This is a genomic window from Citrobacter sp. Cc139, assembly GCF_030334645.1.
GTDB lineage: Bacteria > Pseudomonadota > Gammaproteobacteria > Enterobacterales > Enterobacteriaceae > Citrobacter > Citrobacter werkmanii.
The window spans coordinates 1-115,343 of the sequence record NZ_JAOWDM010000011.1 but is presented as its reverse complement, the minus strand read 5'-3'; the positions used below and the strand labels follow the sequence as shown (position 1 = coordinate 115,343).

General features: G+C 53.8%; 106 protein-coding genes, 2 tRNA genes and 1 pseudogene (1 of these 109 running past the window's edge). 70 read left to right on the top strand and 39 right to left on the bottom strand.

Going from position 1 to position 115,343, the window contains the following annotated elements; translation table 11 throughout:
- Positions 1 to 897: the 3' portion of a murein transglycosylase A gene (gene mltA, locus OGV69_RS00625; protein WP_042310759.1), read on the top strand. It extends 201 nt beyond the left edge of the window; only the last 897 of its 1,098 coding nucleotides appear in the window; its start codon lies off the left edge, out of view; the stop codon is at positions 895 to 897.
- Positions 898 to 1,031: 134 nt separating this feature from the next.
- Positions 1,032 to 1,838 carry a tRNA cyclic N6-threonylcarbamoyladenosine(37) synthase TcdA gene (gene tcdA, locus OGV69_RS00620; RefSeq protein ID WP_038633280.1) on the top strand — a complete coding sequence of 269 codons (807 nt, stop codon included), beginning with the start codon at positions 1,032 to 1,034 and terminating at the stop codon, positions 1,836 to 1,838.
- A 78-nt stretch (positions 1,839 to 1,916) separates the two neighbouring features.
- On the opposite strand, the gene csdE is transcribed toward tcdA, so the two are convergent.
- Positions 1,917 to 2,363, bottom strand: a complete 447-nt coding sequence (gene csdE, locus OGV69_RS00615) for a cysteine desulfurase sulfur acceptor subunit CsdE (RefSeq protein WP_069324527.1) — start codon at positions 2,361 to 2,363, stop codon at positions 1,917 to 1,919.
- Positions 2,363 to 3,568 (bottom strand): cysteine desulfurase CsdA, encoded by a 1,206-nt coding sequence (csdA, locus tag OGV69_RS00610; RefSeq protein WP_069324618.1) that lies wholly within the window; start codon positions 3,566 to 3,568, stop codon positions 2,363 to 2,365. The genes csdE and csdA overlap by 1 nt, the downstream gene beginning before the upstream one ends.
- Positions 3,569 to 3,760: 192 nt before the next feature.
- On the opposite strand from csdA, the gene OGV69_RS00605 reads away from it, so the two are divergent.
- From OGV69_RS00605 to rlmM, 4 genes are all read left to right on the top strand, one after another.
- Positions 3,761 to 3,988, top strand: a complete 228-nt coding sequence (locus OGV69_RS00605; RefSeq protein WP_016154261.1) for a YgdI/YgdR family lipoprotein — start codon at positions 3,761 to 3,763, stop codon at positions 3,986 to 3,988.
- A gap of 362 nt (positions 3,989 to 4,350) precedes the next feature.
- On the top strand, positions 4,351 to 5,268 hold the full coding sequence (gene gcvA / locus OGV69_RS00600) for a glycine cleavage system transcriptional regulator GcvA (protein ID WP_003034035.1): 918 nt from the start codon (positions 4,351 to 4,353) through the stop codon (positions 5,266 to 5,268).
- Positions 5,269 to 5,286: 18 nt separating this feature from the next.
- Positions 5,287 to 5,682, top strand: coding sequence for a DUF423 domain-containing protein (locus OGV69_RS00595; protein WP_003034037.1), 396 nt, complete (start codon positions 5,287 to 5,289; stop codon positions 5,680 to 5,682).
- Positions 5,675 to 6,775 carry a 23S rRNA (cytidine(2498)-2'-O)-methyltransferase RlmM gene (rlmM, locus tag OGV69_RS00590; RefSeq protein ID WP_069324528.1) on the top strand — a complete coding sequence of 367 codons (1,101 nt, stop codon included), beginning with the start codon at positions 5,675 to 5,677 and terminating at the stop codon, positions 6,773 to 6,775. Before OGV69_RS00595 ends, rlmM begins: the two co-directional genes overlap by 8 nt.
- Before the next feature lie 43 nt (positions 6,776 to 6,818).
- Here the strand turns inward: rlmM and fucR are convergent, their stop codons facing one another.
- The 4 genes from fucR to fucI all read right to left on the bottom strand — a co-directional run bounded on the left by fucR (position 6,819) and on the right by fucI (position 11,313).
- Positions 6,819 to 7,538: an L-fucose operon activator gene (fucR, locus tag OGV69_RS00585; protein WP_069324529.1), complete on the bottom strand. Its 720-nt coding sequence runs from the start codon at positions 7,536 to 7,538 to the stop codon at positions 6,819 to 6,821.
- A 57-nt stretch (positions 7,539 to 7,595) separates the two neighbouring features.
- Positions 7,596 to 8,018, bottom strand: coding sequence for an L-fucose mutarotase (fucU, locus tag OGV69_RS00580; RefSeq protein ID WP_006686989.1), 423 nt, complete (start codon positions 8,016 to 8,018; stop codon positions 7,596 to 7,598).
- A gap of 1 nt (position 8,019) precedes the next feature.
- Positions 8,020 to 9,438 carry an L-fuculokinase gene (fucK, locus tag OGV69_RS00575; protein ID WP_069324530.1) on the bottom strand — a complete coding sequence of 473 codons (1,419 nt, stop codon included), beginning with the start codon at positions 9,436 to 9,438 and terminating at the stop codon, positions 8,020 to 8,022.
- A 99-nt stretch (positions 9,439 to 9,537) separates the two neighbouring features.
- Complete coding sequence (gene fucI / locus OGV69_RS00570; protein WP_069324531.1) at positions 9,538 to 11,313, bottom strand: L-fucose isomerase; 1,776 nt, start codon at positions 11,311 to 11,313, stop codon at positions 9,538 to 9,540.
- 464 nt (positions 11,314 to 11,777) lie between these two features.
- Here fucI and OGV69_RS00565 point away from each other — a divergent pair, with 464 nt between their 5' ends.
- The 7 genes from OGV69_RS00565 to fucO all read left to right on the top strand — a co-directional run bounded on the left by OGV69_RS00565 (position 11,778) and on the right by fucO (position 19,953).
- Positions 11,778 to 13,277, top strand: coding sequence for a sugar ABC transporter ATP-binding protein (locus tag OGV69_RS00565; protein ID WP_069324532.1), 1,500 nt, complete (start codon positions 11,778 to 11,780; stop codon positions 13,275 to 13,277).
- A gap of 3 nt (positions 13,278 to 13,280) precedes the next feature.
- Positions 13,281 to 14,264 (top strand): ABC transporter permease, encoded by a 984-nt coding sequence (locus tag OGV69_RS00560; RefSeq protein ID WP_038633251.1) that lies wholly within the window; start codon positions 13,281 to 13,283, stop codon positions 14,262 to 14,264.
- Between the two features lie 73 nt (positions 14,265 to 14,337).
- Positions 14,338 to 15,288, top strand: coding sequence for an ABC transporter substrate-binding protein (locus OGV69_RS00555; RefSeq protein ID WP_069324533.1), 951 nt, complete (start codon positions 14,338 to 14,340; stop codon positions 15,286 to 15,288).
- Positions 15,289 to 15,341: 53 nt separating this feature from the next.
- Positions 15,342 to 16,922 (top strand): FGGY-family carbohydrate kinase, encoded by a 1,581-nt coding sequence (locus OGV69_RS00550; RefSeq protein WP_227408999.1) that lies wholly within the window; start codon positions 15,342 to 15,344, stop codon positions 16,920 to 16,922.
- Positions 16,923 to 16,988: 66 nt separating this feature from the next.
- Positions 16,989 to 17,987, top strand: a complete 999-nt coding sequence (locus OGV69_RS00545) for a LacI family DNA-binding transcriptional regulator (RefSeq protein WP_069324535.1) — start codon at positions 16,989 to 16,991, stop codon at positions 17,985 to 17,987.
- Positions 17,988 to 18,129: 142 nt separating this feature from the next.
- Positions 18,130 to 18,777 carry an L-fuculose-phosphate aldolase gene (gene fucA / locus OGV69_RS00540; RefSeq protein WP_003034062.1) on the top strand — a complete coding sequence of 216 codons (648 nt, stop codon included), beginning with the start codon at positions 18,130 to 18,132 and terminating at the stop codon, positions 18,775 to 18,777.
- 27 nt (positions 18,778 to 18,804) lie between these two features.
- On the top strand, positions 18,805 to 19,953 hold the full coding sequence (gene fucO / locus OGV69_RS00535) for a lactaldehyde reductase (RefSeq protein WP_069324536.1): 1,149 nt from the start codon (positions 18,805 to 18,807) through the stop codon (positions 19,951 to 19,953).
- Positions 19,954 to 20,034: 81 nt separating this feature from the next.
- On the opposite strand, the gene xni is transcribed toward fucO, so the two are convergent.
- The 5 genes from xni to queF form a co-directional block, all read right to left on the bottom strand.
- Positions 20,035 to 20,790: a flap endonuclease Xni gene (gene xni, locus OGV69_RS00530; protein WP_038633235.1), complete on the bottom strand. Its 756-nt coding sequence runs from the start codon at positions 20,788 to 20,790 to the stop codon at positions 20,035 to 20,037.
- A 170-nt stretch (positions 20,791 to 20,960) separates the two neighbouring features.
- On the bottom strand, positions 20,961 to 22,328 hold the full coding sequence (locus tag OGV69_RS00525) for an L-serine ammonia-lyase (protein WP_069324537.1): 1,368 nt from the start codon (positions 22,326 to 22,328) through the stop codon (positions 20,961 to 20,963).
- 53 nt (positions 22,329 to 22,381) lie between these two features.
- On the bottom strand, positions 22,382 to 23,671 hold the full coding sequence (locus OGV69_RS00520) for an HAAAP family serine/threonine permease (protein ID WP_069324538.1): 1,290 nt from the start codon (positions 23,669 to 23,671) through the stop codon (positions 22,382 to 22,384).
- Positions 23,672 to 24,232: 561 nt separating this feature from the next.
- On the bottom strand, positions 24,233 to 25,597 hold the full coding sequence (gene ppnN, locus OGV69_RS00515; RefSeq protein ID WP_038633231.1) for a nucleotide 5'-monophosphate nucleosidase PpnN: 1,365 nt from the start codon (positions 25,595 to 25,597) through the stop codon (positions 24,233 to 24,235).
- A 113-nt stretch (positions 25,598 to 25,710) separates the two neighbouring features.
- The gene (gene queF, locus OGV69_RS00510; RefSeq protein ID WP_069324539.1) at positions 25,711 to 26,559 is read right to left on the bottom strand and encodes an NADPH-dependent 7-cyano-7-deazaguanine reductase QueF; all 849 of its coding nucleotides are present in this window, start codon (positions 26,557 to 26,559) and stop codon (positions 25,711 to 25,713) included.
- Positions 26,560 to 26,627: 68 nt separating this feature from the next.
- Here queF and syd point away from each other — a divergent pair, with 68 nt between their 5' ends.
- The 8 genes from syd (at position 26,628) to OGV69_RS00470 (ending at position 35,013) form a co-directional block, all read left to right on the top strand.
- Positions 26,628 to 27,173: a SecY-interacting protein gene (syd, locus tag OGV69_RS00505; protein WP_069324540.1), complete on the top strand. Its 546-nt coding sequence runs from the start codon at positions 26,628 to 26,630 to the stop codon at positions 27,171 to 27,173.
- 632 nt (positions 27,174 to 27,805) lie between these two features.
- On the top strand, positions 27,806 to 28,135 hold the full coding sequence (locus OGV69_RS00500; RefSeq protein WP_069324542.1) for a YqcC family protein: 330 nt from the start codon (positions 27,806 to 27,808) through the stop codon (positions 28,133 to 28,135).
- Entirely contained in the window at positions 28,135 to 28,917 is a 783-nt protein-coding gene (gene truC / locus OGV69_RS00495) for a tRNA pseudouridine(65) synthase TruC (RefSeq protein WP_069324543.1), read from the top strand. The genes OGV69_RS00500 and truC overlap by 1 nt, the downstream gene beginning before the upstream one ends.
- Before the next feature lie 19 nt (positions 28,918 to 28,936).
- Complete coding sequence (locus OGV69_RS00490; RefSeq protein ID WP_038633219.1) at positions 28,937 to 29,386, top strand: flavodoxin; 450 nt, start codon at positions 28,937 to 28,939, stop codon at positions 29,384 to 29,386.
- Between the two features lie 345 nt (positions 29,387 to 29,731).
- A complete protein-coding gene (gene gudP, locus OGV69_RS00485) occupies positions 29,732 to 31,084 on the top strand; it encodes a galactarate/glucarate/glycerate transporter GudP (protein ID WP_069324544.1) in 1,353 nt (450 codons plus the stop codon).
- Positions 31,085 to 31,086: 2 nt separating this feature from the next.
- Positions 31,087 to 32,427, top strand: a complete 1,341-nt coding sequence (locus OGV69_RS00480; protein ID WP_069324545.1) for an enolase C-terminal domain-like protein — start codon at positions 31,087 to 31,089, stop codon at positions 32,425 to 32,427.
- A 20-nt stretch (positions 32,428 to 32,447) separates the two neighbouring features.
- Entirely contained in the window at positions 32,448 to 33,788 is a 1,341-nt protein-coding gene (gudD, locus tag OGV69_RS00475) for a glucarate dehydratase (RefSeq protein ID WP_038633210.1), read from the top strand.
- Positions 33,789 to 33,870: 82 nt separating this feature from the next.
- On the top strand, positions 33,871 to 35,013 hold the full coding sequence (locus tag OGV69_RS00470; RefSeq protein WP_069324546.1) for a glycerate kinase: 1,143 nt from the start codon (positions 33,871 to 33,873) through the stop codon (positions 35,011 to 35,013).
- Positions 35,014 to 35,054: 41 nt separating this feature from the next.
- Here OGV69_RS00470 and barA read toward each other — a convergent pair whose 3' ends face one another.
- A complete protein-coding gene (barA, locus tag OGV69_RS00465; protein ID WP_038633206.1) occupies positions 35,055 to 37,811 on the bottom strand; it encodes a two-component sensor histidine kinase BarA in 2,757 nt (918 codons plus the stop codon).
- Positions 37,812 to 37,868: 57 nt separating this feature from the next.
- Here barA and rlmD point away from each other — a divergent pair, with 57 nt between their 5' ends.
- The 5 genes from rlmD (at position 37,869) to eno (ending at position 45,671) form a co-directional block, all read left to right on the top strand.
- Entirely contained in the window at positions 37,869 to 39,167 is a 1,299-nt protein-coding gene (gene rlmD, locus OGV69_RS00460) for a 23S rRNA (uracil(1939)-C(5))-methyltransferase RlmD (RefSeq protein WP_038633202.1), read from the top strand.
- Between the two features lie 100 nt (positions 39,168 to 39,267).
- Positions 39,268 to 41,502, top strand: coding sequence for a GTP diphosphokinase (relA, locus tag OGV69_RS00455; RefSeq protein WP_042310708.1), 2,235 nt, complete (start codon positions 39,268 to 39,270; stop codon positions 41,500 to 41,502).
- A gap of 130 nt (positions 41,503 to 41,632) precedes the next feature.
- The gene (mazG, locus tag OGV69_RS00450) at positions 41,633 to 42,424 is read left to right on the top strand and encodes a nucleoside triphosphate pyrophosphohydrolase (protein ID WP_069324619.1); all 792 of its coding nucleotides are present in this window, start codon (positions 41,633 to 41,635) and stop codon (positions 42,422 to 42,424) included.
- Between the two features lie 224 nt (positions 42,425 to 42,648).
- Positions 42,649 to 44,286 carry a glutamine hydrolyzing CTP synthase gene (pyrG, locus tag OGV69_RS00445; protein WP_005130912.1) on the top strand — a complete coding sequence of 546 codons (1,638 nt, stop codon included), beginning with the start codon at positions 42,649 to 42,651 and terminating at the stop codon, positions 44,284 to 44,286.
- 86 nt (positions 44,287 to 44,372) lie between these two features.
- The gene (gene eno / locus OGV69_RS00440; RefSeq protein WP_003034129.1) at positions 44,373 to 45,671 is read left to right on the top strand and encodes a phosphopyruvate hydratase; all 1,299 of its coding nucleotides are present in this window, start codon (positions 44,373 to 44,375) and stop codon (positions 45,669 to 45,671) included.
- A 55-nt stretch (positions 45,672 to 45,726) separates the two neighbouring features.
- Here the strand turns inward: eno and OGV69_RS00435 are convergent, their stop codons facing one another.
- Positions 45,727 to 46,551, bottom strand: a complete 825-nt coding sequence (locus OGV69_RS00435; RefSeq protein ID WP_069324548.1) for a MurR/RpiR family transcriptional regulator — start codon at positions 46,549 to 46,551, stop codon at positions 45,727 to 45,729.
- Positions 46,552 to 46,716: 165 nt separating this feature from the next.
- Between OGV69_RS00435 and OGV69_RS00430 the strand changes: the two genes are divergently transcribed.
- The 3 genes from OGV69_RS00430 to queE all read left to right on the top strand — a co-directional run bounded on the left by OGV69_RS00430 (position 46,717) and on the right by queE (position 49,705).
- A complete protein-coding gene (locus OGV69_RS00430; RefSeq protein WP_069324620.1) occupies positions 46,717 to 48,273 on the top strand; it encodes a maltose/glucose-specific PTS transporter subunit IIC in 1,557 nt (518 codons plus the stop codon).
- Positions 48,273 to 48,962 (top strand): N-acetylmannosamine-6-phosphate 2-epimerase, encoded by a 690-nt coding sequence (locus OGV69_RS00425; protein ID WP_069324549.1) that lies wholly within the window; start codon positions 48,273 to 48,275, stop codon positions 48,960 to 48,962. Before OGV69_RS00430 ends, OGV69_RS00425 begins: the two co-directional genes overlap by 1 nt.
- 71 nt (positions 48,963 to 49,033) lie before the next feature.
- Complete coding sequence (gene queE, locus OGV69_RS00420) at positions 49,034 to 49,705, top strand: 7-carboxy-7-deazaguanine synthase QueE (RefSeq protein WP_038633185.1); 672 nt, start codon at positions 49,034 to 49,036, stop codon at positions 49,703 to 49,705.
- Between the two features lie 47 nt (positions 49,706 to 49,752).
- On the opposite strand, the gene queD is transcribed toward queE, so the two are convergent.
- Positions 49,753 to 50,115: a 6-carboxytetrahydropterin synthase QueD gene (gene queD / locus OGV69_RS00415; protein WP_006687049.1), complete on the bottom strand. Its 363-nt coding sequence runs from the start codon at positions 50,113 to 50,115 to the stop codon at positions 49,753 to 49,755.
- A 438-nt stretch (positions 50,116 to 50,553) separates the two neighbouring features.
- On the opposite strand from queD, the gene cysJ reads away from it, so the two are divergent.
- From cysJ to cysH, 3 genes are all read left to right on the top strand, one after another.
- Positions 50,554 to 52,353, top strand: a complete 1,800-nt coding sequence (cysJ, locus tag OGV69_RS00410; RefSeq protein WP_069324550.1) for an NADPH-dependent assimilatory sulfite reductase flavoprotein subunit — start codon at positions 50,554 to 50,556, stop codon at positions 52,351 to 52,353.
- Positions 52,353 to 54,065 (top strand): assimilatory sulfite reductase (NADPH) hemoprotein subunit, encoded by a 1,713-nt coding sequence (gene cysI / locus OGV69_RS00405; RefSeq protein WP_069324551.1) that lies wholly within the window; start codon positions 52,353 to 52,355, stop codon positions 54,063 to 54,065. The genes cysJ and cysI overlap by 1 nt, the downstream gene beginning before the upstream one ends.
- A gap of 76 nt (positions 54,066 to 54,141) precedes the next feature.
- Positions 54,142 to 54,876: a phosphoadenosine phosphosulfate reductase gene (cysH, locus tag OGV69_RS00400; RefSeq protein ID WP_038633174.1), complete on the top strand. Its 735-nt coding sequence runs from the start codon at positions 54,142 to 54,144 to the stop codon at positions 54,874 to 54,876.
- Between the two features lie 51 nt (positions 54,877 to 54,927).
- Here cysH and OGV69_RS00395 read toward each other — a convergent pair whose 3' ends face one another.
- Positions 54,928 to 55,965: an aminopeptidase gene (locus OGV69_RS00395; protein ID WP_069324552.1), complete on the bottom strand. Its 1,038-nt coding sequence runs from the start codon at positions 55,963 to 55,965 to the stop codon at positions 54,928 to 54,930.
- 254 nt (positions 55,966 to 56,219) lie between these two features.
- On the opposite strand from OGV69_RS00395, the gene cysD reads away from it, so the two are divergent.
- The 12 genes from cysD to rpoS all read left to right on the top strand — a co-directional run bounded on the left by cysD (position 56,220) and on the right by rpoS (position 65,985).
- The gene (cysD, locus tag OGV69_RS00390; protein ID WP_003034152.1) at positions 56,220 to 57,128 is read left to right on the top strand and encodes a sulfate adenylyltransferase subunit CysD; all 909 of its coding nucleotides are present in this window, start codon (positions 56,220 to 56,222) and stop codon (positions 57,126 to 57,128) included.
- A 9-nt stretch (positions 57,129 to 57,137) separates the two neighbouring features.
- Positions 57,138 to 58,565, top strand: a complete 1,428-nt coding sequence (gene cysN, locus OGV69_RS00385) for a sulfate adenylyltransferase subunit CysN (protein ID WP_069324553.1) — start codon at positions 57,138 to 57,140, stop codon at positions 58,563 to 58,565.
- The gene (gene cysC, locus OGV69_RS00380) at positions 58,565 to 59,170 is read left to right on the top strand and encodes an adenylyl-sulfate kinase (protein WP_069324554.1); all 606 of its coding nucleotides are present in this window, start codon (positions 58,565 to 58,567) and stop codon (positions 59,168 to 59,170) included. Before cysN ends, cysC begins: the two co-directional genes overlap by 1 nt.
- Positions 59,171 to 59,217: 47 nt before the next feature.
- Entirely contained in the window at positions 59,218 to 59,541 is a 324-nt protein-coding gene (locus OGV69_RS00375) for a DUF3561 family protein (protein ID WP_038633162.1), read from the top strand.
- A 214-nt stretch (positions 59,542 to 59,755) separates the two neighbouring features.
- Entirely contained in the window at positions 59,756 to 60,067 is a 312-nt protein-coding gene (gene ftsB / locus OGV69_RS00370; protein WP_003034163.1) for a cell division protein FtsB, read from the top strand.
- An 18-nt stretch (positions 60,068 to 60,085) separates the two neighbouring features.
- Positions 60,086 to 60,796, top strand: a complete 711-nt coding sequence (gene ispD, locus OGV69_RS00365) for a 2-C-methyl-D-erythritol 4-phosphate cytidylyltransferase (RefSeq protein ID WP_038633159.1) — start codon at positions 60,086 to 60,088, stop codon at positions 60,794 to 60,796.
- Positions 60,796 to 61,275, top strand: a complete 480-nt coding sequence (gene ispF, locus OGV69_RS00360; protein ID WP_003034167.1) for a 2-C-methyl-D-erythritol 2,4-cyclodiphosphate synthase — start codon at positions 60,796 to 60,798, stop codon at positions 61,273 to 61,275. Before ispD ends, ispF begins: the two co-directional genes overlap by 1 nt.
- A complete protein-coding gene (gene truD, locus OGV69_RS00355; protein ID WP_038633155.1) occupies positions 61,272 to 62,321 on the top strand; it encodes a tRNA pseudouridine(13) synthase TruD in 1,050 nt (349 codons plus the stop codon). The genes ispF and truD overlap by 4 nt, the downstream gene beginning before the upstream one ends.
- Positions 62,302 to 63,063: a 5'/3'-nucleotidase SurE gene (gene surE / locus OGV69_RS00350; RefSeq protein WP_038633152.1), complete on the top strand. Its 762-nt coding sequence runs from the start codon at positions 62,302 to 62,304 to the stop codon at positions 63,061 to 63,063. Before truD ends, surE begins: the two co-directional genes overlap by 20 nt.
- Positions 63,057 to 63,683: a protein-L-isoaspartate O-methyltransferase gene (gene pcm, locus OGV69_RS00345; protein ID WP_038633150.1), complete on the top strand. Its 627-nt coding sequence runs from the start codon at positions 63,057 to 63,059 to the stop codon at positions 63,681 to 63,683. The genes surE and pcm overlap by 7 nt, the downstream gene beginning before the upstream one ends.
- A gap of 164 nt (positions 63,684 to 63,847) precedes the next feature.
- Positions 63,848 to 64,930, top strand: a complete 1,083-nt coding sequence (nlpD, locus tag OGV69_RS00340) for a murein hydrolase activator NlpD (RefSeq protein ID WP_223229542.1) — start codon at positions 63,848 to 63,850, stop codon at positions 64,928 to 64,930.
- A 62-nt stretch (positions 64,931 to 64,992) separates the two neighbouring features.
- Entirely contained in the window at positions 64,993 to 65,985 is a 993-nt protein-coding gene (rpoS, locus tag OGV69_RS00335; protein ID WP_000081498.1) for an RNA polymerase sigma factor RpoS, read from the top strand.
- A gap of 144 nt (positions 65,986 to 66,129) precedes the next feature.
- Here the strand turns inward: rpoS and OGV69_RS00330 are convergent, their stop codons facing one another.
- The gene (locus OGV69_RS00330) at positions 66,130 to 66,534 is read right to left on the bottom strand and encodes a MarR family winged helix-turn-helix transcriptional regulator (protein ID WP_038633140.1); all 405 of its coding nucleotides are present in this window, start codon (positions 66,532 to 66,534) and stop codon (positions 66,130 to 66,132) included.
- A gap of 158 nt (positions 66,535 to 66,692) precedes the next feature.
- On the opposite strand from OGV69_RS00330, the gene OGV69_RS00325 reads away from it, so the two are divergent.
- Genes OGV69_RS00325 through OGV69_RS00315 form a run of 3 tightly spaced genes read left to right on the top strand, consistent with a single transcriptional unit; the run spans position 66,693 to position 68,960 of the window.
- Entirely contained in the window at positions 66,693 to 67,286 is a 594-nt protein-coding gene (locus OGV69_RS00325; protein WP_038633137.1) for a non-oxidative hydroxyarylic acid decarboxylases subunit B, read from the top strand.
- Entirely contained in the window at positions 67,286 to 68,713 is a 1,428-nt protein-coding gene (locus OGV69_RS00320) for a non-oxidative hydroxyarylic acid decarboxylases subunit C (protein WP_038633134.1), read from the top strand. The genes OGV69_RS00325 and OGV69_RS00320 overlap by 1 nt, the downstream gene beginning before the upstream one ends.
- Positions 68,714 to 68,723: 10 nt before the next feature.
- The gene (locus tag OGV69_RS00315) at positions 68,724 to 68,960 is read left to right on the top strand and encodes a non-oxidative hydroxyarylic acid decarboxylases subunit D (RefSeq protein WP_038633131.1); all 237 of its coding nucleotides are present in this window, start codon (positions 68,724 to 68,726) and stop codon (positions 68,958 to 68,960) included.
- A gap of 45 nt (positions 68,961 to 69,005) precedes the next feature.
- Here the strand turns inward: OGV69_RS00315 and mutS are convergent, their stop codons facing one another.
- On the bottom strand, positions 69,006 to 71,567 hold the full coding sequence (mutS, locus tag OGV69_RS00310; protein WP_038633127.1) for a DNA mismatch repair protein MutS: 2,562 nt from the start codon (positions 71,565 to 71,567) through the stop codon (positions 69,006 to 69,008).
- 471 nt (positions 71,568 to 72,038) lie between these two features.
- Between mutS and OGV69_RS00305 the strand changes: the two are divergent.
- A pseudogene (locus tag OGV69_RS00305) lies at positions 72,039 to 72,575 on the top strand (peptidase dimerization domain-containing protein); the annotation flags it as partial.
- A 91-nt stretch (positions 72,576 to 72,666) separates the two neighbouring features.
- Here the strand turns inward: OGV69_RS00305 and sitD are convergent.
- Genes sitD through OGV69_RS00285 form a run of 4 tightly spaced genes read right to left on the bottom strand, consistent with a single transcriptional unit; the run spans position 72,667 to position 76,104 of the window.
- On the bottom strand, positions 72,667 to 73,518 hold the full coding sequence (gene sitD / locus OGV69_RS00300; protein WP_069324558.1) for an iron/manganese ABC transporter permease subunit SitD: 852 nt from the start codon (positions 73,516 to 73,518) through the stop codon (positions 72,667 to 72,669).
- Complete coding sequence (sitC, locus tag OGV69_RS00295; protein WP_069324559.1) at positions 73,515 to 74,372, bottom strand: iron/manganese ABC transporter permease subunit SitC; 858 nt, start codon at positions 74,370 to 74,372, stop codon at positions 73,515 to 73,517. The genes sitD and sitC overlap by 4 nt, the downstream gene beginning before the upstream one ends.
- Before the next feature lie 2 nt (positions 74,373 to 74,374).
- Positions 74,375 to 75,190 (bottom strand): iron/manganese ABC transporter ATP-binding protein SitB, encoded by an 816-nt coding sequence (gene sitB, locus OGV69_RS00290; RefSeq protein ID WP_069324560.1) that lies wholly within the window; start codon positions 75,188 to 75,190, stop codon positions 74,375 to 74,377.
- Positions 75,187 to 76,104 carry a metal ABC transporter substrate-binding protein gene (locus tag OGV69_RS00285; RefSeq protein WP_038633117.1) on the bottom strand — a complete coding sequence of 306 codons (918 nt, stop codon included), beginning with the start codon at positions 76,102 to 76,104 and terminating at the stop codon, positions 75,187 to 75,189. Before OGV69_RS00285 ends, sitB begins: the two co-directional genes overlap by 4 nt.
- 186 nt (positions 76,105 to 76,290) lie before the next feature.
- Between OGV69_RS00285 and OGV69_RS00280 the strand changes: the two genes are divergently transcribed.
- Positions 76,291 to 76,635 carry a nitrous oxide-stimulated promoter family protein gene (locus tag OGV69_RS00280; protein ID WP_069324561.1) on the top strand — a complete coding sequence of 115 codons (345 nt, stop codon included), beginning with the start codon at positions 76,291 to 76,293 and terminating at the stop codon, positions 76,633 to 76,635.
- A 102-nt stretch (positions 76,636 to 76,737) separates the two neighbouring features.
- Here OGV69_RS00280 and flhA read toward each other — a convergent pair whose 3' ends face one another.
- The 6 genes from flhA to hypA all read right to left on the bottom strand — a co-directional run bounded on the left by flhA (position 76,738) and on the right by hypA (position 82,742).
- On the bottom strand, positions 76,738 to 78,816 hold the full coding sequence (flhA, locus tag OGV69_RS00275; protein ID WP_038633112.1) for a formate hydrogenlyase transcriptional activator FlhA: 2,079 nt from the start codon (positions 78,814 to 78,816) through the stop codon (positions 76,738 to 76,740).
- A gap of 217 nt (positions 78,817 to 79,033) precedes the next feature.
- On the bottom strand, positions 79,034 to 80,044 hold the full coding sequence (hypE, locus tag OGV69_RS00270; protein ID WP_069324562.1) for a hydrogenase maturation carbamoyl dehydratase HypE: 1,011 nt from the start codon (positions 80,042 to 80,044) through the stop codon (positions 79,034 to 79,036).
- On the bottom strand, positions 80,041 to 81,162 hold the full coding sequence (gene hypD / locus OGV69_RS00265; RefSeq protein ID WP_038633106.1) for a hydrogenase formation protein HypD: 1,122 nt from the start codon (positions 81,160 to 81,162) through the stop codon (positions 80,041 to 80,043). Before hypD ends, hypE begins: the two co-directional genes overlap by 4 nt.
- A complete protein-coding gene (gene hypC / locus OGV69_RS00260) occupies positions 81,163 to 81,435 on the bottom strand; it encodes a hydrogenase 3 maturation protein HypC (protein ID WP_038633103.1) in 273 nt (90 codons plus the stop codon).
- Positions 81,426 to 82,298, bottom strand: coding sequence for a hydrogenase nickel incorporation protein HypB (hypB, locus tag OGV69_RS00255; RefSeq protein ID WP_038633101.1), 873 nt, complete (start codon positions 82,296 to 82,298; stop codon positions 81,426 to 81,428). The genes hypC and hypB overlap by 10 nt, the downstream gene beginning before the upstream one ends.
- Before the next feature lie 87 nt (positions 82,299 to 82,385).
- Positions 82,386 to 82,742, bottom strand: coding sequence for a hydrogenase maturation nickel metallochaperone HypA (hypA, locus tag OGV69_RS00250; RefSeq protein WP_042310587.1), 357 nt, complete (start codon positions 82,740 to 82,742; stop codon positions 82,386 to 82,388).
- Positions 82,743 to 82,940: 198 nt separating this feature from the next.
- Here hypA and hycA point away from each other — a divergent pair, with 198 nt between their 5' ends.
- From hycA to hycI, 9 genes are all read left to right on the top strand, one after another.
- Complete coding sequence (gene hycA, locus OGV69_RS00245) at positions 82,941 to 83,399, top strand: formate hydrogenlyase regulator HycA (RefSeq protein ID WP_038633094.1); 459 nt, start codon at positions 82,941 to 82,943, stop codon at positions 83,397 to 83,399.
- A 144-nt stretch (positions 83,400 to 83,543) separates the two neighbouring features.
- The gene (gene hycB / locus OGV69_RS00240) at positions 83,544 to 84,155 is read left to right on the top strand and encodes a formate hydrogenlyase subunit HycB (RefSeq protein WP_038633091.1); all 612 of its coding nucleotides are present in this window, start codon (positions 83,544 to 83,546) and stop codon (positions 84,153 to 84,155) included.
- Entirely contained in the window at positions 84,152 to 85,978 is a 1,827-nt protein-coding gene (gene hycC / locus OGV69_RS00235) for a formate hydrogenlyase subunit 3 (protein WP_069324563.1), read from the top strand. Before hycB ends, hycC begins: the two co-directional genes overlap by 4 nt.
- A 2-nt stretch (positions 85,979 to 85,980) precedes the next feature.
- The gene (locus tag OGV69_RS00230; protein ID WP_042310580.1) at positions 85,981 to 86,904 is read left to right on the top strand and encodes a respiratory chain complex I subunit 1 family protein; all 924 of its coding nucleotides are present in this window, start codon (positions 85,981 to 85,983) and stop codon (positions 86,902 to 86,904) included.
- A 17-nt stretch (positions 86,905 to 86,921) separates the two neighbouring features.
- Positions 86,922 to 88,631 carry a formate hydrogenlyase subunit HycE gene (hycE, locus tag OGV69_RS00225; RefSeq protein WP_006687169.1) on the top strand — a complete coding sequence of 570 codons (1,710 nt, stop codon included), beginning with the start codon at positions 86,922 to 86,924 and terminating at the stop codon, positions 88,629 to 88,631.
- Between the two features lie 9 nt (positions 88,632 to 88,640).
- Positions 88,641 to 89,183 carry a formate hydrogenlyase subunit HycF gene (hycF, locus tag OGV69_RS00220; protein WP_038633082.1) on the top strand — a complete coding sequence of 181 codons (543 nt, stop codon included), beginning with the start codon at positions 88,641 to 88,643 and terminating at the stop codon, positions 89,181 to 89,183.
- Entirely contained in the window at positions 89,183 to 89,950 is a 768-nt protein-coding gene (hycG, locus tag OGV69_RS00215; RefSeq protein ID WP_003037388.1) for a formate hydrogenlyase subunit HycG, read from the top strand. The genes hycF and hycG overlap by 1 nt, the downstream gene beginning before the upstream one ends.
- Complete coding sequence (locus tag OGV69_RS00210) at positions 89,947 to 90,357, top strand: formate hydrogenlyase maturation HycH family protein (RefSeq protein WP_069324564.1); 411 nt, start codon at positions 89,947 to 89,949, stop codon at positions 90,355 to 90,357. Before hycG ends, OGV69_RS00210 begins: the two co-directional genes overlap by 4 nt.
- Complete coding sequence (hycI, locus tag OGV69_RS00205; protein WP_069324565.1) at positions 90,350 to 90,820, top strand: hydrogenase maturation peptidase HycI; 471 nt, start codon at positions 90,350 to 90,352, stop codon at positions 90,818 to 90,820. Before OGV69_RS00210 ends, hycI begins: the two co-directional genes overlap by 8 nt.
- Before the next feature lie 45 nt (positions 90,821 to 90,865).
- Here the strand turns inward: hycI and OGV69_RS00200 are convergent, their stop codons facing one another.
- From OGV69_RS00200 to ascF, 3 genes are all read right to left on the bottom strand, one after another.
- Positions 90,866 to 91,117, bottom strand: a complete 252-nt coding sequence (locus OGV69_RS00200; protein WP_069324566.1) for a SymE family type I addiction module toxin — start codon at positions 91,115 to 91,117, stop codon at positions 90,866 to 90,868.
- A gap of 171 nt (positions 91,118 to 91,288) precedes the next feature.
- Positions 91,289 to 92,713 (bottom strand): 6-phospho-beta-glucosidase, encoded by a 1,425-nt coding sequence (locus tag OGV69_RS00195; protein WP_069324567.1) that lies wholly within the window; start codon positions 92,711 to 92,713, stop codon positions 91,289 to 91,291.
- A 22-nt stretch (positions 92,714 to 92,735) separates the two neighbouring features.
- Entirely contained in the window at positions 92,736 to 94,190 is a 1,455-nt protein-coding gene (gene ascF / locus OGV69_RS00190) for a PTS cellobiose/arbutin/salicin transporter subunit IIBC (RefSeq protein ID WP_069324568.1), read from the bottom strand.
- Between the two features lie 263 nt (positions 94,191 to 94,453).
- On the opposite strand from ascF, the gene OGV69_RS00185 reads away from it, so the two are divergent.
- The 3 genes from OGV69_RS00185 to hypF all read left to right on the top strand — a co-directional run bounded on the left by OGV69_RS00185 (position 94,454) and on the right by hypF (position 98,536).
- On the top strand, positions 94,454 to 95,467 hold the full coding sequence (locus OGV69_RS00185) for a LacI family DNA-binding transcriptional regulator (protein WP_069324569.1): 1,014 nt from the start codon (positions 94,454 to 94,456) through the stop codon (positions 95,465 to 95,467).
- A 145-nt stretch (positions 95,468 to 95,612) separates the two neighbouring features.
- The gene (hydN, locus tag OGV69_RS00180; RefSeq protein WP_003037366.1) at positions 95,613 to 96,158 is read left to right on the top strand and encodes an electron transport protein HydN; all 546 of its coding nucleotides are present in this window, start codon (positions 95,613 to 95,615) and stop codon (positions 96,156 to 96,158) included.
- A gap of 143 nt (positions 96,159 to 96,301) precedes the next feature.
- Entirely contained in the window at positions 96,302 to 98,536 is a 2,235-nt protein-coding gene (gene hypF / locus OGV69_RS00175; protein ID WP_227409002.1) for a carbamoyltransferase HypF, read from the top strand.
- A 102-nt stretch (positions 98,537 to 98,638) separates the two neighbouring features.
- On the opposite strand, the gene norW is transcribed toward hypF, so the two are convergent.
- Both norW and norV read right to left on the bottom strand, forming a co-directional pair.
- On the bottom strand, positions 98,639 to 99,772 hold the full coding sequence (gene norW / locus OGV69_RS00170; protein WP_069324571.1) for an NADH:flavorubredoxin reductase NorW: 1,134 nt from the start codon (positions 99,770 to 99,772) through the stop codon (positions 98,639 to 98,641).
- Entirely contained in the window at positions 99,769 to 101,217 is a 1,449-nt protein-coding gene (gene norV, locus OGV69_RS00165) for an anaerobic nitric oxide reductase flavorubredoxin (RefSeq protein WP_069324572.1), read from the bottom strand. Before norV ends, norW begins: the two co-directional genes overlap by 4 nt.
- A gap of 187 nt (positions 101,218 to 101,404) precedes the next feature.
- Here norV and norR point away from each other — a divergent pair, with 187 nt between their 5' ends.
- Positions 101,405 to 102,922, top strand: a complete 1,518-nt coding sequence (gene norR / locus OGV69_RS00160) for a nitric oxide reductase transcriptional regulator NorR (RefSeq protein ID WP_069324573.1) — start codon at positions 101,405 to 101,407, stop codon at positions 102,920 to 102,922.
- Here the strand turns inward: norR and gutQ are convergent.
- The 7 genes from gutQ to srlA form a co-directional block, all read right to left on the bottom strand.
- Positions 102,919 to 103,884 carry an arabinose-5-phosphate isomerase GutQ gene (gene gutQ / locus OGV69_RS00155; protein WP_038633059.1) on the bottom strand — a complete coding sequence of 322 codons (966 nt, stop codon included), beginning with the start codon at positions 103,882 to 103,884 and terminating at the stop codon, positions 102,919 to 102,921. The genes norR and gutQ overlap by 4 nt on opposite strands.
- Positions 103,877 to 104,650, bottom strand: a complete 774-nt coding sequence (gene srlR, locus OGV69_RS00150; RefSeq protein WP_006687181.1) for a glucitol operon DNA-binding transcriptional repressor SrlR — start codon at positions 104,648 to 104,650, stop codon at positions 103,877 to 103,879. The genes gutQ and srlR overlap by 8 nt, the downstream gene beginning before the upstream one ends.
- Positions 104,651 to 104,721: 71 nt before the next feature.
- Entirely contained in the window at positions 104,722 to 105,081 is a 360-nt protein-coding gene (gutM, locus tag OGV69_RS00145) for a transcriptional regulator GutM (protein ID WP_069324574.1), read from the bottom strand.
- A 101-nt stretch (positions 105,082 to 105,182) separates the two neighbouring features.
- Positions 105,183 to 105,962, bottom strand: coding sequence for a sorbitol-6-phosphate dehydrogenase (gene srlD, locus OGV69_RS00140; RefSeq protein ID WP_006687183.1), 780 nt, complete (start codon positions 105,960 to 105,962; stop codon positions 105,183 to 105,185).
- A gap of 17 nt (positions 105,963 to 105,979) precedes the next feature.
- Entirely contained in the window at positions 105,980 to 106,342 is a 363-nt protein-coding gene (srlB, locus tag OGV69_RS00135; RefSeq protein WP_038633050.1) for a PTS glucitol/sorbitol transporter subunit IIA, read from the bottom strand.
- Between the two features lie 13 nt (positions 106,343 to 106,355).
- Positions 106,356 to 107,327 (bottom strand): PTS glucitol/sorbitol transporter subunit IIB, encoded by a 972-nt coding sequence (gene srlE / locus OGV69_RS00130; RefSeq protein ID WP_069324575.1) that lies wholly within the window; start codon positions 107,325 to 107,327, stop codon positions 106,356 to 106,358.
- Positions 107,324 to 107,887 (bottom strand): PTS glucitol/sorbitol transporter subunit IIC, encoded by a 564-nt coding sequence (gene srlA, locus OGV69_RS00125; protein WP_003825953.1) that lies wholly within the window; start codon positions 107,885 to 107,887, stop codon positions 107,324 to 107,326. Before srlA ends, srlE begins: the two co-directional genes overlap by 4 nt.
- Before the next feature lie 265 nt (positions 107,888 to 108,152).
- On the opposite strand from srlA, the gene mltB reads away from it, so the two are divergent.
- The 8 genes from mltB to OGV69_RS00085 all read left to right on the top strand — a co-directional run bounded on the left by mltB (position 108,153) and on the right by OGV69_RS00085 (position 115,341).
- Positions 108,153 to 109,232, top strand: a complete 1,080-nt coding sequence (gene mltB / locus OGV69_RS00120) for a lytic murein transglycosylase B (protein WP_069324576.1) — start codon at positions 108,153 to 108,155, stop codon at positions 109,230 to 109,232.
- Positions 109,233 to 109,425: 193 nt separating this feature from the next.
- The gene (gene pncC, locus OGV69_RS00115; RefSeq protein WP_069324577.1) at positions 109,426 to 109,923 is read left to right on the top strand and encodes a nicotinamide-nucleotide amidase; all 498 of its coding nucleotides are present in this window, start codon (positions 109,426 to 109,428) and stop codon (positions 109,921 to 109,923) included.
- Positions 109,924 to 110,015: 92 nt separating this feature from the next.
- Entirely contained in the window at positions 110,016 to 111,080 is a 1,065-nt protein-coding gene (gene recA / locus OGV69_RS00110; RefSeq protein ID WP_038633038.1) for a recombinase RecA, read from the top strand.
- Between the two features lie 72 nt (positions 111,081 to 111,152).
- Entirely contained in the window at positions 111,153 to 111,653 is a 501-nt protein-coding gene (gene recX / locus OGV69_RS00105) for a recombination regulator RecX (RefSeq protein ID WP_061382321.1), read from the top strand.
- Positions 111,654 to 111,780: 127 nt separating this feature from the next.
- A complete protein-coding gene (gene alaS / locus OGV69_RS00100) occupies positions 111,781 to 114,408 on the top strand; it encodes an alanine--tRNA ligase (RefSeq protein ID WP_069324578.1) in 2,628 nt (875 codons plus the stop codon).
- A gap of 238 nt (positions 114,409 to 114,646) precedes the next feature.
- Positions 114,647 to 114,832 carry a carbon storage regulator CsrA gene (csrA, locus tag OGV69_RS00095; protein WP_000906486.1) on the top strand — a complete coding sequence of 62 codons (186 nt, stop codon included), beginning with the start codon at positions 114,647 to 114,649 and terminating at the stop codon, positions 114,830 to 114,832.
- A gap of 336 nt (positions 114,833 to 115,168) precedes the next feature.
- Positions 115,169 to 115,261, top strand: a tRNA-Ser gene (locus OGV69_RS00090).
- Positions 115,262 to 115,264: 3 nt separating this feature from the next.
- Positions 115,265 to 115,341, top strand: a tRNA-Arg gene (locus OGV69_RS00085).
- The last annotated feature ends 2 nt before the right edge of the window (positions 115,342 to 115,343 follow it).

Below are 115,343 nucleotides of genomic sequence, written 5' to 3'. Positions count from 1 at the left end.
AGCGCTTCGCCGCGTTTGTACGGTAACCAGAGCAACGTCTACAACGCTATCCAGCAATGGTTACGTGCGGGCGGTGATACGCGCAGCATGCGTCAGTTTGGTATTGACGCGTGGCAAATGGAAGGGGCGGACAACTACGGGAACGTCCAGTTTACGGGTTATTACACGCCGGTTATTCAGGCGCGCCACACGCGTCAGGGCGAGTTCCAGTATCCTATTTACCGCATGCCGCCAAAACGCGGACGTTTACCGTCTCGTGCCGAGATCTACGCAGGCGCGCTAAGCGATAATTATATTCTGGCGTACAGCAACTCCCTGATGGACAACTTTATTATGGATGTTCAGGGCAGTGGCTATATCGATTTTGGCGACGGCAGCCCGCTAAACTTCTTTAGCTATGCCGGGAAAAACGGCCATGCCTATCGCAGTATCGGTAAGGTGTTGATTGATCGTGGCGAAGTGAAAAAAGAAGATATGTCGATGCAGGCCATTCGCCACTGGGGAGAGACGCACAGCGAGGCCGAAGTGCGTGAGCTGCTGGAGCAGAACCCATCGTTTGTCTTCTTTAAGCCGCAATCTTTTGCGCCGGTGAAAGGGGCCAGCGCGGTACCGCTGATTGGCCGCGCATCCGTGGCTTCTGACCGCAGTATCATTCCTGCGGGCACCACGTTACTGGCGGAAGTCCCCTTGCTGGACAATAACGGTAAGTTCACCGGTCAATATGAACTGCGCCTGATGGTGGCGCTGGATGTGGGCGGTGCGATTAAAGGCCAGCACTTTGATATCTATCAGGGCATTGGCGCTGACGCCGGACATCGTGCCGGGTGGTATAATCACTACGGTCGCGTATGGGTGCTGAAAACAGCGGCCAACGCGGGTAACGTATTTAGCGGTTAATTGCCGGATGGCGCTTCGCTTATCCGGCCTACATTACTGAGTAGGCCTGATAAGGCGTAGCCGCCATCAGGCAGTGATGCAGTCATCAAGGGCGGTATTTGTCCGCTCTTTTTGTTTTCTATATTTGAGGTTCTATGTCTGTGGTTATCAGTGACGCCTGGCGTCAGCGTTTTGGCGGCACGGCGCGGCTGTATGGCGAAAATGCGCTGCAGTTATTTGCCGGAGCGCATGTTTGCGTGGTCGGGATTGGCGGTGTGGGATCGTGGGCGGCGGAAGCGCTGGCGCGTACCGGCATTGGCGCGATTACGCTCATCGATATGGATGATGTTTGCGTCACCAATACTAACCGTCAGATCCATGCGCTGCGTGATAACGTTGGTTTAGCAAAAGCTGAGGTGATGGCGGAACGTATCCGCCAGATTAACCCGGAGTGCCGGGTGAACGTGGTCGATGATTTTGTTACGCCAGATAACGTTGCGGAGTATATGAATGCGGGTTATTCGTATGTCATCGATGCGATTGACAGCGTGCGCCCGAAAGCGGCGCTCATTGCGTACTGTCGGCGTAATAAGATTCCGCTGGTAACCACCGGCGGTGCGGGCGGGCAGATCGATCCGACGCAGATTCAGGTGGTTGATCTGGCAAAAACCATTCAGGATCCGCTGGCGGCCAAGCTGCGTGAGCGGCTGAAGAGTGATTTTGGCGTGGTGAAAAACAGTAAAGGCAAGCTGGGCGTGGACTGCGTGTTCTCGACCGAGGCGCTGGTTTACCCGCAGGCAGATGGCTCGGTGTGTGCCATGAAGGCGACGGCAGAAGGGCCAAAACGTATGGATTGCGCCTCAGGGTTTGGCGCCGCCACCATGGTGACGGCTACCTTTGGCTTTGTAGCCGTTTCCCATGCGCTGAAGAAGATGATGGCGAAAGCGGCGCGCCAGAGTTGATTGTGTCGGATAGCGTTATGCTTATCCGACCTACAGTTCGTGCGGTGTTATAGGCCGGATAAGACGCATCAGCCGTCGTCATCCGGCTTGCCGGGCAGCCTCAAGAATCGCCTCGTTCAACGCATGCAGGCCCTGGCTTCGCGAGGCGCTGAGTTGCGCGCTTAACCCTAACTCGTCAAATAGCGCCATGGGTGAATGCGCCCGTAACTCGGCTGCGGTTTTACCTTCAACGGCGGTGAGCAATACCGCCAACAGCCCGCGCACAATGCGGCCTTCGCTGTCGCCGAAGAAATGCAGGGTGCCGTTCTCGTGCAGGGTATATCCCAGCCAGACGCGGTTTTCACATCCCGCAATCTCTTTTGCCTGCGCCCTTAGCGCCTCCGGCAGTGCCGGAAGCTGCTTACCCAGCAGAATTAGCTGACGATATTTATCCTCCCACTGGCTGAGCGGGGCAAACGTAGTACGCAACGTCTCTTCCGTTACGGTTGTGCCAAACGGGTGTCCGGCGAATAAAGGGCTTGTCATTAATCCACCAATATTTCCAGCGCGCGGTCAACGGCTGCGACCAACGCATCCACATCACTTTGCGTATTATAGGGCGCAAAAGAGGCGCGTAGGGTCCCGGATACGCCCAGCTCCGCCAGCAGTGGTTGTGCGCAGTGTTGCCCTGCGCGCAGCGCAATGCCATATTCGGCCAGCAGCGTCACCATATCACTGTGATGAACGCCAGCGAAATCAAAGGCTAACAGACTGGAGTCCTGACAACGGAAGGAACGAAAACCGGGACGTTTCGCCAGGGCGTCTTCTGCCAGCGTCGCCAGACCCCGGCTCCAGTTTTCGGCCTGCGCAACATCAATGTCTACCAGCCATTCGAGCGCCGCGCTTAGCCCGATGACGCCAGCTACGTTAGGCGTACCGGCCTCCAGCTTCCAGGGGGCCGCCTGGGTGGTGAAACCGTCAAAGCTGACTTCGCTAATCATCTTGCCGCCGCCGAGCCATGGTGACATGGCCTCCAGTAATTCTGGCTTACCATACAGTACGCCAATACCGGTAGGGCCATACAACTTGTGGCCCGAGAAGGCATAGAAATCAATATCTAACTGCTGCACGTTAGCGGGAAAATGCACAATTCCCTGCGCGCCATCAACCATCACCACCATGCCAGCCGCATGGGCGAGCGTAATGGCGCGGGCTAAATCCGGGCAACCGCCGGTGACGTTCGACATCTGCCCCAGCGCCAGAATGCGACTGCGCGGAGTGATGAGCTCAACCAGACGCTCGACGTCCGGTAGAAAATGGGCGTTGAGCGGGAGTTTGACTACCTTAGCGCCCGTTTGCTCAGCCACCATCAGCCACGGAACGAGATTGGCATGATGTTCCGCCACGCTGACGATAATCTCATCGCCCGGCCGTAAGCGCGGACGCGCATAGCTTTGGGCAACCATGTTGACAGCTTCCGTCGTGCCACGGGTCCAGACTATCGTTTTGCCATCCGGGGCGTTGATCAGGCGCGCGGCCTTTTCCCGTGCGGCCTCATAGCGCGCGGTCAGGCGTTGCGCTTCGGCAAACTGGCTGCGATGCACGTTCCCGGCGCTCAGGCTATAAAATTGCTGGGTCGCCTCAATCACGGATTGCGGCTTCAGTGCAGTAGCAGCGCTGTCGAGGTAGACGCCGGCATCGTTGAGTGCGGGAAATTGCGCGCGAAACTGCGCGGGATTAAATGCGTTCATGGTCATCCTCAGTTCAATAAACCGATCGTCGCGCAAAACAGGCGCTGACACAAGGGTTGTGCTAACCATCGGAATACTCTGGATATCCTGGCAAAGTCCTCATAGTGTCTTATGCTAAATAGCGTTAGGCGAGCAATTTTGCCTGTTACGGAGTGTGTTTTTAATAGCATAAATCGCTTTAAGGAGAAGAAGATGAAAAAGACTGCCGCAATTATCTCTGCCTGTATGCTGACTTTTGCCCTGAGCGCCTGTTCTGGATCGAATTACGTGATGCACACCAACGATGGTCGATCAATCGTATCTGATGGCAAGCCACAGACCGACAATGAAACGGGAATGATTTCGTATAAAGACGCTAACGGCAACAAACAGCAGATCAACCGTACCGATGTGAAAGAGATGGTAGAACTGGATAACTAACCGGCCGCCATCGACAGAAAGTCGGACAAAAAAAAGCACCGCAATTTGGCGGTGCTACATTAATCACTATGGACAGACAGGGTAAATGTACAGGAAGTGAAAAAGGGTAGCTTTGCTACCATGGTCTGAATCGCAGACCAATTGCAAACACAACAACACAACATCACAACCGTAAGCCAAAAGCCCACCAGAACACGCATTCCGATAAAACTTTTCGTTCCGGCTTCAGGAAGTGCCGCCACTATAGGTATTTGCTGGTAGAACCTCAACGGACAATTTATAATGGCTCAGATAAAAAAAACTAATAGGTTACATCCTGTTAGATAATTGTTAAATTCATTTAACATCAAAGCCTAAAAGTCATGTCAAAACGATTACCACCCCTAAATGCATTGCGTGTTTTTGATGCCGCAGCGCGCCATTTGAGCTTTACCCGCGCAGCGGAAGAGCTTTTTGTGACGCAGGCCGCAGTAAGTCATCAAATCAAGTCACTTGAGGATTTTCTGGGGCTGAAGCTGTTTCGTCGACGCAATCGATCTCTGCTGTTAACAGAAGAGGGTCAAAGCTATTTCCTCGACATCAAAGAGATTTTTTCGCAATTAACTGACGCGACGCGTAAACTTCAGGCACGCAGTGCAAAAGGTGCGCTTACCGTTAGTTTATTGCCCAGTTTCGCGATCCAATGGCTGGTGCCCAGACTCTCTAGCTTTAACTCAGCTTATCCGGGAATCGATGTCAGGATCCAGGCGGTGGACCGTCAGGAAGACAAACTGGCTGACGATGTTGATGTGGCGATTTTCTACGGACGCGGCAACTGGCCGGGTCTGCGCGTTGAAAAATTGTACGCAGAATATTTATTGCCGGTCTGCTCGCCGCTGCTACTTACCGGTGATAAGCCGCTGAAGACGCCGGATGATCTGGCAAAACACACATTGTTGCACGATGCGTCGCGGCGTGACTGGCAAGCCTATACGCGCCAGCTTGGCCTGAATCATATCAACGTACAGCAAGGACCTATCTTCAGCCATAGCGCCATGGTGCTACAGGCTGCTATCCATGGACAGGGGATTGCGCTGGCGAATAACGTTATGGCGCAGTCCGAAATTGAAGCCGGACGTCTGGTCTGTCCGTTCAATGATGTTCTGGTCAGCAAAAACGCGTTTTATCTGGTTTGTCATGACAGTCAGGCAGAACTGGGTAAAATAGCCGCCTTCCGTCAGTGGATACTGGCAAAAGCGGCCACGGAACAAGAAAAATTCCGCTTTCGTTATGAACAATAAATTACGTAGGGTATTAACATGACCAGCCGTTTTATGCTGATTTTTGCCGCCGTAAGTGGCTTTATCTTTGTGGCGTTGGGCGCCTTTGGGGCACATGTTCTGAGTAAAACCCTGGGTGTCGTAGAAATGGGTTGGATCCAGACTGGCCTTGAGTATCAGGCGTTTCATACGCTGGCTATCTTCGGCCTGGCCGTCGCCATGCAACGACGCATTAGCATTTGGTTTTACTGGAGTAGCGTGTTTCTGGCATTAGGAACGGTGCTGTTTAGCGGTAGCCTGTATTGCCTCGCGCTCTCCCATTTACGCCTGTGGGCGTTTGTTACCCCCGTCGGTGGTTTTAGCTTCCTTGTGGGCTGGGCGCTGATGTTAGTGGGCGCTATTCGATTGAAACGTAAGGGCGTTAGCCATGAATAAGGTTGTATTGTTGTGTCGCCCGGGTTTTGAAAAAGAGTGCGCCGCAGAAATTACGGATAAAGCAGGACGTCGGGAAATCTTCGGTTTCGCCCGTGTAAAAGACAATGCGGGCTATGTGATCTTCGAATGCTATCAGCAGGACGATGCCGAAAAGTTAGTGAAAGAGCTGCCGTTTAGCTCGTTGATTTTTGCCCGTCAGATGTTTGTGGTGGGCGAACTGCTGCAATATTTACCGCCGGAAGACCGTATTACGCCAATTGTCGGCATGTTGCAGGGCGTGGTGGAAAAAGGCGGCGATCTGCGTGTAGAAGTCGCCGACACCAATGAAAGCAAAGAGCTGGTTAAGTTCTGCCGTAAATTTACCGTACCGCTGCGCGCGGCGCTGCGCGAAGCGGGCGTACTGGCAAAATATGAAACGCCGAAACGTCCGGTGGTTCATGTTTTCTTTATCGCCCCTGGCTGTTGTTATACCGGTTATTCCTGGCCTGACAATAACTCCCCGTTCTACATGGGGATTCCGCGCCTGAAGTTCCCGGCCGATGCGCCGAGCCGCTCAACGCTGAAGCTGGAAGAGGCGCTGCATGTGTTCATTCCAGAAGATGAGTGGGACGAGCGTCTGGCCAACGGCATGTATGCCGTGGATTTAGGCGCATGTCCGGGCGGTTGGACCTATCAACTGGTTAAACGCAACATGTGGGTTTATTCCGTGGATAATGGTCCGATGGCGCAAAGCCTGATGGATACCGGGCAGGTCACCTGGTTGCGCGAAGACGGATTTAAGTATCGCCCGAATCGTAACAACATCTCATGGATGGTGTGCGACATGGTGGAGATGCCGGCGAAGGTTGCCGCGCTGATGGCGCAGTGGCTGGTCAACGGCTGGTGTCGCGAGACGATCTTCAACCTCAAGCTGCCGATGAAAAAACGTTATGAAGAGGTATCGCAGAATCTGGCCTATATCCAGGCACAGCTTGATGAGCATGGCGTCAATGCCCAGATGCAGGCGCGTCAGTTGTATCATGATCGGGAAGAAGTGACCGTACACGTGCGTCGTCTGTGGGCGGCCGTCGGCGGTCGCCGGGACGAGCGATAACGCTAAACATAGACCGGATGGCGGCGTAAACGTCTTATCCGGTCTATGTTGTTTCAATCAGCTGCGTATCTGACACGATATGCGTCACACCATCCAGACGCCCAATCCGGGCCTCCCCGGAACGATTAAACTTACTTTTATCGATCAGCAATAAAGATTGCGATGCGCGCTTAAGCAGAATGGATTTGAAGTCTGCGTTGGTGGCATTGGAGTCCCAGAGCGTGCCGTCGCTGTCGATCCCTTCGCAGGAAAAAATAAACAGGTCGATATCGAGGGATTTTAGCTGCGAGATGAGCGCGGAATTAACATAACAGCCGTATTTACGTTCAAGGCGGCCGCCAGAGCTGATGAGCTGAATGTGTTCGCGTTTTGCCAATTCCTGGCAAATGGGTTGGCTGTTGGTAAAAACCTGAATGTCGATGTCCGGTAGCTGACGCGCCAGATACCAGCAGGTTGAGCTGGCGTCTAAGGCGATCACCATTCCTTCTTCAATCCATGCCAACGCTTCCCGCGCAATATCCGCTTTGTGCGCATAGTGGCTTTTGAGTCGAATATGAAACGGGTCGCCACTGTCCTGATTTTTCCGGTGAATGGCCTTGGCCCGTCCGTGATTGCGTAGCACTTTGCCCTGGGTTTGTAATTCACTGAGATCGCGGCGGATGGTCTCTTTGCTGACGTTAAGCTGCAAAGACAGGGCTTCGGTTGTCAGGCTTTTGTGGTGGGTAAGCAGATCTACGATGGCCTGCTGGCGCGCCGCTTTCATGTTCTGATCCTCATTTTATGCAGAATGCCCGTACCAGACGGGCATGCTGACCAGAGATTATGGCGTTACCCCTTTTTTTAAAAGAATATTCCCGTACTTTGCCCGTTCTCCTGTGATAACGATCGCAAACGCCTTTTGCGCGCGTTCGTAAAAGGCATAACGGTCAATACGCGTGATGTCTGGGCAGGGGGTCTGTAAGGAAAGCGCCTGGCGATAGCGAGCCTCGACGTCAGGATCGAGAGCGTCGCCTTCTACTGCCGCCATCATCACCAGCGGCGGGGCGTAGCTGTCCAGTTCAAAAAGCGGAATAATCGCCTGCAGCAGATCGCTGACCAGCAGACCGTCGGCGCGAATCACCTGCGGTCCCATGCTGTGAGCCGGAAAATGGGCATCGGAAAAGATAATCTCATCGCCGTGACCCATTTCAGCCAGCACCTTCAGCAGGTCGGGAGAAATTAAGGGTGATATCGTTTTGAGCATGTTACTCGACTCCTGTCAGTTCAGATTCGGTTTGCGGATAGAAGTAACGGTACTGGTAGCTTACCTGGGCACGAGCCTGTTCCGGGGTGGTAAATTCACCCATACCTGACCAGGCAAACATTGCGGCGCCTGCCACGGTGGTTTCGGCGTCATCCAGCACTTTGACAGGGATCCCGAGAACGTTAGCTTTAATCTGGTTCCACAATGCGTTACGGCTGCCCCCGCCAACCAATAACAATTCAGAGGCCTGGAAATGACCGATTTTTTCCAGCGTGTGCAAATTCTGCTGCAACTGTTCTGTCAGTCCTTCCAGCGCGGCGCGATAAAAATGCCCGCGGGTGGTATTGAGCGTAACCCCTTGCCAGCCCGCATTCTGAGAGGCCAGCAGGTTGCAGTGCATCTTGACGCCTTCTGCGCCTGCAGGAATGGACCGGGCTTCGTCAATCAGCGTCTGCCAGGGCGTTTCGGCAGTCCAAAACAGCTTACGCACCCATTCGAGTACGCCGGAGGCCAGCCACTGCATGCCGGGATTGTACAGTCCGGCCTGGCTGTCTAATTCACAAGTGGAACCCGCATAACGGCTGAGCAGAGAGGTGTTCACCTGCGCACTGCGCACCATCAGAATTTCCCATGTACCGGAAGAGAGCACCGGTTCGTCTGGCTGAGCCCCCGCGCCAAACAGCGCAAACTGCGTGTCGTGCCCGGCAGATATCACCGGAATACCCACTGGAAGCCCGAGCAGGATGGCGGCCTCGTGTTGCAGTGCCCCAATCTGTTCGCCCGCTTCCACTAGGCGTGGAAACAGCCGGCGCGGTATGCCGGTAGCCTGCAAAATGTCATCACTGAAATCGCGCTGCTGGATGTTCAGCATCTGGCTGGTGCCCGCCATAGTGATATCTGTGGTGAACTCGCCGGTTAAACGGTGGTTGATAAGCGACGAAATAAACAGCCAGGCGTGTGCCTGTTCGAGCAGTTGTGGATGGTTTTCTTTCAGCCACACCAGTTTATACAGCGTATTGAAGCTGAACGCGCCGACGCCGGAGATTTCCTGCAGTTGCTGCGGCGACAGGTAGCGATGGATATTTTCCATCACTGCTGCGGTGCGCGGGCATTTCCAACTGATTACCGGATATAACTGTTTGCCGTGTTGATCGACCAGCGTACCGTCTACGCCGAAGGTGGTGACGGCGATCCCACAGATACGGCAATTGGCCAGTTGCGTAGAGAGCCGCTGACAGCAGTCGGCGAAACGTTGCAAAATGGCCTCCAGCGACCACTGATGCCAGGCACTGTTTTCTGCGGCAATATCACTGGCGTTGGGCGTTGAGGCGCGGGCGATAATTTTTCCCTGCCGGTCAACGGCAATGGCCCGCACGTTGGTTGCGCCACAATCGAGTACCAGGATAACGTCTTGTTTCATAACAACTCCTGAAACGCTACCGGATGGCGCTGCGCTTATCCGGCCTAAGGTTCACTCGTCTGTAGGCCCGGTAAGCTTGCGCCACCGGGCTAAGCCACATTAACGTTTATACAGCGGGCCGTAGTTTTGGCAGGCACGATAATCCTGGCCTTCGCTATCCATACCGTGGGCTGCCCAGGCTGAAGGACGATAGATTTTTTCGTCTTCCACGTTGTGCATGCAAACCGGAATACGCAGCATGGCGGCAAGTGTAATAAAATCCGCGCCGACGTGACCAATCGTCAGCACACCGTGGTTTGCGCCCCAGTTAGCCATGACGGAATAGACATCGCTGAATGGACCTTTACCGGTTAAGCGCGGGGCAAACCAGGTGGTCGGCCAGGTCGAGTTGGTACGCGCATCAAGCTGAGCATGCACCTCTTTTGGTAACTCCACGCTCCAGCCTTCGGCGATTTGCAGCACCGGCCCTAACCCTTTGATAATATTGATGCGGGTCATGGTGAATGGCACGCCGCCCTCGGTCAGGAAGCGAGAGGAGTAACCGCCGCCGCGGAAGTATTCGTGAATAGCCGGACACCATTCGGTCGCCGCCAGACAATCATCAGCCTCTTTCTGCGAGATTTCCCAGTGCGGCTTCATGGTTGGTTTCCCTTCGCCATCGCGCTGCTTGCAGGAACCATCCAGGGCTGCCGATCCAGAGTTGATCAGGTGAATAATGCCGTGCTCAGCCAGCCCGGTCAGCGGTTTACCCGTGACACGCTCCACCGCCTCTGGCGACCAGTAGGTGCGCACATCAGCAAAAACCTGTGCTGTACCAGTGAGTTGATGACCAAACAGCATCGCTACGCCGTTGAGACTGTCGTTTTCAGTCGCGACAACAAACGGTTCACGCACACCATTCCAGTCGAAGGAGCTGTTCAGCAGTGCTTCGGCAGTGTCGCCGTTTGGATATTGATCCGTCCAGTGACGCTGGCCCTGGAAGCCCGCGGCAATCGCGTTGTAACCCAGCGATTCTTCAACACGACCTTTGTCTGCCAGTTTCTGATTGCCTTGCATCATGTCGCGGATGCACATCGCCATCAGCAGGCTTTCTTTCAGTACCGCGCGGCTCTGCTCTTCGTTACGCTTATACTGTTGCGCGTTCTGATCTTCGCCGTAGCGGAAATGCTTGTCTGCCCACGCCAGTGCGATATCCAGTTCAGCTTCGTCATAAATTTTCTGATCAATTCGACGGCGAAGTTCAGTCATATCAACAGGTTGAACCTTCATTCCCAGCCAGGATTCAAAGAAGTTATGATCGACAATAGAACCGGCGATGCCCATAGAAACGCCGCCTACGGATAAATAGCTTTTACCTTTCATACTGGCAACGGCTAAGCCCGCCCGGGTGAAACGCAGCAGTTTTTCTTCGACGTCGGCGGGGATGGTGGTGTCGCCGGCATCCTGTACGTCGTGACCGTAAATGGAGAACGCGGGCAGACCTTTTTGATTATGCGCAGCCAGCGCGGCAGCAAGATAAACGGCGCCAGGGCGTTCTGTGCCGTTAAAGCCCCAGATAGCTTTCGGACGCATCGGATCCATGTCGATGGTTTCGCTGCCGTAACACCAGCAGGGGGTAACGGTAATCGTTACGCCAACATTTTGGCTGCTGAACTTTTCTTCACAGGCTGCGGATTCCGCCAGACCGGCAATACAGGTGTCGGCAATTACACATTCAATTTGTGCGCCACAGGCATGGCGAAGTTTTTCCGTAATAAGCGCGGCGGTGGCTTTCGCCATATTCATGGTTTGCTCTTCAAGCGACTCACGTACCCCCATACGACGACCATCAATAACCGGGCGGATACCAATCTTCGGTAAGCTATTTTTTCTCATTCGAGGTTCCTCATCTCACTTTGTGCCGTGCTGCAAAAGCGGATGTTGGACACCACTGTCGCAGTTGGCTGAATTACCCATTTTTGCTAACTCGAGTTAGCTTAGGTATTGGAGAGTTTTTTACACAACTTTTTTGTTATGGAACTGTGAGAGGCTTCACGAGAAGTGGTTAAAATTCGATCTGCGTCAAATAAACAAATACGCAGATTTTTAATAAAAACCTTTTAAATCATAATCATATAATAAATTGTCTGTTCAGCATCACAGTTTTAAACCAAATGATTTGGCTAATTTGAGTAGCTAAAATAGCTTTAAAAGGCACTTCGCTAACTCGAGTTAGCATAATTGATAAAACGCATATGAACTTGTAAGTAGTATTCGCATTAACGGTGACGATGGCCCTCTGGAATCTTGTTTTCGCCTGATTCACTGACTGCAGTTTCTGTATATTGAGGAAAGCAGCAATGTCTGAAACATTTTTACAGATGAGTCATATTACGAAACGTTTTCCCGGCGTATTAGCGTTGAGTAATGTGGATTTTGCTTTACACAAAGGTGAGGTTCATGCGCTGCTGGGTGAGAATGGCGCAGGAAAATCTACGTTGATGAAGATCTTATCCGGTGTTTATCAGCCTGACGAAGGGGAGATTATTTTTGAGGGGCAGCCGGTTACTTTCGCTAACCCGTTAAGTGCGCAAAGTGCAGGTATCACGATTATTCATCAGGAATTTAACCTATTCCCTGAACTCACCGTTGAAGAAAATATATTTATTGGCAGGGAGTTTTGCAAAAATAATCGCTGGCGTCTGGACGAAAAACAACAGCGGCAGGCTGCGATCGATATTTTGCAAAAGTTAAACCTGAATATCGCGCCAGACACGCTGGTTGCCGATCTGACCGTTGCTCAACAACAAATGGTTGAGATAGCTAAAGCGATATCGGTTAATGCCAAGATTCTTATTATGGATGAACCTACAGCGGCACTGACGGAAACGGAAATCGACAGCTTGTTTCAGGTAACCCGTTTATTGAAAGAACAGGGGACTGGCATTGTTTACATTTCGCACCGACTGGAGGAGCTGGCGCTGATAGCCGATCGCGCTACGGTAATGCGCGATGGGCAGTTTATTGCCACCGTGGATTATGATGCGGTCAAAATTAGCGACCTGATTGCCATGATGGTCGGGCGTGACCTCGGTAATATTTATCCTCGCCGTGAACCTTTGGCTCAACGTAAGCCCGTGTTGGAAGTGAGTGGGCTGACGCGTAATGGTGTATTGAACAATATTGATTTCACGCTTTACCAAGGAGAAATCCTGGGCTTCGCCGGTCTGATGGGCGCAGGGCGTACTGAGCTGGCGCGGGCGATTTTTGGCGCGGATCCCATTGATGGTGGAACCCTTAAGCTGAACGGTAAAGTTACGGTGATTAAAGATATTCCTGATGCTATCCAACAGGGTATCAGCTATTTAACCGAGGACCGGAAAAAAGAGGGACTGGCATTAGGGCTGTCCGTTGAGCGCAATATTATGTTGGGCAATTACCCTGAGTATTCCGATCGTTTTGGCAATGTGGACAGCAAACGTTGCCAGAAAACCAGCGAGGAACAGGTTAAAGCCCTACGTATTAAAACACCACATTTAGAGCAAGCCGCCTTGAATTTAAGTGGTGGTAATCAGCAGAAAATTATTATTGCCCGATGGGTGTGTAAAGACACCGATATTCTCATCTTTGATGAACCCACTCGCGGGATTGATGTGGGGGCCAAGCTTGAAATTTATGAATTAATGAATCGGCTGGTGGCAAAAGGGAAATCAATTATCATGATCTCCTCTGAATTACCGGAAGTGCTGGGTATGTGCGATCGCATTTTAGTGATGCGTAATGGGCGTATTACCGGGGAGCTAGCTTCTGATGACGCCACACAAGAAAAAATCATGCAATATGCGACGTTAGAGGACTAACTTATGACTATCTCTGTAACCTCTTCAGACAGCAATAATAAGAAAATAAAAATTAACAAAGAACTTTTAATGCGCCTTGCGCCACTTTTAAGTCTGATTATTTTGGTAATATTTTTTAGCTTTGGTTCGCCATTTTTCTTTAACACTGAAAACATTATGACAATTGCCCTACAAACCTCGGTGATTGGCATTATGGCGATTGGCGTTACCTTCGTCATTATCACTTCAGGGATCGACCTTTCTCTCGGTTCAGTCGTGGCATTTTCTGGTGTCGCGGTAGGTATCTGCGCCACGCTGGGATTGCCTCTGCCCGTCTGTATTCTTGCAGGTGTACTGGCTGGAGGATTATGCGGCTATATCAATGGTCTGCTGGTCACCAAAATGACTATCCCGCCTTTTATCGCCACGCTGGGTCTGATGATGTCCGTCAGAGGTATCAATATGGTGATGACCGATGGCCGCGCGATTTACTTCGCTGATTACCCCACCTTCAAAATGCTGGCCCAGGGACGGTTGTTTGATGTGCTGCCCTATCCCGTTTTTTACCTGGTGGTGGTGGCGCTCATCGCCGCGTACATCCTGAAGAAAACGGTGATAGGCCGCTATGTTTACGCGGTGGGCAGTAATGAGGTGGCGGCACATCTTTCCGGGATTAAAGTGCAGCGCGTGAAAATTTTCGTCTACGCCTTTTGTGGTCTGCTGACCGGGATTGCCGGGGTCATTCTGGCCTCACGTTTAAACTCCGGGCAGCCGACGGTCGGTGTGGGTTATGAGCTGGAAGCCATCGCGGCGGTCGTTATTGGCGGTACCAGTCTGATGGGCGGGATTGGCACCATCGGCGGCACTATCATTGGCGCATTCATTATGAGCGTGTTGAAAAATGGTCTGAACCTGATGGGTGTTTCCCAGTTCTGGCAAATGGTGGCCATGGGGATAGTGGTCATTGCTGCGGTTTATCTCGACACATTACGCAAAAAAATTCGTTGATTTACGCTCCCGGAAGTCACGGGACATCATAACCCTGACGTTTAGGGTGACTCACTCAGAACGGAGTAAAACAATGAGAACCAGGAATTTTATCTATGCGTTATCCCTGCTGGCCTGTATGACATCCAGCGTTTTGGCTAAAGATATGAATCTTCCCGTGGTCAGTAAAGGTTTCCAGCATGAATTCTGGCAAACCGTAAAAATGGGGACGGAAGCGGCAGCAAAAGAGTTGGGTGACAAAACCAGCTACGTGGGCCCGGCGGATGAAACTCAGATTGCCGAGCAGATTCAGTTAGTTGAAAACGCGATGGCGCAAAAACCTAATGGACTATTACTGGCCGCGTTAGATGCCAATGCGCTGGCGCCATTAGTTGAGACCGCAAATTCACGCGGCATTAAAGTTGTGACTTTTGACTCCGGTGTGAATTCTGATATTCCGGTCAGTTTTGTCGCCACGAATAACCGTAAAGCCGGGGCTGAAGCGGCAGACGCGCTGGCAGCAGAAGTGGGCAACAAAGGAAAAGTGGGCATTATTGCGCACGTAGCAGGGACCTCCTCAGCGATTGAGCGTTCAGAAGGGTTTATTGCCCGCATGAAGGAGAAATATCCGGATATCCAGGTGCTACCGGTCCAGTATAGCGATGGCGATCCGCAAAAAGCGATGGATAAAACCATCGATATGATTCAGGCCAACCCGGATATTGCAGGGATTTATGGCACGAATGAAGGCTCAACGCTCGGCGTAGCAAACGCAATTGATAGTCAAAACCTGAAAGGCAAAGTGAAGGTGATTGGTTTTGACAGCACCGAGGCCATTATTGCCTTCCTGAAGTCCGGGGTGATTCAGGGCTTTGTTGTGCAGGACGCCTACCAGATTGGCTATCAGGGTATCAAGACGCTGAATGCGGCGGTATCCGGTCAGTCTGTACCAAAAGAGATTGATATTCCGGTGAAATTCGTTAGTGCGAAGAACATTGATACCCCAGAAATTGACAAGCTGTTACACCCATTCGGTAAAAAATAAGAGCGTTGGGGCGAGGTACTCGCCCCACTATTAGCTAACGTCAGGGAGTTACTATGAGCAGTGGATATTTCCTCGGTGTGGATGTCGGCTCTGCCAGTGTCAGGGCGGGTGTGTTCGATGCCAGCGGCAAACGTCTGGCCTTTGCGACACGCCCTGTCTCGCAGTTTCGACCCGGCCCCGATCGGGTTGAGCAGTCATCTGCAGAAATCTGGCAGCAGGTTTGCGATGCGGTTAAGGGGGCAGTATCGTCATCCGGGATCTGCATTGAGGATATCCGTTCACTGAGATTCGATGCCACTTGTTCATTGGTGGCTCTCGACGAGCAGGGGCAGGGCCTGGCGGTTTCACCAGGCGAACCATCAGACCATAACATCATCATGTGGATGGATCATCGCGCGGTGCAGGAAGCTCAGCATATTAACGCTACGCAGGATCCGGCTCTGCGTTACGTTGGCGGTGAAGTCAGCGTCGAAATGGAGCTTCCCAAGGTGCTGTGGCTAAAAAAACACTTTCCTGCAACCTGGCACAGTGCGCATCGTTTTTACGATTTGGCTGACTATCTTGTCTGTAAAGCCACCGGGAGTGACGTTGCCGGTCTGTGTACGCTGACCTGTAAATGGAACTATCTGGCCCATGAACAACGCTTTAGCCACTCTCTGCTCGACGCCGTAGAGTTAACGGATTTAACGGGCAAAATCCCGTCGCATATTCTTCCGCCAGGCGCCGCTGTGGGAACGCTTAGCGCCGATGCGGCCCAGGCGCTGGGGCTGACGACGGCAGTTGTCGTCGCCAGTGGGATGATTGATGCCCATGCAGGCGGTTTGGCGCTTGCTGGCGTTGAGCCTACGGGAACGTTAGCGTTGATTAGCGGAACGTCAAACTGCCATATGCTGTGCAGCGAACAGGAAATTTATACGCCGGGCGTATGGGGACCGTATTGGTCTGCCATGCTGCCTGGTTACTGGTTGACGGAGGGAGGGCAAAGCGCTGCTGGGGCATTGGTCGACTGGACGCTCCAGGAATCAGGCGCGAGTGCCGAGCTATTTCATAAGGCCGAGGCGCGGGGTTGCCATCCGATCGTTTTAGTCAACGAATGGGTTGCGGAACTTGAGAGGAAGGAGTTTGAACCTGGTCGTTATTTGCATGTGCTGGCCGATCACCATGGCAATCGCTCCCCCCGCGCGCGACCCGATGCACGGGGCAGCGTCTGCGGCTTGACTCTTGAGCGAGGCGAGATGCAGGTGGCTCGCCTGTACCTGGCGACGTTACAGGCGATTGCCTGCGGCACGCGGCACATTATGGAAGTGATGCGTGAAAACGGCCATACCATTTCCCGACTGGCGCTGTGCGGCGGCGCAACGCATAACCCGTTGTGGATGCGGGAATATGCCGATGCTACCGGATGCGATATTCATCTTATGCAGGAAGAAGATGCAGTGACGTTAGGGGCAGCTATCACCGGCGCGGTAGCAAGCGGCGCGTGGGCGAATATTCCATCTGCATGCCAGGCGATGGTTCGCTCCGGCGAGATTATTAAGGCTAATCCGGCACGGCGGGACTTCTATGACCGCAAATACCAGGCTTATCTGATGATGTGGGATCAGCAGCAGGCGATTAATCAACTTATGCAGTAAGACAAAAGTTTAAAATACTTTTATGATTGGAGATTGACGTTTTTGGATGTGGACTGGGGCATATAAATGGCTAAAACAGTAGAACAGATAGCCAGCGATCTGAATTTATCGGTTACGACCGTACGACTGGTGCTGAACGGGAAAGCAGAGCAATATCGAATCAGTGTCAAAACCCAAACGCGTATTAATGAATATGTTGAGCGCTATGGTTACGTCATAAACCATTCAGCCCGTAGCCTGAAATTGAATAAAACGGATACATTGGGACTGATTGTTCCCAATATTTCCAACGTTTTTTTTGCCACTCTCGCCGAGAAACTTGAGCAACGCTGTCGTCGCTCCGGTTATCAGTTAATGATTAGCTGTACCTATGATGATGTTGATTACGAAAATAAATTGACCAAAGCGTTAATCGCTCGCAATGTTGATGGCCTTTTTATTGTTCCCTCTACATTGGAGAATCAGCAACACCATTTACGCCAGGTCAGAAAACCGATGGTGTTACTGGACCGTGATTTTAAGTATACCGATAACGCATTGGTTGAAAGTCATAATATTTTAGGCGGCGAAAAGTTGACGCAAAGTTTGTTTGATGCCGGAAAGGCTCCAATCTGGTTTTTAGTCGGAGATACCGGATTACCCAGTATTGGCGATCGTCTGCAAGGTTACCTTAATTCTTTGAAGAATAATAGTATTCATCACCGTGTTTGGGTGCGAGAAGGTCCTGACAACACTCCTGAAGGTGGCTTTCAACTGATGGATAGATTGATTGGTGAACAGGGGCGGCCACAGGCGTTTATAGCCTCATCATTACCCGTACTGGAAGGTGCTATTAACGCTATTCGCCATCGTTTCGGCACAATTCCACCTGATATTAATATTGGCACATTCGATGAACATCCGATGCTGGGATTCCTCGCCAATAATGTCTGGTCAATGCAGCAGGATGAAAATGTTTGGGCGGAAAAAGCATTCGATATGATGATGAGTGCCATAGACGACCAACCTATTAAAGAAACTGTAAAAGTACCGATGAAACTTATTAAGCGCGTAAGACAACAATAATACGTTGCTATAAATAAATCGGCCAACTGGATCTGAATAAACACATTCAGTGGCTGCCCATATCTGAAACCTGACCCGTCTTACTCTGCGGCTACATTTTTCGCAATTAAAGACGAGGAGAAACTGTACCCGGAGAATCATTATGGAAAGAATGCGTTTGTCACGAGAAATCATTGAAACCTGTCTTGAAATGACCAGTCTTGGATTAAATCAGGGGACGGCGGGAAATGTGAGTGCGCGATATGAGAATGGGATGTTGATCACGCCCAGCGGTATTCCTTATGAAAGACTTACTGAAAACATGATCGTGTATGTAGATAACGACGGGAAATATGATAAAGGTCAGTTACCCTCCAGCGAATGGCGTTTTCACCTGGCGGCTTACCAGACGCGTCCGGACGCCAATGCGGTCGTCCATAACCATGCTGTGCATTGTACGGCCGTTTCGATTCTCAACCGTCCAATTCCGGCAATCCATTACATGATTGCGGCGGCGGGGGGAAACTCTATTCCGTGTGCGCCTTATGCGACGTTTGGTACACGAGAGCTGTCAGAGCATGTGAGCGTCGCCCTGAAAAACCGTAAGGCAACGCTTTTACAGCACCATGGGCTGATTGCTTGTGAAGCGAATCTGGAAAAAGCACTGTGGTTGGCGCATGAAGTGGAAGTTCTGGCGCGCCTTTATCTGAGCACCCTGGCCATTGTTGATCCGGTTCCGGTGTTGGACGATGAGGAGATCGCTATTGTGCTGGAGAAATTCAAATCTTACGGATTACGAATTGAAGAGTAATTTCGCATAGCGAAAAGGAGAAATACGATGGCGAACAGAATGATTCTGAACGAAACGGCATGGTTTGGCCGGGGAGCTGTTGGTGCATTGACCGATGAAGTCATCCGTCGTGGTTATCGCAAGGCGCTGATTGTGACCGACGAAAACCTGGTGCGGTGCGGTGTTGTCGAGAAGGTGACGTCCCGGATGGATGACGCGGGTCTGGCGTGGGACATCTATTCAGGTGTTATACCTAACCCAACCATTGCGGTGGTGCAGGAAGGATTGGCGGTCTTTGAGCAAAGTGGCGCAGATTATCTGATAGCCATTGGCGGAGGCTCCCCGCAGGATACCTGTAAAGCGATTGGCATTATCAACAATAACCCTGAGTTTGCGGATGTACGCAGCCTCGAAGGGTTATCCCCGACGCGCTGCCCGAGCGTGCCGGTTATGGCTATCCCAACCACAGCAGGGACGGCGGCGGAAGTGACCATTAACTACGTGATCACGGATGAAGAAAACCGGCGTAAGTTTGTTTGTGTCGATCCACACGATATTCCGCAGGTGGCGTTTATCGATGCTGACATGATGGACGGCATGCCTGCGGCGTTAAAAGCGGCCACGGGTGTGGATGCCCTGACCCATGCCATTGAAGGATACATCACGCGCGCGGCGTGGGCGCTTACCGATGCGCTGCACATTAAAGCGATTGAAATTATTGCCGGGGCTTTACGCGGATCGGTCGCGGGCGACAGTCAGGCGGGGGAAGCGATGGCGCTGGGCCAGTATGTGGCGGGAATGGGTTTTTCCAACGTTGGTCTGGGATTAGTTCATGGCATGGCGCACCCGCTGGGCGCGTTTTATAACACCCCGCACGGCGTTGCAAATGCCATTTTGCTGCCGCATGTGATGCACTATAACGCCGAATACACCGGGGAGAAATTCCGCGATATCGCCCGGGTGATGGGCGTGAAGGTTGAAGGACTGACGCTGGCAGAAGCACGGAAAGCGGCGGTGGATGCGGTATTTGCCCTTAACCACGATGTTGGGATCCCGCGGCACCTGCGCGATGTTGGCGTACGCAAAGAGGATATTCCTGCGCTGGCGCAGGCTGCATTTGATGATGTCTGTACCGGGGGAAATCCGCGTGAAGCGAGCCTGGGCGATATCGTTGAGCTGTACCATACCGCCTGGTAATCACCCGGCGTTTATCCGGCCTACAGGGTTGTACGATAAGTAGGCCGGATAAGGTGTTTACACCGCCATCCGGCAATAACACTACCGAGCCAGCCGTAGCTGCTGTAAATTCCCGTCGATATGTAAGTCCGTTTGCAGTCGTGCGATATCGCGACACAGAAACGCCATTTCTTTATGCATCTCAAGCTTCTTGCGCCACTTTTCCGGCACCTCATCAAGATGCGCGTAAATCCCTTCCAGCGTTGGAAACTGCGTCAGCAATTGTGTGGCGCTTTTGGGGCCAATACCTGCCACGCCAGGAACCTTTGAACTACCGATCCCGGCCAGCCCCCAGTAATCGGGCAGTTGTTGCGGCAGCACGCCAAATTCTTTCTCAATGAACGGTGCGTCCAGCCAGCGCTTCTGAAAATAGTCGCGAATACGCAGCGTCGGGGAGAGCAACTGACAGTAGCCTTTATCGGTGGAGACGATGGTGGCCTGGTGTCCCGCCTGGCAAACTTTAACCGCCAGTGTGGCGGCTAAATCGTCGGCTTCATTACCGCTGGAGACCCAGCAGCAGACGCCGCGCTGTTCAAAAGCGGCGCGTAAGGCGGGCATTTCCTGATGCAAGTCATCTGGCATCGGTGGACGACCGGCTTTGTAATCAGGCAGTCTTTGGTGACGCCAGCCGCTATTGCGCGCTTCATCATCAAATACCGCCACGGCGTGCGTGGGCTGACTGTGCACAATTAATTGATCGAGCGCGTGCTGGCACGTCTCCACGCAGGGAGATCCCTGTACGGCGTGAATGCGGCGGATAAGATTCAGTGCATCGACAATAAGTAAGTGGACGGCCACGGTGTTCTCCCTAACAAATCAGGCTGTAGGGTAACATTCACGGCGGGGGGAGGCGAGCATTGCGAAATAGTGCTATCCGTAGGCCTGATAAGCGAAGCGCCATCAGGCAATAAAAGCCGGATGGCGGCGAGCGCCTTATCCGGCCTACAGATCCTAAAATGTGCTGAGAATTAATCGCAGGAGACAATCTTCATCGCCAGACCGCCGCGAGAGGTTTCGCGGTATTTGGCATTCATGTCTTTCCCGGTTTCGTACATGGTCTCGATGACTTTATCGAGGCACACGCGCGGTTCGCTGGTACGGCGCAGCGCCATACGCGCGGCGTTAACCGCTTTGACCGAAGCAATGGCATTACGCTCAATGCACGGTACCTGAACCTGGCCGGCAACCGGATCGCAGGTCAGACCCAGGTTGTGTTCCATACCGATTTCCGCCGCGATGCATACCTGCGTTGGACTACCGCCCAGCAGTTCAGCCAGACCGGCAGCTGCCATGGAGCAGGCTACGCCAACCTCTCCCTGACAGCCGACTTCGGCGCCGGAGATAGAGGCGTTCATCTTGTACAGTGAACCGATGGCGCTCGCGACCAGCATGTAGCGTGCCAGCGAGTTAGCGTTCACTTCGCGGATAAACTTGTCGTAGTAAGCCAGCACGGCAGGAACAATCCCGCATGCGCCGTTGGTTGGCGCGGTAACCACACGTCCACCGGCAGCGTTTTCTTCATTCACGGCCAGCGCGAACATGTTGATCCAGTCAACAACCGCCATCGGGTCGGTGGTGGTTTTGTCCTGGCTTACCAGCATACGCCGTAGCGCCGCCGCACGACGCGGAACGCGCAGTTTACCCGGCAATACGCCTTCGGTGGTGATACCGCGCTCAATCCCGCTACGCATCACTTCCCAGACGTTGGCAAAGTGCTGTTCCAGCTCTTCTTTGCTGTGCAGCGCCAGTTCGTTTTGCATCATCAGGCCGGAAAGCGACAGGCCGGTTTCCTGGCAATGACGTTGCAAATCCGCCGCAGATTTATACGGATACGGTACGTTTACCGGAGCGCTGTTCGGTAAACCAAAGTGTTCTTCATCAACGATGAACCCACCGCCAATGGAATAGTAAGTCTGGCTGTAAATAGCTTTTTCGCCCGCCAGTGCAGTAATACGCATCCCGTTTTCGTGCAGGGACAGATTGTCCGTATGGAAATTCATGCACTTGTCGACCGGGAATTCGACCTCATGTTGACCGTCCGCCAACAGCAAACGCCCATGAGTGTTCACATCCTGGATAAAGGCCGGGATGGCATCAATGTCTACGGTATCCGGCAGATTACCCGCCAGACCCATAATAATTGCGATATCGGTATGGTGGCCTTTCCCCGTCAGGGACAAAGAACCATAAACATCAACCACTACGCGGGTTATGTCAGTGAGGATTCCGCGTGCAATCAGGTCATCCGTGAATTGTTTGCCTGCTTTCATCGGGCCAACAGTATGGGAGCTGGAAGGGCCAATGCCGATTTTGAAAATATCGAATACGCTAATCATGAGGCGTCCATTGTGTATCGAGGTGCGCCGCCCCGGGGAGCGGCGCAGGGGAATTAACTGAACAGAGAGTAGGAAATTGCGGAGATAGCGATCAGGCCCATAATTACAACGAAGATGTTGCTGATATGGCCGCTGTATTTACGCATTGCCGGTACTTTCTGAATGGCATACATCGGCATCAGGAACAGAATCATCGCGATGATTGGGCCGCCCAGGGTCTCAATCATACCGAGGATGCTTGGGTTCAGCGTCGCCACAATCCAGGTGGTTACCAGCATGAACAGTGCAGTGATTTTGTTCAGTTTGTTGATTTCGATGGTTTTGCCTTTGCCGCGCAGAGACTTAATCACCATACCGTTGAAACCTTCACGTGCGCCCAGGTAGTGGCCGAGGAAGGATTTGGTGATAGCGATCATCGCGATGATTGGCGCCATCCAGGCGATAATCGGCGCGTTGAAATGGTTCGCCAGGTAAGACAGGATAGAGATGTTCTGCTCTTTCGCTGCAGCCAGATCCGCCGGGGTCAGGCTCAGTACACAGCTGAAAACGAAGAACATAACGGTCAGTACCATCATGATGTGAGCGAATGCCAGGATTTTGGAGCATTTCTTCTCAGCGTCATCACCGTACTCTTCACGCTTCGCCACGGCGAAGGAGGAGATGATCGGAGAGTGGTTGAAGGAGAACACCATTACCGGAATCGCCAGCCACAGAGTCATCCACAGACCGTTGCCGGTAGAAGCCGCAGAGTCAAAAGAGAGTGTTTCCAGCGCCGCGCCGCTCCACTGAGGGATCAGGTACAGAGCCAGCAGCATCAGGGCAGCAACAAATGGGAATACCAGGATGCTCATCGCTTTCACGATCATCTGCTCACCGAAGCGCACGATGGTCATCATGCCGACAATCAGGATCAGAGACAGGATGGCACGCGGCGGCGGAGTAATCGCCAGCTGGTGGGTCAGGAAGCTTTCAACGGTATTGGTGATTGCTACGCTGTAAACCAACAGAATCGGGTAGATTGCGAAGAAGTAGAGCAGGGTAATCAGTTTACCTGCGCCAACGCCAAAGTGTTCTTCTACAACTTCAGTAATGTCTTCACCCGGGTTTTTACCGGACAACACGAAGCGGGTCAGGCCACGGTGTGCAAAGAAGGTCATTGGGAAGGCAAGGATTGCCATGATGATCAGCGGGATCATACCGCCTACACCTGCGTTAATCGGCAGGAACAATACACCCGCGCCAATCGCCGTGCCGTAAAGGCCCAGCATCCACATGGTATCCGTCTTGCGCCATGCGCTGCGGGTCTGGCCCGTAACGATAGTGCTGGTTTGAGTGTTTTCCATCTATTTCTCCTGGAGGAAGCTTAAAAAGTCGGGTTTGGGGTCAATCCAATGAGAAAGAACCCGACTGTAAATCGAAATTCGTTGAGCGATTTTTTATATAATTTTTCGCCGTAATAATTTGCGGGCGGAAAGATACATTTTAGTAATGAATGTATCAGTGATCGCGATCCCAAATGCAATAATCCACCTTTTATGTGGATAAATTTGGACCATTAATCTGTTAAAAAATAGTCAAAGCGAATTTACGGGCGCAGAGGCTAACATTAACGACATATCTCATGAAAGCGAAGGCGCGAAGATACGAGCGTTGCGCTGTAAAAACTGTTGTTTTTAGAGGATTTTGGCGACTAATAATAATTTCCTGAGATAAATAACGGTTGGTTTTTGGAGGTAATCGTTTGCGTGGCGCGTGATTTTTAACGACATATCATTGGTATTTATATAATCGTCTGAGCTATGTGACTGGTATCACTAAAAAAGCCGGGAAGCGACTGCGCCAAACCCGGCTTTGATATGGACAAAACTGTCACCACGATAGCGTCTGCTATCGGGTGTTGAAGGTCAGGCGCAGATCTCGTAGCAAGGGATGTACGCGGAGCCTGGCAACTTCATACGATGCTGCGCAACGAATCCCTGCAGGAGATCGTCCATGCGGCGCATCATTTCGCGGTCACCGTGGATTTTGTACGGGCCAAACTCTTCGATGGCGCGAATGCCAACCTCCTTCACGTTACCGGCCACAATACCCGAGAATGCACGACGCAGGTCGGCCGCAAGAACTTCAACGGGTTGATCCGGATACAGTTTCAGGTTAGCCATGTTTTCATGGGACGGCTCGAACGGCATCTGTAAATCAGGTGCGATACGAATCGACCAGTTAAAGCTGTAGGCGTCTCCGGTGTCGCGACGGTTCTCTTTTACCAACGGCATCGCTTTTTTCATCAAGCGCGCAACTTCCGCCGCATCGTCAATGATAATGCGATAGTGTCGGCGGGCATCTTCCCCCAGCGTGTGCACGATAAACTCGTCCAGCACGCGGAAGTAATCGGCGCTCTCTTTTGGTCCGGTCAAAATCAGCGGTAGCACCTGATCTTTATTCGCCGGGTTCATCAGGATCCCCAGCAGATACAACAGCTCTTCCGCAGTCCCGACGCCACCCGGGAAGATGATAATACCGTGGGCGATGCGCACGAACGCTTCCAGACGTTTTTCAATGTCTGGCATGATGATCAGTTCGTTAACCAGCGGGTTAGGCGGCTCAGCGGCGATGATTGACGGTTCAGTCATACCAATAAAGCGGCTGTCTTTGTAACGCTGCTGGGCGTGACCGACCGCTGCGCCTTTCATTGGCGCTTCCATCGCTCCCGGACCGCAGCCGGTACAGATGTTCAACTCACGCAGGCCCAACTGGGTGCCGACGCGACGCGCATACAGGTATTCATTTTCGTTGATTGAGTGACCGCCCCAGCAGACGACCATGTTCGGCGCTTCACCGACATGTAGCGCCCGGGCGTTACGCAGGATCGAGAACACCAGGTTGGTAATATGCACTGAACTTTCGAGATCCAGATGCTGAAAACGACCCGCGTTATGGATCTGAGCATTGACGAACAGAATGTCGCGCAGCACGGCAAACAGGTTGGCCTGCAGCGCACGAATGATGCGCCCATCAACAAACGCATCTTCAGGCGGGTTAATCAGCTCCAGCTTCACGCCCCGTTCGCGGCGCAGCACGTTAATATCGAAATTTTCAAAGCGGGACAGCAGTTCTTTGCTGTTGTCGGTTAGACTACCGGAGTTCAGAACGGCAAGTGAACAGTTACGAAACAGTTGATACAGGTCGCTGCTGGCCGTGCGTTTAAGTAATTCGACTTCCAACTGCGACAACATGTCCATTGAGCCAAGTGGGCTAATATGTGTAATCAAGTAGACTCCTTATGGGACGCAAAACGTCATTCCCTGGTAGTTACAATAGCCCTGGCTGATGGCCTTTCACAACCTTGCGCGCGGAATCCGACACGCAAAATTGAGAAAAAAGATTACTGACGTACCAGTCGGCCCGTAGCTGGCGTGAAATCGGTATTGGTGCGCCATGGGTTAATGTCCAGACCGCCACGCCGCGTGTAGCGCGCGTAGACGCTCAGTTTCTCCGGTTGGCAGAAGCGCAGAATGTCATTGAAAATACGCTCCACGCACTGCTCGTGAAATTCATTATGGTGGCGGAAGGAGACCAGATAACGCAGCAGCTTCTCCCGGTCGATTTTGCGTCCGCGATACTGAATTTGTATGGAGCCCCAGTCGGGCTGGTGGGTGATCAGACAGTTGGATTTCAGCAGGTGACTGACCAGCGTCTCTTCCACCGCTTTCTCGCCGCTCACGGCATTTTCCAGATATTCAGTGCTGAACTGGTAGTTATCAATGAAGATATCCTGATTATCGATACAGGCGCCGTTAAAGTGGGCGATCGGTTGTCCTTCCAGTTCGTCAAGGCGGTATAGCGCCACGCTGACATCGCCCTGAGCGCAGGCGCGCAGATCGTTTTCCAGCGTCTGGCGTACCGCCTCCCAGGAGTCAAAACGCGTCTGGTTAAAACTGTTCAGGTACAGCTTAAAGCTTTTCGATTCAATCAGATTTACGCTGGTGTAATCCAGCTCCACATGACCGACCGCAACCTGCGGTAAGCCGTTAGCATTCAGCCATGACAGTTCATACAGCGTCCAGATGTCGGCACCGTGGAAAGGCAAATTATCGGCCTTTAAATCCAGCGGGTCGCGGTTGAGGCTGCGCGGAACGCCCTGCAACAAACTGGCATCGTAATTGTCCCGGTAATCCGTTGATTTACCGAGAGTCAGGCCGTCAAGCGCCCGATGATTTTCATAAGAAGACATGTTTCACCGTCATAAACCAGATACACTATGCGACAAGTGTATCCTGGCTTTTGTGAAGAGAGAAATCAGTGGACGAATTGACAGCGCAGGCGTTGACAGCCTTTACGACGCGTTATTGCGACGCGTGGCATGACAAAAACAACAGCTGGCCGCTCAGCGAAGAGCTGTATGGCGTACCTTCACCATGCATCATTTCTTCCGCTAACGATGCGGTTTACTGGCAACCTCAACCTTTTGTCGGTGAAAAAAACGTCAATGCGGTTGAACGTGCCTTTGACATTGTGATACAACCTGCCGTTCATGCTTTTTACACCACCCAGTTTGCCGGGGATATGCACGCGCAGTTTGCGAATGAAAAGCTGACGTTGCTGCAAACCTGGAGTGAGGATGACTTCAGGCGCGTCCAGGAAAACCTGATTGGTCACCTGGTTACGCAAAAGCGACTCAAGCTCTCGCCTACGCTTTTTATTGCCACGCAGGACAACGAACTTGATGTCATCTCGGTGTGCAATCTGTCCGGTGAAGTGTGCAAAGAAACGCTGGGAACCCGTCAACGAACGGTGCTGGCGGCCTCGCTTGCGGAATTCCTCACTCAACTTAAGCCAGTTCTGTAATCCAGTTTGCCCTCAATCGTGTGAGATATCTCTTACAAACCCTGTAGGACATTGCCAGGTAATAAGTGAAGGCTTAATGAATTGAAAAACTAATAATTACTTATAATTCAATCTGTTAATATTTTATTGTCAACTTTCATATGAAAATTATCTTAAGGGTATGTCTGTAGGTATCTTGTAAGACAAAGCGAAACAGGCGATTCTATATCCGTCGACAAGGAGTCGCACAACGAAGTGAACATCAGGATGATGGCTCTTCGGCAGGACACACCAGGATGGTGTTGCAAGGACAGGCTTCAGGATGAAGTAAAGAGGAAAGCGCGGGATGCGTTAAAGGACACCTCCAGGATGGAGAATGAGAGCCGGTCAGGATGTTCGGCGGGTCAGGATGGCCAGGACGCTTCAGGATGAAGTTTTCACATCGGGGTGGTGTGAGCAGGATGCAAAAGTTCAGGATGAACAAGGTCGCAAGACCACAGGAAAAGTTGTCACGGATGAGCAGGGAGCACCAAAAGTAGCTGGAATGCTGCGAAACGAACCGGGAGCACTGTTTTTACAGTGCTCCCTTTTTTTATTTCCTCTTCACTAATGCTATTCTTCGCGCCAGATTTTTCATCATTGAGGTTAATTTCATGACGACTCATGACCGTGTGCGCCAGCAGTTACGCGTGCTTGAAGCGCTACTGCGTGAACATCATCACTGGCGGATGGACGAGCCAGCAGAGCATCTGTTTGCCAGCACGCAGCCTTTTTGTATGGATACCATGGAGCCGGTCGAATGGCTGCAGTGGGTGTTGATTCCCCGCATGCATACGCTGCTTGATAATGCGCAGCCGCTACCGCAGGCTTTTGCCATCGCACCGTATTACGAAATGGCGCTGACGGCCGATCACCCGCAACGCGACATTCTCCTGACGGCATTGCAGGAACTGGATGCGCTATTTACAAGTGATAACGCCTGATGCTGGAGATCCTCTATCAGGACGAATGGCTGGTTGCGGTCAATAAACCTTCTGGTTGGCTGGTTCACCGCAGTTGGCTCGACCGCGATGAGAAAGTGGTGGTGATGCAAACGGTGCGCGACCAGATTGGTCAGCACGTGTTTACCGCCCACCGGCTCGACAGACCGACCTCCGGCGTGCTGCTGATGGGGCTGTCCAGCGAAGCCGGGCGGTTGCTGTCTCAGCAGTTTGAACATCATCAAATGCAGAAACGCTATCATGCGATTGTGCGTGGCTGGCTGATGGACGACGCCGTGCTGGATTACCCGCTGGTGGAAGAGCTGGATAAGATAGCCGATAAATTTGCCCGCGAGGATAAAGAGCCGCAGCCTGCGGTCACCCATTATCGCGGTCTGGCGACGGTAGAAATGCCGGTGGCGACCGGGCGCTATCCCACCACCCGTTACGGGCTGGTGGAACTGGAGCCTCAGACCGGTCGTAAGCACCAGCTCAGACGCCATTTGGCTCACTTGCGCCATCCGATTATTGGCGACAGCAAGCATGGTGATTTACGGCAAAACCGCAGCGCCGCAGAGCATTTCGGCTGTCAGCGCTTGATGCTGCATGCCAGCCAGCTTGAGCTGACTCATCCTTTCACTGGCGAGCCGTTGGTTATTCGCGCCGGGCTGGATGAGGTCTGGATGCAGGCGATGTCACAGTTTGGCTGGCGCGGACTTCTCCCGGAGAATGAAAGGGTTGAGTTCAGCGGGCTGTCAGGTCAGGATGAACAGATAGATTCTTAAGTCCCTGGAGATAAAGGTTATGGCGGAAATTGGAATTTTTGTCGGCACGATGTATGGAAACGCGCTGCTGGTTGCCGAAGAGGCCGAGGCGATTTTAACTGCGCAGGGCCATAAAGCCACGGTATTTGAAGACCCGGAGCTTACCGACTGGCAGGCATATCAGGATAAATATGCATTGGTGGTAACCTCAACGACCGGGCAGGGCGATCTGCCGGATAGCATCGTACCGCTGTTTCAGGGAATCAAAGATAGTCTTGGTTTCCAGCCTAATCTGCGTTATGGCGTCATTGCGCTTGGCGACAGCAGCTACGTTAATTTTTGCAATGGCGGCAAGCAGTTCGATGCGCTGTTACAGGAACAAAGCGCGCAGCGTGTAGGTGAAATGCTGCTGATTGATGCCAGCGAGCATCCTGAACCGGAAAGCGAATCTAATCCCTGGGTAGAAAACTGGGGCACCTTGCTTAAATAATCCTTCGCCCGCACGGGCATGCAACCCCCCATTAGAAAACCGTAGGCCGGGTCAGGCGAAGCCGACACCCGGCAATAAAACCCCAATTACGTGAACTAACTTCCATTGCTTTGGGCTTATGCCCCAAACAACTTCTCACTGCCTCCCTAATGTTGTGTTCATGCACGGTGAGGGAAAGTGGCACTCCTTCATATACTTTTCCCGTCAGTTCCCGGAATGGCAGCGAGTCAGAATAAAACGGCCCTGAGCTGTACCAAAACTGCCACACACTAACCTCTCATTCTGATCACCCTACAGGTGCTGTACAGAATGAACTGGCGCAAGCCAGGATTCAGGAGTGCAACAATGAGTTCATTAAGTCAGGCGGCGAGCAGCGCGGAAAAACGCACTAATGCTCGCTACTGGATAGTGGTGATGCTGTTTATCGTCACATCCTTCAACTACGGCGATCGCGCCACCTTATCCATTGCCGGTTCGGAGATGGCCAAAGACATTGGCCTGGATGCGGTAGGCATGGGGTATGTATTCTCCGCTTTCTCATGGGCGTATGTCATCGGCCAGATCCCCGGCGGCTGGCTGCTCGATCGCTTCGGCTCCAAACGTGTTTATTTCTGGTCCATTTTTATCTGGTCCATGTTTACCCTGCTGCAGGGCTTCGTCGATATCTTTAGCGGCTTCGGTATTATCGTCGCGCTGTTTACCCTGCGCTTCCTCGTAGGGTTAGCCGAAGCCCCCTCTTTCCCCGGCAACAGTCGTATTGTGGCGGCGTGGTTCCCGGCGCAGGAAAGGGGCACGGCGGTCGCTATCTTTAACTCGGCGCAATACTTTGCCACCGTTATCTTCGCGCCAATCATGGGTTGGCTGACTCATGAAGTGGGTTGGTCACACGTGTTCTTCTTTATGGGCGGTCTCGGAATTGTTATCAGCTTTATCTGGTTGAAGGTGATTCATGAACCGAACCAGCATCCGGGCGTAAACCAAAAAGAGCTGGAGTACATTGCCGAAGGCGGGGCGCTGATCAATATGGATCAGGCGGCAGCCAAAGCTAAAGTACCGTTCAGCGTGAAGTGGGGGCAGATCAAACAACTGCTGGGTTCGCGAATGATGATCGGTATTTATATTGGCCAATACTGCATTAATGCGCTGACCTACTTCTTTATCACCTGGTTCCCGGTTTATCTGGTGCAGGCGCGCGGTATGTCCATTCTGAAAGCCGGCTTTGTTGCCTCGGTCCCGGCCATTTGCGGATTTGCGGGCGGCGTGCTCGGCGGCATTATTTCCGACTGGCTGATGCGCCGTACCGGTTCGCTGAATATCGCGCGTAAAACGCCAATCGTCATGGGGATGCTGTTATCGATGGTGATGGTGTTCTGTAACTACGTCAACGTTGAGTGGATGATCATCGGCTTTATGGCGCTGGCCTTCTTCGGCAAAGGCATCGGCGCGTTGGGATGGGCGGTGATGGCCGATACCGCGCCAAAAGAGATCAGCGGTCTGAGCGGCGGCCTGTTCAATATGTTTGGCAACATTTCCGGCATCGTCACGCCAATTGCCATTGGCTACATTGTGGGCTCTACCGGCTCGTTTAACGGCGCGTTGATTTACGTAGGGGTACATGCGCTGATTGCTGTCGTCAGTTATCTGGTGCTGGTGGGGGATATTAAACGTATCGAATTGAAACCTGTCACAGGACAATGACGATGACAACACAATCGAGTCCCGTTATTACCGATATGAAGGTTATCCCGGTAGCCGGGCATGACAGCATGCTGCTCAATATTGGCGGTGCGCATAACGCATATTTTACCCGCAATATCGTGGTGCTCACCGATAACGCCGGCAATACCGGGGTTGGTGAAGCGCCGGGCGGTGAAGTGATTTATCAGACGCTGGTGGATGCAATCCCACAGGTGTTGGGACGGGAAGTCGCGCGTCTGAATAAAGTGGTTCAGCAGGTGCATAAAGGCAACCAGGCCGCTGACTTTGACACTTTCGGCAAAGGCGCCTGGACCTTTGAACTGCGGGTTAATGCGGTGGCCGCGCTTGAAGCCGCATTGCTCGATCTGCTGGGCAAGGCGCTGAACGTTCCGGTTTGTGAACTGTTAGGGCCAGGCAAGCAGCGCGATGCGGTCACTGTGCTCGGCTATCTGTTCTATGTCGGCGATCGCAGCAAAACCGATCTGCCGTATCTGGAGAGCACACCGGGCCACCATGAGTGGTATCACCTGCGTCACCAGCAAGCGATGAACAGTGAAGCGGTGGTGCGCCTGGCAGAGGCTTCGCAAGATCGCTACGGCTTTAAAGATTTCAAACTCAAGGGGGGCGTACTGCCCGGCGAGCAAGAGATCGACACCGCTCGTGCGCTGAAAAAACGCTTCCCGGAGGCGCGTATTACGGTTGATCCCAACGGGGCCTGGCTGCTGGATGAAGCCATTTCCCTGTGTAAAGGGCTGAACGATGTTCTGACTTATGCTGAAGATCCGTGCGGTGCCGAACAGGGTTTTTCAGGCCGCGAAGTGATGGCCGAGTTCCGCCGTGCGACCGGTCTGCCGGTGGCGACCAATATGATCGCCACCAACTGGCGTGAAATGGGGCATGCGGTGATGCTGAACTCAGTAGATATTCCGCTGGCCGATCCGCACTTCTGGACCCTTTCCGGCGCGGTGCGCGTGGCACAGTTATGCGATGACTGGGGCCTGACCTGGGGCTGCCATTCCAACAATCATTTTGATATTTCGTTGGCGATGTTTACCCACGTTGGCGCCGCGGCACCGGGCAACCCGACGGCTATCGACACCCACTGGATCTGGCAGGAGGGCGATTGCCGTCTGACCAAAAATCCGCTGGAGATTAAAAACGGAAAAATTGCGGTACCCGATGCGCCCGGTCTGGGCGTGGAGCTGGACTGGGAGCAGATACAGAAAGCCCATGAGGCCTATAAGGCGCTGCCCGGCGGCGCGCGTAATGACGCAGGCCCGATGCAGTACCTGATTCCCGGATGGACTTTTGACCGTAAACGTCCCGTTTTCGGCCGCCACTAATTTTGAATAAGGATTTAAATATGAGCGCACAATTTACTACCCCCGTCGTGACCTCTATGCAGGTGATCCCGGTTGCGGGCCATGACAGCATGCTGATGAACCTGAGCGGTGCTCATGCCCCGTTCTTTACACGTAATATTGTGATTATTAAAGATAACTCTGGCCATACCGGGGTAGGGGAAATTCCTGGCGGCGAAAAAATTCGTCAGACCCTGGAAGATGCCATTCCGCTGGTGGTGGGTAAAACGCTGGGTGAGTACAAAAACGTACTGAACGCGGTACGTAATACGTTTGCCGATCGTGATGCCGGTGGCCGTGGTTTGCAGACTTTCGATTTACGTACCACTATTCATGTGGTTACCGGGATCGAAGCGGCGATGTTGGATCTGTTAGGTCAGCATCTGGGCGTCAACGTCGCATCTCTGCTGGGCGATGGTCAGCAGCGTAGCGAAGTCGAAATGCTTGGCTATCTGTTCTTCGTTGGTAACCGTAAAGCGACGCCGCTGCCGTATCAAAGCCAACCGGATGAAAAATGCGACTGGTATCGCCTGCGTCATGAAGAGGCGATGACCCCGGACGCGGTAGTGCGTCTGGCGGAAGCAGCGTATGAGAAATATGGTTTCAACGACTTCAAACTGAAAGGCGGCGTACTGGCCGGGGAAGAAGAAGCGGAATCTATTGTGGCGCTGGCGAAACGCTTTCCACAGGCGCGCGTCACGCTCGATCCCAACGGCGCATGGTCGCTGAATGAAGCGATTAAAATTGGTAAGTACCTGAGAGGATCGCTGGCTTATGCGGAAGATCCGTGCGGCGCAGAGCAGGGCTTCTCCGGTCGTGAAGTGATGGCGGAATTCCGTCGAGCTACCGGGCTGCCGACGGCGACCAATATGATCGCTACCGACTGGCGTCAGATGGGGCATACCCTGTCGTTGCAGTCCGTGGATATCCCGCTGGCGGATCCGCACTTCTGGACGATGCAGGGTTCTGTTCGCGTGGCGCAGATGTGCCATGAGTTCGGGCTGACCTGGGGCTCGCACTCTAACAACCACTTTGATATTTCGCTGGCGATGTTTACTCATGTCGCGGCGGCGGCGCCTGGGAAAATTACCGCTATCGATACCCATTGGATCTGGCAGGAAGGTAACCAGCGACTGACCAAAGAACCTTTTGCAATCAAGGGCGGTATGGTGCAGGTTCCGGCGAAACCGGGCCTGGGCGTGGAGCTGGATATGGATCAGGTGATGAAAGCGCATGAGCTGTATCAGCAACATGGACTGGGTGCACGTGATGATGCGATGGGAATGCAGTATCTGATCCCGAACTGGACATTTGATAATAAGCGCCCGTGCATGGTACGCTAAGCGAACTGGGACCGCTCCCATGAATGGGGCGGTTTTCCTCCTGGTGTATGCTTAACACAGTCAACATGCGTAAGGATGCTTTATGAAAATAGTGATCGCACCGGATTCCTATAAGGAAAGTTTGAGTGCGCTTGAAGTCGCAACGGCGATTGAACTGGGATTCCGTGAGATCTGGCCTGAGGCGGATTACGTGAAGATCCCGGTCGCAGATGGCGGTGAGGGAACGGTCGAAGCGATGGTTGCCGCTACGCAAGGCCACCTTGTGCATGTTGATGTTACCGGCCCTTTGGGCAATACAATTCAGGCTTTTTATGGTTTATCCGGCGATGAGCGCACGGCGTTTATTGAAATGGCAGCCGCCAGCGGGCTGGAGCAGGTTCCTGCTAATTTACGCGATCCGCTGAAAACCACCTCCTGGGGAACCGGGGAGCTAATTCGGCATGCGCTGGATGCGGGCGTGGAGCATATCATCATCGGGATTGGCGGTAGCGCCACCAATGATGGCGGTGCTGGTATGGTGCAGGCGCTGGGCGCAAGGTTGCTGGATGCGCAAGATGAAGATATTGCTCATGGCGCGATGGGCCTGGAATCGCTCACCCGGATTGATATCTCGCAGTTAGACCCGCGTCTTGCCGGATGTCGTATCGAAGTGGCCTGCGACGTCACTAACCCGTTGACCGGTAAAGAAGGAGCCTCAGTGGTCTTTGGCCCACAAAAGGGGGCGACGGCGGAGATGATTCCGCGTCTTGATCGGGCGCTTACGCACTATGCGCAACTGATCGCGCGCGATCTGGACGTCAATGTGCTGGAGCTGGCCGGCGGTGGCGCTGCTGGCGGTATGGGGGCGGCGCTGTATGCGTTTTGCGGCGCACAGCTACGCCGCGGTATTGAGATCGTGACGGATGCGTTACGCCTGGATGCCTGCGTTGCGGATGCTGACTTAGTGGTGACAGGTGAAGGGCGTATCGACAGCCAGACTATTCACGGTAAGGTTCCGGTTGGCGTGGCGAAGATCGCAAAGCGTTACAACAAACCGGTGATCGGCATTGCCGGTAGCCTGACGGCGGATGTCGGTGTTGTACACCTGCATGGGCTGGATGCGGTTTTCAGCGTCATCTATACCATTTGTTCGCTGGATGAGGCGCTGAAGAATGCAAGTGAGAACGTACGCATGACCGCGCGCAACGTGGCTGCGACGCTGAAAGCGGGGCAACAGTTACGCTGAGTTACAGGCCGGATGGCGGTCACGCCGCCATCCGGCGAATATCAGCCCAACAACTTCTTCGCTTCGCGGGCAACGTTGTCCATTTCATCCAGCAGCTCTAAAAACTCAGGCTCCAGCTCTTCTTCTTTGGTCCCGCTACGTAATTGTTGCTCAATGAGCTGGCACAGGTTTTTCATGCGGGGGACGCCGCTATAGCCGCAACTACCGTGCAGCTTATGAATCATATCCACCAGCCCTTCAGGGTTTTCGCCTACCAGTTGTTCTTCAATTTTGTTGCGCACCTCGGGTAGAAAATCGAGCAGCATTTGCAGCATATCCCGCGCCAGATCGTTTTTCCCTGCGGCTTGTCTTAATGCCAGTTGCCAGTCGAGCGTGGTATTCGGATTGACGACCGGCTCCGGAGGTTCAACTGCGAGCGCCCTAAGCGATGTGGCCGCGCCGGGTTTGTAGCGTAACAGGAGATTGTGCAGCTTATCTTCTTCGATAGGCTTCGCCAGGTAATCATTCATCCCGGCGCTGAGCAGCTTCTCTTTTTGCCCGGCCATCGCATGCGCGGTGACCGCAATAACTGGCGTCTGTTGTTGATGAGGCAACTGGTGGATCAGTTCGCAGGCGCGAATACCGTCCATGTCGGGCATCTGAATATCCATCAGGATCAGATCAAACGGCATCTGTTTGGCGCGATCCACCGCCTGGTGCCCGCTGTCGCAGAGTACGACGTGCTGTACCTTATCTTCCAGCAGTGCGCCGATCAGCTTGAGGTTCGCCGGGTTGTCGTCCACCGCCATAACGGTCATGGCGATTTTGCTTTCATCTGGCAATGGCTGATCCGCGCTGTAGTTCAACTGGCAATACTCTGTCAGCGCAGGCAGTAGTCGGGTTGAGGTGAGAGGCTTCAGCAGACACGCCGCCGCGCCGCCTTGTTTCAATTTCTCGGCGTTAATCTGTGCGTGACAGGGCAGGGCTAATAACAGGAAATCGGTCATCGCCGCTGCGCTTGCCAGCCGCTCATGTTGCATGGTGAGCGGTTCGCGCAACGTGACCGGAATGCCAATCAGCAGAATATCGTAGTGATCCTTCGGCAGCCCGGAGAATGAAGGGCTGTAAATCACCTCCAGCGGCGTTTCACTTAATATATCTAACGTGCATTGCGCGGCAGTGGCGTTAGGTTCGACATAAGCCAGTCGTTTACCAGCAAGGCACCGGGTTGTCGAGCGATCGATGAGAACGTTAGGGTTGAGATCGAGACTAATATGAAACCAGAAGGTGGATCCGCGGTTCGGCTGGCTATGGAAGGAGATATCCCCGCCCATTTCGTTGACCAGTTTTTGCGTAATGACCAGGCCCAGTCCGGTACCGCCGTGGCGGCGGGAAATACTGGCGTCCGCCTGACGGAAGGCCTGGAACAGGCGTGACTGATCGCGCTCAGGGATACCGATGCCGGTATCGCGGATTTGCACTTCAATTTGCACTTTCGTGTTACTGAGGGCGCGTTTCTCGACCAGAATGTCGATATTACCGCCTTCGGTAAATTTGATGGCATTGCCGACCAGATTGGTAATGACCTGCTGTAAGCGCAGCGGGTCGCCGATGACGTTGTCCGGCACATCATTCTTAATATTCAGCGTCAGCTCAAGCCCTTTATCATGGGACGAATGCGCTAACAGCGTGACGACGTCATCCAGCGTGCTGCGTAGCGGGAACGGAATGCTTTCCAGAATGAGCTTGCCCGCTTCCAGTTTGGAGAAATCGAGCACATCATTGATGATGGCCAGCAGATTGTTGGCCGATCGCTCAATCGTATTCAGGTGATCGCGTTGCGTGGTGTTAAGCTCGGTTTTCAGCGTCAGGCGCGTAAAGCCAATCACGCCATTCAGCGGGGTGCGTAGCTCGTGCGACATGTTAGCCAGAAACTCGGACTTAATTCGGGCCGCCTCCTGGGCGCGTTTTTTCGCCAGATCCAGTTCGACGTTCTGAATTTCCATCTGCTCCAGGGTTTCACGCAGGTCGGAAGTTGCCTGATCGATATTGTGCTGCATCTCTTCATGGTAGGCTGCAAGAGACATCGCCATCGAGTTGATACCGTTTTTGAGCATATCCAGCTCGCCCAGCATGAAACCTTCCACACGGCTGTCGAGCTGCCCTCTACGTATACGGTCAACGGTATTCACCATGTTGCGAATCGGGCCGGTTACGTCGCGCATCAGACGCCAGCCGAAAATTAACGCAATACCAATACAAAACAGCATCATTACGCTGGAGATAAAGATCTCTTTATATTGCTGCAGTCGAACCGACTTGAGGTCCAGTTCAAGCGCTACATACCCCAGCATATTTTGCGTATTTTTGGCGTCGCTTATGGCAGATTCATCCGGCGAATAGCTTTCCGATATAATTGGCGTTCGCAGGATCATAATATCCCCGAGCCGGGTGACGCTCAGCTTACGGGGAAACGGTGAACCGGTCGCCAGCTGCATTTCAGACGGATCGAGATGAAAATTGGAGGTGACAAACAGCCGGTTGTTCTCGTCATAGACAGAAATTGCCCGCACGATATCGGAATGGCGGCGATGCAGCACGCTGATGAGCTGGCCGATGGATTCCCTGTTTTGCAGGTTCATGCCATATTCGCTGGAGACCGCCAGTGGCTCTATGATACTGGCGCCGGCATCTTCCAGTTGACGCTGCAAGTCGTTATAGCGATGCACAACAAAAAAGATACTGAGCAGCAAACCAATCAGGACGGTCGGGGCCAGGATCAGAATCATCATGCGTGCGCGCAGGCTGTAGTTGGTCATGGAGTTCCGTTATGGGACAATTAGGGTCACACTGTTAAATAGAGAAATATCTCGTCGATGGCGCAATTCTACTCTGCAAAACGACGCGTGACGACGCGTCAGATCATAACCGTTACCGTCAATGACCTCGATCCTTTTGGTCAGGGTGTCGCTCGCCATAACGGAAAGGCGTTGTTTATACCGGAATTGCTGCCCCAGGAAAGCGCAGAGGTGGTGATTACCGAAGATAAAAAACAGTTCGCCCGCGCGCAAGTAAAACGACGTTTAAACGACAGTCCACAACGTGAAGTGCCACGTTGCCCGCATTTTGGCGTCTGTGGCGGTTGCCAGCAGCAGCACGCCAGCATCCCGTTGCAGCAGCGTAGCAAAAGCGCGGCGTTAGCGCGTTTAATGAAATGTGAAGTGTCGGATGTTATCGCTGATACCCCGTGGGGCTATCGTCGTCGCGCACGTTTGAGCCTGAACTATCGGTCAAAAGAACAAAAATTGCAGATGGGTTTTCGCAAATCCGGTTCCAGCGACATTATTGATGTCAAACAATGCCCTATTCTGGTGCCCCAACTTGAAGCGCTGTTGCCCCACATCAGGGCGTGTCTGGAGAGTTTGCAAGGGTTACGTCATCTCGGTCATGTTGAGCTGGTGCAGGCAGGGAGCGGCGCGTTGATGATTTTGCGCCACACGGCGCCATTAAGTGCTGCGGATAAAGAAAAACTGGAATGCTTTTCGCATTCTCAGGGGCTGTCTTTGTTTCTGGCCCCGCAAAGCGAGATACTGGAATCAGTATCAGAAGAATCGCCCTGGTATGACTCAAATGGACTACGGTTAAGCTTCAGCCCGCGTGATTTTATTCAGGTCAATGCAGGGGTAAACCAAAAAATGGTCGCCTGTGCGCTGGAATGGCTGGATGTGCGACCTGAAGATCGCGTGCTCGATCTGTTCTGCGGTATGGGGAATTTTACTCTGCCGCTGGCTGTGCGGGCAGCAAGCGTGGTGGGGGTTGAAGGAGTACCGGCGCTGGTCGAAAAAGCCCGGGAAAACGCGCTGAATAACGGATTACACAACGTGACATTCTTTCATGAAAACCTTGAGGAGGATGTTACCCAGCAGCCGTGGGCGAAAAACGGATTCGACAAAGTATTGCTCGATCCTGCGCGTGCGGGGGCTGCCGGTGTGATGCAACATATTATAAAATTAAGCCCTGGTCGCGTTGTTTATGTATCCTGTAACCCAGCAACGCTGGCTCGTGACAGCGACGCTTTGCTCAACGCGGGATATGCCATACGGCGACTGGCGATGCTCGATATGTTCCCGCACACTGGACACCTGGAATCGATGGTCCTGTTTGAGCGTTTGTAATGAAATTTGTACCCATTGGATTTCGGGTTGTAATGCAGCATGAAAGACAATGGGTATGGCTTGTCGACTTCGACAGGCCAGGCCCCTAAAGGAGAGGACAATGGTTGCGGTAAGAAGTGCACATATAAATAAAGCTGGTGAGTTTGATCCCAAGAAATGGATCGCGAGTCTGGGAATCTCCAGCCAGCAGTCGTGTGAACGCTTAGCCGAAACCTGGGCGTACTGCCAGCAGCAAACACAGGGACATCCTGATGCGGATTTGCTGCTATGGCGTGGCGTGGAGATGGTAGAAATACTCTCTATGTTGAGCATGGATATCGACACGCTGCGTGCGGCAATGCTATTTCCTCTGGCGGATGCCAACGTGGTCAGTGAGGACATCCTGCGCGAAAGCGTGGGTAAATCCATTGTGCATCTTATCCATGGCGTGCGCGATATGGCGGCGATACGCCAGCTGAAAGCCACGCATACCGATTCAGTCTCTTCCGAGCAGGTCGATAACGTCCGCCGTATGCTGCTGGCAATGGTGGATGATTTCCGCTGCGTGGTCATCAAGCTGGCGGAGAGGATCGCGCATCTGCGTGAAGTGAAAGACGCACCGGAAGATGAACGCGTTCTGGCGGCAAAAGAGTGCACCAATATCTATGCGCCGCTGGCCAACCGTTTGGGCATCGGGCAATTAAAATGGGAGCTGGAAGATTACTGCTTCCGCTACCTGCACCCGGCCGAATACAAACGCATTGCCAAGCTGCTGCACGAGCGTCGCATCGATCGCGAACACTATATTGAAGAGTTCGTTGGTCATCTGCGCTCAGAAATGAAAACGGAAGGCGTCAAAGCCGAAGTGTACGGGCGTCCGAAGCATATCTACAGCATCTGGCGTAAAATGCAGAAAAAGCAGTTAGCCTTCGATGAGCTGTTTGATGTGCGCGCGGTGCGTATCGTGGCGGAGCGTCTACAGGACTGCTATGCCGCACTCGGGATAGTACATACTCACTATCGCCATCTGCCGGATGAGTTCGATGATTACGTCGCTAATCCGAAACCCAACGGCTACCAGTCGATCCATACGGTTGTGTTAGGGCCGGGTGGAAAAACCATTGAAATTCAGATCCGCACCAAACAGATGCACGAAGATGCCGAACTGGGCGTGGCGGCGCACTGGAAGTACAAAGAAGGGACTGCGTCAGGCGCGGCGCGTTCTGGGCATGAAGACCGCATTGCGTGGCTGCGTAAGCTGATCGCCTGGCAGGAAGAAATGGCGGATTCCGGCGAAATGCTGGATGAAGTGCGCAGCCAGGTCTTCGATGACCGGGTTTACGTCTTTACGCCAAAAGGTGACGTTGTTGACTTACCTGCAGGCTCCACGCCGCTGGACTTTGCTTACCACATTCACAGTGATGTAGGACATCGTTGCATTGGCGCGAAAATTGGTGGGCGTATCGTACCGTTTACCTACCAGTTACAGATGGGCGATCAAATTGAAATTATCACCCAGAAACAGCCAAACCCAAGCCGTGACTGGTTGAACCCTAACCTTGGCTATGTGACCACCAGCCGTGGTCGCTCGAAGATCCACGCCTGGTTCCGTAAACAAGATCGTGACAAAAACATCCTTGCGGGCCGCCAGATCCTCGACGATGAGCTTGCGCACCTGGGCATTAGCCTGAAAGAGGCGGAAAAACATCTGCTGCCGCGCTACAGCTTCAATGAACTGGATGAACTGCTGGCGGCGATTGGCGGAGGAGACATCCGTCTCAACCAGATGGTGAACTTCCTGCAGGCGCAGTTTAATAAGCCCAGCGCTGCCGAGCAGGATGCAGCCGCGCTGAAACAGCTTCAGCAGAAAACCCAGGCGCCGCAGAGTCGCCGTAAAGACGATGGTCGCGTCGTGGTGGAAGGGGTCGGTAACCTGATGCACCACATCGCGCGCTGCTGCCAGCCGATTCCTGGCGATGAAATCGTTGGGTTTATCACCCAGGGGCGCGGTATTTCCGTGCACCGGGCCGATTGCGAACAGTTGGCAGAGCTGCGTTCGCATGCGCCGGAGCGGATTGTTGATGCGGTTTGGGGCGAAAGCTACTCGGCGGGATACTCGCTGGTGGTTCGCGTACAGGCCAACGATCGCAGCGGTTTATTGCGTGATATCACCACCATTCTTGCCAACGAGAAAGTGAACGTGCTGGGGGTTGCCAGCCGGAGCGATACCAAGCAACAGTTGGCCACCATCGATATGACCATCGAAATCTATAACCTGCAGGTGCTCGGACGCGTGCTTGGCAAGCTGAACCAGGTGCCGGATGTGATCGACGCGCGGCGGTTGCACGGTAATTAATTATTTTGTAGGCCGGATAATCTTGTAGGCCTGATAAAACGCGTTAGCGTTGCCATCAGGCATTGCCATGTTGCCGGATGTCGGCTATCGCCTTATCCGGTCTACCGTATTGAAATTTCAGGATTTTCACATGAACCAAATCGATCGACTGCTCGGTATTATGCAGCGCTTGCGCGACCCGGAAAACGGCTGTCCGTGGGATAAAGAGCAGACATTCGCCACTATTGCCCCTTACACTCTCGAAGAAACCTATGAAGTACTGGATGCGATTGCGCGTGAAAACTTCGACGATCTGCGCGGAGAGCTCGGCGACCTGCTGTTCCAGGTGGTGTTTTATGCTCAGATGGCGCAGGAAGAAGGCCGTTTTGATTTCAATGATATCTGCGCCGCCATCAGCGATAAGCTTGAACGCCGGCATCCGCATGTATTCGCTGATGTTTCTGCCAGCAACAGTACTGAAGTGCTAACCCGCTGGGAGCAAATTAAAAGCGAAGAACGCGCCGGGAAAGCACAGCATTCCGCACTCGACGATATTCCCCGCAGTTTACCGGCGTTAATGCGCGCACAGAAAATCCAGAAACGCTGCTCTAATGTTGGCTTCGATTGGAAAACATTAGGACCGGTTGTCGACAAGGTTTATGAAGAGATCGACGAAGTCATGTTTGAGGCAAAGCAGGCTGTTGTCGACCAGGCTAAACTGGAGGAGGAAATGGGCGATCTGCTGTTTGCCACAGTCAACATGGCTCGTCATCTGGGGACAAAAGCCGAGACTGCGTTACAAAAAGCGAACGAGAAATTTGAACGACGTTTTCGTGAAGTTGAGCGAATTGTCGCTGCTCGTGGTCTGGAAATGACGGGTGTTGATCTGGAAACGATGGAAGAAGTCTGGCAACAGGTAAAACGGCAGGAAATTGATCTCTAAGGGATTTCGTCGGTCAAGGGCGTTTTGTGTGATTTTTTAAATAACAAGCGCTTGATTTACGTCAAAAACATTTACCCTAAAGGGGCTATTTTCTCACTCCCGATGTTAATGTGAGCCTGGTGAAGAGGAGGGATAATGAAAGTTTGTGGCGCTCGTCATGTTCGGGTATACTACTTTCCCGTCTTGGTAATTCCATCGTTTCACCCTAACTTCTCAGGTCCAGCATGACAACGAACTATATTTTTGTGACCGGCGGGGTCGTATCCTCTCTGGGAAAAGGCATTGCCGCAGCCTCCCTCGCAGCCATTCTTGAAGCCCGTGGCCTCAACGTGACCATGATGAAACTGGATCCGTACATCAACGTCGATCCGGGTACTATGAGCCCAATCCAACACGGGGAAGTGTTCGTTACCGAAGACGGCGCTGAAACCGACCTGGACCTGGGTCACTATGAGCGTTTCATCCGTACGAAAATGAGCCGCCGCAACAACTTCACCACGGGGCGTATCTACTCTGACGTTCTGCGTAAAGAACGCCGTGGCGACTATCTGGGCGCTACTGTTCAGGTTATCCCGCATATCACCAACGCAATTAAAGAGCGCGTTCTGGAAGGCGGTGAAGGTCATGATGTTGTTCTGGTCGAAATCGGCGGAACTGTTGGGGATATCGAATCTCTGCCGTTCCTTGAAGCGATTCGCCAGATGGCCGTAGAAATTGGCCGTGAGCACACGCTGTTTATGCATCTGACGCTGGTTCCGTACATGGCGGCGGCAGGTGAAGTCAAAACGAAACCGACTCAGCACTCTGTAAAAGAGCTGCTTTCTATCGGTATTCAGCCAGATATCCTGATCTGCCGCTCCGATCGCGCAGTTCCGGCGAATGAACGTGCGAAAATTGCATTGTTCTGTAACGTTCCGGAAAAAGCGGTGATTTCTCTGAAAGATGTCGATTCCATCTATAAAATTCCGGGCCTGTTGAAATCCCAGGGCCTTGACGATTATATTTGTAAACGATTCAGCTTGAACTGTCCGGAAGCTAATCTGTCAGAATGGGAACAGGTTATCTACGAAGAAGCGAATCCGGCAGGTGAAGTGACTATCGGTATGGTCGGCAAGTATATTGAACTGCCGGACGCCTATAAGTCAGTGATTGAAGCGCTGAAACACGGTGGTCTGAAGAATCGTGTCACCGTCAACATCAAGCTGATCGATTCGCAGGATGTCGAAACGCGCGGCGTTGAGATCCTGAAAGGTCTTGATGCTATCCTGATCCCTGGCGGCTTCGGCTACCGTGGTGTTGAAGGTAAAATCGCGACGGCGCGCTTTGCGCGTGAGAACAATATTCCTTATCTGGGCATTTGCCTGGGTATGCAGGTTGCGTTGATTGAGTTTGCGCGTAACGTAGTGGGTATGGACAACGCCAACTCCACGGAATTTGTGCCAGACTGTAAGTACCCGGTGGTGGCTCTGATTACCGAATGGCGTGACGAAGACGGCAACGTCGAAGTCCGTACCGAGAAGAGCGATCTGGGTGGCACCATGCGTCTTGGCGCGCAGCAGTGTCAGCTGAGCGATGAAAGCCTGGTCCGTCAACTGTACGGCACGCCGACAATCGTTGAACGCCACCGTCACCGCTACGAAGTCAACAATATGCTGTTGAAACAGATTGAAGCTGCTGGTCTGCGTGTTGCAGGCCGTTCCGGTGATGATCAGTTGGTCGAGATCATCGAGGTACCGAATCATCCGTGGTTCGTGGCCTGTCAGTTCCACCCGGAATTTACTTCCACGCCACGTGATGGGCACCCGCTGTTTGCCGGCTTTGTGAAAGCCGCCAGTGAACATCAGAAGCGTCAGGCGAAGTAAGAAGTAAAAAGTTAGAACGGCAATGCACCCATTCGGGTGCATTGTTTGTCTGGAGTTTTAGTTTAACTTGTACTGAGGAAAACCTAATGTCCAAAATCGTTAAAATCATCGGTCGTGAAATCATCGACTCCCGTGGTAACCCGACTGTTGAAGCCGAAGTACACCTGGAAGGTGGTTTCGTTGGTATGGCAGCAGCTCCGTCAGGTGCTTCTACTGGTTCCCGCGAAGCACTGGAACTGCGCGATGGCGACAAATCCCGTTTCATGGGTAAAGGCGTACTGAAAGCTGTTGCAGCTGTTAACGGCCCAATTGCTCAGGCTCTGCTGGGTAAAGATGCTAAAGATCAGGCTGGCATCGACAAGATCATGATCGATCTGGACGGTACTGAAAACAAATCCAACTTCGGTGCAAACGCCATCCTGGCTGTGTCCCTGGCGAACGCCAAAGCAGCAGCTGCTGCTAAAGGCCTGCCGCTGTATGCGCACATCGCTGAACTGAACGGTACTCCGGGCAAATACTCCATGCCGGTTCCGATGATGAACATCATCAACGGTGGTGAGCACGCTGACAACAACGTCGACATCCAGGAGTTCATGATTCAGCCGGTTGGCGCTAAGACTCTGAAAGAAGCCGTACGTATGGGTTCTGAAGTGTTCCACAACCTGGCTAAAGTTCTGAAAGCTAAAGGTATGAACACTGCAGTTGGTGACGAAGGCGGCTACGCGCCGAACCTGGGTTCCAACGCTGAAGCTCTGGCTGTAATCGCTGAAGCGGTTAAAGCAGCTGGCTACGAGCTGGGCAAAGACATCACTCTGGCGATGGACTGTGCAGCTTCTGAATTCTACAAAGACGGTAAATACGTTCTGGCTGGCGAAGGCAACAAAGCGTTCACCTCCGAAGAATTCACTCACTTCCTGGAAGAACTGACCAAACAGTACCCGATCGTGTCCATCGAAGATGGTCTGGACGAGTCTGACTGGGACGGTTTCGCATACCAGACTAAAGTTCTGGGCGACAAAATCCAGCTGGTTGGTGACGATCTGTTCGTAACCAACACCAAAATCCTGAAAGAAGGCATCGAAAAAGGCATCGTTAACTCCATCCTGATCAAATTTAACCAGATCGGTTCTCTGACCGAAACTCTGGCTGCGATCAAAATGGCGAAAGACGCTGGCTACACCGCTGTCATCTCTCACCGTTCTGGCGAAACTGAAGACGCTACCATCGCTGACCTGGCTGTTGGTACCGCTGCAGGCCAGATCAAAACCGGTTCTATGAGCCGTTCTGACCGCGTAGCTAAGTACAACCAGCTGATTCGTATCGAAGAAGCGCTGGGCGAACAAGCTCCGTACAACGGTCGTAAAGAGATCAAAGGTCAGGCGTAATCCTGTTCTTTAACTCTTAACATAAAAACCCGCTGCGGCGGGTTTTTTTATGCCTTTAAAGTAGTAATGGTAAGGTCGCACTCGCCGTTTGCTGGCTCACATCGCTGTACTTTTCATCCAGTCCAATCAGCGACGTGGTGAGCAGTTCCACCAACAGCATGACACCCACCTTGGCGTTTAGCGCGCCAGCACTCAATGGACCTTCCGGTTTGGCTGCGACCAGTTGAATATCACTCAGCGAAGCCAGCGGACTGCGTGGTGTATTACTCAGCGCCAGTACGCGTACGCCTTGCTTACGCGCCAGCTTTACGACATGCAGCAGATCGCGCGTGGATCCCGAACTGGATATCGCCACTACCAGCGTATCTTTGCTTAGCGTTGTAGCGTTCATAGCAGCACGGTGCATGTCGCTGAACAATTGCGCGGGTTTGCCGAGGCGCAGGAGTTTGTAATGTAAATATTCCCCCAGAATAGCGCTGGCCGCTACGCCATAAATTTGTACCGACTGAGCCTGATGCAGCGCCAGAGCGGCTGCTTCCAGTAATGTTCTGTCGAGTAATTTTGCCGTGTCCTGCAGCGCTTGCACGGATTCATTGACCACATTGTCAATCTCATCACCGCTGTGCTCTACCGGCTCTCCTTGCCGGAGATCGAGTGCCAGCGCCATCTTAAATTCGTTATAGCCCTTACACCCCAGCGTACGGCACAGACGCGTGACGCTCGCCTCGCTGGTGTCGCTTTCACGCGCCAGTTCGGTAATCGTCAGATAGACCACTCTTGCCGGATCGCTAAGCACAAACTCTCCCAGCTTTTGTTTAGTTCGACTATATCCATCAACGCCCTGGCGCAATCTCAGCAGCAGGTTTTCATTTTCTGACATGCAAAATCCTTAATGCGTTTCTCTGACGATAGTGTGGCGGAAAGCAGGGGAGAGATGCCAGTCATTTTAAAAAAGTATGATCGGCGTCCTGGTTTTTGATGGTAATTTTCATTTTTAAAATTAATTATGGTAAAAATTTTCATCAATGATCGGGGAGATGAAAAAATGATGCAAATATTTAGCGGCGCTTCGTCAGGCGCATGGTTTGAAAAAGCGCAGCGGTTCGGCAAATCGTTCATGCTACCGATTGCGGTATTGCCCGCAGCGGGGTTGTTGTTGGGGATTGGTGGGGCTTTGTCGAATCCCAATACGCTGACGGCCTACCCATTCTTGAATGTCGACTGGCTGCAGGCAATCTTCACGATCATGACCAGCGCGGGTTCTATCGTGTTTGCCAACCTGTCGGTGCTTTTTGCGGTTGGTGTTGCCGTGGGACTGGCGAAAACGGATAAAGGCACGGCGGGCCTTGCGGCATTGCTGGCTTTTCTGGTGATGAATGCCACCATCAATGCTTTGTTAACGCTCAACGGAACGCTGGCGCACGAGAATCCAGGTGCTGTGGGCCAGGGAATGACGCTGGGCATTCAGACGCTGGAAACGGGCGTGTTTGGTGGGGTCGTGATTGGTCTGGTCACCTGCGCGCTGCATAGCCGTTTCAATAAAGTCTCACTCCCTCAGTTTCTTGGCTTTTTCAGTGGTTCGCGTTTTGTACCGATTATCAGCTCGCTTGCCGCGATTGTGGTGGGGGCGATCATGACGGTGGTATGGCCGCATTTCCAGAAGCTCATTTTTGGACTGGGCGGTCTGGTGGATGCGACGGGCTATCTGGGGACGCTACTGTACGGTTTCATTCTGCGTATGCTTGGCCCACTGGGTTTACACCATATCTTTTATTTGCCGTTCTGGACAACGGCGCTGGGCGGGAGCGAAATCGTCAACGGTCAACTGGTCGAAGGCACCCAGCGTATTTTCTTTGCCCAACTTGCCGATCCGAATACGCAGCAGTTTTATGCCGGTACCTCGCGCTTTATGTCCGGGCGCTTTATCACCATGATGTTTGGCCTGCTTGGCGCATGCCTGGCGATGTACCACACGGCAAAACCGGAGAACAGAAAGCTTGTCGCCGGACTGTTGCTATCGGCGGCTCTGACCTCTTTCCTGACCGGCATCACTGAGCCTATTGAGTTCTCCTTCCTGTTTGTGGCTCCGGTGTTATATGTCATTCACGCCTTCTTCGATGGTCTGGCGTTTATGATGGCGCATATTTTACATATCACTATTGGGCAAACCTTTTCGGGTGGACTGATCGATTTCCTCCTCTTCGGCGTGCTACAGGGGGAAGCGAAAACCAACTGGATGTACGTCCCTCTGGTTGGGGGGCCGTGGTTCTTTCTTTACTACTTCACTTTCCGTTATTTGATTAACCGCTTTAACTGGCTGACGCCGGGGCGTGAGAGCGCTGCCCAGGTGGAGTCCGGTCTGCCTCAGAGCGAACGCGCAGCGGCAGTCATCGCCGGGCTGGGAGGCAAAGAGAATCTGGAAGAGGTGGACTGTTGCGCCACACGCTTACGCGTGACGGTGAAAGAGAGCAGCAAGGTTGATGAAGCTGCGCTGAAAGCGACCGGAGCGCGCGGCGTAATTATTCGCGGCAACGGTGTTCAGGTGATTTATGGCCCGCATGTCACCATCATTAAAAATGAAGTCGAAGAGATCTTATCGTGATGAAAACTGTACTGGATTCCCTGAAAGGTAAATTAATTGTCTCCTGCCAGGCGCTGGAAAATGAACCCCTGCACAGCCCGTTTATTATGTCGCGTATGGCGCTGGCGGCAGCGCAGGGCGGTGCGGCAGGTATCCGTGCGAACAGCGTGGTAGATATTCGCGCGATCAAAGAGAGCGTCTCCCTGCCGGTAATAGGGATTATCAAGCGCGATTATCCGGGCAGCGATGTATTTATCACGGCCACCCTGCAGGAAGTGGATGAACTGATGACCGTTGAGCCGGAAATTATTGCTCTGGATGCGACAGCGCGACCGCGCCCCGGTGGGCAAACGCTGGAAGAACTGGTCACGCAAATCCGCGCCCGCTACCCGTCCGTACTGCTGATGGCGGATATCGCCACCGTCGATGAGGCGGTAACAGCCGAGCGGCTGGGTTTTGACTGCGTAGGCACTACACTCTATGGCTATACTGCGGACACTGCCGGGCATGTGCTGGCGGAAAACGACTGCGGTTTTTTACGTGAGGTGTTGGCGGCGGTCACCATACCGGTTGTGGCGGAAGGTAACGTCGATACCCCGGAACGCGCCGCACGTTGCCTGGCATTAGGCGCGCATACCGTGGTGGTTGGAGGCGCTATCACGCGTCCGCAGCAGATAACGGCACGCTTTGTCGCGGCGATCGCCTCGTAAAGCATCGATGGGGCATGATACTTTGGCGGGGATCTGCGATAATTAGCGTTTATCCCCATATTGAGAACGCTATGCAGTACCCGATTAACGAGATGTTCCAGACCCTGCAAGGTGAGGGTTACTTTACCGGCGTCCCCGCCATTTTTATTCGTTTACAGGGATGCCCGGTTGGCTGTGCCTGGTGCGATACCAAACACACCTGGGATAAGCTTGAGGATCGGGAAGTCTCCCTGTACAGCATCCTGGCTAAAACGAAAGAGAGCGATAAGTGGGGCGCGGCGAGCAGCGAAGATTTGCTGGCTGTTATTCAGCGTCAGAGCTATACCGCCCGTCACGTGGTGATCACCGGCGGTGAGCCCTGCATTCATGACCTGATGCCGCTAACTGACCTGCTGGAAAAGAACGGCTTTAGCTGCCAGATTGAAACCAGCGGTACCCACGAAGTACGTTGTACGCCGAATACCTGGGTGACCGTATCGCCGAAGGTGAATATGCGCGGTGGTTATGATGTGCTGTCACAGGCGCTGGAGCGCGCGAATGAAATCAAACATCCGGTCGGCCGCGTTCGCGATATTGAAGCGCTGGATGAACTGCTGGCAACGTTGAGCGATGATAAGCCGCGAATCATTGCCTTACAGCCAATCAGCCAGAAAGAAGACGCGACGCGTCTGTGCATTGATACCTGTATCGCGCGTAACTGGCGTCTGTCGATGCAGACCCATAAATACCTGAATATTGCCTGATAAATTTTGCCGGGTGGGCTTCGCATTGCCATCCGGCAAAGTCACAATCACTCGCCGCGATACACGCAACCCGCTGTGCAGGTCTCTTTTACCATCACTGCGCTCAGCAGAGGGACAACCGGTTTTACCTGATCCCAAATCCATTTTGCCAGCACTTCGCTGGTTGGGTTTTCTAAGCCTGGAATATCGTTCAGATAGTAGTGATCAAGTCTGTCATAAGTCGGCTTAAACGCCGCCTTTAACTCTGCGAAATCCATGATCCAACCGGTATGCGGATCGACTTCACCGGTAATTTCAAGACGCACCATAAATGAGTGACCATGCAGGCGACCACACTTATGCCCTTCCGGTACATGCGGCAGGCGGTGAGCGGCTTCGAAGGTGAAATCTTTAAACAAGGTGGTGGACATTTTTTACTCTCAAGAATGCGAAAAACCGCCGTAGGGTACCGTAAAGAGCAAATTTTATCATTAGTTAAAAGGGCGCAGAGTATCAGAACAATCCATTCATAAAGATAATGTTCAATAACTATTTATATATCAAATGCTTATTAAATCGATTTTGCTGTTAATAACTATAACTAAAACAGGTTAGTTCATTTGGTTATTTGTTATTTCTATCCCTTCTTTAGTTGTTACTATGCCCGCCGTTAACCTAATACTCGTCATACTTCGAGCTGCATGTGTGTTGGCTTCACTCTCTTATCCCAGTCACTTACTTCAGTAAGCTCCTGGGATTCGTTCACTTGCCGCCTTCATGCAACTCGAATTATTTAGAGTATTTTCATTTCTTTTTTTGGTGCCATTTGGGCACGAAAAACAGCTTTGCTTACTGGAACATGACAACGCATGACGACACAGGCCCCACCTTCCGCTCTGCTACCGCTAAACCCGGAGCAACTGGCTCGCCTTCAGGCGGCCACGACCGATTTCACTCCCGCGCAGCTTGCGTGGGTTTCTGGTTATTTTTGGGGCGTGCTGAATCAGCAGCCGGGGGCGAATGCAGCGGCTCCTGCGCCTGTTGCCGAAATGCCGGGGATTACGCTTATCTCCGCCTCGCAAACCGGCAATGCGCGTCGTGTGGCGGAAGCCCTGCGCGATGATCTAATTGCCGCGAAGCTCAATGTCACTCTGATCAATGCCGGCGACTACAAATTCAAACAAATCGCCAATGAAAAGTTGCTGGTTGTGGTGGCATCGACTCAGGGAGAAGGAGAACCAGCGGAAGAAGCTGTGGCGTTACATAAATTCCTGTTCTCGAAAAAAGCGCCGAAACTCGATAACACCGCTTTCGCCGTGTTTGCTCTCGGCGATACCTCTTACGAATTTTTCTGTCAGGCCGGTAAAGATTTCGACAGCAAGCTGGCTGAGCTGGGCGGTGAACGTCTGCTCGATCGCGTAGATGCCGACGTCGAATATCAGGCCGCTGCCGCGCAGTGGCGTGCCCGGTTGGTTGATGTACTGAAAGCGCGTGCGCCTGCAGTACCGTCTGTACAAGTTGCAGCGAGCGGTGCGGTAAATGAAGTACATACCAGCCCCTACACCAAAGAAGCGCCGCTGACGGCGTCCTTGTCGGTGAACCAGAAAATTACCGGTCGTAACTCGGAAAAAGATGTCCGTCATATCGAAATCGATCTCGGTGATTCCGGTCTGCGTTATCAGCCGGGCGACGCGCTGGGCGTGTGGTATCAGAACGATCCGGCTCTGGTGAAAGAGCTGGTTGAACTGCTGTGGCTGAAAGGGGATGAGCCGGTTACGGTGGAAGGAAAAATCCTGCCGCTGGCCGAAGCGCTGGAGTGGCACTTCGAACTGACGGTCAACACCGCGAATATCGTGGAAAACTACGCCACGCTGACGCGCAGTGAATCGCTGCTGCCGCTGGTGGGCGATAAAGCCCAGCTTCAGCAGTATGCGGCTACCACGCCAATCGTCGATATGGTGCGTTTCTCCCCGGCACAGCTTGATGCCGAAGCATTAATCGGCCTGCTGCGTCCACTGACGCCGCGCCTGTACTCTATCGCCTCTTCACAGGCGGAAGTTGAAAGCGAAGTGCACGTGACCGTCGGCGTCGTGCGCTACGACATTGAAGGTCGTGCCCGCGCCGGTGGTGCCTCCAGCTTCCTCGCCGACCGCGTGGAAGAAGAGGGCGAAGTGCGCGTGTTCATTGAGCACAACGACAACTTCCGCCTGCCGGCGAACCCGCAGACCCCGGTGATTATGATTGGTCCGGGCACCGGTATCGCGCCGTTCCGCGCCTTTATGCAGCAGCGCGCCGCCGACGGTGCGGAAGGCAAGAACTGGCTGTTCTTCGGTAACCCGCATTTCACCGAAGACTTCCTCTACCAGGTCGAGTGGCAGCGCTACGTAAAAGAAGGCGTGCTGAACCGTATCGATCTGGCCTGGTCACGCGATCAAAAAGAAAAAATCTACGTACAAGACAAACTGCGCGAACAGGGCGCAGAGCTGTGGCGCTGGATTAATGACGGTGCCCACATTTATGTCTGCGGCGACGCTAATCGCATGGCGAAAGACGTTGAGCAGGCGTTGCTGGAAGTGATTGCTGAGTTCGGTGCAATGGACATCGAAGCGGCGGATGAATTTTTAAGTGAGCTGCGCGTTGAGCGCCGTTATCAGCGAGATGTCTACTAATGAGCGAAAAATACCCAGGGCCTTTAGTGGTCGAAGGCAAACTGACTGACGCCGAGCGCATGAAGCGTGAAAGTAATTTCCTGCGCGGCACCATCGCGGAAGACCTGAATGACGGTCTGACCGGCGGTTTTCACGGCGATAATTTCCTGCTGATTCGTTTCCACGGCATGTACCAGCAGGATGATCGCGACATTCGCGCCGAGCGCGCCGAGCAGAAGCTGGAGCCGCGCCATGCGATGTTGCTGCGCTGTCGTCTGCCGGGCGGGGTGATCACCACTACCCAGTGGAAGGCCATCGATAAATTCGCCGCTGACAACACGATTTATGGCAGCATCCGTCTGACCAACCGTCAGACCTTCCAGTTCCACGGCATTCTGAAGAAGAACGTCAAGCCGGTGCATCAGATGTTGCACTCCGTCGGGCTGGACGCGCTGGCGACCGCCAACGACATGAACCGTAACGTGCTGTGCACCTCCAACCCGTATGAGTCCGAGCTGCACGCCGAGGCCTACGAGTGGGCGAAAAAGATCTCTGAACATCTGCTGCCGCGTACCCGCGCCTATGCGGAGATCTGGCTCGATCAGGAGAAGGTCGCCACCACCGACGAAGAACCGATCCTCGGCGCGACTTATTTGCCGCGTAAATTTAAAACCACGGTGGTGATCCCGCCGCAGAACGATATCGATCTGCACGCCAACGACATGAACTTCGTGGCGATTGCCGAAAACGGCAAGCTGGTGGGCTTTAACCTGCTGGTTGGCGGCGGTCTGTCTATTGAGCACGGTAATAAGAAAACCTACGCGCGTACGGCAAGCGAGTTCGGCTTCCTGCCGCTGGAGCATACCCTGGCCGTGGCCGAAGCGGTGGTGACGACTCAGCGTGACTGGGGTAACCGTACCGACCGTAAAAACGCGAAAACCAAATATACCCTGGAGCGCGTCGGTATCGACACCTTCAAGGAAGAGGTTGAGCGCCGCGCGGGGATCAAGTTTGAGCCGATCCGCCCGTATGAATTTACCGGTCGTGGCGATCGCATCGGTTGGGTGAAAGGGATCGACAACAACTGGCACCTGACGCTGTTTATCGAAAACGGTCGTATCCTGGATTATCCTGGACGTCCGCTGAAAACCGGTTTACTGGAGATCGCGAAGATCCACAAAGGCGATTTCCGCATCACCGCTAACCAGAACCTGATTATTGCCAGCGTGCCGGAAAGCCAGAAAGCGAAGATCGAGAAACTGGCGCGCGACCACGGGTTGATGAATGCGGTGAAACCGCAGCGTGAAAACTCGATGGCCTGCGTGTCGTTCCCGACCTGTCCGCTGGCGATGGCGGAAGCTGAGCGTTTCCTGCCGTCGTTTACGGACAAAGTGGAAGCGATTCTGGAAAAACACGGCATTCCTGACGAGCATATCGTGATGCGCGTGACCGGCTGCCCGAACGGCTGCGGCCGCGCGATGCTGGCGGAGCTGGGTCTGGTGGGCAAAGCCCCGGGGCGTTACAACGTGCATCTGGGCGGCAACCGCATGGGAACACGTATTCCACGCATGTATCGCGAAAACATTACGGAAGCGGAAATTCTCGATTCCATTGACGAGCTGGTTGGGCGCTGGGCGAAAGAGCGCGAAGCGGGTGAAGGCTTCGGCGATTTTACGGTGCGTGCGGGCATCATTCGCCCGGTGCTTGATCCAGCGCGTGATTTCTGGGAATAAGTTCCCTTTGCCTGGTGACACGACGGTTTTGTAGGCCTGATAAGCGTAGCGCTATCAGGCATAAGATGAGGTAATCATGTCAGTACTCGATCTAAACGCTCTGAACGACCTGCCGAAAGTTGAACGCGTTATGGCGCTGGCGGAAACTAACAGCCAACTGGAAAAGCTGGACGCCGAAGGCCGCGTGGCGTGGGCACTGGAGAATTTGCCGGGAGAATACGTGCTCTCTTCCAGCTTTGGTATTCAGGCCGCAGTAAGCCTGCATCTGGTCAATCAGATCCGCCCGGATATCCCGGTAATTCTGACCGATACCGGCTATCTGTTCCCGGAAACCTACCAGTTTATTGACGAGTTAACGGACAAACTCAGGCTGAATCTGCAAGTCTATCGGGCGAAGGAGAGTGCTGCCTGGCAGGAAGCACGCTATGGCAAACTGTGGGAGCAGGGCGTTGAGGGCATTGAGAAATACAATGACATCAACAAAGTCGAGCCGATGAACCGGGCGCTAAAAGAGCTGAAAGCACAGACCTGGTTTGCGGGCCTGCGCCGCGAGCAGTCAGGCAGCCGGGCGCATTTGCCGGTACTGGCAATTCAGCGCGGCGTGTTTAAAGTGCTGCCGATCATCGACTGGGATAACCGTACCGTTTACCAGTATCTGCAAAAGCACGGGCTGAAATATCACCCGCTGTGGGACCAGGGCTATCTGTCGGTGGGGGATACGCATACTACCCGCAAATGGGAGCCGGGCATGGCGGAAGAAGAGACGCGCTTCTTCGGGCTGAAGCGCGAATGCGGGCTGCACGAAGGGTAATATGAGCCTCGGTAAGCGTTATGCATTACCGGGGCTCTTTTTTTTTCAGGATTACCCTGCCTTCGCCAGCTCTTTTACCAGCGGCAGCATGATGCGTACCACGTCGCGGCTGCGGTGCTCTATCCGGCCCGGTAACGCTTTATCGATATGCTGTTGGTTATCCAGACGCACATCGTGCCAGCTGTTGCCATCCGGGAATGAAGGGCTTTTGGCGCGTTGTTGATAGCCATCTTTCTTGCCGAGGCTCCAGTTGGTCGCTTCAACGGAAAGGACGGCAATTCCCGCGTTATCGAACACCTCTGCGTCGTTACAGCAGCCGGTACCTTTCGGATAGTCTTTGTTCAGTCCGGGGTTGGTGCTGGCGACAATACCGCGTCTGCGTGCGATGACCAGCGCCCGGTCGCGCGTCAGTTTTCGTACGGCTTCCGGGGTTCTTTTCCCGCTGTTGAAATAGAGCTTATCGCCAACGATCAGGTTATCGAGGTTGATAACCAGCAGCGTATTTTTCTTCTCGGCGGCGCTCATTCGCTTAAGGATGTTCTCTGCGCCGAGTTTGCCTTCCTCTTCACCGCTGGTGGCGATAAAGCGAATACCGTACTGCGTCGGCACATTTTTGAGTCGTTCAGCCAGCTCCAGCATCACGCCCACCCCTGCGGCGTTGTCGTCGATACCCTGTAGGGTTAATCCACCCAGATTGGCATCGGAATCGGCGTCGCTTTGCGCAGCGTAGGTGTCGAGGTGCGCCATGATAATAATCTGCTGTGGCGCTTTGCCTTCATGGGCTGCAATGACGGTACTGCCCGTTACGTTATGCCAGTTTTTACGATTATCTTTGGCGGTATAAATATAGCGGCTGTTAAACGTCCGAATATCACTGCTATAGCCCATCTGCTGAAATTGCTGACGTATATAATCAGCAGATAACATTTCTGCCGGAGAACCCGTCACACGGCCTGGGAAGAATGTGGCGATGTAGCGTGCCTGGGTATTTGCGATATCTCCGGGCTTCGAAGATGTTGCCTGTGCGGGAAGGATAAAGCACGCGCCGAGCGCCAGGGCGGTAGTCAGGTGGCGCAATGCGGAAAACATAGTGAGTCCTTAAATACCAAGCAGAAATTTTTAGCCGCTAGTATGAAACCGTGATCGCGGTAAAACAATTTCATTTGCTCCTAAATGCCCGAAATCCGGTGGCTTAAGCACTTTTTGATATTTGCTTTTCCAGATCGTTATTCCTTTGAGGAACTACTCATTCCAATTCGTAATTTCATTCGCCTCCTTGCCCTCCCTATAGTCAGGTTATCTGAGCATCGTTAGCAAAATAACGGCATTACATAGGAACGGTTATGGATCAAAAACGACTTACCCACCTGCGGCAACTGGAAGCGGAAAGCATCCATATCATTCGTGAGGTGGCCGCCGAGTTTTCTAATCCGGTGATGATGTATTCCATCGGCAAAGATTCCAGCGTAATGCTGCATCTGGCGCGCAAAGCGTTTTATCCTGGCACGCTGCCGTTCCCCTTGCTGCACGTTGATACCGGTTGGAAATTTAGCGAGATGTATGAATTTCGTGACCGTACGGCGAAAGCCTACGGCTGCGAACTGCTGGTGCATAAAAACCCGGAAGGGGTGGCGATGGGCATCAACCCCTTTGTCCACGGCAGCGCCAAGCATACCGATATTATGAAAACCGAAGGGCTTAAGCAGGCGCTGAACAAATACGGTTTTGACGCCGCGTTCGGCGGCGCACGCCGTGATGAGGAGAAATCGCGCGCCAAAGAGCGCATTTACTCCTTCCGCGATCGCTTCCATCGCTGGGACCCGAAAAATCAGCGTCCGGAACTGTGGCACAACTACAACGGACAAATTAACAAAGGCGAAAGCATTCGCGTATTCCCGCTCTCTAACTGGACCGAACAGGATATCTGGCAGTACATCTGGTTGGAAAATATCGACATCGTACCGCTGTACCTGGCGGCTGAGCGTCCGGTACTGGAGCGCGATGGTATGTTGATGATGATTGATGACGACAGAATCGATCTGCAACCCGGCGAAGTGATTAAAAAGCGCATGGTGCGTTTCCGCACGCTTGGCTGCTGGCCGCTGACCGGCGCGGTGGAGTCTAACGCGCAGACGCTGCCGGAAATTATTGAAGAGATGCTGGTCTCAACCACCAGTGAACGTCAGGGCCGCGTGATTGACCGCGACCAGGCGGGCTCCATGGAGCTGAAGAAACGTCAGGGGTATTTCTAAGGAGCCGCCATGAATACGACACTTGCACAACAAATTGCTAATGAAGGCGGCGTTGAAGCCTGGATGGTTGCTCAGCAACACAAAAGCCTGCTGCGTTTTTTAACCTGCGGTAGCGTGGATGACGGGAAAAGTACCCTGATTGGTCGCTTGCTGCATGATACCCGGCAGATCTATGAAGATCAGCTCTCATCGCTGCATAACGACAGTAAACGCCACGGCACCCAAGGCGAAAAACTCGATCTGGCGCTATTGGTTGACGGCTTGCAGGCCGAGCGCGAGCAGGGCATCACCATCGACGTGGCTTATCGTTATTTCTCCACCGAGAAGCGAAAATTTATTATTGCGGATACCCCCGGTCACGAACAGTACACCCGCAACATGGCGACCGGTGCGTCGACCTGCGACCTGGCGATCCTGTTGATCGATGCGCGTAAAGGCGTGCTCGATCAGACCCGTCGTCACAGCTTTATCTCCACGCTGCTTGGGATCAAGCACCTGGTGGTAGCGATCAACAAAATGGATCTGGTGAGCTTTAGCGAAGAGACATTTAACCGCATCCGCGAAGACTATCTCACGTTTGCTGAACAACTGCCGGGCAACCTGGATATCCGTTTTGTGCCGCTCTCCGCGCTGGAAGGCGATAACGTGGCTTCGCCAAGCGTCAGCATGCCATGGTACAGCGGCCCGACGCTGCTCGAAGTGCTGGAAACCGTTGAGATCCAGCGCATTGTCGATACCCAGCCGATGCGTTTCCCGGTGCAGTATGTGAACCGACCAAATCTGGATTTTCGTGGTTATGCCGGAACGCTGGCCTCCGGTCGCGTGCAGGTAGGACAACGCGTCAAGGTGTTACCGTCTGGCGTTGAGTCGAGCGTGGCGCGGATCGTTACCTTTGATGGTGATTTACAGCAAGCGCATGCCGGTGAAGCGATCACCCTGGTGCTGAAAGATGAGATTGATATCAGCCGGGGCGACCTGCTGCTGGATGCAGGTGAAGCGTTGCCAGCGGTACAAAGTGCTGCCGTTGATGTGGTGTGGATGGCGGAACAGCCGCTGTCGCCGGGGCAGAGCTACGACATCAAAGTTGCCGGCAAGAAGACCCGCGCGCGCGTGGATACCGTGCAGTACCAGGTCGATATTAACAACCTGACCCAGCGTGAGGTCGACGCGTTACCGCTGAACGGCATTGGTCTGGTTAATCTGACGTTTGATGAACCGCTGGTGTTGGATACCTATCAGCAGAACCCGGTTACGGGTGGGTTGATTATCATTGACCGCCTGACTAACGTCACCGTCGGCGCGGGGTTGGTGCGTGAGCCTATCATCCAGGAGCAGGCCGCCGCTTCTCAGTTCAGCGCGTTTGAACTGGAGCTGAATGCGCTGGTGCGTCGCCACTTCCCACACTGGGGTGCGCGCGATCTGCTGGGAGGCAAATAATGGCGTTGCATGACGAAAACGTCGTCTGGCATGCCCATCCTGTTACACCGCAACAGCGGGAGCAACGCCACGGTCACCGTGGTGTTGTGCTGTGGTTTACCGGACTGTCTGGCTCCGGTAAATCTACGGTAGCGGGAGCGCTGGAAGAAGCGTTGCACAAGCTGGGCGTCAGCACTTATCTGCTGGATGGCGATAACGTGCGTCACGGCCTGTGCAGCGATCTGGGGTTTAGCGATGCCGATCGTAAGGAGAATATCCGTCGGGTTGGCGAGGTGGCTAACCTGATGGTGGATGCCGGTCTGGTAGTTCTGACCGCCTTTATCTCTCCGCATCGCGCCGAGCGAAAAATGGTCCGCGAGCGCGTTGGCGCAGGGCGTTTTATTGAGGTTTTTGTCGATACGCCATTAGCAACGTGCGAAGCGCGCGACCCAAAAGGGCTGTATAAAAAAGCCAGGTCGGGGGAGTTGCGCAATTTCACCGGAATTGATTCGGTATACGAAGCGCCTGAATCGCCAGAGATTCATCTGGATGGTGAACAATTGGTAACAAATTTGGTTCCCCAATTATTAGACCTGCTGAGGCAGGGAGATATTATCAGATCCTGAGACACCCGAGCTTACATGCCCGGTCAGTCACGGTCACAGGATTAGATATGCGTAACAGCCATAACATTACTATTACAGAGTCAGAGACCTTCGCTACCGACGACGAAACCACCTGGTCCCTACCAGGGGCCGTGGTCGGTTTTGTAGCGTGGCTGCTGGCGCTGGGGTTCCCATGTCTGATGTATGGCCCTAACACACTGTTTTTCTTCCTTTATACCTGGCCTTTCTTCCTCGCGTTGCTGCCCGTGGCGATTGTGGCGGGTATTGCCCTGCACTCGCTATTAAAAGGAAAGCTGCTACTGAGCATTACCAGCACCCTACTGGTGGTGGGTGGAATGTTTAGCGCGCTATTCTTTTGGCTTTTGGGCTAGGCTAAGTGCGTTTTAAACGATCGCCGATGTCGTTCACTGTCTGGTCATAATTCAAACCGTAACCAACAATGAGATTATGTTCTCCTTACACGGGGTATACGTAACAACGGGCAAATGTGGTACATTTGCCCGCGTTGTCGCGGCATTCCCGTCCGTTGATGTAAAGTCGTCTACGGAAGTTATGGGATGTTAATGCCGTTTTTCAGGGGGCAGGATGGGTAAACTTACGCTGCTGTTGCTGGCTTTATTAGTCTGGCTACAGTATTCGCTGTGGTTCGGTAAGAACGGCATACATGACTATAGTCGCGTCAACGATGATGTTGCTGCGCAGCAGGCTACAAACGCGAAACTTAAAGCGCGTAACGATCAGCTCTTTGCCGAAATTGACGATCTCAATGGCGGACAAGAGGCCATTGAGGAGCGCGCGCGCAACGAACTCAGCATGACTAAGCCGGGCGAAACTTTTTATCGTCTGGTGCCTGACGCGTCTAAACGCGCCCAGACTGCAGGGCAAAACAATCGATAAACCGTCCAGGGATCTAACATGGCAGCCACTTTATTGGACGTTTGCGCCGTGGTGCCGGCTGCCGGATTTGGCCGCCGAATGCAAACAGAGTGTCCTAAGCAGTACCTCTCAATTGGCAATAAAACCATTCTTGAACACTCGGTTGATGCGCTACTGGCCCATCCCCGGGTGACGCGAGTCGTCATCGCTATCAGCCCAGGCGACAGCCGCTTTGCCCAACTTCCACTTGCCGCGCATCCGCAAATTACCGTAGTGGATGGCGGCAACGAACGTGCCGATTCTGTCCTTGCCGGTTTGCAAGCCGCAGGAGATGCGCGTTGGGTGCTGGTGCATGACGCCGCGCGTCCGTGTCTGCATCAGGATGACTTAGCACGTTTGCTGGCAATCAGTGAAACCAGCCGCACTGGCGGGATCCTGGCGGCACCCGTACGCGATACGATGAAACGCGCTGAACCGGGCCGCACAGACATTGCCCATACGGTCGATCGTACCGACTTATGGCATGCGTTAACGCCGCAGTTTTTCCCTCGCGAGCTGTTGCATGACTGCCTGACCCGTGCGCTCAACGAAGGCGCAACCATTACGGACGAAGCTTCGGCGCTGGAATATTGCGGTTTTCATCCGCAACTGGTCGAAGGACGCGCTGACAACATCAAAGTCACCCGCCCGGAAGACCTGGCGCTGGCGGAGTTTTATCTCTCCCGAACAATCCATTTGGAGAATGCATAATGCGAATCGGACACGGTTTTGACGTACACGCTTTTGGCGGCGTTGGCCCAATTATCATTGGCGGCGTGCGCATCCCGTATGAAAAAGGACTGCTGGCGCATTCTGATGGTGATGTGGCGTTACATGCGCTAACCGATGCCTTGCTGGGCGCGGCGGCGCTGGGTGACATCGGTAAACTCTTCCCGGATACCGACCCGGCCTTTAAAGGTGCAGATAGCCGCGAATTATTGCGTGAAGCCTGGCGGCGTATTCAGGCGAAAGGCTATACGCTTGGTAATGTGGATGTGACGATTATTGCTCAGGCGCCGAAGATGCTGCCGCACATTCCGCAAATGCGCGTATTTATTGCCGAAGATCTTGGCTGCCATATGGATGATGTTAACGTGAAAGCGACCACCACGGAAAAACTCGGTTTCACCGGGCGTGGGGAAGGGATTGCCTGTGAAGCGGTGGCGTTACTCATTAAGGCAACGAAATGACTGCGTTTGAGAATCTGACATATCTTCATGGTAAACCACTGGGCCATGGCGTCCTGAAAGCCAATCCGGAAGACTTTGTCGTCGTCGAAGATCTAGGCTTCGAACCGGATGGCGAAGGCGAGCACATTTTGGTGCGCATCCTGAAAAACGGCTGCAATACACGTTTTGTCGCTGACGCGCTGGCGAAGTTCCTGAAAATTCACGCCCGTGAAGTGAGCTTTGCCGGGCAAAAAGATAAGCATGCGGTCACGGAACAGTGGCTGTGCGCGCGCGTGCCGGGCAATGTAATGCCTGATTTAAGCAAATTTGAGCTCGAAGGCTGTAAAGTGCTGGAGTACGCGCGCCACAAGCGTAAGCTGCGTTTAGGGGCGCTGAAAGGCAACGAATTTACGCTGGTGCTGCGTGAAGTGAGCGAGCGAAATGATGTTGAAGCGCGATTACAGGCGATTAGCGAGCGCGGCGTACCGAACTATTTTGGCGCTCAGCGTTTTGGGATCGGCGGCAGCAACCTGCAAGGGGCGCTGCGCTGGGCGCAAAGCGATGCGCCGGTGCGCGATCGCAATAAACGCAGTTTTTGGTTGTCGGCGGCCCGTAGCGCGTTGTTTAATCAGATCGTCAGTGAACGCTTGAAAAAAACAGACTTTAATCAAGTTGTTGACGGCGATGCGCTACAATTGTCGGGACGCGGAAGCTGGTTTGTCGCCACGCAGGAAGAACAGACTGAATTACAGCGGCGCGTCGATGACAAAGAATTGATGATTACAGCGGCATTACCGGGTAGCGGTGAGTGGGGAACTCAGCGCGACGCGCTGGTGTTTGAAGAAAGCGCTGTTGCGGATGAAACCGTGCTGCAGTCTCTACTATTGCGCGAGAAAGTCGAGGCATCGCGACGCGCTATGTTGCTGTATCCACAACAATTAAGCTGGAACTGGTGGGATGACGTAACCGTTGAGTTACGCTTCTGGCTACCGGCAGGTAGCTTCGCCACCAGTGTAGTAAGGGAACTTATTAACACAATGGGTGATTATGCGTATATTGCTGAGTAACGATGATGGGGTCCATGCACCCGGTATACAAACGCTGGCGAAAGCGCTGCGTGAGTTTGCTGACGTACAGGTGGTTGCCCCGGATCGTAACCGCAGTGGCGCGTCTAACTCGCTGACGCTGGAATCTTCACTTCGCACGTTTACCTATGATAACGGCGATATCGCCGTACAAATGGGCACGCCCACCGACTGCGTCTATCTGGGCGTGAACGCGTTAATGCGTCCGCGTCCGGACATTGTCGTTTCTGGTATTAACGCAGGTCCTAATCTCGGGGATGATGTCATCTATTCCGGTACCGTTGCGGCGGCAATGGAAGGTCGTCACCTTGGGTTCCCTGCGCTGGCTGTCTCGCTTGATGGCCATAAGCACTACGATACTGCTGCGGCAGTGACCTGTCGTATCTTACGGGCGCTGAGTCGTGAACCGCTGCGCACCGGGCGTATTTTAAATATCAACGTTCCGGATCTACCGCTGGATCAGATTAAAGGCATCCGCGTCACCCGCTGCGGCAGCCGCCATCCGGCGGATCAGGTTATTCCACAGCAGGATCCGCGAGGAAATACGTTGTACTGGATTGGGCCGCCGGGGGAAAAATGCGACGCCGGGCCGGATACCGATTTTGCCGCCGTCGATGAAGGCTATGTTTCCATCACGCCGCTGCATGTCGATTTAACCGCCTACGGCGCGCATGAGGTGGTTTCGAGCTGGTTGGACAGCGTGGGAGTCGACACGCAATGGTAAGCAGACGCGTACATACTCTTCTTGAACAATTACGTGCGCAGGGCATCCGAGATGAGCATGTCCTGGATGCACTCGCCGCCGTGCCGCGTGAGAAATTCATTGATGAGGCGTTTGAACATAAGGCCTGGGACAATATTGCCTTGCCGATTGGTCAGGGGCAGACGATTTCGCAGCCTTATATGGTTGCACGCATGACTGAGCTGCTTGAGCTAACACCGCAATCGCGAGTGCTGGAAATTGGCACTGGCTCCGGCTACCAGACGGCGATTCTGGCGCATCTGGTGCAGCATGTATGCTCCGTTGAGCGTATTAAAGGCCTGCAATGGCAGGCGCGTCGTCGCCTGAAACAGCTGGATTTACACAATGTTTCTACCCGTCACGGTGATGGATGGCAGGGTTGGCAAGCGCGAGCCCCGTTTGACGCTATCATTGTAACGGCAGCACCGCCGGAGATCCCAACTGCGCTGATGATGCAGCTGGATGAAGGCGGTATTCTCGTCTTACCCGTGGGCGATGAGCACCAGTTCCTGAAGCGGGTGCGTCGTCGGGGAGGCGAATTTATTATTGATACCGTGGAGGCCGTACGTTTTGTTCCCTTAGTAAAAGGGGAGCTTGCGTAGACACTGGCTCTGAATACCTGGAGTTTTCCTGGATATTCTGGAATTAGTCAGCGTATCGTGTCGATGCTTTTGCACGGTGATTACGTTACGGGTTTTAAACAAATTTTCCTGGGGGATAAATGAGCGCGGGAAGCCACAAATTTACCATTCGCCGTATTGCGGCATTGTCACTGGTTTCATTATGGCTGGCAGGTTGTTCAAACACCTCGAATCCACCAGCGCCGGTCAGCTCGGTTGACGGCGGTGCATCCACGAACACCAGTTCCGGCATGCTGATTACGCCTCCGCCAAAAATGGGCTCGACGTCGACAGTACAACAGACGCCACAGATCCAACCGGTGCAGACTCCGACTACGCAACCAACGCAAATTCAACCTGTTGCAGAACAGCCTGTACAGATGGAAAACGGTCGTATCGTGTACAATCGTAAGTATGGGAATATTCCGAAAGGTAGCTACACGGGCGGCAGCACCTATACTGTCAAGAAAGGCGACACGCTTTTCTATATTGCCTGGATTACCGGGAACGATTTCCGTGACCTCGCACAGCGCAATAACGTTCCGGCCCCGTATAGCCTGAATGTCGGCCAAACTCTGCAAGTGGGCAACGCCTCGGGTACACCGATTACCGGTGGGAATGCCATCACCCAGGCGGATGCAGCACAGCAAGGAGTTGTGACCAACCCTGCACAAAATTCCACCGTTGCTGTTGCTTCGAAACCAACAATTACGTATTCTGAGGATTCAGGTGAACAAAGTGCTAACAAAATGTTGCCGAACAACAAGCCTGCTGGGACAGTTGTCACAGCGCCAGTAACGGCTCCAGCAGTTAGCACAACCGAAACAACTGCAAGCTCAACGTCGACCAGCGCGCCAATCTCTACCTGGCGCTGGCCAACTGACGGCAAAGTGATCGAAAACTTTGCGGCTACCGAAGGTGGCAATAAAGGGATCGACATTGCAGGCAGCAAAGGACAGGCTATTGTCGCGACCGCAGATGGACGCGTCGTTTATGCCGGTAACGCGCTGCGTGGTTACGGTAATCTTATTATCATCAAACATAACGATGATTACCTGAGCGCCTACGCCCATAACGATACAATGCTGGTCCGGGAACAACAAGAAATCAAGGCGGGGCAGAAAATAGCTACCATGGGTAGTACCGGAACCAGTTCAACACGCTTGCATTTTGAAATTCGTTACAAGGGGAAATCCGTAAACCCGCTGCGTTACTTGCCGCAGCGATAATTCGGCGGAACCAGGCTTTCACTTGCTAGTTCCGTTAGGGATCACGGGTAGGAGCCACCTTTATGAGTCAGAATACGCTGAAAGTTCATGATTTAAATGAAGATGCGGAATTTGATGAGAACGGAGTAGAGGCTTTTGATGAGAAAGCCTTGAGTGAAGAGGAACCCAGTGATAACGACCTGGCTGAAGAAGAGCTGTTATCGCAGGGGGCCACACAGCGTGTGTTGGACGCGACTCAGCTTTACCTTGGTGAGATTGGTTATTCACCACTGTTAACAGCCGAAGAAGAAGTTTATTTTGCGCGTCGCGCACTGCGTGGAGATGTCGCCTCTCGCCGACGCATGATTGAAAGTAACCTGCGTCTGGTGGTGAAAATTGCTCGCCGTTATGGCAATCGCGGTCTGGCATTGCTGGACCTGATTGAAGAGGGCAATCTGGGGCTTATCCGTGCCGTCGAAAAGTTTGACCCGGAACGCGGGTTCCGCTTCTCAACATACGCAACGTGGTGGATCCGTCAGACGATCGAACGGGCTATTATGAACCAAACCCGTACGATCCGACTGCCGATTCACATTGTAAAAGAGCTGAACGTCTATCTGCGTACCGCGCGTGAGTTGTCGCATAAACTGGACCACGAACCGAGCGCAGAAGAGATTGCTGAACAACTGGATAAACCGGTTGATGACGTCAGCCGTATGCTCCGACTCAACGAGCGCATTACCTCGGTAGACACCCCGCTGGGTGGCGATTCCGAAAAAGCGTTGCTGGACATCCTGGCCGATGAAAAAGAAAACGGCCCGGAAGACACCACGCAAGACGATGATATGAAACAGAGCATCGTCAAATGGCTGTTCGAACTGAACGCCAAACAGCGTGAGGTGCTGGCACGTCGTTTCGGTCTGCTGGGGTATGAAGCTGCGACACTGGAAGATGTGGGCCGCGAAATCGGTCTCACGCGTGAACGTGTTCGTCAGATTCAGGTTGAAGGCCTGCGTCGTCTGCGCGAAATTCTGCAGACTCAGGGGCTGAATATCGAAGCGCTGTTCCGCGAGTAAGCACAAGTTCCATCAAGAAAGGCCAGTCTCATCGAGACTGGCCTTTTTCTTTAGCGCTACCGCTTATTGGTCGGCACATATTGTCCGATGGCGCTTTGCTTATCGGGCCTACAAAGACATCACCCAAAACCGCCATCCGAACGATTATCCCATCATCTTACGCACCAGTTGAGTAAACTGTTTGCGCTCTTCCTCGCTCAGTCTGCCCAGAAACTCATCATCCACGCGATCTCCTACCGGGGTTGCGCTGGCCAATAATGCTTCTCCTTGCGCAGTCAAATAAACAAACCGCCGACGCTTATCCGCCGGGTCGTGATCCCGCCTGACCAGCCCACGCTTTTCCATCCGGCTCAGCATTTCCGCAAGTGTGGCTTTGGTGCAGACCGCTGCCTCCATCAGGGCGACCTGTTCAATGCCGGGCTGTTCGGCAATGGCGCGCATCACCGCGTACTGCGGTTTGGTTAGCTCTGGTAACTCATGTTGCCAGCGAGCCGTATGCTGCTGAAAAAGCTGACGTAAAAGATGAAATGCTTTATTGCGTAACGGCATGAGAGCTCCGGGATATCGGTCAGTCTCTATCATAGCGGGTTACGCCTCCTTTTTTAACCATCGCTGTTTTAGCTATCCGTGCGCGGTGGCCTTGCCCACAATGAATTGTGGGAGTATTTTAATCAAAACGTTCGTACACGAACAAATTGAGGGGTTGAATGAGACTGATCGTAGGAATGACGGGGGCTACTGGCGCACCGCTCGGCGTGTCGCTACTACAGGCGCTGCGGGAAATGCCGGGGGTGGAAACCCATCTGGTGCTGTCGAAATGGGCAAAAACGACCATTGAGCTGGAAACGCCGTACAGCGTCCGCGATGTATCCGCACTGGCAGACTATTGCCACAATCCCGCGGACCAGGCCGCGACCATCTCCTCCGGATCGTTTCGTACTGACGGCATGATCATTATCCCCTGCAGCATGAAAACGCTGGCCGGTATTCGCGCAGGTTACGCGGAAGGGTTGGTGGGGCGCGCCGCAGACGTGGTGCTGAAAGAAGGGCGCAAACTGGTGCTGGTACCGCGTGAAATGCCGCTCAGCACCATCCATCTGGAAAACATGCTCGCGCTTTCCCGCATGGGCGTGGCGATGGTCCCGCCAATGCCCGCGTTTTACAACCATCCGCAAACGGTCGATGACATCACCCAGCACATTGTCGCGCGCGTGCTCGACCAGTTTGGGCTTGAACACCCTAACGCCCGTCGTTGGCAGGGATTACGACAGGCGCAGAATTTTGCACAGGAGAACGAATAATGGCATTTGATGATTTGCGCAGCTTTTTGCAGGCGCTGGACGACCAGGGACAACTGCTGAAAATCAGTGAGGAAGTTAACGCCGAGCCGGATCTGGCGGCGGCGGCCAATGCGACCGGGCGTATTGGTGATGGCGCGCCTGCGCTGTGGTTTGACAATATTCGCGGTTTTACCGATGCCCGCGTGGCGATGAACACCATCGGTTCATGGCAGAATCACGCCATCTCTTTAGGTCTGCCACCAAATACCCCGGTGAAAAAACAGATTGATGAGTTTATCCGTCGCTGGGATAAATTTCCGGTTGCCCCGGAACGTCGTGCGAACCCGGCATGGGCTGAAAATACCGTCGACGGCGAAGACATTAATCTTTTCGACATTCTGCCGCTGTTTCGCCTGAATGATGGCGACGGCGGTTTCTACCTGGATAAAGCCTGCGTGGTGTCGCGCGATCCGCTGGATCGGGACAACTTCGGCAAACAGAACGTCGGCATCTACCGCATGGAAGTGAAGGGCAAACGTAAGCTCGGTCTGCAACCGGTGCCAATGCATGATATCGCGCTGCACCTGCATAAAGCGGAAGAGCGCGGTGAAGATTTGCCGATTGCCATCACGCTGGGTAATGATCCTATCATCACTTTGATGGGCGCCACGCCGCTGAAATACGATCAGTCTGAATACGAGATGGCGGGAGCGCTGCGTGAAAGCCCGTACCCGATCGCTACCGCGCCGCTCACCGGTTTTGACGTACCGTGGGGCTCTGAAGTGATCCTCGAAGGGGTCATTGAAAGCCGTAAACGCGAAATCGAAGGTCCGTTTGGCGAGTTTACTGGCCACTATTCCGGTGGACGCAATATGACCGTGGTGCGTATCGATAAAGTCTCTTATCGCAGCAAACCGATTTTTGAATCACTCTATCTCGGTATGCCGTGGACCGAAATCGACTACCTGATGGGCCCGGCGACCTGCGTACCGCTTTATCAACAATTGAAAGCCGAATTCCCGGAAGTGCAGGCGGTGAACGCCATGTACACCCACGGACTGCTGGCGATTATTTCCACCAAAAAACGCTACGGCGGCTTTGCCCGCGCGGTGGGGCTGCGTGCTATGACCACGCCGCACGGCCTGGGTTACGTGAAGATGGTGATTATGGTTGATGAAGACGTTGACCCGTTCAACCTGCCGCAGGTGATGTGGGCGCTCTCCTCGAAGGTCAATCCGGCGGGCGATCTGGTGCAACTGCCGAATATGTCGGTGCTGGAACTTGATCCGGGTTCCAGTCCGGCGGGGATTACCGACAAGCTCATCATCGATGCCACGACACCGGTTGCACCGGATAACCGAGGTCATTACAGCCAACCGGTATGTGATTTACCGGAAACAAAAGCCTGGGCTGAAAAGCTGACCGCCATGCTGGCCAACCGTAAATAAGGAGTAGCAGATGATTTGTCCACGTTGTGCCGATGAACATATTGAAGTGATGGCGAACTCGCCGGTAAAAGGTGTCTGGACCGTATATCAATGCCAGCATTGTCTGTACACCTGGCGTAATACCGAGCCGCTACGCCGTACCAGCCGCGAGCATTATCCGCAAGCGTTTCGCATGACGCAGAAAGATATCGACGATGCGCCAATGGTGCCAAGTATCCCGCCGCTGCTGGCGGAAGATAAGCGTTAATCAAAAAATGCCGGGTGCGGCGAAACCGTACCCGGCACAACGGCGTTACACCAGACTTTTTAACCGATAGATCCATTCCAGCGCCTGGCGAGGCGTGAGTGAATCCGGGTCGAGATTTTCCAGCGCTTCAACGGCGGGAGATGTTTCTTCCGCAACCGAAAGCAGCGACATCTGTGTACCATCGACCTGGGTTGCGGCAACATTCGGCGCGATGCTTTCCAGTTCGCGCAGTTTTTGCCGCGCACGTTTTATGACCTCTTTCGGCACACCTGCCAGGGCTGCTACCGCCAGACCATAGCTCTTGCTCGCCGCGCCATCCTGTACGCTGTGCATAAAGGCGATGGTATCGCCATGCTCTAACGCGTCCAGATGTACATTCGCGACGCCTTCCATCTTCTCCGGTAACTGAGTCAGTTCGAAGTAGTGGGTGGCGAACAATGTTAATGCTTTGATTTTATTCGCCAGATTTTCTGCGCACGCCCATGCCAGCGACAGACCGTCGTAGGTTGAAGTGCCGCGTCCAATCTCATCCATCAGCACCAGGCTGTTTTCGGTAGCATTATGCAGAATGTTGGCGGTTTCGGTCATCTCAACCATGAAGGTGGAACGACCTGATGCCAGATCATCCGCCGCGCCAACGCGGGTAAATATACGGTCGATAGGCCCAATCTCGACTTTTTGTGCCGGGACATAGCTGCCGATATACGCCAGCAGCGCAATCAATGCGGTCTGGCGCATATAGGTACTTTTCCCCCCCATGTTCGGCCCGGTGATGATCAGCATCCGGCGCTGTGGGGAAAGGTTGAGCGGGTTGGCGATAAACGGCTCTGTCAGTACCTGCTCCACCACCGGGTGACGACCCTCGGTAATACGAATACCGGGTTTATCGGTGAAGATCGGACAGGTGTAATTCAACGTATAAGCACGTTCTGCGAGGTTGACCAGGACGTCCAGTTCAGCCAGCGCGCTGGCGCTCTGTTGTAAATCAGCCAGATGCGGCAGCAGCATATCGAACAGCTCGTCGTATAGCTGTTTTTCCAGTGCCAGCGCCTTACCTTTGGAGGTCAGAACTTTGTCTTCATACTCTTTCAGTTCTGGAATAATGTAGCGTTCAGCGTTTTTCAACGTCTGGCGACGCACGTAATTAATTGGCGCCAGATGGCTCTGTCCACGACTGATCTGAATGTAGTATCCGTGAACGGCGTTGAATCCGACTTTCAGCGTATCAAGACCCGTGCGTTCGCGCTCGCGGATCTCCAGTCTGTCGAGGTAGTCGGTTGCGCCATCGGCCAGCGCTCGCCACTCGTCCAGCTCTTCGTTATAGCCAGACGCGATGACGCCGCCGTCGCGTACCAGCACCGGTGGAGCTTCCACTACGGCGCGTTCCAGCAGTTCACGCAGCTCCGCAAACTCCCCCATTTTCTCACGCAGCATCTGCACCGGGGCGCTGTCTACGTTTTCCAGTTGCGCGCGTAGTTCTGGGAGTTGCTGGAAAGCGTGGCGCATGCGGGCCAGATCGCGCGGGCGCGCGGTACGCAGAGCGAGACGCGCCAGAATGCGTTCCAGATCGCCCACCTGACGCAGCACGGGTTGCAATTCGCTGGTGATATCCTGTAGCGCGCCGATGGTTTGTTGGCGTTCAGTGAGGATTTTGGTGTCGCGGACCGGCATATGCAGCCAGCGCTTGAGCATACGGCTGCCCATCGGTGTTACGGTGCAGTCGAGTACCGAAGCCAATGTGTTTTCAACGCCGCCAGCCAGGTTCTGGGTGATCTCCAGATTGCGGCGGGTGGCGGCATCCATAATGATGCTGTCCTGCTGACGCTCCATGGTGATAGAACGAATATGCGGCAGTGAGGTACGCTGGGTATCTTTCACATATTGCAGCAGACAGCCAGCAGCGCATAATCCGCGCGGGGCGTTCTCAACGCCAAAGCCAATCAGGTCTCGTGTGCCAAACTGCAGATTTAACTGCTGACGGGCAGTATCAATTTCAAATTCCCACAGCGGACGGCGGCGCAGGCCGCGACGTCCTTCAATCAGTGAGGTTTCTGCAAAATCTTCGGCATACAGCAGTTCAGCCGGGTTAGTACGCTGCAGTTCGGCGGCCATGGTCTCGCGGTCGGCAGGCTCGCTAACGCGAAAACGCCCGGAGCTGATGTCCAGCGTGGCATAGCCGTAGCCTTTGCTGTCCTGCCAGACGGCGGCCAGCAGGTTGTCCTGGCGCTCCTGTAACAGCGCTTCATCACTGATGGTGCCGGGCGTAACGATGCGCACAACTTTACGCTCCACCGGTCCTTTGCTGGTGGCCGGATCACCAATCTGTTCGCAAATAGCGACGGATTCCCCTTGATTGACCAGCTTGGCAAGGTAGTTTTCTACCGCATGGTGGGGAATACCCGCCATTGGGATGGGCTCGCCTGCGGATGCGCCGCGCTTAGTCAGGGAGATATCAAGCAGCTGAGACGCGCGTTTCGCATCGTCATAAAACAGTTCATAAAAGTCGCCCATGCGGTAAAACAGCAGTATTTCCGGGTGCTGAGCTTTCAGCTTGAGATACTGCTGCATCATGGGGGTGTGGGCGTCGAGATTATCGATTGTACTCATGGAGTTGTGTCCAGTTCCCTGATTTTCAATGGATTGCGATATTCTTGTTTTCGTTGTTATCACATAAGAAGCACATGATAACGGAGATATGCTTTTCAGGGAAAGCGGGGAAGGATGACTTCTCGATCCAGATTCCGCTCCGGGGCGACTCAGACGATGACAATGTATTCTGGAGAGGGGAGAACCATAAATTCATCCTCTGGCATTCCCTCGTAGGTTGAGCCACCAGAACGCTTACTAATTATTCATTTTGCGGCAACGCATAATTCTGGCAGTACAGGTAGGGGATCCCTTCTTTGGTAATCAGATACGTCTTGCTATTTAGCGCAAAATAATCATCGCATGGCCTGCCATGGGTATAATATAAGCGCACAAATTATAAGTGTCAGCGTCACCATGATTATTTCTGCGGTGGTGAACAAAGATTGACGCGGTGCCCCAGGCAACAGATCCTCTATAACGGTATCCGGGGTTATGGGCTCTGCCCGGGGTGACGGTTCGCTGGTGAAAGCGCGAAAAGGGAGCGGTGGCTATCAATTGACTTTTGACGGCGTGGCGGCGCATGACGGGAATGAACCTGAAAAAGAGCGTTCTGCCATTACTGCTTTTGCTAACAGTGTGCAGGCAATTAACGCATTGACTGATATGACCCGTGGAACCACCCTTAATATGGGTGTAGTGCAGGGGAGAAGCGTGGTGAACGTCGTCGCTGCAGAGCTACATGCGCAACTGGATGTGCGTTTTGGGGAATATGAAGAGTATGACCGCGCGCACAAGTCGCTACAGTCGCTGTGTCAGCAAGGTTTCCTTGATGGTGTGACCACCACGTTGACCCGCGTAATTCATAAACCCGCGATGGCGGCGAGTAAGAGACATAACGCCTGATGGCTCTGGTTGAACGGGCAGGGGTCTGTCGGTGCAGGTTTTCACAGTGCCGATGAGTGGCTTGATAATGCCTCAATTGAACCGCGGATCCGTTTATTAAATCGTATTATCACTATGTTGTAGCTTATGAATATAGCCTCCTGCGGGAGGCTATATTCATCTCTGGGGTATCTGTCGATGCCATAATATTAACGGGCATACTATTAAGTATTATTTATATATCATGCCGCAGCAGCTGTTTCTCGAAACGGCGATCGCGCAGACCGGAATAAATAAAAGTAATCACAAACAGCAGAGAAAATAGTACGACGATGGTGGGGGCTGGTGCGCTGTCGATGAAAAATGACAGATACACGCCCATAAACGAGGTAACGACTGAGATAACCACTGCCAGCCACAAGGCATGGAAAAATTTCCGTGTCATTAATATCGCGATGGCGCCCGGGGCAATTAGTAAGGAAATCGACAAAATAATGCCTACCGATTTCAGCGTGGCGACGATCGTCAGGGCAATCATACACAACAGACCATAATGCAGCAGCGTCGTGTTAAGACCGCTGGCCTTTGCCTGATGCGGATCGAATGCGTGCAGTAGCAGATCTTTCCACTTTAGCCCGATGATAAGCGCAATCCCCAGCGTGATAACGGAGGTTTGCGCAATATCGCTAAACGACACGCCCAGCATATCGCCGAACAGAATATGATCGAGATGGACCTCCGACTGGATCGAAACGTACAGCACCAGGCCCGCGCCAAACATACCGGAAAAGACGATCCCCATCAGGGTGTCACGCTTAATTCGGCTATTGTCGTCGAGATAGCCCGTCGCCACCGCGCAAAACAGTCCGGCGATAAACGCGCCAATCGCCAGTGGAATACCTGCAATCCACGCCAGCACAATGCCGGGGAAAACCGCGTGGCTCATGGCATCGCCCATCAGCGCCCAGCCTTTAAGCACCAAAAACACCGACAACAGCGCACAGGGGATGGCGACAATGGTGGAGATGACCAGCGCATTGACCATAAAGCTAAACTGAAAGGGTTCCAGCAGCGTCGTTAAGCTCATACGGACTCCTTGTTTACCTGACGGGCACGACGGCGATTCGCCAGCAGACCGTGTTTTGGCGCAAAGACAAACGCCAGCAGGAACAGCAGCGTTTGTAGAACCACAATAATTCCGCCGGTTGCGCCGTCCAGCCAGTAGCTCAGCCAGGCGCCAAAAAAGCTGGTCAGGCTGCCGATAGCTACGGCGATAGTGAGTAGACGTGGAAAACGATCCGTCAGCAGCCAGGCGGTGGCGCCGGGTGTGACCACCAGACAAATCACCAGAAATGCGCCGACGGTTTGCAGAGCGGCAACCGTGGAAACGGAGAGCAGCGTAAAAAATAACAGCTTTAGGCGGCCAGGATTCAGACCGATAGAACGCGCATGGTTTTCATCAAAAAAAACCACCATCAGATCTTTCCACTTCAACAACAGAATAGTCAACGAGATGACGCCGATGATGGCCAGTTGCACAATATCTTCCGGTGCAATCGCCAGCACGTTTCCCAGAATAATGGTCTGGATGTTGACCGACATCGGATTGAGCGACACCATAAACAGCCCGATACCGAAAAAAGAGGAAAAAATCAGTCCGATAATCGCATCTTCCTTCAGGCGCGAGCGCTGATTGAGAAACAGCATGCTGCCCGCTGCCAGTCCACCGGAAAGAAAAGCGCCAAGCGCGAAGGGAAGCCCTAACATATAAGCGCCAGCAACGCCCGGAACGATAGAGTGCGACAGCGCGTCGCCAATCAGCGACCAGCCTTTGAGCATCAGATAGCAGGAGAGAAACGCACACAGGCCGCCGACCATCGCCGAGACCCACATCGCGTTGAGCATGTACTGGTAACCAAACGGTTCTGTCAGCCAGGTCATGATTATTCCCCCTCGTTGGCCGCACGTCGCGAAATAAACGGGCGTTCATCATCGGTAATCACATGTTGCTCACCGCCGCTCAGCGCCACATGGCGCAGAACGCCGCTGAATGCCTGCTCGAGATTCTCAGTCGTAAAGGTGGTTTCGGTCGGGCCACTTGCCAACACCGTACCTTTAATCATTACCGTGTAATCACAAAACTCGGTAACGGACCCCAGATTATGGGTAGAGACCAGCATGGTCCGCCCCTCATCGCGCAGTTCGCGTAGCAGGTCGATGATGCGCGCCTCGGTTTTCACATCCACGCCGGTGAAGGGTTCATCCAGCAAAATCACCTGTCCATCCTGGGCAATAGCCCTCGCCAGAAAAACGCGTTTTTTCTGCCCGCCGGACAGTTCACCTATCTGGCGATGGCGATAGTCCAGCATATCGACCCGTGCCAGCGCCGCATCAACACAGGCGCGGTCGATCTGTTTTGGCCGACGCAGCCAGCCCATGTGGCCAAAGCGACCCATCATTACCACATCTTCCACCAGTACCGGAAACGACCAGTCCACCTCTTCCGACTGAGGAACATAGGCAATCAGATTCTGTTTCAGCGCCTGATTAACCGGCTGTTGCAGAATAGATATTTCCCCCTGCGCCAGGCGAACAAAACCCATCAGCGCTTTAAAAAGCGTTGATTTTCCCGAACCGTTTACGCCGACCAGGGCGGCAATCGAACCACCCGGAACCTGAAAAGTGGCGTCCCGCAATGCGGTGTGACCGTTGCGATACGTCACCGTAACCTGATTTACGGTAATCGCAGAGTGACTCATGGTTGGCTCTCCAGACCTTCGTTGATGCCGTTAACAATGGTTTGTGTTGTGACGCGCAGTAAATCCAGATAGGTCGGTACCGGGCCATCAGCAGCGCTGAGCGAATCGACATACAGCACGCCGCCGTAATGTGCGCCAGATTCACGGGCGACCTGACGCGCAGGCTTGTCGGAGACAGTGCTTTCGCTAAATACCGTTGGGATATGATGCGCTCTGATCGCATCGATCACTTTGCGTACCTGTTTGGGGGTGCCCTGCTGATCGGCGTTGATCGGCCACAGATACAACTCTTTCAGGCCGTTATCGCGTGCCAGATAAGAAAACGCGCCTTCACTGGTGACCAGCCAGCGTTTATCGGCAGGGAGCTTCGCCAGTTCTGCATGTAGTGGCGCCAGGGTCTGCTGGATTTTGGCTTTATAGCTCTGTGCATTTTTCTGGTAGATCGCGGCATTCTGCGGATCGTATTTCATCAGCGCATCGCGAATATTATCCACGTAGATAAGCGCGTTCTCTGCCGACATCCAGGCGTGCGGATTCGGTTTGCCGTTGTACGGCCCTTCGCTGATACCCATTGGCTGCACACCGTTGGAGACCATTACCTCCGGCACGCCGGATAAATGCTGGTAGAAACGGGCAAACCACAGCTCAAGGTTGAGCCCGTTCGAAAGGATAAGCTGTGCGCCTTGCGCCCGCTTGATATCGCCCGGCGTGGGTTGATATTCATGAATTTCTGCCCCAGGTTTGGTGATGGAACTGACGTCCGCGGCGTCACCTGCCACGTTACTTGCCATATCCGCAATCACCGTAAAAGTGGTTATCACTTTGAACTTTTCTTGCGCCCAGGCAGGCGACAACGTCAGCGCCGTTAACGCGCCAGCAAGGAGAAATGACTTCAGATGGGGCAACTGCGGCATAGTATCCCTCACAACAAAGTGGTTAATTTATCAACGAATATAGCATTTGCTATGTTATATAGCACAAGGTATAAACAAATGAAAATAATTCTTATTTGCGTAGGGTGCTAAGGATGTATCACCTTCAGGTAATAGTCCTGTGCATGATTAAGGTGTATTATTTATGCAACTTAATTGGGAGGCACCATGTCCGGCAAACGTATTGCACGTGAAAAAATGACGATCCAGAGAATGATCTCGCTGTACGAGAGCCGGTGTCCGCAGGCCTCAGACGAGCCGGGGCATTACGATGCGTTGTTTGCCTATGCGCAAAAACGTCTCGATAAATGCGTATTTGGTGAGGAAAAACCGGCCTGCAAACAGTGCCCGGTACACTGTTATCAACCCGCCAAACGTGAAGAGATGAAGCAGATTATGCGCTGGGCTGGGCCAAGAATGCTCTGGCGTCATCCGATCCTGACCGTACGTCATCTGATTGATGACAAACGTCCCGTCCCGGAATTGCCCGAGAAGTACCAGCGGAAGAAGTAATGTAGCAATTCTATGCCGGATGGCGGTTGCGCCTTATCCGGCCTACAAATATAAACGCACCAGTGGGTAGACCCGATAAGCAAAGCGCCATCGGGCGAACCGTTAAACCAGCGCATCCTTATCAATACCCAGGCGCTTCATGCGTGACAGTAACGTCGTGCGCTTCAGTCCCAGTCGTTGCGCCGCGCCTTTGGGGCCGGCAACCACGCCGTTAGTCTCTTTCAGCACGCGCATGATCAGCTGGTATTCATCTTCGCCATCTTGTGCGACTTCGGTCGCCACTGGCGGCGTGGAAGGCGTCAAAGCGACAACATCCGGCAGAGACAGTTGCAGTACATTGCCCCTTGTGAGCAGCACCGCGCGTTCTACCACATTTTCCAGTTCACGCACGTTACCCGGCCATTCCATACTGCTCAGCGTACGCAGCGCTTCGGCGGGAATACTGTCGATATTGCGCCCCATTCGGCGGGCAATTTTAAAGGTGAAAGCTTTTACCAATAGCGGAATATCTTCCGGGCGTTCGCGCAGCGGCGGCAGATGGATCGGGAAGACGTTCAGCCGATAGTAGAGATCGTTGCGAAACTCGCGATCGGCGACCATCTTTTTCAGATCGCGGTTGGTGGCGGCGATCAAACGGACATCGGTCTGGATCAGCTTATTGCTGCCCAGACGCTCAAACTCCTGTTCCTGCAAAACGCGCAATAGCTTCGGCTGAAGCTCAAGCGGCATGTCGCCCACTTCATCAAGGAACAGTGAGCTTTTGTCCGCCAGTTCGAAACGCCCAATACGTTGCGTGCTGGCTCCGGTAAACGCACCGCGCTCATGACCAAACAGATCGCTTTCCAGCAATCCGGCAGGCATTGCCGCACAGTTCATTTTTACCATCCGGCGGGCGTTACGGCCGCTCAGGTTATGAATCGCTCTGGCGATCAGCTCTTTGCCTGTCCCGGTCTCGCCGAGAATCAATACGGTGCTGTCACTTTGCGCCACCATCTCGACCTGTTTGAGCACACTGTACATCGCTTCGCTGCGGCCAATGATTTCGCCGAACTCGCTGTCAACGTTGTTGAGCTGCTCTGTCAGCGCCAGGTTTTCATCGACCAGACGTTCTTTCAGACGGTGAATTTCCTGGTAGGCGAGGGCGTTATCCACGGCAATCGCCACACGCTCGGCAATCTGGCGTAGCAGTTTGAGATTGGCGGTGGTGAAGACTTTCTCTTCGCACTGCGCCAGCTTCAGTACGCCAAGCATGTTATTGCCGGACATCAACGGCAGCAGGCACAGCGTCTGTAATTGGTTGCCCCAGGTCTCGAACAGCATCCGTTCATAAGGAGCAAGGGCGTCGCGTTCGCTCAGGTTAATCAGCAGCATCTCTTTGCTTTTGAAGACCCGCTCAGAGAGTGTGCCTGCTTCGTCCACTTCGCTCTGTTCGTGCGCCGGATGATGCTCATCCAGATAGTGGGTGGAGTAGATGCTCAGCTTATTTTTGCGACTGCTGCGTAACACGATACTGATAGCATCGATGTCGAAATAATGGTGGATCTCTTTGGCGACTTCGCTGACCAGTTCATCTATGTCCAGTCGGGAAAGCACCGCATTGGTGATGGCGACCAGGATGCGAAAGTTGTCACGCTCACGGCACAGCAGATCGTAATCGACGTTATTGCTGACTCGGCTCTGAATTTGTTCAGCCACGACACCGACAATCTGGGTGAAGGTCTGGAGCCGATTGTACTCTTTTTCGCTCCATGGCCGGTCTTCGTTACGGATGAATTCGCAACCGCCAAAGATGCGCCCATCCGCTGCCAGCGGCAGCAGACAGTAGTGACCAAATTCAGAATACAATCCGCCGGATGCCAGCTGCGGCCAGGTTTCCGTGAACTCATGATAGTTGCAGTGCAGCGCGTCGGGGCGCGACAGGATACGGCGTATCGGCCCATGCGCCAGCACCGTTTCGTCTTCATAATCGATAGGTTTACTATTTTCGCGCGTCGCAAAATAACGCGCACGTTGCGTTTGTGCCTGCCATAAGACAATAGCCGCGCAGTCGGCCAGTCCGGAATGCCTGGCCAGCTGTGAAAGCGCCTCGCTGAGAGACTGAAGATCGGGCTGCTGTAATAATGTACGAGTAATATCGAACAGGCCTTGCTGTCCGAGGTCACTCATCGGTGTATACGACATATTGCTTTTCCAGGGAAAGCACCGCAAAACGGTGCGAAAACGGTAAATGAATTATAGGTATAAGTCGTAAATTATTGCCGGATGGCTGACCGTAAACTCACTGGTCACGCAATCCGTAGGCCTGATAAGCAAAGCCATCAGGCGATAATGCAGCGTTAATGCCGGATGTCGACGCCAGGGCGTCTTATCCGGCTTACAGCATGCTGCCAACTGGCTGCTAGCATATACGAGGTAAAGGTTCAGCGTGTGGTAAATCGAGGGTTCGTTTCACGCCATACAGTCCGGCAAGACGTACCCCTTTACGTTCAACTACTTCGCCAATCATTGCCGCGTCGCGTCCTAACGGATGCGCACGCAGCGCGGCAAGCACGCTTTCAGCAGCCTGACGCTCAACGGCAATCACCAATTTGCCTTCGTTGGCAAAGTTGAGCGCATCGAGGCCCAGCAGCTCGCAAACGCCACGCACCGCAGGCTTCATGGGCAGGGCCGCTTCAGACAGCTCAATACCAAATCCACATGATGCGGCAAACTCATGCGTCACCGCATTCACGCCGCCACGGGTGGCGTCACGCAGCGCCTTCACGCCGGGTATATCACGTATCGTCTGGATAAGCGGCGTGAGCACCGCACAGTCGCTAACCAGTTCGCCATCAAGACCCAATTGCTCGCGCAGATTAAGAATGGTTGCACCATGGTCGCCGAGCGTACCGCTAACCAGCAATACATCGCCAGGGCCGAGAGTTTGCGCGCCCCAGTGAATGTTGGCGGGGATCGCCCCCATACCGGCGGTGTTGATGAACAACTTATCCGCGGCGCCACGCTGCACGACTTTGGTATCACCGGTCACGATGGCGATGCCCGCTTCGCGTGCGGTTGCCGCCATACTGGTGACGACGGTTTTCAGCGTCTCCATTGGCAGACCTTCTTCAAGGATAAACCCGCAGGAGAGATAACGCGGAATCGCGCCGCTGACGGCGACATCGTTCGCCGTACCGCAGATAGCCAGCTTGCCAATATTACCGCCGGGGAAGAACAACGGGTCGATAACGTAGCTGTCGGTAGAGAACGCCAGACGATCGCCCTCTGCAACCAACTGCGCCAGTTCCAGACGCGCCTGATCTTCCTGTTCCGCCAGCCACGGATTAGCAAAAGCCTCCATAAACAGACTGTTGATCAACTGCTGCATAGCCTGACCGCCGCTACCGTGGGCGAGTTGTACGCTGTTCATGCTTCACACTCCTGCTGACGATACTGATACCAGGCGGCACATGCGCCTTCTGAGGAGACCATCAGTGCGCCAAAGGCGGTCTCCGGGTTACAGGTTTTACCAAATAACGGGCACTGATGCGGTTTACATCTGCCGGTCAACACCTCTCCGCAACGCGCGCGCGGATCGTCATATACCTGCTGTGGCGCTGGCTGAAAATGCGCTTCGGCATCAAAACGTTGATAGTCCGGCGTCAGGTGAACGCCAGACGATTCGATCACGCCCAGACCGCGCCATTCACTGTCGCCGTTGACGCAAAATACCTCAGCGATGGCCTGTTGCGCTAAGGCGTTACCGGCATCCGGTACCACGCGGCGGTACTGGTTTTCGACCTGGCTTTGGGCGGCGATTTTCTGTTCAATCAGCATCACCACGCCTTGCAGCAGGTCGAGCGGCTCAAAGCCGGCGACCACTAACGGGCGATGGAAATCTGAGGCAATGAAATTATAGGCGTCGGTGCCAATCACCATGCTGACGTGCCCCGGTGCTAAAAAGGCATCGATGCCGTTGTCCGGCTGTTCCAGCAGGCTGCGCAGCGTGGGGATAAGCGTAATGTGCTGACAGAAAAAGTAAAAGTTCTGCACATCGCGTTGTTTGGCCTGCTGCAGGGTAATGGCGGTGGTCGGCATGGTGGTTTCAAAACCCAGACCAAAGAACACAACCTTACGCGTCGGGTTTTCCTGCGCCAGCTTCAGCGCATCCATCGGCGAATAGACGATGCGGATATCCGCGCCGCGCGCTTTGGCCTGTAGTAGTGAGCCTTGTTTTCCCGGCACGCGCATGGCGTCGCCAAAGGTGCAGAAAATCACTTCCGGATGGCTGGCGATTTCAACACAGCTGTCGATTCTGCCCATCGGCAGAACGCAAACCGGGCAGCCAGGGCCGTGAATGAACTCCACGTTTTCGGGCAGCAGTTGGTCGAGTCCGAATTTGAAAATAGCGTGGGTATGACCACCACAAACTTCCATGATGCGTAGCGGTCGTTCAGCGGTATAGGGGAGGAGAGCGGCACGTTCACGCAGGTGCTCTATCAACTGCATCACCTGTTCTGGTGCGCGGTATTCGTCAACAAAACGCATTTATTTTTCCTCGCCGTACAGCAACGCGCCGACATCCGGCTCAACGTCAAACATATTTTGCAGCGCGTCGAGCGTGTCGCGCGCTTCTGCTTCATTAATGATGCTCATCGCAAAGCCGACGTGGACCAGTACCCACTGACCCAGACGCGGCTGACCATTTTCATCACAGCTACCGACCAGCGTCAGGTCGACGTCGCGCTGAATACCGCAAACGTCGACTTTGGCCTGGTTGCCATCAATGGTGCGGATTTGACCCGGAACACCTATGCACATCGCTGCGTCTCCAGCCAGGAGAGCCATTGGTCCATCCCTTCGCCGCTGGTGGCGGAAATCAGGATGATCTCAATGTCCGGGTTCACTTCCCGGGCGCTGGCGATGCACTTTTCAACATCAAAATTGAGGTACGGCAGCAGATCCACTTTATTGAGCAGCATCAGCGATGCGGCGGCAAACATATGCGGATATTTCAGCGGCTTATCTTCGCCTTCGGTGACGGACAGCACCGCCACTTTATGACGTTCGCCGAGGTCGAAGCTGGCCGGGCAGACCAGGTTACCGACGTTTTCAATAAACAGAATGCCGTTGTCATCAAGCGGCAAACGCGGCGCGGCGTCAGCAATCATTTGCGCGTCAAGGTGGCAACCTTTACCCGTGTTGACCTGGATGGCGGGGGTGCCGGTGGCGCGAATACGGGCGGCATCGTTGACCGTCTGTTGGTCGCCTTCAATCACGGCGCACGGAACGCTGTCTTTCAGTTTGATCAGCGTTTCGGTCAGTAGCGTCGTTTTACCTGAGCCCGGGCTTGAGACGAGGTTTAATACCAGATGCTGACGAGCGGCAAAACGGGCGCGGTTACGTTCGGCCAGACGGTTATTTTTGTCCAGCACGTCAATTTCGACTTCCAGCATACGGCGCTGGCTCATGCCTGGCGCATGGGTACCCGCCTCGCCATGACCGTAGTGCAGGTCGCCTTCTGCGGTCTGGCTCGGTGCGAAATTAGAGGTTTTCACACCGGTAATATTCAGCGCCGGGCGAGCCGCCGGGGCAAATGGCGCGCTGCGAAACGCCGAGTGGGGATTATGCTCATCACCCTCTATATAAAGGTTGCCTTCAGCGCAACCACATGTCGTACACATCGCTCACTCCTGATCTCTTTCTTGTTACAGGCTTTTTGCCGGATGGCGACGCAAGCGTCTTCTCCGGCCTGGCAGGTGCCACCGGAATTAGTCTTCGGCGTCGCCTATTTCAATTCGTCGAATCTGTAGACCATCATCGGCCACAATTCTCAGCGTATCGCTGTTGCATTGCGGACACCGACGCACGCGTTGCGTCAGTAACGTGACGTATTGCTGACAAGATTCGCACCAACATTCCGCTTCTTGTTCTTCGAGGTGGAGTTTACAACCTTCTGCAAGGGTCCCACGGCATACCAGATCAAAACAAAAGGCGAGAGCGCTGGTTTCTACGCAAGAAAATGCGCCAATTTTGAGCCAGACCCCAGTTACTCGCTTGGCACCGTGTTGCGTGGCCTGTTGTTCAATCAATTCCAGTGCTCTTTGGCAGAGGGTTATTTCGTGCATACCGCCTCCTATGAAGTTGCCGTATTAAAAGCAATAAACATGCCAGGTTGAATTTTTTCATCCGTGACAATGACGATAATGACGAAATGACACGTCGTCACCCGTCTTTGATTTTTTATACCATTGAAAATAAAAGAAATTAATTTTGGCATGAAATGTGCTTAAGGCTGTTCATCTCTGCTAAACGGGTAACCTGACATGACTATTTGGGAAATAAGCGAAAAAGCCGATTACATCGCTGAACGGCATCGTCGCCTACAGGACCAGTGGCGTATTTACTGCAACTCGCTGGTTCAGGGGATCACCCTGTCGAAAGCGCGTTTGCATCATGCGATGAGCTGCGCGCCGGACAAAGATCTGTGCTTTGTCCTTTTTGAACACTTCGTTATCTACGTCACGCTGGCGGATGGTTTCAACAGTCACACCATCGAGTATTACGTCGAAACGAAAGAGGGTGATGATAAACAACTGATTGCACAGGCACAGTTGACCATCGACGGTAAAGTTGATGAGCGTATCAGCAACCGCGATCGCGAGCAGGTGCTGGAGCACTATCTCGAAAAAATCGCCAGTGTCTACGACAGCCTGTACACCGCGGTTGAGAACAATATGCCGGTGAATTTAAGCCAACTGGTTGCGGGACATAGCCCGGCGTAAGCCTCGGGTGCTGCCCACGTTTGTCATGACGCGGCGTTACCACTGCGTCACGACAGTTTAGGGAATGGGCATGTCGAAAAATGTCGAAATGACATTTGCCTGACATGTTTTCGTCAAAAATGACTATCACCTGAGGAATGCCTGGTGAATCGTTTTGTAATTGCTGACTCCACTCTTTGTATTGGCTGCCACACCTGTGAAGCCGCCTGCTCAGAGACACATCGCCAGCATGGCCTGCAGTCAATGCCGCGCCTGAAAGTGATGTTAAATGAAAAAGAATCCGCGCCGCAGCTTTGCCACCAGTGTGAAGATGCGCCTTGCGCTACCGTTTGTCCGGTTAATGCGATTAATCGCGTTGACGGCGCCGTACAGCTGAATGAAAGCCTGTGCGTAAGCTGCAAACTGTGCGGGATCGCCTGTCCGTTCGGCGCTATTGAGTTTTCCGGTAGCCGTCCGCTGCATATCCCGGCAAACGCCAATACATCAAAAGCGCCGCCGGCCCCGCCAGCTCCAGCTCGCGTAAGCACGCTGCTGGACTGGGTTCCGGGCATTCGTGCCATCGCGGTGAAATGCGATCTGTGTAGTTTTGACGAGCAAGGTCCGGCCTGTGTACGCATGTGTCCGACCAAAGCCCTGCATCTGGTGAGCAACATGGATATCGCCCGCGCCAGCAAACGTAAACGTGAGCTGACTTTCAATACCGACTTCGGCGATCTCACCTTGTTTCAGCAGGCTCAAAGTGGAGATGCAAAATGAGCGCAATTTCACTGATTAACAGCGGCGTGGCCTGGTTTACAGCGGCTGCGGTTCTGGCATTTCTGTTTTCATTTCATAAACCGCTGAGCGGCTGGATTGCAGGGGTTGGCGGCGCGGTTGGCAGTTTGTGTACGGCTGGCGCGGGTTTTATGGTGCTGACCAACGCGCTGGCGGTAAGCGGTGTGATGCCGTTTATTGGTCACAGCCTGCAAATTACCCCGTTGAACGCTATCTGGCTGATTACTCTGGGCCTGTGCGGTCTGTTTGTCAGCCTGTACAACATTGACTGGCATCGCCATCCACAGGTGAAAGCCAACGGCCTGCTAGTGAATCTGCTGATGGCCGCAGCGGTATGTGCGGTGGTTGCCAGCAACCTCGGTACGCTGGTGGTGATGGCGGAAATCATGGCGCTGTGCGCGGTGTTCCTGACCGGTTGCAGTAAAGAAGGCAAGCTGTGGTTTGCGCTGGGGCGCATCGGCACGCTGCTGTTGGCGATTGCCTGCTACCTGGTGTGGCAGCGCTACGGTACGCTGGAACTGCGTCTGCTCGATCTGCGCACCCAGGAGCTGCCGCTTGGGTCTGACATCTGGCTGCTGGGCGTGGCGGGTTTTGGCCTGCTGGCCGGGATTATCCCACTGCACGGTTGGGTGCCGCAGGCACACGCCAACGCCAGCGCGCCGGCTGCGGCACTGTTTTCTACCGTGGTCATGAAGGTCGGTCTGCTGGGTATTCTCTCCCTGTCGCTGCTGGGCGGTAACGCGCCGCTGTGGTGGGGCATTACGCTGTTGGTGCTGGGTATGATCACCGCATTTGTCGGCGGTCTGTATGCGCTAATGGAACATAACATCCAGCGTTTGCTGGCGTACCACACGCTGGAAAACATCGGCATTATTCTGCTGGGGCTGGGCGCTGGCGTAACCGGGATTTCACTGAATCAACCGGCGCTGATTGCGTTGGGTTTGACCGGGGGTCTGTATCATCTGGTCAACCACAGCCTGTTCAAAAGCGTTCTGTTCCTCGGTGCTGGCAGCATCTGGTTCCGTACCGGTCATCGTGATATCGAGAAGTTGGGCGGTATCGGTAAACGTATGCCGGTTATCTCTCTGGCGATGCTGGTTGGCCTGATGGCGATGGCCGCACTGCCGCCGCTGAACGGTTTTGCCGGTGAGTGGGTCATCTATCAGTCCTTCTTTAAGCTTGGCAACAGCGGCGCGTTTGTCGGTCGTCTGTTAGGGCCGTTGCTGGCGGTAGGACTGGCGATTACTGGCGCGCTGGCGGTGATGTGTATGGCGAAAGTGTATGGCGTTACGTTCCTTGGCGCGCCGCGCACGAAGGAAGCTGAAAATGCCTGCTGCGCGCCAATCCTGATGGGCGTGAGCGTGGTTGCGCTGGCTATCTGCTGCGTGATTGGCGGCGTTGCTGCGCCGTGGCTGCTGCCGATGATTTCCTCTGCCGTTCCACTGCCGCTGGAAACCGCGAACACCACCGTTTCTCAGCCAATGATCACGCTGCTGCTGATCGCGTGTCCGCTGCTGCCGTTCATCATCATGGCAATTTTCAAAGGCAACCGTCTGCCGTCGCGTTCACGCGGTGCGGCATGGGTGTGTGGCTACGATCACGAGCAGTCAATGGTCATTACCGCACACGGTTTTGCCATGCCGGTGAAAGAAGCCTTTGCCCCGGTACTCAAATTGCGTAAATGGCTGAACCCGGTATCACTGGTTCCGGGCTGGCAGAATGCGGCCGCCCCGGTACTGTTTCGTCGCCTGGCGTTGATTGAGCTGGCGGTGCTGGTGGTGATTGTGGTTTCACGAGGAGCCTGAAAATGAGTGTTTTATATCCGTTAATTCAGGCGCTGGTGCTGTTTGCCGTTGCGCCGCTGCTGTCCGGTGTGACCCGCGTGGCGCGTGCGCGTTTGCATAATCGTCGCGGTCCGGGCGTTTTGCAGGAATACCGCGACATTATCAAACTGCTGGGCCGTCAGAGCATTGCGCCTGCGGATTCCAGCTGGGTTTTCCGCCTGACGCCATTTGTGATGGTAGGTGTGATGCTGACTATCGCCACCGCGTTGCCGGTAGTGACCGTTGGTTCACCGCTGCCGCAATTGGGTGATCTGATCACCTTAATTTACCTGTTCGCCATCGCCCGTTTCTTTTTCTCTATCGCGGGCCTGGATACTGGTAGCCCGTTTACTGCGATTGGCGCCAGCCGCGAAGCGATGCTCGGCGTGCTGGTTGAACCTATCCTGTTGCTGGGACTGTGGGTGGCGGCGCAGGTTGCGGGTTCAACCCATATCAGCAATATCGCCGATACCGTTTACCACTGGCCTGCTGCGCGCAGCATCCCGCTGATTCTGGCCCTGTGCGCCTGTGCTTTCGCCACCTTTATCGAAATGGGCAAACTGCCGTTCGATCTGGCGGAAGCAGAGCAGGAACTGCAGGAAGGTCCATTGACCGAATACAGCGGCAGCGGTTTTGCGGTGCTGAAGTGGGGCATTAGCCTCAAACAGCTGGTCGTTCTGCAAATGTTCGTCGGCGTGTTCCTGCCGTGGGGACAGATGGAGACCTTCACCGCGGGTGGGCTGCTGCTGGCGCTGGTGATTGCCGTCGTCAAGCTGGTCCTCGGCGTGCTGGTCATTGCCTTGTTCGAAAACAGCATGGCGCGTCTGCGTTTTTGCGCCACTTCACGCGTGACCTGGGCCGGTTTTGGGTTTGCGTTTTTAGCGTTCGTCTCCTTGCTGGTGGCGTGATTTAAGAGAGTTTGAGCATGTCTGAAGAAAAATTAGGTCAACACTATCTCGCCGCTCTGCACCAGGCCTTTCCGGGCGTGGTGCTGGATGAAGCCTGGCAGACCAAAGATCAGCTGACGATCACCGTCAAGGTGAACTACCTGCCGGAAGTGGTTGAGTTCCTGTACTACAAACAGGGCGGCTGGTTGTCCGTGCTGTTTGGTAACGACGAACGTCAGCTGTGCGGCCATTACGCCGTTTATTACGTGATGTCGATGGAGCAGGGCACCAAGTGCTGGATTACCGTCCGCGTTGAAGTGGATGCCAATAAGCTGGAATTCCCATCCGTGACGCCACGCGTTCCGGCAGCCGTCTGGGGCGAGCGTGAAGTGCGCGACATGTACGGTTTGATCCCGGTCGGTTTGCCGGATGAACGTCGTCTGGTGCTGCCGGATGATTGGCCGGACGAGCTGTATCCGCTGCGTAAAGACAGTATGGATTATCGTCAGCGCCCGGCGCCGACCACCGATGCTGAAACCTACGAGTTCATCAACGAACTGGGTGACAAGAAAAATAACGTGGTGCCGATTGGCCCGCTGCACGTGACCTCCGATGAGCCCGGTCACTTCCGTCTGTTTGTTGACGGCGAGAACATCATCGACGCCGACTATCGTCTGTTCTATGTCCACCGCGGCATGGAGAAACTGGCGGAAACCCGTATGGGTTACAACGAAGTGACGTTCCTGTCGGACCGCGTGTGCGGCATCTGCGGTTTTGCCCACAGCACCGCCTATACCACCTCCGTAGAGAATGCGATGGGTATCGTGGTGCCGGAGCGCGCGCAGATGATCCGCGCCATTCTGCTGGAAGTGGAGCGTTTGCACTCGCATCTGTTGAACCTCGGCCTGGCCTGTCACTTCACCGGTTTTGATTCCGGCTTTATGCAGTTCTTCCGCGTGCGTGAAACGTCGATGAAGATGGCGGAGATCCTCACCGGGGCGCGTAAAACTTACGGTATGAACCTGATCGGCGGTATTCGTCGTGACCTGCTGAAAGACGATATGATCCAGACCCGTCAACTGGCGCAGCAGATGCGTCGTGAGGTGCAGGAACTGGTCGATATGCTGCTCAGCACGCCGAACATGGAACAGCGTACCGTGGGTATTGGTCGTCTGGATCCGGAGATCGCCCGCGACTTTAGTAACGTCGGTCCGATGGTTCGCGCCAGCGGTCACGCGCGTGACACCCGCGCCGATCACCCATTTGTGGGTTATGGTTTGCTGCCGATGGAAGTGCACAGCGAGCAGGGTTGCGACGTCATTTCTCGTCTTAAAGTCCGTATCAATGAAGTCTATACCGCACTGAACATGATCGACTTTGGTCTGGACAACCTGCCGGGCGGCCCGCTGGCGGTGGAAGGCTTTACCTATATTCCTCACCGCTTCGCGCTGGGATTTGCCGAAGCGCCGCGCGGCGATGACATCCACTGGAGCATGACCGGCGATAACCAGAAACTGTATCGCTGGCGCTGCCGTGCGGCGACCTACGCCAACTGGCCAACGCTGCGTTACATGCTGCGTGGCAACACTGTTTCCGATGCCCCGCTGATTATCGGTAGCCTCGATCCTTGCTACTCCTGTACTGACCGTATGACCGTGGTCGATGTGCGTAAGAAGAAGAGCAAAGTCGTACCGTACAAAGAACTTGAGCGCTACAGCATCGAGCGTAAAAACTCGCCGCTGAAATAAGGAATCGCCATGTTTACCTTTATCAAAAAAGTCATCAAAACCGGGGCGCCGACGTCGTCGTATCCGCTGGAGCCGATTGCGGTCGATAAAAATTTCCGCGGTAAACCCGAGCACAATCCGCAGCAGTGCATTGGCTGCGCGGCCTGTGTCAATGCGTGTCCATCCAATGCGCTGACGGTTGAAACCGATCTGGTTACCAATGAGCTGGCGTGGCAGTTCAACCTCGGTCGCTGCATCTTCTGCGCCCGCTGCGAAGAAGTTTGCCCGACGGCGGCGATCAAGCTGTCGCAGGAATATGAGCTGGCGGTATGGAAGAAAGAAGATTTCCTGCAGCAGTCTCGCTTTTCGCTGTGTAACTGCCGCGTCTGTAACCGCCCGTTCGCGGTACAAAAAGAGATTGATTACGCCATTGCGCTGCTCAAGCACAACGGTGACAGTCGCGCGGAAAACCACCGTGAAAGCTTTGAGACCTGCCCGGATTGTAAGCGCCAGAAATGTCTGGTGCCGTCTGACCGTATTGAACTGACTCGCCATATGAAAGAGGCCAGCTGATGAGCAATTTATTAGGCCCACGTGACGCCAACGGTATTCCGGTACCGATGACGGTGGATGAATCCATTGCCAGCATGAAAGCATCGCTGCTGAAAAGCATCAAGCGTTCAGCGTATGTTTATCGTGTGGACTGCGGCGGCTGCAACGGCTGCGAAATCGAAATTTTCGCCACGCTTTCTCCGCTGTTTGATGCCGAACGCTTTGGTATCAAAGTGGTACCGTCGCCGCGCCATGCGGATATCCTGCTGTTTACCGGCGCGGTAACCCGCGCGATGCGTTCTCCGGCGCTGCGCGCCTGGCAGTCTGCGCCGGATCCGAAAATTTGTATCTCTTACGGCGCCTGTGGCAACAGCGGCGGTATCTTCCACGACTTATACTGCGTATGGGGCGGCACGGATAAAATCGTACCGGTGGACGTGTATATTCCTGGCTGTCCGCCGACGCCTGCGGCAACGCTGTACGGTTTTGCGATGGCGTTGGGTCTGCTGGAACAGAAAATTCATGCGCGTGCGCCAGGTGAACTGGACGAACAGCCCGCTGAAATTCTGCATCCGGATATGGTTCAACCGCTGCGTGTGAAGGTGGACCGCGAAGCTCGCCGTCTGGCGGGTTACCGCTACGGTCGCCAGATTGCTGATGACTATATGACGCAGTTAGGGCAGGGTGAACATCAGGTGGCGCGCTGGCTGGAAGCGGAAAACGATCCGCGTCTGACCGAAATCGTCACGCATCTTAACCATGTAGTCGAAGAGGCGCGTATCCGATGAGTGAAACGGTGGTGTTCAGTCAACTGAGCCGTAAGTTTATTGATGAGAACGATGCGACGCCCGCAGAGGCGCAGCAGGTTGTCTATTACAGCCTGGCGATTGGTCACCACCTTGGGGTCATCGATTGCCTGGAAGCGGCGTTAACCTGTCCGTGGGATGAATATCTGGCCTGGATAGCCACCCTTGCCGAGGGCAGCGAAGCCCGGCGGAAAATGGAAGGCGTGCCGAAGTATGGCGAGATCGTCATCGATTTCAACCATGTGCAAATGCTGGCGCGCGCGTTTGATGATGCGCGTGCCGTGCAGACTCCGCAGCAGCAGGAGTGGAGCAAGCTGATGCTCAGCATGCTGCATGATATACACCAGGAAAGCGCCATCTATCTGATGGTGAGGAGACACCGTGACTGACGTTTTACTTTGTGTCGGCAACAGCATGATGGGCGATGACGGCGCGGGTCCGCTACTGGCGGAAATGTGCGCTGCCAATCCTCAGGGCAACTGGGTTGTCATCGACGGCGGCAGCGCGCCGGAAAACGATATCGTCGCTATCCGTGAACTGCGCCCGCAGCGTCTGTTGATTGTGGATGCCACCGACATGGGGTTAAACCCGGGTGAAATCCGCATTATCGACCCGGATGATATTGCTGAAATGTTCATGATGACCACCCACAACATGCCGCTGAACTATCTGGTCGATCAGCTAAAAGAGGATGTTGGCGAGGTGATCTTCCTCGGTATTCAGCCGGATATTGTCGGTTTTTATTACCCGATGACGCAGCCGATCAAAGATGCGGTCGAGACCGTCTATCAACGATTAGCCGGGTGGGAAGACCACGGTGGATTTTCCGGGTTAGAAGCGCCAGAAGAGTAACCTTACCAACGCCGGATGCCAGTGGCATCCGGCCTGTTTTGAGCCTCACACACTCTGTTCTTCACTTGCCTGCTCGATAATTAATTTCCCCTGCATCACCGAAACATTCACTGCCGTCCCGGTAGGGAATCCCGCTTGTTCCAGCCAGTCGCCGTTCAGCGTTAGCGAGGCATGCCGACTGATACGGAGCGTGAAACCCGTTTTACGATCTTCATGGCGTTTTCTGACATAGCCCACTTTCAAACGACGTACGGGTTTGGTGATAACCACTGCTGTTGTGCCATTTTCATCAGACATGAACGCTTCCTTGTGGTGAACGGATAAGAGAAAAACTACTGAATAAAATGCCAGTAAAAATGCGCAAGGGCAAACCGGAAACTGGAAGGAAGATTCCACATTTGGAATGCAATTCATGAAATGAAAATAGGTGATTCTGCCGGAGGATTACAAAACCCTCCGGCTGCGGAATTACGCCAGATCGGCCCCGTTACTGGCGATCACTTTTTTGTACCACCAGAATGATTTTTTGCGGGTACGCGCCAGCGTGCCTTGGCCCGCATCGTCCCGGTCTACATACACAAAACCGTAACGCTTGCTCATCTCGCCGGTTGAGGCGGAAACCAGATCGATGCAGCCCCAGGTGGTGTAACCCATTAGCGGCACACCATCTTCAATGGCGTCAGCCATGGCGCGGATGTGTTCGCGTAAATAGCAAATGCGATAGTCGTCATTGATCTCGCCGTTGGCATCCATTTCATCTTTCGCCCCCAGCCCGTTTTCCACCAGAAACAGCGGCTTCTGATAACGGTCATACATCATATTCATCGTGATGCGCAGGCCAAGCGGATCGATACCCCAGCCCCATTCGCTGGCGGCAATGTACGGATTACGCAGTGATTTCACTACGTTGGCAGCGCTGGTGTTGCCCGTGTTCATGTCAGCGGAGGCGCAGCGTGATGCGTAATAGCTAAACGAGACGAAATCGACGGTGTTCTTCAGGATGTCGTCATCTTCTGCGGCTTTTTCTATCGTCACGCCCTTTTCGCGAAACACCCGGGCGGAGTAGGCGGGATAAGCCCCGCGCGCCTGCACATCAATAAAGAACAGGTTTTCGCGGTCTTTTTCCAGCGCGGTCCACACATCTTCTGGTTTACAGGAATAAGGATAAAAATTACCGCCCGCCAGCATGCAACCGACCCGGTTTTGCGGATTCACTTCATGGGCGATTTTCGTCGCCAGGGCACTGGCAACCAGTTCGTGGTGGGCGGACTGATATTTCACCTGATCCTGATTTTCACCCTCTTCAAATACCAGCCCGGCCCCTGAAAAAGGGCTGTGCAGCATGATGTTGATTTCGTTGAACGTCAGCCAGTATTTCACCAGACCGTCAAAGGCTTCGAAGCAGGTGCGGGCGTAACGGGTAAAGAACTCCACCATTTTGCGGTTCCGCCAGGAGCCGTACTCGGTAACCAGATGCATGGGCACATCGAAGTGACATAGCGTGACTAACGGTTCAATGCCGTATTTTTTACACTCGGCAAACACGGCCCGGTAAAACGCGATACCTTCTTCATTAGGCGCCAGTTCGTCGCCGTTAGGGTAGAGACGACTCCAGGCTATTGAGGTGCGAAAAACCGTAAACCCCATTTCCGCCATCAGCGCAATATCTTCCTTGTAGCGATGATAAAAGTCGATCGCCTGATGGCTGGGATAAAATTCGTCGTCCTGAAGCGTAAAGCGTTTCTCCTGACCCAGTTTAACCGGCATCCGGTGTTCGCCATGGGGGATCATATCGACGGTGGTTAGCCCTTTGCCGCCTTCCCGGTATGCCCCTTCAGACTGGTTGGCGGCCAGCGCGCCGCCCCATAAAAATCCTTGCGGAAAAACAGACATAGTTTACCTCAGTTCATGCCAGTCAAATGCTGGCTCCATTGATATTGCCCGCTTGTGCGGCCTGATTTTTTCTGGCCTGCGCGGCAGTATCTTCGACAGGAATATCTTCAAAGCCGAGAATCAGTGTTAATACAAAGGAAAGCACGACCGCCAGCGCCATCACGCCAAACACCCAGACAATGGTCATCGGATTAGCCGGATCGAAAAACTGGACGCTGGTGAACAGGCCAGGGGCCGCCATGGAATGACTCGCCAGTCCAGCCATACCGGCAACGGCACCGCAGATAAAACCGCTGATTAGGCTCGCAATCAGTGGGCGTTTCAGACGGATCGCCACGCCGTACAGCGCGGGTTCGGAAATGCCTGCCATGATGGCTGAAGCGGCGGCCGCTAACGCTGTCTGACGCAGTTCCGGGTTTTTGGTTTTCCATGCCACCGCCAGCGATGAACCGCCCAGCGACAGATTGGCGCCGATTTCAGACGGCATCACCATGCCTTCTTTACCGGTTTCGGCAATGGTCTGGATAATGGTGGGCGTAAACACGCGGTGCATACCCGTCATCACCAACAGCGGCCACAGTGCGCCCATAATGGCGACCGACAGCCAGCCGAGATAGCCGTGAATGGTATAGACCAGCGCTGAAATTGCGCTACCGATCCAGATACCAATCGGGCCGATTAAAACGATCGCGAGCGGGGCGGCGATCAGCACGATCAGCATCGGTTTGAGGAAGTTTTTGGTCACTGCCGGCGTGATACGATCCACCCAACGTTCGATATATGACAGACACCAGGTCATGACCAGTGCCGGGATCACGGTGTAGGTGTATTTGACCGCCGTCACCGGGATCAGGGCGAACTCAACGTGCTCACCCTGCGCGGCTTTTGCCATCAGATCGATAAAGCTGGGATGGACCAGCACACCCGCAATAGCAATTGCCAGCGACATGTTGGTTTTGAATTTGATGGCTGCCGAAGCGGCGACCATCAGCGGCAGGAAGAAAAATGCGCCGTCGCCGATAACGGTCAGAATGGTGAGGGTGGACGATCCTTTTACCAGCACGCCGGTCATTTCCAGAACCATTGCCAGCAGTTTGAGCATTGATCCACCGATAATTGCCGGGATCAGCGGTGACATCGTGCCGATCAGCGCATCGAGGATCCCCGCGCCAATCCGTTTCAGCGTCAGCCGGGGTTTGGTTTGCGGCTCAGCAGGCTGCATGTTGGCAGGTAGCAGGCTAACCACTTCGCGATACGCCTGCGAAACGGTGTTGCCGATGATCACCTGACACTGATTATCGTTACGTACTACGCCCAGCACGCCAGGAAGCGTTTTCAGCGTCGCGCTATCGACCTGCGCATCATCTTTGATAACGAAACGCAAACGGGTCATACAGTGGGTCACTGCTGTGATGTTGTCGACGCCTCCCAGAGCCGTCACAACGGAGCGCGCCAGCGCTGCATAATTCTTGGGCATCGGATTTAATCCTGTTTTATCAGTAGGGTACGTTATGTTTTATCCGTTTGCGCAGGTCACGTTTCTGAGTTGATGAAACTCAAATAGGAAACCGGTTCCACAAAAGAATGTTTAATTTATAATTTTTAAACAAGAATTAATTTTTATTGTTTTTATAATTGTGATGATGATCACCAGATGCCAGGCGCCGCGTTTTAGCAGCGAGGACAGCGGCGAAACGGTGCAGTACACTTCGTCACATTAAGAGAAAAGGGATGAGTACTATGACCACGATGCTGGAGGTGGCGAAGCGGGCCGGGGTGTCGAAAGCGACGGTTTCCCGGGTGCTTTCCGGGAACGGTTACGTCAGCCAGGAAACCAAAGACCGCGTGTTTCAGGCCATTGAAGAGAGTGGTTACCGCCCTAATTTACTGGCGCGCAGCCTGGCGGCGAAGACCACGCAGACGCTGGGTCTGGTGGTGACCAATACTCTTTATCATGGCGTCTATTTCAGCGAGCTGCTGTTTCACACCGCGCGGATGGCGGAGGATAAGGGGCGCCAGTTGTTGCTGGCTGATGGTAAACATAGCGCAGAGGAAGAGCGTCAGGCGATCCAGTACTTACTCGACCTGCGCTGTGACGCGATTATGATCTATCCGCGTTTTCTCAGCGTGGATGAAATAGACGAGATCATTGACGCGCACGCCCAGCCGATCATGGTGCTTAATCGACGGCTGCGTAAAAACAGTAGCCACAGCGTCTGGTGCGATCAAAAACAAACCAGCTTTAACGCCGTTGCGCAGTTGATTGCCGCCGGGCACCAGGAGATTGGTTTTATTACCGGCTCGATGGATTCGCCTACCGGCGTGGAACGACTCTCAGGCTATAAAGACGCGCTGGTTGCGCATGGCATTTCGCTAAATAATGATTTGATTGTCAAAGGAAAGTGGACGCCAGCCTGCGGTGCCGCGGGCGTTGATACGCTGCTTTCACGCAAGGTCAATTTTACCGCGCTGGTGGCCAGCAATGATGATATGGCGATAGGCGCGATGAAGCAGTTGCATGATCAGGGTATCCGTGTGCCTGCCCAGGTGTCGGTGATTGGTTTCGATGATATCGCCATCGCGCCATACACTATTCCGGCGCTTTCCAGCGTCAAAATTCCAGTGACGGAAATGATCCAGGAAACGATTGGTCGCCTGATATTTATGCTGGGTGACGGGGCATTTACGCCGCCAAAAATCTTCACCGGGGAACTCATTCAGCGCGATTCTGTTGCGCCATACGTTTCGCGCTGACGGCTGTCATTTGTCATCGTCACTAGTGACGATGACACACCATTCTTACATCCATCAAAATAAAAACCCTTTAATAACAGTGCATTAAAATTTGGCACGATTCGTGAATGCTTCGGCAGATAATCTGTCATTGCTGGAGAAATTGATGAACCGTTTCATCATTGCAGACGCCAATAAATGCATTGGTTGCCGTACCTGTGAAGTGGCCTGCGTAGTATCCCATCAGGATAACCAGGACTGCGCATCGCTGACCCCTGAAACCTTTTTACCCCGCATTCACGTCATCAAAGGCGTTAACGTCTCCACGGCGACGCTGTGCCGCCAGTGTGAAGACGCGCCGTGCGCTAACGTCTGTCCAAACGGTGCAATCAGCCGTGATAAAGGCTTTGTCCATGTGATGCAGGAACGCTGCATTGGCTGTAAAACCTGCGTGGTGGCGTGTCCTTATGGGGCAATGGAAGTTGTCGTGCGTCCGGTTGTGCGTAACAGCGGCGCGGGCCTGAACGTTCGTGCAGAAAAAGCCGAAGCCAACAAGTGCGACCTGTGCCACCACCGCGAAGCGGGTCCTGCCTGTATGGAAGTCTGCCCGACTCACGCGCTGATTTATGTGGATCGCAATAAGCTTGAGCAACTGAGCGCTGAAAAACGCCGCCGCGCGGCGCTGGACTCCACCGCATCTTTGCTGTTCTGATCGCTAAAAATCCGCGTAAAATACGGTAGTACTTATGCCGGATGGCGGCTTCGCCTTATCCGGCCTACTTTTCGCATTCACGTAGGCCTGATAAGCGTAGCGCCATCCGGCAAACCGGGATAGATGACTGCGGGAAGGACATAATGACAATCAACAACCACTCCGGCGTACAACTGCGTATTCGCGGCAAGGTACAGGGCGTCGGGTTTCGCCCCTTCGTCTGGCAACTGGCGCAGCGCCTGCAACTGCATGGCGACGTGTGCAACGACGGTGACGGTGTGGTGGTGCGCTTACAGGAAGATCCGGCGGAGTTTATTGCGCAATTACATCAACATTGTCCGCCGCTGGCGCGCATTGATAGCATTGAGAGCGAACCATTCGCCTGGACGCAGCAGCCTGCCGATTTCTCGATTCGCCAAAGTGCAGGCGGTACGATGAATACGCAAATTGTCCCGGACGCCGCGACTTGTCCCGAATGCCTTGTTGAAATGAACACCCCCGGCGAACGTCGCTATCGCTACCCCTTCATCAACTGTACCCATTGTGGTCCGCGTTTTACGATTATCCGTGCCATGCCGTACGACCGTCCGTTTACCGTGATGGCGTCCTTCCCTCTCTGTGCGCAATGCGATACAGAGTATCGCGATCCCTATGACCGTCGCTTTCACGCCCAACCCGTTGCCTGCCCGCAATGCGGTCCACATCTTGAGTGGCTAAGCGCGGGTGAGCGAGCGGAAAAAGAAGAGGCGCTGCAGGCGGCGGTAGCGTTGCTAAAAGCGGGCGGCATTGTCGCTGTGAAAGGCATTGGCGGTTTTCATCTGGTCTGCGATGCGCGAAATGATAATGCTGTGGCGCTGCTCCGGTTGCGTAAACATCGCCCGGCTAAACCGTTGGCGGTGATGTTGCCTGCTGACGACGGACTGCCTGAAGCTGCGCGTCGTCTGTTAACCACCCCTGCCGCGCCGATCGTGTTGGTGCAAAAACGCTATGTAGCGGCATTGAGCGAGGGAATAGCGCCAGGGTTAACGGAAGTTGGCGTTATGCTGCCAGCGAATCCGTTGCAGCATCTCCTGTTACAAGAGATGCAGTGCCCGCTGGTAATGACCTCCGGCAACCTCAGCGGCAGGCCGCCAGCCATTACCAACGCGCAGGCGCTGGAAGATTTACGCGAGATTGCCGACGGTTTCCTGCTGCATAACCGCGAAATTGTGCAGCGTATGGATGACTCCGTGGTGCGTGAAAGTGGGGAAATGCTGCGCCGCTCGCGGGGTTACGTGCCGGATGCGGTCGCGTTGCCGCCGGGTTTTCGTGACGTGCCGCCGATGCTGTGTTTAGGCGCGGATCTAAAAAATACTTTCTGTCTGGTGCGTGGCGAACAGGCGGTTATTAGTCAGCATTTGGGCGATCTCAGCGATGACGGCATCCAGCAGCAGTGGCGTGATGCGCTGCGCCTGATCCAGAATATTTATGACTTTACGCCACAGCGTATCGTGCATGATGCTCACCCCGGCTATGTTTCCAGCCAGTGGGCCAGTGAGATGAATCTGCCGAGCGAAACGGTGCTGCATCACCATGCGCATGCTGCTGCGTGTATGGCTGAGCACGGTTGGCCGCTGGACGGTGGCGACGTTATCGCTCTGACGGTAGACGGTATCGGCATGGGAGCAAACGGCGCACTGTGGGGCGGAGAGTGTTTGCGGGTCAACTATCGTGAATGCGAACACCTGGGCGGCTTACCCGCGGTCGCGCTGGCGGGCGGCGATCTGGCGGCAAAGCAGCCGTGGCGTAACCTGCTCGCGCAGTGTCTGCGTTTTGTCCCTGACTGGCAGCAATTCCCGGAAACATCGGCGCTGCAACAGCAAAACTGGAACGTGCTGGCACGCGCCATTGAGCGGGGGATCAATGCGCCGCTGGCGTCATCGTGCGGACGGCTGTTTGATGCCGTTGCCGCCGCGCTCCAGTGCGCACCGACTTCGCTGAGCTATGAAGGCGAGGCTGCCTGCGCGCTGGAGGCACTGGCATCGCAATGTGCAGGCGTTGAGCATCCGGTAACAATCCCCTTGCAAGGTAATGAGCTTGACCTGGCTGTTTTTTGGCAGCAATGGCTGAACTGGCAGGGGGCGCCTGCAGCAAGAGCGTGGGCGTTTCATGATGCGCTGGCGTGTGGGTTTGCCACGCTGATGCATGAGCAGGCTGAAGCGCGTGGCGTTAAGACGTTAGTATTCAGCGGTGGCGTGATGCATAACCGTTTGTTGTCATCGCGGCTGGCATTTTATCTGGCTGATTTCACCTTACTGTTCCCGCAGCGTTTACCGGCGGGTGATGGGGGATTATCGCTGGGGCAGGGCGTGATTGCCGCGGCGCGAGCGTTAGCTTAAGGGTAAGGTGCCGGATGGCGGCTGCGCCTTATCCGGCCTACAAGTGAGCATCTATTTGTAGGCCGGATAAGGCGCGAAGCGGCGCCATCCGGCACCACAGACTTACAAGGGCAACGTTTTCAGCAGCGCAAAGGCCTCTTTCATCCGGTCTTCACTGACCACAAACGCACATAGCTGGCCTTCGTCGTTCATTCCTCTGGCCACCATACCTTGCGCTTCCGCGGCAATATGCCAGTTCAGATCGCGCCGCTGGGTTTCCCCCGCCAGATGCAATGGCAGTTCCGGCGTTTTAACTTTTACCAGCATGGCAGGTAGCTTCAGCGGAGCATTGCCGCCGAGCAGGTTTTTCGCCAGATACATGGCGCTCAGTTGAATCGGCTGCAGGAACGGCAGCACCTGACCGTTAATTTCCGCGCAGTCGCCGAGGGCATAAATGTCCGGGTGGCTGGTTTGCAGATAGCTGTCGACGCAGACGCCACGATTAATGCTCAATCCGGCACGACGCGCCAGCGCCGTTTCCGGGCGCAGACCGGTGGCGGCGATCACCGCATCGACTTCTACGCGGCGACTACGATCAAGCGTGGCGCGAATACCCGATTCAGTTTTTTCCAGACCCTGAAGCTGTGATTTCAGCAGCAGATGCACACCCATATCGGTCAGACGATGCTGTAAGCGACTGCTGACTTCCGGTGGCATCAGCGAGGCCAGAATGCTGGCGGCGTTGTCGATAAGCGTTACCGCTTTACCGGCACGACAAAAATCCATCGCCAGCTCACTGCCAATCAGACCGCCGCCGACAATGAGTACCCGCTGGGCATCACGCAGTTGCGTTTCACAGGCGCGGTATTCTTGCTGGCTGTTCAATGTGAGCATTAACTCACGTCCGGTAACTGGAGGCACAAAGGCTGAAGCCCCCGTCGCCAGCACCAGCTTGTCGTACTGCCACTGTTGGTCCTGACTTTTCACGATGTGGGCATCGGTGTCGATGTCGGTCACCCAGGTGTAGGGGAACAGGCGCAAATTAAACTGTTCGGCAAACTCCCCCGCCGACTGGCGGGTGAGGTCGTCTGCACGCTGTGCCTGACTGATAACGTGGCTGAGATCGGGCTTGTTGTACTCATCCATGCTGTCAGCGGCAATCAGGGTCAACGGAACAGTTGCATCCTGTTTACGGATATTTTTGACTAACTGGCGGGCGGCGAAGCCCGAACCAATAATGACAATTCCGTGGCTCATTTTGCCTCCGTTGCCAGTACGTCGAAGACGTCTTTACCTAATGAACATTCCGGGCACAGGAAGTTATCCGGCACATCGCTCCATGGGGTACCTGGCGCGACATCCTGCAACGGTTCGCCTTTTGCTGGATCGTAAATCCACTGGCACACGCTGCACTGCATGCTTGGGCCGAGGTCAGCCGCAGCCGCAGCGGCACAAGCGCACTCTTCTTCTTTGGTTGCCGCTTTGACGGTCGTTTCCGGTAGCGGAGCAAGCGCCCACTGACGTGCAATTTCACGACCGTGCTGACGACACAGTTCCAGCGCATCCAGATCCGGACGCCATTTCGCCTTCAGGCTAAGCGACATCTCAAAACCGGCATCTTGTAAACGGGTGGACAGGCGGTCAACTGCGCCGCCGCTCCAGCCGTGAGAACCAAAGGCGCTGGCGCGTTTGTTACGAAAACGCAGGCCGGTCATCTCTTCCACCAGTCCGGCGATTTTCGGCATCATCACGTTGTTCATGGTGGAAGTACCGACCAGTACGCCTTTAGAACGGAAGACGTTGGTCAGGACGTCGTTTTTGTCGCTACGGGCGACGTTAAAGATTTTCACCGCCACGTTCGGGTCAACTTCGTTGATGCCCTGGGCAATGGCGTCCGCCATCATGCGGGTGTTGTTGGACATGGTGTCGTAGAAGATGGTGATGCGGTCTTCCTGATAATCGGCCGCCCATTTCAGGTACAGCTCAACGATCTGCGTTGGGTTGTCGCGCCATACCACACCGTGGGAGGTGGCAATCATATCGACCGGCAGGTTGAAGCCGAGGATTTCAGTGATTTTCGGCGTCACCAGACGGCTGAACGGGGTCAGGATGTTGGCGTAGTAGCGTTGGCATTGTTCGAACAGTTCGGTCTGGTCAACTTCATCATTGAACAGACGTTCGTCGCAGTAATGCTGGCCAAAAGCATCGTTACTGAACAGCACCGCATCGCCGGTCATGTAGGTCATCATGCTGTCAGGCCAGTGCAGCATCGGCGTTTCAATAAAAATCAGTTGTTTGCCGTTGCCGATGTCCAGAGAATCACCGGTTTTCACCACGTTGAAGTTCCACTCCGGATGATGGTGGTGGCCGGTGATGGAATCAATCGCGTTAGCGGTGCAGTAAATTGGCGTGTCCGGGATGCAGGACATCAGTTCGGTCAGCGCACCGGCGTGATCTTCTTCCGCGTGGTTAATGATGATGTAGTCAATATCCGCGAGGTCAATTTCACTGCGCAGGTTCTGTACGAATTCACGGCTAAACTTATGATCTACTGTATCGATCAGCACGTTTTTTTCTTCACGGATGAGATAGCTGTTGTAGCTGCTACCGCGCAGCGTTTTGTATTCAGTCCCGTGGAAATCACGTACTTCCCAGTCACGTTGGCCAACCCAATGAATATTATTTTTAACCAGAATAGACATAGCAACCTCAATTAATTCAGCGTTTTTCTAAAAAGATATTTTGTTAATTGCAGGTTGTGTGCCAACTTTTTAATTGTTTGATTTTTAATGATTTATTATTTATTGCCTATAAAGTGGTAGTCAAAATGACTGTTTATTTTATTGTCAATATGACAATATGAATTGTCAAAATGACAATGAGGTTGCCATGAGCTTTTCAGTAGATGTGCTGGCGGGTATCGCCATTGAATTACAAAGCGGTATCGGTCATCAGGACCGTTTTCAGCGCCTGATCACGACCTTGCGCCAGGTGCTGGAGTGCGACGCATCGGCACTGCTGCGCTACGAGTCGCGACAGTTTATCCCGCTGGCTATCGATGGCCTGGCGCAGGATGTCCTCGGCCGCCGCTTCACGCTGGAGGGACATCCGCGGCTGGAGGCGATTGCCCGCGCCGGGGACGTGGTACGTTTTCCTGCCGACAGCGATCTGCCCGATCCTTATGACGGATTAATCCCGGGTCAGGAGAGCCTGAAAGTGCATGCCTGCATCGGGTTGCCGCTGTTTGCCGGACAAAATCTGATTGGTGCGTTAACGCTGGATGGCATGGAGCCCGATCAGTTCGATGTCTTCAGCGATGAAGAGCTTAGGCTAATTGCCGCTCTGGCTGCGGGGGCGCTGAGTAATGCGTTGCTGATTGAACAACTGGAAAGCCAGAATATGCTGCCGGGTTCGTCGACGGCTTTCGAGCAGCTGACGGAAACCCAGATGATTGGCCTGTCGCCCAATATGATGCAGTTGAAAAAAGAGATTGAGATTGTGGCAGGGTCCGATCTCAACGTACTGATCAGCGGCGAAACCGGGACCGGGAAGGAGCTGGTAGCCAAAGCGATTCATGAAGGTTCGCCGCGTGCGGTGAATCCGCTGGTGTATCTCAACTGCGCGGCGTTGCCCGAAAGCGTGGCGGAAAGTGAACTTTTTGGTCACGTAAAAGGGGCTTTTACCGGGGCTATCAGTAATCGTAGCGGTAAGTTTGAAATGGCGGATAACGGCACGCTGTTTCTCGACGAGATTGGCGAACTCTCGCTGGCGCTGCAGGCCAAGCTGCTGCGCGTATTGCAGTATGGCGATATTCAGCGCGTAGGGGACGATCGCAGCCTGCGCGTTGACGTGCGCGTACTGGCGGCGACCAATCGTGATTTACGAGAAGAGGTGCTGGCGGGGAATTTTCGCGCGGATCTGTTTCATCGCCTGAGCGTTTTTCCCCTTTCCGTGCCGCCACTGCGTGAGCGCGGCGAAGATGTAGTGCTGTTGGCAGGCTATTTTTGCGAGCAATGTCGGCTGCGGCTGGGACTTTCCCGCGTTGTGTTAAGCCCCGGCGCGCGTAATCATCTGCTGAGTTACGGCTGGCCCGGAAACGTGCGCGAGCTGGAACATGCCATTCATCGGGCGGTTGTGCTGGCAAGGGCTACCCGGGCAGGGGATGAGGTGGTGCTGGAGGCACAGCATTTTGCCTTGCAGGATGAAAGCCCTGTACCGCAGCCGGACGTCGTGGCAGAGATCCCGCAGCATCACAATTTGCGTGAGGCAACGGAGTCATTTCAGCGCGAGATGATCCGCCGGGCCTTGGCGCAAAATAATCACAATTGGGCGGCAAGCGCGCGGGCGCTGGAAACAGACGTCGCCAACCTGCACCGGCTGGCGAAACGCCTGGGGCTGAAGGATTAGATAATACCGGCCTGATAGAAATCCTGCAGGTTGATAGCGCCGGTGAGTTTACCGTTTTCATCTACCACCGGTGCAGCAGTGATTTTGCGCTTCATCAGGATCTCTTTGGCGTCAATCGCGCGGCTCTGCGCCTGCAGCGTAATGCCATTATGGGTCATTGCTTCGCTAACCTGCGTGGTGAGCGCGCCGCCGCCAACCAGCCAGCGGCGCAGGTCGCCGTCAGTGAAGACGCCTTTCACCAGTGACGCGTCATCACAGACAGCCACCAGACCAAGACCCGTGCGGCTGAGTTCCAGCATCGCGTCCATGACACTGGTGGTCAGCGTCACCTGCGGAATGGCATCGTCACGGCGCATCAGGTGATGCACTTTATTTAACAGACGAGCGCCCAGCGCGCCGGCCGGATGCGAGCGGGCAAAATCTTCTTCGTTAAAGCCGCGCGCCTGCATCACGGCGATTGCCAGCGCGTCGCCCATCATCAGCGTGTTGACGGTGCTGGAGGTCGGCGCCAGGCGCATCGGGCAGGCTTCACGTTCAACAGAAATATCCAGCACGGCTTTGGCCGCCAGGCCCAGCGGCGAGGTTGGTTTTCCGGTCATGGCCAGCAGGGCGACGGATTTGTCTTCCAGGCGCGGAATGATGAGATCCAGCTCTTTCGCGCCGCCGGAGTAAGAGATAAACAGCATCACGTCGCGGCTTTCAATCATGCCTAAGTCGCCATGCAGCGCTTCCGCCGGATGCACAAAAAAGGCAGGGGTGCCGGTACTGGCGAGGGTCGCAGCAATTTTTTTGCCAATATGGCCTGATTTGCCAATCCCGGAGACAATGACTTTGCCTTCACAGTGGATGATAGTATTGGCGGCGCGGACAAAATCATCGCCCAGTCGCTCCGGCAGTCGACTGGCTTCCTGCAGTTCCAGCATTAACGTCTGACGGCCCGCGTTCAGTAGTGCATCACTCATTGGTTTCTCCGGTTATGATTACTTCAATCCCTTTTGCTTCCAGCGCCTGACGAAATGCAGGGTCAATACCCGCATCGGTAATCAGCTTGTCAACGCTTTCCAGACTGCACACAACATTAGGGCTTTTACGCCCAAATTTTGAGGAGTCAGCCATCAGAATCACTTCGCGAGCGGCATTGCACATCGCTTTACTGACGCTAAAGACCTCATTAAAGGTGGTCACGCCGGCATTGAGGTCAATACCGTCGGTCCCCATGAAGAGTTTATCAAAGCTGAATTGCTCAAAGGCGTTTTCTGCCAGTTGACCGTGAAATGACGCAGATTTTTTGCGAAAGGTCCCGCCAGGCATCAGGATGGTTTGCTCGTTGTCCAGCTCCGAAAGGGCATTAACAATGTGCAGACTGTTGGTCATGACGGTGATGTTGCTAAAGCGGGTAAGCATCGGCACCATCTGCAATACGGTACTGCCCGCATCCAGAATGATGGAGTCGCCATCATGGATATAACGGACGGCGGCTTCAGCGATCTGCTCTTTTTTATGCGTGTTAATTAGGGTTTTGTGATCGATGGGCGGGTCAGATTCATCTTTGTTCAACACTACGCCGCCATAGGTACGAATGACGGTTCCAGCATTTTCCAGAATGACCAGGTCTTTGCGAATGGTTGTGCCGGTCGTGTCAAAGTAGTGGGCCAGTTCTTCAACCGAGCATTTTCCCTGCTTTTGCAGGTGCTCCAGTATGGCAGCCTGACGCTGACGAGGTTTCATAGGCGTGATTACCCTGACTTATTTAGGTTGCAAAATGATAATTTCGCAAGCTATTAGCATTCACAACGAAATTACCCATGTTTCAGTTTAAGCGCCAATGATAGTGCATTCTGCGCTAACGGATCATGGGGAAAGATCACATCAGGCTGTAAATCATCAAGATGTTTGCCCATTATGGTGGCAATTTTGCCGGGTCTGGCGAATACCGTCAGACCTTTCATAAATAACGTATCGGTAACCCGCTGCTGCTCATCAAGCGCAATGGCGACGACCACGCGCGGTTTAAACCGTCCGCCGGAACGACCTACGCCAACCCGGCCCTGCTGGCAGAGTTTGTCAAACGCCTGGTTAAAGCGGGATATTTGCCAGCCGCCGAGCGCCAGTTGCAGGCACCAGGCGATAGCGGCGACGGTGAGCAGTGCGGAAACCATAATGCGCCCCTTTGATTTTGCCGGATGGCGGCTGCGCCTAATCCGGCCTACATAATATTCGTAGGCCCGGTAAGCACAGCGCCACCGGGCAGTCATACCTCTTAGAACATCACCTGACCGCCGGTGACGTTAATCGATTGTCCGGTGCAGTAAGAGGCTTTCGAACTGGCATAAAACAGCAGCATGTTCAGCACATCCTGATAATCGCAGCCGCGTTTGAGCGGAACCTTATCAATGTAATACTGCTCTACTTCATCCGGCTTAAGGCCCAGTTTGGTAGCGTACTGCGGTAATAATGACTGGAACATCGGTGATTTCAACAGGTTGCCGAGCATCAGCGAATGGACAGTAATCCCGTATTCCGCCAGATCCAGCGCCAGCGATTGGGTTAAACCCACGCCGCCAAATTTTGCCGCGCTGTAGCCCGAATTGTGTTTACTGCCTACTTTCCCTGATTTGGAGTTGATCTGGATAATGCGTCCCTGAACGCCATCGCGGATCATCAGGCGCGAGAATTCACGGGCGCAGAGGAAGTAACCGACCAGATTCACCTGCAGCGAGCGGTCGAAATCCCCAAGCTGAAAGTCGCTGATAAACGCGGCTTTAGCGATACCCGCGCTGTAAACCAGCAGGTCGACGCGACCAAATATTTCATCCACTCCGCGTGACAGTGCCAGCACGCTCTGTTCGCTGGTGGCATCAGCGCCAAAACCGTACGCTGTGCCTGCGCCAAACTCGGCGTTAATCTCCTGCGCGACGTTGGCGGCTTTATCGCTTTGAATATCCACCACCGCGACGCGGTATCCTTCTGTCGCAAGCCCACGGCAAAGGAACGCTCCCAGGGTCTGGCCTCCACCAATGACAACGGCAACCTGATTCATCTTTTTCTCCTTCAATCTTAAGCAACAAACTTCAAAATACAGCCCGGCGCGATATCGTCCGGTACAGGGCCCGCCACATGTACGGTGCCAGGGAATTCCGCTTCGCTGAGTCCGTCAAAACGTAGGGTGATATGCCCCAGTTCACGTAAGTTTTGTTCCGCCACGCTGCCAACGGCGGTGACCGGGTAGTGATGCTGGCCCAGTTCAAACTGGATCCCGGCGTGCAAAGAACCGTTCAGATCGCCGTGGCAATGGATGAAGCAAAACTCTTCAATATCCGCTGGCGCGCCTTCACGAAAGGTAATTAACATCTGGTCGCAAAGTGCGTCCGGGGCGCTTTGGCCGATGCGGGTGATGGTGGTTTGATAAATCACGGTCATTTTTGAGTACCTCTTATTGGTAAATAAAGCCGGATACAAACCAGGCGATGAGAACGGTAGGCGCGCCGGTCAGGAAGCGGCTTACCAGGACGGATGGCACGCCGACGCGGACCGTGTCCTGACGCGCTTCGGCCAGCGATAACCCCACGGGAATAAAGTCGCATGCGGCTTGCGCATTAATGGCAAACAAGGCCGGTAGCGCCAGATGGGGAGGGATGTTCCCAAGGCCAATCTGTACGCCGATCAGCACCCCGATAACCTGGGCGATGACCGCACCAGGGCCGAGGAAAGGCGACAGCAGCGGGAAAGAGCAAATCAGCGCCAGCGTCACCAGTCCCAGCGGGTGGCTGGCGAGCGGTGCGAGTCCATGGGCTATCCAGTCTCCCAGACCAGAAGCCATGATGATGCCGATCAGCGCCGAGACGAACGCCATAAATGGCAGAATGGTTTTCAGAACGGTATCAATAGTGTCGCGACCGGCCTGGAACAGGACAGCAACGGCTGACCCCATGCCCATACCGACTTTTGCCAACAGACCATCGCTTTGTTCAGTAATCTTTTTACTGGTGTCGTAATCGCGACCAATCGTGCTGCTTGCAGGTTGCGGCGCAATGGATGCTTCACCGACAACGGTAATGTTTTCTTCTTTCACGCCAGAGACATAGATATCTTCGACAATGTACTGGGCCAGCGGACCGGATTTCCCCGTGGCGTGAATATTTACCGTGGGTATACGACGTTTAGGATAGATCCCACAGCGCAGCGTGCCACCGCAGTCGATGATCGCCACGCCAATTTCACTCTCCGGCGGTTCGCCCTCTTTGAAACCATCAACGGCCTGCCAGCCAGTCAGATTCGCCAGCGTGTCGACAATCGCAGGGCGAGTCCCGGCAGTGATATAGACAATTTTCTTGCCCGGTACGGCATCCAGTTCAAGCGGGCCGCCCCAGCCGCCGGTGCCTTTTTCAATACGAATACGCGTCATGATGTTGCTCCCGCCAGATGAACTTTCTGCTCAAGTTGAATGCCCATTTTTTTCTCGAAAATGGCGGTGGTGAAATCGGTTACCCAGCCGCGGAAGAAGTTGGTGACCAGACCGACCAGCAAATAGCTCACCGCCAGCGGGCCAAGCGGTAGGCCCAGCGTCGTCAGGCCGCTGGCGATACCGAGATAGACAAACAGCTCGCCGGGGTTGATGTGCGGGAATAAGCCATTCATGGAATGGCAGCTATAAGAGGCCGCAGCGTAGTAGCTGGGCTTGTACTTTTCAGGCATAAAGCGGCCCAGGCTTAGCGTCATCGGATTACAAAACACAAATGTGCCGATGCACGGCAGCAGCAGATAGCGGGACAGTGGGTTTCCGGCGCAGCGCTGAGCAAAACGTTCAATACGCTGCTGGCCGATAAAGTTAATCAGCGCATTCATGATGACCAGCAGGCTAATCAGCAGGGGAAGAATACCGGTCACCATGCCGGTAAACACCTCTCCGCCTTTCTGGAACAGCCCGATAAACCACTCAGCACCGAGTGTGATGGTGTCGATCATTATTCTCTCCTGTAGGGTTTTTTAGTTATCTTGCCAAACGGAAACTAATTTTAATCAGATCGAAAGATTTAAAAGTGTTATTTTGATCTCAAAATGAAAGGTAAATATTTTAATTTGAAAGTTATTGCGTAAGCGCTCGCAAATATGACGGTCGGAAGTGCAAGAGGGGGGAAATTCTGTGAAGCAGAGCGACTACTGCTTCCTTGTATGGCTGAGGATGCTTTACCATACTTCTCCCAGGCTGAATTTGTTTAATGGATGTCTCATGTTCAAGCGTCGTTATGTAGCGTTACTTCCCCTTTTCGTATTGCTTGCTGCCTGTAGCAGCAAACCTAAACCTTCAGAGACTCAAACGACTACGGGTACGCCTTCCGGCGGCTTCCTGCTTGAGCCACAGCACAATGTCATGCTAACGGGCGGTGATTTTGCCAATAACCCGAACGCGCAACAGTTCATCGAGAAGATGGTGAACAAGCATGGCTTTGACCGTCAGCAGTTGCAGGAGATCCTGTCTCAGGCCAAGCGGCTGGACTCGGTATTGCGTTTGATGGACCGTCAGGCGCCGACGAGTCAACCTCCAGCCGGACCTAACGGCGCGTGGCTGCGTTATCGCAAGCAGTTCATCACGCCGGACAACGTGCAAAACGGCGTGGCCTTCTGGAATCAATATGAAGATGCCCTGAACCGTGCGTGGCAGGTCTACGGCGTACCACCGGAAATCATCGTCGGTATTATTGGCGTAGAGACGCGCTGGGGCCGCGTGATGGGCAAAACGCGAATTCTGGATGCGCTGGCGACGCTGTCCTTTAATTATCCTCGTCGTGCGGAATACTTCTCTGGAGAACTGGAAACTTTCCTGTTGATGGCGCGAGATGAAAGTGATGATCCGCTCGATTTGAAAGGTTCCTTCGCCGGTGCGATGGGCTACGGCCAGTTTATGCCGTCTTCCTATAAAGAATATGCGGTCGATTTCAATGGCGATGGGCACATTAATCTGTGGGATCCGGTTGACGCCATCGGTAGTGTGGCGAACTACTTCAAAGGCCACGGCTGGGTGAAAGGCGATACGGTCGCGGTGCCGGCGAATGGTCAGGCGCCTGGGCTGGCGAACGGCTTTAAAACCCAGTACAGCATTTCACAGCTTGCCGCCGCGGGTCTGACGCCGCAGCAGTCGTTGGGGAATCATCAGCAGGCCAGCCTGCTGCGCCTGGATATTGGCACCGGTTATCAGTACTGGTACGGGCTGCCAAACTTCTACACCATCACCCGCTACAACCACAGTACCCACTACGCGATGGCGGTGTGGCAATTGGGTCAGGCGGTAGCGCTGGCGCGCGTACAGTAATCGCTCCAACCGGCCTACAGATAAGATATTGCTTGTAGGCCGGATAAGATGCTCTGACATCGCCATCCGGCGGGTCTTATTTTGCAACGGATCAATTTTTGGAATCCCCCTCGTAAAACGATCTCCCCATCCCCACATTGGTTGTGAAAGTGCTATCTTGTGCGGCATATTTTTTTAACTGACAGAGGCTGAAATGACCGACAGTGAACTGATGCAGTTAAGCGAGCAGGTTGGCCTGGCGCTGAAAGCGCGCGGGGCGACCGTTACGACGGCGGAATCCTGCACCGGCGGTTGGGTGGCCAAAGCCATTACGGATATTGCCGGCAGTTCCGCCTGGTTTGAACGCGGGTTCGTGACCTACAGCAACGAAGCAAAAGCGCAGATGATTGGCGTGCGCGAAGAGACGCTGGCCCGGCATGGCGCGGTGAGTGAGCCTGTCGTCGTGGAAATGGCGATTGGCGCGCTAAAAGCGGCCCGCGCGCATTTCGCGGTCTCGATCAGCGGTATTGCGGGGCCGGATGGCGGCAGTGAGGAAAAGCCTGTGGGTACGGTATGGTTTGCCTTTGCCAGCGCAAGCGGCGAGGGGATTACCCGCCGGGAATGTTTCAGCGGTGACCGTGATGCGGTACGTCGGCAGGCGACTGCCTATGCGTTACAAACCCTGTGGCAACAATTTCTACAAAATACTTGATACTGTATGAGCATACAGTATAATTGCCTCAACAGAACATTATCTTTCACGTTTCGCGGTTTACCCCGAAAGCGGCATGACAGGAGTAATTAATGGCTATCGACGAAAACAAACAGAAAGCGTTGGCGGCAGCGCTGGGTCAGATCGAAAAGCAATTCGGTAAAGGCTCCATCATGCGCCTGGGTGAAGACCGTTCCATGGATGTGGAAACCATCTCCACCGGTTCGCTTTCTCTGGACATCGCATTGGGCGCGGGCGGTTTGCCAATGGGCCGTATCGTCGAAATCTACGGGCCTGAATCTTCCGGTAAAACGACGCTGACGCTGCAGGTTATTGCCGCCGCTCAGCGCGAAGGTAAAACCTGTGCGTTTATTGATGCGGAACACGCGCTGGATCCCGTCTATGCCCGTAAGCTTGGCGTTGATATCGACAACCTGCTGTGTTCCCAGCCGGATACCGGCGAACAAGCGCTGGAAATCTGTGATGCGCTGGCGCGTTCCGGTGCGGTTGACGTTATCGTTGTCGACTCCGTGGCGGCGCTGACGCCGAAAGCGGAAATCGAAGGCGAGATTGGCGACTCTCACATGGGTCTTGCGGCGCGTATGATGAGCCAGGCGATGCGTAAGCTGGCCGGTAACCTGAAGCAGTCCAACACGCTGCTGATTTTCATCAACCAGATCCGTATGAAAATTGGCGTTATGTTCGGTAACCCGGAAACCACTACCGGTGGTAACGCGCTGAAATTCTATGCCTCCGTGCGCCTGGACATTCGCCGTATTGGCGCAGTGAAAGAGGGCGACAACGTGGTCGGTAGCGAAACCCGCGTTAAGGTCGTGAAAAACAAAATCGCCGCGCCGTTTAAACAGGCTGAATTCCAGATTCTGTACGGTGAAGGTATCAACTTCTATGGCGAACTGGTTGATCTGGGCGTGAAAGAGAAGCTGATTGAAAAAGCCGGTGCATGGTACAGCTATAACGGTGAGAAAATCGGTCAGGGTAAAGCGAATGCGACCAACTGGCTGAAAGAAAACCCGGCAACCGCAAAAGAAATTGAGAAGAAATTGCGCGAGCTACTGCTCAATAACCAGGATTCAACGCCAGATTTCTCCGTTGATGACGGTGGCGAAGACGTAGCAGAAACGAACGAAGATTTCTGATAATCTGTTTTGCATCGCATACAGTAAAGGGCTGCATATCATGCAGCCCTTTTGCATTTCTGAAGGTTTACTATGACAGATGCAACTTCCCGCCGATCCGCTTATTCCCGACTGCTTGATCGCGCTGTGCGTATTCTGGCAATGCGCGATCACAGCGAACAGGAACTGCGGCGGAAGCTGGCCGCTCCGGTGATGGGTAAACATGGACCGGAAGACATTGATGCTTCTGCGGAAGATTACGACAAGGTCATTGCCTGGTGCATTGAAAGCCGTTATCTGGATGATGACCGCTTCGTACAACAGTTTATTGCCAGCCGTAGCCGCAAAGGTTATGGGCCTGCGCGAGTGCGGCAGGAACTCAGCCAGAAAGGGATCTCGCGTGAGGCTATTGAGCGCGCCATGCGCGAGTGTGAAATTGACTGGGCAGTACTTGCGCGCGAGCAGGCAATCAGGAAATACGGTGAACCTTTACCAGTCGATTTTTCAGATAAGGTAAAGGTCCAGCGTTTTTTGCTCTATCGTGGCTATCTGATGGAAGATATTCAGGCAATATGGCGAAATTTTGACGATTGAGCGCATACGGGATTTTACTTCCCAGTAAAGAAAACTTATCTTATTCCCACTTTTCGATTGCCAGAGGCGCAGTTTGCTGCTGATGCTGGTAATGACATTTCGTTAGCTTGATTTCTTCAGGATAATTATGAGCAAGAGCACCGCTGAGATCCGTCAGGCGTTTCTCGATTTTTTCCATAGTAAAGGACATCAGGTAGTTGCCAGCAGCTCCCTGGTACCAAACAATGACCCTACTTTGTTGTTTACCAACGCCGGGATGAACCAGTTCAAGGATGTTTTCCTTGGCCTCGACAAGCGTAATTATTCCCGCGCAACCACCTCGCAGCGTTGTGTACGTGCGGGCGGTAAGCACAACGACCTGGAAAACGTCGGTTACACTGCACGTCACCATACCTTCTTCGAAATGCTGGGCAACTTCAGCTTCGGCGATTATTTCAAACACGACGCCATTCAATTCGCATGGGAACTGCTGACCGGTGAAAACTGGTTTGCCCTGCCAAAAGAACGTCTGTGGGTCACCGTCTATGAAACTGACGATGAAGCCTATGAAATTTGGGAAAAAGAAGTTGGTATTCCGCGCGAGCGTATCATCCGCATTGGTGATAACAAAGGCGCGGCCTATGCTTCCGACAACTTCTGGCAAATGGGTGATACCGGTCCTTGCGGTCCGTGCACCGAAATTTTCTACGACCACGGCGACCACATTTGGGGCGGCCCTCCGGGAAGCGCAGAAGAAGATGGCGATCGCTACATTGAGATCTGGAACATCGTCTTCATGCAGTTCAACCGTCAGGCTGACGGCACCATGGAACCGCTGCCGAAGCCGTCCGTGGATACCGGTATGGGGCTGGAGCGTATTGCGGCCGTGCTGCAACACGTTAACTCCAACTATGAAATTGACCTGTTCCGCTCACTGATTGAATCCGTCGCGAAAGTTACTGGTGCGACCGATCTGAGCAACAAGTCGCTGCGCGTTATCGCCGACCATATCCGTTCTTGTGCATTCCTGATTGCCGATGGCGTTGTCCCGTCGAATGAAAACCGTGGCTATGTGCTGCGCCGTATCATTCGCCGCGCGGTACGTCATGGCAACATGCTGGGCGCGAAGGATACCTTCTTCTACAAGCTGGTTGGTCCGTTGGTAGAAGTCATGGGGTCTGCAGGTGAAGAGCTGAAGCGTCAACAGGCAATGGTTGAACAGGTTCTGAAAACCGAAGAAGAACAGTTCGCTCGTACGCTGGAACGTGGTCTGGCACTGCTGGACGAAGAGCTGGCAAAACTGACGGGTGATACGCTGGATGGCGAAACCGCCTTCCGTCTGTATGACACATACGGCTTCCCGGTTGACCTGACGGCAGACGTTTGCCGCGAGCGCAACATCAAGGTTGACGAGGCGGGCTTTGAAGCCGCAATGGAAGAACAGCGCCGTCGTGCGCGTGAAGCCAGCGGTTTTGGCGCAGACTACAATGCGATGATTCGCGTTGATGGCGCTTCAGAATTTAAAGGGTATGAGCATCTTGAGCTGAACGGCAAAGTGACTGCGCTGTTTGTCGATGGTAAAGCGGTAGACGCCATTAACGCCGGTCAGGACGCTGTTGTTGTACTGGATCAGACGCCGTTCTATGCGGAATCTGGTGGTCAGGTTGGCGACAAGGGCGAACTGAAAGGTGCGGGCTTTGCGTTTGCCGTGAGCGACACGCAAAAATATGGTCAGGCGATTGGTCATATCGGCAAACTGTCTGCGGGTTCTCTGAAAGTTGGCGATGCAGTACAGGCTGATGTGGATGAAGCTCGTCGTGCGCGTATCCGCTTGAATCACTCCGCAACGCACCTGATGCACGCGGCGCTGCGCCAGGTATTGGGCACGCATGTGGCACAGAAAGGCTCGCTGGTTAACGATAAAGTGCTGCGTTTCGACTTCTCTCATACCGAAGCCATGAAGCCTGCTGAAATCCGTGCCGTTGAAGATCTGGTGAATGCGCAAATTCGTCGCAACCTGCCGATTGAAACGAACATCATGGATCTGGAAGCGGCGAAAGCTAAAGGCGCAATGGCGCTGTTTGGCGAGAAATATGATGACCACGTGCGCGTTCTGAGTATGGGCGATTTCTCCACCGAACTGTGTGGCGGTACTCACGCCAGCCGTACGGGGGATATCGGTCTGTTCCGCATTGTGTCTGAGTCAGGCACGGCGGCGGGCGTTCGTCGTATCGAAGCCGTAACCGGTGAAGGCGCTATCCAAACCGTGCATGCTGAGAGCGACCGCTTAAGCGATATCGCGCAGCTGCTGAAAGGCGATAGCCAGAATATCGGTGATAAAGTGCGTTCTGTACTGGAACGTACGCGTCAACTCGAAAAAGAATTGCAGCAATTGAAGGAACAGGCTGCGGCGCAGGAGAGTGCAAATCTCTCCAGTAAAGCGGTTGATATCAACGGCGTGAAGCTGCTGGTCAGTGAACTTGCGGACGTTGAGCCGAAAATGTTGCGTACCATGGTTGATGATCTGAAAAATCAACTGGGGTCTACTGTTATCGTTCTGGCAACGGTAGTTGAAGGTAAGGTTTCTCTGATTGCTGGTGTGTCTAAGGATGTGACAGACCGAGTGAAAGCAGGGGAACTGGTTGGTATGGTCGCTCAGCAGGTAGGCGGTAAGGGTGGTGGTCGTCCGGACATGGCGCAAGCCGGTGGTACGGATGCAGCGGCTCTGCCTGCAGCGTTAGCCAGTGTGAAAGGCTGGGTCAGCGCAAAACTGTAATAATTATAAGCGTAAGTCGACGCTGCGGGCTTCAATCCGCAGCGTTTGCATCAACGCTATCGACAACGATAAAGTCAGGTTGAAGTTGTGTATATCGGCTAAACTTAGGTTTAACAGAATGTGATGCCGTGACTGCTTACACTTAGGTGTTTGTCATCGCTTACTTTTTGGCGTTATATGATGGATAATGCCGGGATACAGAGAGACCCGACTCTTTTAATCTTTCAAGGAGCAAAGAATGCTGATTCTGACTCGTCGAGTTGGTGAGACCCTCATGATAGGCGATGAGGTCACCGTGACAGTTTTAGGGGTGAAGGGCAACCAGGTACGCATTGGCGTAAACGCCCCGAAAGAAGTTTCTGTCCATCGTGAAGAGATCTACCAGCGTATCCAGGCTGAAAAATCCCAGCAGTCCAGTTATTAAGGTTTTCGCGTCTCACCATTCTGGTGAGGCGCAACCTGATTGAGTTGTCCTCTTTCTTCGCTTTTCTGCTTCACTCCCCCCATTTTCTCTTTTCCCATACGCACATTGTCGTTCCCGGCGAATTTTCTGTTTGTTCATTGTCTGCGGAAACTGCCAATTTATCTGTTGATAAAACACTCTTTTTGCCGTTTTTGCAGACTAATTGCGCGTGAAATGTGCAAACGATAAAAGCTCTGGAAAAATTGTTTGACTTATAAGTCCCAGAAAGTAATATGTGCGCCACGCAGCGACGATGAGCAGAAACAAGTTCTTCGAAGCACTCGTAAGAGGCGTGTTGGTGAGGTGGCCGAGAGGCTGAAGGCGCTCCCCTGCTAAGGGAGTATGCGGTCAAAAGCTGCATCCGGGGTTCGAATCCCCGCCTCACCGCCATTTGCATCCGTAGCTCAGCTGGATAGAGTACTCGGCTACGAACCGAGCGGTCGGAGGTTCGAATCCTCCCGGATGCACCATC

Bases quoted from the DNA above. Each gene is read 5' to 3' on its own strand.
- tcdA (WP_038633280.1), top strand. From the start codon at position 1,032: ATGTCTGTGGTTATCAGTGACGCCTGGCGTCAGCGTTTTGGCGGCACG.
- csdE (WP_069324527.1), bottom strand. From the start codon at position 2,363: ATGACAAGCCCTTTATTCGCCGGACACCCGTTTGGCACAACCGTAACG.
- csdA (WP_069324618.1), bottom strand. From the start codon at position 3,568: ATGAACGCATTTAATCCCGCGCAGTTTCGCGCGCAATTTCCCGCACTC.
- OGV69_RS00605 (WP_016154261.1), top strand. From the start codon at position 3,761: ATGAAAAAGACTGCCGCAATTATCTCTGCCTGTATGCTGACTTTTGCC.
- gcvA (WP_003034035.1), top strand. From the start codon at position 4,351: ATGTCAAAACGATTACCACCCCTAAATGCATTGCGTGTTTTTGATGCC.
- OGV69_RS00595 (WP_003034037.1), top strand. From the start codon at position 5,287: ATGACCAGCCGTTTTATGCTGATTTTTGCCGCCGTAAGTGGCTTTATC.
- rlmM (WP_069324528.1), top strand. From the start codon at position 5,675: ATGAATAAGGTTGTATTGTTGTGTCGCCCGGGTTTTGAAAAAGAGTGC.
- fucR (WP_069324529.1), bottom strand. From the start codon at position 7,538: ATGAAAGCGGCGCGCCAGCAGGCCATCGTAGATCTGCTTACCCACCAC.
- fucU (WP_006686989.1), bottom strand. From the start codon at position 8,018: ATGCTCAAAACGATATCACCCTTAATTTCTCCCGACCTGCTGAAGGTG.
- fucK (WP_069324530.1), bottom strand. From the start codon at position 9,438: ATGAAACAAGACGTTATCCTGGTACTCGATTGTGGCGCAACCAACGTG.
- fucI (WP_069324531.1), bottom strand. From the start codon at position 11,313: ATGAGAAAAAATAGCTTACCGAAGATTGGTATCCGCCCGGTTATTGAT.
- OGV69_RS00565 (WP_069324532.1), top strand. From the start codon at position 11,778: ATGTCTGAAACATTTTTACAGATGAGTCATATTACGAAACGTTTTCCC.
- OGV69_RS00560 (WP_038633251.1), top strand. From the start codon at position 13,281: ATGACTATCTCTGTAACCTCTTCAGACAGCAATAATAAGAAAATAAAA.
- OGV69_RS00555 (WP_069324533.1), top strand. From the start codon at position 14,338: ATGAGAACCAGGAATTTTATCTATGCGTTATCCCTGCTGGCCTGTATG.
- OGV69_RS00550 (WP_227408999.1), top strand. From the start codon at position 15,342: ATGAGCAGTGGATATTTCCTCGGTGTGGATGTCGGCTCTGCCAGTGTC.
- OGV69_RS00545 (WP_069324535.1), top strand. From the start codon at position 16,989: ATGGCTAAAACAGTAGAACAGATAGCCAGCGATCTGAATTTATCGGTT.
- fucA (WP_003034062.1), top strand. From the start codon at position 18,130: ATGGAAAGAATGCGTTTGTCACGAGAAATCATTGAAACCTGTCTTGAA.
- fucO (WP_069324536.1), top strand. From the start codon at position 18,805: ATGGCGAACAGAATGATTCTGAACGAAACGGCATGGTTTGGCCGGGGA.
- OGV69_RS00525 (WP_069324537.1), bottom strand. From the start codon at position 22,328: ATGATTAGCGTATTCGATATTTTCAAAATCGGCATTGGCCCTTCCAGC.
- OGV69_RS00520 (WP_069324538.1), bottom strand. From the start codon at position 23,671: ATGGAAAACACTCAAACCAGCACTATCGTTACGGGCCAGACCCGCAGC.
- queF (WP_069324539.1), bottom strand. From the start codon at position 26,559: ATGTCTTCTTATGAAAATCATCGGGCGCTTGACGGCCTGACTCTCGGT.
- OGV69_RS00500 (WP_069324542.1), top strand. From the start codon at position 27,806: ATGACGACTCATGACCGTGTGCGCCAGCAGTTACGCGTGCTTGAAGCG.
- truC (WP_069324543.1), top strand. From the start codon at position 28,135: ATGCTGGAGATCCTCTATCAGGACGAATGGCTGGTTGCGGTCAATAAA.
- OGV69_RS00490 (WP_038633219.1), top strand. From the start codon at position 28,937: ATGGCGGAAATTGGAATTTTTGTCGGCACGATGTATGGAAACGCGCTG.
- gudP (WP_069324544.1), top strand. From the start codon at position 29,732: ATGAGTTCATTAAGTCAGGCGGCGAGCAGCGCGGAAAAACGCACTAAT.
- OGV69_RS00480 (WP_069324545.1), top strand. From the start codon at position 31,087: ATGACAACACAATCGAGTCCCGTTATTACCGATATGAAGGTTATCCCG.
- gudD (WP_038633210.1), top strand. From the start codon at position 32,448: ATGAGCGCACAATTTACTACCCCCGTCGTGACCTCTATGCAGGTGATC.
- OGV69_RS00470 (WP_069324546.1), top strand. From the start codon at position 33,871: ATGAAAATAGTGATCGCACCGGATTCCTATAAGGAAAGTTTGAGTGCG.
- barA (WP_038633206.1), bottom strand. From the start codon at position 37,811: ATGACCAACTACAGCCTGCGCGCACGCATGATGATTCTGATCCTGGCC.
- rlmD (WP_038633202.1), top strand. From the start codon at position 37,869: ATGGCGCAATTCTACTCTGCAAAACGACGCGTGACGACGCGTCAGATC.
- relA (WP_042310708.1), top strand. From the start codon at position 39,268: ATGGTTGCGGTAAGAAGTGCACATATAAATAAAGCTGGTGAGTTTGAT.
- mazG (WP_069324619.1), top strand. From the start codon at position 41,633: ATGAACCAAATCGATCGACTGCTCGGTATTATGCAGCGCTTGCGCGAC.
- pyrG (WP_005130912.1), top strand. From the start codon at position 42,649: ATGACAACGAACTATATTTTTGTGACCGGCGGGGTCGTATCCTCTCTG.
- eno (WP_003034129.1), top strand. From the start codon at position 44,373: ATGTCCAAAATCGTTAAAATCATCGGTCGTGAAATCATCGACTCCCGT.
- OGV69_RS00435 (WP_069324548.1), bottom strand. From the start codon at position 46,551: ATGTCAGAAAATGAAAACCTGCTGCTGAGATTGCGCCAGGGCGTTGAT.
- OGV69_RS00430 (WP_069324620.1), top strand. From the start codon at position 46,717: ATGATGCAAATATTTAGCGGCGCTTCGTCAGGCGCATGGTTTGAAAAA.
- OGV69_RS00425 (WP_069324549.1), top strand. From the start codon at position 48,273: ATGAAAACTGTACTGGATTCCCTGAAAGGTAAATTAATTGTCTCCTGC.
- queE (WP_038633185.1), top strand. From the start codon at position 49,034: ATGCAGTACCCGATTAACGAGATGTTCCAGACCCTGCAAGGTGAGGGT.
- queD (WP_006687049.1), bottom strand. From the start codon at position 50,115: ATGTCCACCACCTTGTTTAAAGATTTCACCTTCGAAGCCGCTCACCGC.
- cysJ (WP_069324550.1), top strand. From the start codon at position 50,554: ATGACGACACAGGCCCCACCTTCCGCTCTGCTACCGCTAAACCCGGAG.
- cysI (WP_069324551.1), top strand. From the start codon at position 52,353: ATGAGCGAAAAATACCCAGGGCCTTTAGTGGTCGAAGGCAAACTGACT.
- cysH (WP_038633174.1), top strand. From the start codon at position 54,142: ATGTCAGTACTCGATCTAAACGCTCTGAACGACCTGCCGAAAGTTGAA.
- OGV69_RS00395 (WP_069324552.1), bottom strand. From the start codon at position 55,965: ATGTTTTCCGCATTGCGCCACCTGACTACCGCCCTGGCGCTCGGCGCG.
- cysD (WP_003034152.1), top strand. From the start codon at position 56,220: ATGGATCAAAAACGACTTACCCACCTGCGGCAACTGGAAGCGGAAAGC.
- cysN (WP_069324553.1), top strand. From the start codon at position 57,138: ATGAATACGACACTTGCACAACAAATTGCTAATGAAGGCGGCGTTGAA.
- cysC (WP_069324554.1), top strand. From the start codon at position 58,565: ATGGCGTTGCATGACGAAAACGTCGTCTGGCATGCCCATCCTGTTACA.
- OGV69_RS00375 (WP_038633162.1), top strand. From the start codon at position 59,218: ATGCGTAACAGCCATAACATTACTATTACAGAGTCAGAGACCTTCGCT.
- ftsB (WP_003034163.1), top strand. From the start codon at position 59,756: ATGGGTAAACTTACGCTGCTGTTGCTGGCTTTATTAGTCTGGCTACAG.
- ispD (WP_038633159.1), top strand. From the start codon at position 60,086: ATGGCAGCCACTTTATTGGACGTTTGCGCCGTGGTGCCGGCTGCCGGA.
- ispF (WP_003034167.1), top strand. From the start codon at position 60,796: ATGCGAATCGGACACGGTTTTGACGTACACGCTTTTGGCGGCGTTGGC.
- truD (WP_038633155.1), top strand. From the start codon at position 61,272: ATGACTGCGTTTGAGAATCTGACATATCTTCATGGTAAACCACTGGGC.
- surE (WP_038633152.1), top strand. From the start codon at position 62,302: ATGCGTATATTGCTGAGTAACGATGATGGGGTCCATGCACCCGGTATA.
- pcm (WP_038633150.1), top strand. From the start codon at position 63,057: ATGGTAAGCAGACGCGTACATACTCTTCTTGAACAATTACGTGCGCAG.
- rpoS (WP_000081498.1), top strand. From the start codon at position 64,993: ATGAGTCAGAATACGCTGAAAGTTCATGATTTAAATGAAGATGCGGAA.
- OGV69_RS00330 (WP_038633140.1), bottom strand. From the start codon at position 66,534: ATGCCGTTACGCAATAAAGCATTTCATCTTTTACGTCAGCTTTTTCAG.
- OGV69_RS00325 (WP_038633137.1), top strand. From the start codon at position 66,693: ATGAGACTGATCGTAGGAATGACGGGGGCTACTGGCGCACCGCTCGGC.
- OGV69_RS00320 (WP_038633134.1), top strand. From the start codon at position 67,286: ATGGCATTTGATGATTTGCGCAGCTTTTTGCAGGCGCTGGACGACCAG.
- OGV69_RS00315 (WP_038633131.1), top strand. From the start codon at position 68,724: ATGATTTGTCCACGTTGTGCCGATGAACATATTGAAGTGATGGCGAAC.
- mutS (WP_038633127.1), bottom strand. From the start codon at position 71,567: ATGAGTACAATCGATAATCTCGACGCCCACACCCCCATGATGCAGCAG.
- sitD (WP_069324558.1), bottom strand. From the start codon at position 73,518: ATGAGCTTAACGACGCTGCTGGAACCCTTTCAGTTTAGCTTTATGGTC.
- sitC (WP_069324559.1), bottom strand. From the start codon at position 74,372: ATGACCTGGCTGACAGAACCGTTTGGTTACCAGTACATGCTCAACGCG.
- sitB (WP_069324560.1), bottom strand. From the start codon at position 75,190: ATGAGTCACTCTGCGATTACCGTAAATCAGGTTACGGTGACGTATCGC.
- OGV69_RS00285 (WP_038633117.1), bottom strand. From the start codon at position 76,104: ATGCCGCAGTTGCCCCATCTGAAGTCATTTCTCCTTGCTGGCGCGTTA.
- OGV69_RS00280 (WP_069324561.1), top strand. From the start codon at position 76,291: ATGTCCGGCAAACGTATTGCACGTGAAAAAATGACGATCCAGAGAATG.
- flhA (WP_038633112.1), bottom strand. From the start codon at position 78,816: ATGTCGTATACACCGATGAGTGACCTCGGACAGCAAGGCCTGTTCGAT.
- hypE (WP_069324562.1), bottom strand. From the start codon at position 80,044: ATGAACAGCGTACAACTCGCCCACGGTAGCGGCGGTCAGGCTATGCAG.
- hypD (WP_038633106.1), bottom strand. From the start codon at position 81,162: ATGCGTTTTGTTGACGAATACCGCGCACCAGAACAGGTGATGCAGTTG.
- hypC (WP_038633103.1), bottom strand. From the start codon at position 81,435: ATGTGCATAGGTGTTCCGGGTCAAATCCGCACCATTGATGGCAACCAG.
- hypB (WP_038633101.1), bottom strand. From the start codon at position 82,298: ATGTGTACGACATGTGGTTGCGCTGAAGGCAACCTTTATATAGAGGGT.
- hypA (WP_042310587.1), bottom strand. From the start codon at position 82,742: ATGCACGAAATAACCCTCTGCCAAAGAGCACTGGAATTGATTGAACAA.
- hycA (WP_038633094.1), top strand. From the start codon at position 82,941: ATGACTATTTGGGAAATAAGCGAAAAAGCCGATTACATCGCTGAACGG.
- hycC (WP_069324563.1), top strand. From the start codon at position 84,152: ATGAGCGCAATTTCACTGATTAACAGCGGCGTGGCCTGGTTTACAGCG.
- OGV69_RS00230 (WP_042310580.1), top strand. From the start codon at position 85,981: ATGAGTGTTTTATATCCGTTAATTCAGGCGCTGGTGCTGTTTGCCGTT.
- hycE (WP_006687169.1), top strand. From the start codon at position 86,922: ATGTCTGAAGAAAAATTAGGTCAACACTATCTCGCCGCTCTGCACCAG.
- hycF (WP_038633082.1), top strand. From the start codon at position 88,641: ATGTTTACCTTTATCAAAAAAGTCATCAAAACCGGGGCGCCGACGTCG.
- hycG (WP_003037388.1), top strand. From the start codon at position 89,183: ATGAGCAATTTATTAGGCCCACGTGACGCCAACGGTATTCCGGTACCG.
- OGV69_RS00210 (WP_069324564.1), top strand. From the start codon at position 89,947: ATGAGTGAAACGGTGGTGTTCAGTCAACTGAGCCGTAAGTTTATTGAT.
- OGV69_RS00200 (WP_069324566.1), bottom strand. From the start codon at position 91,117: ATGTCTGATGAAAATGGCACAACAGCAGTGGTTATCACCAAACCCGTA.
- OGV69_RS00195 (WP_069324567.1), bottom strand. From the start codon at position 92,713: ATGTCTGTTTTTCCGCAAGGATTTTTATGGGGCGGCGCGCTGGCCGCC.
- ascF (WP_069324568.1), bottom strand. From the start codon at position 94,190: ATGCCCAAGAATTATGCAGCGCTGGCGCGCTCCGTTGTGACGGCTCTG.
- OGV69_RS00185 (WP_069324569.1), top strand. From the start codon at position 94,454: ATGACCACGATGCTGGAGGTGGCGAAGCGGGCCGGGGTGTCGAAAGCG.
- hydN (WP_003037366.1), top strand. From the start codon at position 95,613: ATGAACCGTTTCATCATTGCAGACGCCAATAAATGCATTGGTTGCCGT.
- hypF (WP_227409002.1), top strand. From the start codon at position 96,302: ATGACAATCAACAACCACTCCGGCGTACAACTGCGTATTCGCGGCAAG.
- norW (WP_069324571.1), bottom strand. From the start codon at position 99,772: ATGAGCCACGGAATTGTCATTATTGGTTCGGGCTTCGCCGCCCGCCAG.
- norV (WP_069324572.1), bottom strand. From the start codon at position 101,217: ATGTCTATTCTGGTTAAAAATAATATTCATTGGGTTGGCCAACGTGAC.
- norR (WP_069324573.1), top strand. From the start codon at position 101,405: ATGAGCTTTTCAGTAGATGTGCTGGCGGGTATCGCCATTGAATTACAA.
- gutQ (WP_038633059.1), bottom strand. From the start codon at position 103,884: ATGAGTGATGCACTACTGAACGCGGGCCGTCAGACGTTAATGCTGGAA.
- srlR (WP_006687181.1), bottom strand. From the start codon at position 104,650: ATGAAACCTCGTCAGCGTCAGGCTGCCATACTGGAGCACCTGCAAAAG.
- gutM (WP_069324574.1), bottom strand. From the start codon at position 105,081: ATGGTTTCCGCACTGCTCACCGTCGCCGCTATCGCCTGGTGCCTGCAA.
- srlD (WP_006687183.1), bottom strand. From the start codon at position 105,962: ATGAATCAGGTTGCCGTTGTCATTGGTGGAGGCCAGACCCTGGGAGCG.
- srlB (WP_038633050.1), bottom strand. From the start codon at position 106,342: ATGACCGTGATTTATCAAACCACCATCACCCGCATCGGCCAAAGCGCC.
- srlE (WP_069324575.1), bottom strand. From the start codon at position 107,327: ATGACGCGTATTCGTATTGAAAAAGGCACCGGCGGCTGGGGCGGCCCG.
- srlA (WP_003825953.1), bottom strand. From the start codon at position 107,887: ATGATCGACACCATCACACTCGGTGCTGAGTGGTTTATCGGGCTGTTC.
- mltB (WP_069324576.1), top strand. From the start codon at position 108,153: ATGTTCAAGCGTCGTTATGTAGCGTTACTTCCCCTTTTCGTATTGCTT.
- pncC (WP_069324577.1), top strand. From the start codon at position 109,426: ATGACCGACAGTGAACTGATGCAGTTAAGCGAGCAGGTTGGCCTGGCG.
- recA (WP_038633038.1), top strand. From the start codon at position 110,016: ATGGCTATCGACGAAAACAAACAGAAAGCGTTGGCGGCAGCGCTGGGT.
- recX (WP_061382321.1), top strand. From the start codon at position 111,153: ATGACAGATGCAACTTCCCGCCGATCCGCTTATTCCCGACTGCTTGAT.
- alaS (WP_069324578.1), top strand. From the start codon at position 111,781: ATGAGCAAGAGCACCGCTGAGATCCGTCAGGCGTTTCTCGATTTTTTC.
- csrA (WP_000906486.1), top strand. From the start codon at position 114,647: ATGCTGATTCTGACTCGTCGAGTTGGTGAGACCCTCATGATAGGCGAT.